Source organism: Bacillus sp. BML-BC051 (assembly GCF_019656175.1).
Taxonomy (GTDB): Bacteria; Bacillota; Bacilli; order Bacillales; family Bacillaceae_G; genus Bacillus_A; species Bacillus_A mobilis.
Map to the genome: position 1 here is coordinate 57672 of NZ_BPLI01000026.1, position 115343 is coordinate 173014.

Genomic DNA, 115343 nt, shown 5'->3' on the forward strand with positions numbered 1-115343 from the left:
ATTTTACGTGAAACCAGAAAACTGGATACCATTTGCACCATACGGCTTAAGTGGAGTCTTTGCCGGAGGAGCAGCAGTATTCTTTGCTTTCTTAGGATTTGATGCATTAGCAACTTCTGCTGAAGAAGTAAAAAATCCACAACGTGATCTACCGATTGGTATTATTGCTTCGTTAGTTATTTGTACAATTATTTATGTTGTAGTTTGTCTCGTTATGACAGGTATGGTTTCTTATAAGGAATTAGATGTACCTGAAGCTATGGCATATGTGTTAGAAGTTGTAGGACAAGATAAAGTGGCTGGTGTAATTGCTATTGGAGCTGTAATCGGTATTATGGCTGTAATTTTCGCTTACATTTATGCAACAACTCGTGTATTCTTCGCAATGAGCCGTGACGGTTTATTGCCAAAATCTTTCGCGAAAATTAACAAGAAGACTGAAGCGCCAACATTTTCAGTTTGGTTAACAGGAATTGGTAGTGCCTTAATTGCTGGATTTATCGATTTAAAAGAATTGTCGAATTTAGCGAATATTGGAGCGTTATTAACATTCGCTATGGTTGGTGTAACTGTTATCATTCTTCGTAAAACGCATCCGAAACTGCAACGTGGATTTATGGTACCACTTGTACCAATCTTACCGATTATTTCAGTTGCATGTTGTCTATTCTTAATGGTAAATTTACCATTAAAAACATGGATATACTTCGGTGTTTGGTTAGCAATCGGAGTAGTTGTATACTTTGTTTATTCGAAAAAACATAGTCATTTAAAAGATGATGGAAGTTCGCAGGATAATTTAGAACAAGCTAATTAAAAGCTTAATTAAAAGGGATATAAGTATAGTAAGCCTTGTGCGTCTAGGGAACGCGCAAGGCTTTTTTCTTTTGTGCAAAATGTACATCCTTTTTGTATGAGAATGTAATGGATGCGGAAAATAAGTACACGTCTTATTAAAATGTGAACGAAATGTTCGAAAAAATGTATGTGATTTCATTGACACATATGAATAGACGCTCATATAATAAGAGTATAAGATATATGAATGATTGTTCATATGTTCAAATAAAGAGGTGAGCTATAATGGCTGGAAATAAAGTAGAAATACCACAAGAGACATGTTCTCAAACGATAATTCATGAAGAAGTTGTTGATCAAGTAAAACAAACAATTCCAACTGATGAAAGTTTAAGTAAAGTAGCAGAACTATTTAAAGTATTAGGCGATCGTACACGTACGAGAATATTACATGCATTATTTGAAGCTGAAATGTGTGTTTGTGATTTAGCGTATTTATTAGGAATGACACAATCATCTATTTCACATCAGCTTCGTGTGTTAAAGCAAGCGAAACTTGTAAAGAATCGTAAAGAAGGAAAGGTCGTTTATTATTCGTTAGCTGACCAGCACGTAATTCATATCTTCGAGCAAGCGTTTGAACACGTAAATGAGGAAGAATAAAAAAGAGCGCGAGGAGGGAGAACGATGGCTGAAGCATTAGTGAAAAAGAAACTGATGTTAGAAGGTTTAGATTGTGCGAACTGTGCAATGAAAATTGAAAAAGGTGTCGGCAATATAGAAGGAGTAAATTCTTGCTCTGTAAATTTCGCGACAAAAACAATGGTTTTAGAAACAGCACAAAATAAAGAAGGCGAAGTTGTTACAGAAGCAAAGCAACTCGTTACAAAATTAGAACCGCATATTAAAGTACAAGAAGAAAAAAACACAAAAGTAGCAAAAGAAGTGTTTATATTAGAAGGTTTAGATTGTGCAAACTGTGCGATGAAGATTGAAAATAAAGTGAAAGAAATGCCGACCGTTTCGGAAGCGACTGTTGATTTCGTATCAAAGAAATTAAGAGTTGAAGTAGCGAATAAAAGAGAACTAGAAGCGACTGTAGCGAATATAACAAATGTCGTTCAAAAGTTAGAACCAGATGTAAAAGTTGTTCGTGAAGAAAAGGGTGGCCATGACCACGGGCATAGTCACGACCATGGTGAAGCAAATGTGAAAAAGATGGTAGGACGATTAGTGGTCGGCGGAATTTTGACAGCAATTGCTGCATTAGCTGGCTTACCACAAATGATCACAATTCCGTTATTCGTCTTTGCGTATTTATTAATAGGTGGAGATATTGTTTGGAGAGCGGTAAGAAACATAACTCGCGGCCAAGTATTCGATGAGAACTTCTTAATGGCAATTGCAACACTAGGAGCTTTTGCGATTCAACAATATTCAGAAGCTGTTGCGGTAATGCTATTCTATCAAGTGGGGGAACTATTCCAAAGTATTGCGGTCAATCGCTCCCGAAAATCAATTACTTCATTAATGGATATCCGTCCTGATTATGCCAATGTGAAGGTTGGAAATGAAACGAAACAAGTATCACCAGAAGATGTACAAATCGGCGATTATATTATCGTGAAGCCTGGTGAGAAAGTACCATTAGACGGAAAAGTAGTTGAAGGAACATCAATGGTAGATACTTCAGCATTGACTGGTGAATCTGTACCACGTGAAGTCGAAGTTGGAAATGATGTATTAAGTGGTTTTGTGAACCAAAATGGTGTATTAACAATTGAAGTTACAAAAGAATTTGGTGAATCAACTGTATCAAAAATTTTAGATTTAGTTCAAAATGCAAGCAGTAAAAAAGCGCCAACAGAAAACTTTATTACGAAGTTCGCGCGTTACTATACTCCAGTTGTAGTTATTACAGCAGCGATCATGGCGTTTATTCCACCACTTATTTTAGAAGGAGCTACATTCTCAGAATGGATTTATAGAGCTTTAGTGTTCTTAGTAATCTCTTGTCCATGTGCGTTAGTTGTATCTATTCCTCTTGGATTCTTTGGAGGAATTGGTGGTGCATCTAAAAGTGGTGTGTTAATAAAAGGAAGTAACTATTTAGAAGCTTTAAATGATGTGAAATATATTGTTTTTGATAAAACGGGAACATTAACAAAAGGTGTCTTCAAAGTTACAAAAATGGAACCAAGCGAAGGCATTACAAATGAAGAATTATTAGAGTATGCAGCATTTGCTGAAGTGTATTCTAATCATCCAATTGCACAATCGATTCGAAAGGCATATGGAAAATCAATTGATGAAAAAATAATCGATGATTATAACGAAATTTCTGGTCACGGTACAGTCGTAAAAGTACAAGGAAAAGAAATTTTTGCAGGTAATGCTAAGTTAATGAGAAAAGAAAACATTACATTTAAGCAACCAGAAACGGTAGGTACATTAGTTCACGTTGCTGTAGATGGGGAATATGCAGGTTATATCGTTATCTCTGATGAGGTAAAAGAAGATTCAAAACAAGCAATTCAAAAATTAAAAGAACTAGGTATTAAGAAGACAGTCATGTTAACTGGTGATGCAAAAGCAGTTGGTGAAGCTGTCGGTAAGGAATTAGGTTTAGATGAAGTTCACGCAGAACTATTACCGCAACAAAAAGTAGAAGAGATTGAAAAAATTGATGCGGCGAAGAACGGAAAAGAAAAAGTTGCTTTCGTTGGTGATGGTATTAATGACACACCGGTATTAGCAAGAGCAGATGTTGGTATTGCGATGGGTGGTTTAGGATCAGATGCAGCGATTGAGGCGGCAGACATCGTTATTATGACTGATGAGCCTTCAAAAATTGCAACAGCCTTAAACATCGCAAAACGTACACGACGCATTGTATGGCAGAATATCATCTTTGCATTAGGGGTAAAAGGATTAGTTTTATTACTTGGTGCTTTTGGTATTGCAACAATGTGGGAAGCTGTCTTCTCAGATGTTGGTGTGACACTACTTGCAGTGTTAAATGCAATGCGTGTACTACGAGTGAAAGATTTATAAAAAAGAGGACGCAACCTGCGTCCTCTTTTTTAGGTTATTTTGTTGAAATTGACTCAATAAAATAATAGCAAATCTTACTTTGTAAATAAATAACGTAATATTAAAATTTACAAATAAAAAATATTTGTCTTATTATTTTAATATATTTTCCACAAAGATACATATTGTATTGAAAAAACAGAGAAGGAAAAGCTTCTCTGTTTTATTTTTGTATATTTTTTTCAACTTGTTCTCGAACAGTTTGAATGTAATTCATTTTATGATCCCAGCATTCTTGACTTAAGTCGACAGGGTACTCTTCAGGATTTAAAGTTCGCATATATTCTTCCCAAAATAGCGCGAGACTTTGTTCGTTATATTTTTGAATATCTAATATATCTGGTAGTTCATATGTTCTTTCGCCGTTAACGAAAATGTCTTTATGCAGTTCGCGAGCTTCAAAGTTTGTTACAAATTTGCTTATATACGTGTGAACAGGATGAAACATTTTTAAACGTTCTTCTTTTCCTGGTACTTCAGAATCTAATGCAATATAATCACCTTCTGCATGATCGTTAACTCGATTGATGATGCGATAAATTCGTTTCAGTCCTGGAGTTGTAATTTTTTCAGGGTTAGATGAAATTTTAATTGTATCATTTAACTTTCCATCAGTATCTTCAATTGCAACTAGTTTATAAACAGCACCTAATGCTGGTTGTTCAAAGGACGTAATCAATTTTGTTCCAACGCCCCATACATCAATTTTTGCTCCTTGAGATTTCAAGTGCATAATTGTGTATTCATCTAAATCGCTAGAAGCAATAATTTTTGTATGTGTAAACCCAGCTTCATCTAATAGTTTTCTTGCTTTTTTAGATAAATAAGCCATATCACCACTATCAAGGCGAATACCATAAAAATCGATACGATCTCCAAACTCTTTCGCGACGCGAATCGCATTTGGAACACCTGATTTTAAAGTGTCGTATGTATCAACGAGAAAGACGCATTTTTTATGAGTTTCAGCGTATTTCTTAAACGCGACATATTCATCGCGATACGCTTGAACGAAAGAGTGAGCGTGTGTGCCGGCTACAGGTATTCCGAATCGCTTCCCAGCCCGTACGTTACTCGTAGATGAGAAACCGCCAATAAAGGCAGCGCGTGTACCCCAAAGAGCAGCATCAAACTCGTGGGCACGTCTTGTGCCGAATTCTAAAAGTTCATCGTTATTTGCAGCGTGCTTCATACGAGCAGCTTTTGTTGCAATTAATGTTTGGTAATTCACAATGTTTAACAGGGCAGTTTCAATAATTTGTGCTTCGCCGAGCGGTGCATCAACACGTAATAAAGGCTCGTTATTAAATACAACTTCACCTTCTTGCATACTTCGAATGGTCCCAGTGAATTTCATATTTTGTAAATACTGAAGGAATTCTTCTTCAAATTGTAATTCTGCTAAATAAGCGATATCGCTTTCGGTAAAGCTGAAGTTTTCTATGTACTCTACAATCTTTTCAAGACCAGCAAAAACAGCATAACCGTTCTCGAATGGAAGCTTTCGAAAGTATAAATCAAACACCGAGCGGCGATTATGAATACCATCTTTCCAATATGTATAAGCCATATTAATTTGATATAAATCTGTATGTAAGGCATAGCTATCGTCTTTATAATAAGTCATCGCGAAAACACCTCCATAATTTGGTTATAGTATACCAATTTTTCACCGCTCGTAGCAAAGAATGGATATGAGAGTAGAGTCAAGAAAGAAAAAAATGAAATAATGCATATTTTTTAGAAAATTAACATTTATCAATTTATATTTCTCAAGATTTTATGTATTATTAGAGTAATGGGGGTAATGAGAATGGAGGAGGACAATGCAACAAACATTAGAAAAAATAGGCAAACAAGTCTTTTATAAACGGCTACAGCAAAAAATGACACAAGAAGAATTATGTCAGGGCATTTGTTCTGTCTCATACTTAAGTAAAATCGAAAATGGAAAGATCGAAGCATCAGAAGAAATTCTACAATTGCTCTGCACAAGGTTAGAAATTGCCGTGACGGATTTGAGAGATGTAGAAGAAGATGTGAAGGGGAAGCTGGATGAGTGGTTAAATGCACTTGTTCATTTGGACAAGCAACAAGTAGAACGCATATATGAAGAATTGCAAGGTGAAATGAAGCATGTTTTGGATTTTGAAATTATAAATTATTATAAACTGCTGTATACGCGTTATTTAATGATGAAGAGAGATTTACCTGCTGTTGAAGAAGAATTGGATAATTTGAAGAAAGTGTATAAGAAATACTCACCTTTTCAGAAGATGTTATATACGTATAATAAGGCATTATTATATTCTGTACAGTACAAATATACACAGGCATTAGAGTACTTGTTAAAGACAGAAGCAATGGCAAAAGAATTAGGATATTATGAAACGGGAATATATTATAATTTAGCATTGACATATAGTCAAATAGAAATAGATCATATGACATTATACTTTGCTAATGTGGCATTAGAGGGCTTTAAAAGTGAATATAAATTTAGAAATATAATTAATTGCAAGTTTTTAATTGCTTTTAGTTATACCAGAAAAAAACAATACAATGAAGCTATGGAAATTTATAATCATATCATAAGGGAAGCAACTTCTTTTGCGGATAAAGATAATATTCTCTCTATTGCTTTAAATAATATTGGCTACCTGTATTATTGCCAAAAAAATTATACCAAGGCAAAAGAGTACTATATAGAATGCCTAAAGTATAAAAAAGAAGAGGATATGAACTATATTGATGCTATGTATGAGCTTTCATTACAGTGTATTCAATTAGGAGAAATAGAGGAAGCAGCAAAATGGATTGAAAAAGGTATCAATGCCGCAAGGAAAGATGATAGATATAAAGGGATGCTATATTTATTGTTAAGTCTGCAGTATAAGTACTTTGAAGCAAGAGATGTTTATAAAAAATTTCTAGAAACAGAAGTAGTTCCTTTCTTTAAAGCAGAGGAAAATATAAAAGATTTAAAGAAGATATACTTAGAACTAGCTGAATATTTAGAAGAATATTCAGATTTTAAAGAAAGTAATCGCTACTATAAGTTAGCGATAAATTTATTAGAAGAATAAAGAGGAGGAATAGTATGAAAAAGTTAATTGCAGGAACATTTGTAGTTATGGCGATTGCGGCAGTGGTATTGGATATTCAATATGCATGGAAACCAGATACTCTTGGTCAAGAAGCTAAAACAGTCCAACAAATTAATTCATAATTGAGAAACCCCTTTCCAATAGGAAAGGGGTTTTTTCAATATTTGTTCCCCAAAATTCTACAATACTTGAGAAAATAATTATTTGAATTTTTAGTATATTAATAGTGGAAACATAGTGCTACGATAAAACTACTCTTTTTCAAAAAAATTTTTATTAGGGGGAAGGTTCATGAAAAAGAAAAGTTTAGCATTAGTGTTAGCGACAGGAATGGCAGTTACAACGTTTGGAGGGACAGGCTCTGCATTTGCGGATTCTAAAAATGTGCTCTCTACGAAGAAGTACAATGAGACGGTGCAGTCACCGGAGTTTATTTCTGGTGATTTAACTGGAGCAACTGGCAAGAAAGCAGAATCTGTTGTGTTTGATTACTTAAACGCAGCAAAAGGCGATTACAAGCTAGGGGAAAAGAGTGCGCAAGATTCTTTCAAAGTGAAACAAGTGAAGAAAGATGCTGTAACTGATTCAACAGTAGTACGTATGCAACAAGTTTACGAAGGAGTGCCTGTATGGGGGTCTACTCAAGTAGCTCACGTAAGTAAAGATGGTTCTTTAAAAGTATTGTCTGGAACAGTTGCGCCTGATTTAGACAAAAAGGACAAGTTGAAAAATAAAAATAAGATTGAAGGCGCAAAAGCAATTGAAATTGCGCAAAAAGATTTAGGGGTTACACCTAAATATGAGGTAGAACCAAAAGCGGACTTATATGTATATCAAAACGGTGAAGAAACAACATATGCATACGTTGTAAATTTAAACTTCTTAGAGCCAAGCCCAGGAAACTACTACTATTTCATTGAAGCAGACAGCGGTAAAGTATTAAATAAATATAATAAACTTGATCATGTAGCAAATGAAGATAAGTCACCAGTTAAGCAAGATGCTCCTAAACAAGAAGCGAAGGCGGTTGTAAAGCCTGTAACAGGGACAAATAAAGTAGGAACTGGTAAAGGTGTATTAGGAGATACGAAATCACTTAATACAACGTTATCTGGCTCATCTTACTACTTGCAAGATAATACGCGCGGAGCGACAATTTTCACATATGATGCAAAAAATCGTTCAACATTACCAGGAACATTATGGGCAGATGCAGATAATGTTTTCAATGCAGCGTATGATGCAGCGGCAGTAGATGCTCATTACTATGCAGGTAGAACATATGATTATTATAAAGCTACATTTAATAGAAACTCTATTAATGATGCAGGAGCTCCGTTAAAATCGACAGTTCATTACGGAAGTAAGTATAATAATGCGTTCTGGAATGGCTCACAAATGGTATACGGAGATGGTGATGGTGTAACATTTACTTCATTATCTGGTGGAATTGATGTAATTGGTCACGAATTAACGCATGCTGTTACGGAGAATAGCTCGGATTTAATTTATCAAAATGAATCAGGTGCGCTAAATGAAGCGATTTCTGATATCTTTGGTACTTTAGTAGAATTCTATGATAATCGTAACCCAGATTGGGAGATTGGTGAAGATATTTACACGCCTGGTAAAGCGGGAGATGCGCTTCGCTCTATGAGTGATCCAGCGAAATATGGTGACCCAGACCATTACTCTAAGCGTTACACTGGTTCAAGTGATAACGGTGGAGTTCATACGAACAGTGGTATTATTAACAAACAAGCTTATTTATTAGCAAATGGCGGTACGCATTCGGGTGTAACTGTAACTGGTATCGGTAAAGATAAGTTAGGTGCAATTTATTACCGTGCAAACACACAATATTTCACGCAATCTACTACATTTAGCCAAGCTCGTGCTGGTGCAGTACAAGCTGCAGCTGATTTATATGGTGCGACTTCTGCGGAAGTAGCAGCAGTGAAGCAATCATTTAGTGCTGTTGGTATAAACTAAGGTTTTAAGAGATAGCTATTAATAAAATACCTCAAAAATAAAGAAGGAGCCTATGCTCCTTCTTTATTTTTTTCTCCATTTTTTCCACAAATAATACAATCCGATACAACCTGCGATTGTTACAATCCACTTTGCTTCGTTTGTACCGTTTATAACATGATATGCAGAATATACTTCAATCAACAAGGACGGTATTTTACCTATGGTACTGGCAATACTGAAGGATAGTAATGACATTTTGCCTAGAGCTGCAAATAAAGTCACGATACTGGACGGAATGAATGGAATAAAACGAAAAGAGAGGACGAGTAGAAAGGCCTCTCTACCTTCTACGTAAAGAAGACGTTCTACCTTAGGATGCTTATTTACTTTATCGTGAGTGAACTTTTGAAGGCCTATACGATAAATATAAAACGAGATAATAGCCCCTAAGGCCTCACCTATGATCGAAATGATTGTGCCGTTTACTACGCCAAAGAGCTGTATGTTAATGGCGGTCAAAAAAATACTAGGGATAAAACCTAAAAGACTGATGATGATGTTGATTAAGATACTAAGTGGAATTGCGATTGAATAATAGTCTGTTAAGAAGTTTTGAATTGTTTCAGCCATTGTTTAAAATCCTTTATCTTTTTTTGCATTACACCATATTTCCATTGTGTAGGCAAGCACGAATTTACATAATGTATAAAACGTTGATAAAATACGGCCTGTATACCTTATATGGGTATTAGGTATATAAAAATAGGGGTATATTTATATTTTTGAAAACAACCAAAAAACTCCATGTTTAAAGGGGTTATTTGATAATTTTAGGGGTGATTTAACTTGGGAAATAATCAGAAAAACATAGGGGTATATTTATAATGAGGGCTGAAATAGCGATTTAATGAAACTATGGTAGTAATATGGAAAAATAAACGAGGAATTTTAAAAATATATATGTCTTTTCGTTGTGAAATTGACTTTTAGGTAAGTTACGATAATAATCATGGAAGAGGTGATATGATGAAACGAATAAGTAGTCTTTTCTTAAGTAGTTTATTGGCATTAGTGCTGATCTTAAGTGGATGTGCAGGAAAAGAACAAAAAACAGAGAAACAAACAGGTAATCAATCGACATCAGTAGAAAAAATTAGTGATAATATTTTAGATGAAATGGAAGGGCCACCTAAAAATGGTCATACGATTGAAAGACATGTAGGAAAATCAGAAGAGGATTTGAAGAATCGCTTGAAGACAGATAAAGTATCAGCGGCAAGTACATACTATGATAAGGAAACAGCGACAAAAGCTGTAAAAGATAGTTTGAAGCAGCATGATAAGGAAATTCAAGATTGGTTAAAAAATTCTAAAGAGGCTCGTCTCGTATTAAATACAACTCATTCATTCCCGGTTGGAAAAACGGTAATAAAGAAGAATATGAATATAAAAGACAAGCTAGTAAAAACTGTTACTGTTTTGGCGAGAGATAAGTCAGGAGATTTAGGATATAAGATCATTACTTCTTATCCATCTGACAAATAAGAAGGGGGAGTACATATGTATACGACATTACAATACTTTCTTAAATCGTACTGTACGTTAAGTGTTCATGAAGATGAAATAGTAGGCGTGATGGAAGAGTTTATAGAGCAAGAGGATAAAGAAATTGTTTTGAAATTACGCGATGAATTATTATATATGAAGAAAAAGAATGCTTGGGAAGAGGCGTGCGTATTAGCTGCGAAGCAAGGAAATCGCATGTGGTCGTTAGAAGAAACGAAAGACCATCTTGCAACCTTTTTAATATTATTGCAAAAGAAAAAGGCGTGAGTAGATCACGCCTTTTCTTTTTAGAAATTTGCCTGTTTATTAGCACCTCATTGTTTTGGAGCGCTTTTATATACGCTTTTTGAAATTTGTCCATTTGAGATTACTTCACCGTTTTGTGTTACTTTTTTATACGTTACCGCTGTTATTTTGTCATTAGCTCTACTAATTACTTGAGAAGAAACTTCAACATTTTTACCAGTATTTGTGCCGAAAATACGAGTAGTAATACTACCTCCATTTGAAAATGCTTGAATATAAATATGATTGCCTGTATTGTTTTTAAATTTTAAATCCGGACCATAATCTGCCACTGCTGCATCTTGCCCAAGTGGTAAATAATTTACGGGCATGGAATGATTGCTTCGAGAAACAATTCCTAAATCTGCCCTTAAAGCGGCGCTATATAAAGTACTACTAACTTGGCAAACGCCTCCACCTGCACTTTGTATAACTTTACCTTCTGAAAATACTGCTGCGGATTTATAACCATGTGCAGCATCCGTTACGCCAACGCGTCCATTAAAACTAAACGTTTCATCAGGTGCGACAATAACTCCACTTAAAGTATTAGCTGACTTATTTACGTTAAAGGATTGATTCCCATTACGACCAGCCATTGGAGTCGAATATTCAGCGATCACCTCTTTAATCCCCATTTTCTGTATATCTTCTGTAGAACGTTCAGGTTTTAAGAGTGTAACTGGTAACGTAATGTCTGATGTGCCAGAAGTAATCGCTTGTGTCGTTAAATCAGTTAACTTTCCTTTATCAATTTTTTCACCATTTTGACTTTGGCTAATATTTACTGTAGAGCCTTCAACATTTAATTCTGCATTAACAGGATTTTTTAATGTGTCATTATATTTATCCTTCATAAAGCTTTCATAAGCAGTTGTATTTAATTGAGGCGTTAATTTATAATCACGTTTTAATTCACCGTTTTCAGCCTGCTTACGCATTTTGTAACGATTCATTGCGTTTCCTTCTTGTTCTTTAAAGATTTTGTCGATAATATCTTTTTCCTTATAATTTATCCCTAAATCTTTCCATGTGTACGTTTGTTTATCATTTTGAAATATGTAGGTAAGAGATTTTTGGTCTAATTCAGTTACTTTTTGATTAATAATTGCTTGAATATCTTTTTTATTTTTTCCATCGAGAGAAATACCTTCAAATGTAGTATTTGGTAATGCAGTAGTATCTAATTGATTATTTAGTGTGGATACATATTGATATCCACCAACACCGCCTACACAAAGTAATATGCCTCCAGTAATTGCAGAACCGATCAGTATTTTACTTAGCTTCATTTATTTCCCCCCAGAAATTTTTGTATAAATATATGTATTACATTTTTTGTATAAAAATGATGAAAATAACATTATGTACGTACTAGTATACTATTATTCCCACTATGTGTGTAATGTTTTTATAAAAAATGTTACATTGCTGTAATAATTGTCTCTTTTTGTCACAATATGTTGAAAATTATAATAAAAAGGCTGTCTAGAAAGATCTAGCAGCCTTTTTATTATAATTTTTTATGTTCATTTTTATTCGTAACACCGAGATGTTCTTGTAGTGTTGTCGAAATAGTATTGACGCTTTTTTCATTTGGAACGTAATAATAAATACCACCTATATATTTATCAGTACCTTCTACTTGCATTTTGTCCATTTTTAAATTGGAATCCATTGAATTTTTGGCAATTGTCATCATATCATCAAAAGTTAAATTTGTTTTTAAGTCTTTATCGACAGCGTCGAGTAGACCACCAATTTTATTAATGGAATTAAGAGATAGTGCTTTTTGAGCGATAGCTTCTAAAACAAGCTGTTGTCGTTGACCGCGCATATAATCACTATCGATATGACGAGTTCTAGCTAGCGCCAATGCCTCTTCGCCATTTAAATGTTGACGTCCTTTTTTTAGGTGAATTGCATCTGCTTCGTCTTTACTATTTTGTTCTGTAAACTCAACTGGAACATCGACAGTAATACCACCAAGAGAATCGACAATTTTGATAAATGATTTAAAGTTGAATTTTACATAATAATCAACTGGAACATCTAAAAAGTTCTCTACCGTATCAATTGTGCTATCTACACCACCGAATACGTGCGCATGTGTAATTTTATCGTATTTCTCACGTGATTTAATGTAGACACGTGAGTCACGTGGAATACTGACAAGCTTAACAGATTTATCGCTTTTATTAATCGTTGCAAGTAATAGCGCATCCGTGCGAGTTGCTTTTCCGTAATTCTTATCCCTAATCTCACTTTCATCAACACCCATAATAAGTACGGAAATGTTGTCAGTCATAGGTTTCACGGCTTTTTCACGTTTGCTGGATTTATCCCCGCGGCTCAGTTCAGAATAAGCATTACTTAATACAGACTTTGCTTTACTGTATATATGGAAGGAATAGCCTCCTGCTCCAAGTGCTATAATCAGTAATGGAATAAGAAGGAACCAAAGGAGACGTTTTTTCTTTGAGCGTCCTTTTTTGGCTCGAGTATCTTTGTTCATATCGGATTTCATCATTTTTTCTCCTTTAAAGCTATCAAAGTGTATACATCTAGAAGCGCATTCAAACACATAAAAAATATTGTACGCTAAATAAAAGCGATTGTACATGTATAAAAAATAGATGTCTTGATTATTTATAAAGACATCTATTCGTTATTGTATACAAAAGATAGGGATAAGAAAATGATAAAATTTTACCTGATTACAACATAATACTTACGATAATTGCAGATAAAATGCTAACGAGAGTAGCTCCATATAGTAATTTAAGGCCAAATCTGGCAACGACGTTTCCTTGTTCTTCGTTTAATCCTTTTACTGCACCTGAAATAATGCCGATAGAAGAAAAGTTGGCAAAAGAAACGAGGAAAACGGAAATAATACCAACTGTACGGGGAGAAAGACTATTAGAAATTTTACTAAGGTCCATCATTGCTACAAATTCATTCGTCACAAGCTTCGTTGCCATAATGCTACCCGCTGTGACAATTTCAGAACTTGGTACACCGATAAGGAATGCAACAGGCGCAAATACGTAGCCGATTAATTGCTGGAAAGTAATGCCGAATATAATGAGGAATAGGTCATTAATGCAGCTAATTAATGCGACGAATCCGATGAGCATAGCGCCGACAACAATAGCTACGCGAAAGCCATCTAGAATGTATTCTCCAAGCATTTCAAAAAAGCTTTGCTTTTCGCCTTTAATTTCTAAAATATCTTCGTCATCTTTAACGTCGTAAGGATTAATGATGAGTACGATAATAAAACCACTAAATAAATTGAGAACGAGTGCGGTTACTACATATTTAGGTTCGATCATTGTCATATAGGCACCTACGATAGACATAGATACGGTTGACATGGCAGAAGCACAAAGTGTATAAAGACGGTGTTTTGGAATTTGAGCTAATTGTTTTTTTACCGTAATAAAAACTTCTGATTGGCCGACAATGGCAGAGGCGATAGCGTTGTAAGATTCTAATTTCCCAAGACCATTTATTTTGCTAAGGAAGTAACCGATCCAATGAATAAAAAATGGTAGTATTTTGAAATGTTGTAGTATACCAATTAAGACGGAAATGAAAACAATTGGTAATAATACAGTAAGGAAAAATGACATTTCACCTTTATTGGCAAGACCGCCAAATACGAAGTTTATACCATCAGCAGCATACTCAAGTAGCTTTGTAAACAGACTGGAAATGACCCGAATAAGTATGAGGCCGATTTCTGTATTTAATAATAAATAGGTTAAAATTAACTGTATAATAAGCATGATGAATATTGGTTTAAATTTAATATGTTTCTTATTGTTGCTAGCAATATAAGCAAGGAAGAAAACAACGATAAGTCCCACGAAAAAAGTAATAAATTTCATAGTAAACCCCCTAAAAGAGATATTCTGCTATATATGTTTTTCATTTCAAGGGAGAATATGCATCTTTGGTAAAGAAAGGAATAGAGAGAGCATGAATATATGTAGAGTGCACCATGTTGCAATTATTTGTTCGAATTATGAAGTGTCAAAGGATTTTTATACTCAGATATTAGGTTTTAAAGCGATAAATGAAGTATATAGAAAGGAACGAGATTCTTATAAGTTAGATTTATGTGTAGGGGAAGAGTATCAAATTGAATTATTTTCATTTCCCAATCCACCTGAGCGCCCAAGTTTCCCAGAAGCAGCTGGTCTTAGACATTTAGCATTTGCTGTTACAAATATAGGAGAAGCTGTGAAACATTTAAATGAATGTGGTGTGGAGACTGAGTCGATACGTATGGATGAAATAACCGGAAAAAAATTCGTTTTTTTCCAAGACCCTGATGGCTTGCCTTTAGAATTGTATGAGGTTTGAAATTGGTGAATTTTATACAGGGTTGCTTTTGTGTAAATGAAGAAACTAAAGTGAAACTTCTTTTTTAAAGGAGGTGTAACTTTAGCTAAGAAAGCTAAAGGGTATATGTGGATATTTTAAAATTATTGATGGTAGTCATCCTTATCGCGTTAACAGGTTTTTTTGTAGCTGTTGAGTTTGCAATTATTAAGGTGCGCAGCAGTCGTATTGATCAACTCGTTAGTGAAAAACGACGAGGAGCATTGGCAGCAAAAAAAGTAACTTCGAATTTAGATGAGTATTTATCAGCATGTCAGTTAGGTATTACAATTACTGCTTTAGGGCTTGGGTGGTTAGGAGAGCCGACCATAAAACATTTACTCGAGCCGTTGTTTTTAAAACTACATTTCTCTCCTGCAATTGCAAGTACAGTTTCATTTATTATTGCCTTTGCAGTGATTACATTTTTACATGTTGTCATTGGTGAACTTGCTCCGAAGACGCTCGCTATACAAAGAGCAGAGCAAGTTAGCTTATTATTATCGAAGCCAATTATTTATTTTTACCGAGTAATGTATCCGTTTATTTGGGCTTTAAATGGTTCAGCAAGGCTTGTAACAGGGCTATTCGGATTACATCCAGCCTCTGAACATGAAGTAGCTCATTCGGAGGAAGAATTGCGATTAATCTTATCCGAGAGTTATGAGAGCGGAGAGATTAATCAAAGGGAATTTAAATATGTAAATAATATTTTTGAATTTGATAATAGAGTCGCAAAGGAAATTATGGTACCTCGTACGGAAGTTGTAGGTTTATATGAGGACGAACCATTTGAAACACATATTAAAATAATCGCACAAGAAAAATATACGAGGTATCCCGTATTTGGTGAAGATAAAGATGAAATTATTGGGATGGTTAATGTAAAGGATTTATTTATTCGTTATATGGATGGTAATCGAGATGAGGAGTGCTCGATTACACCGTATACAAGGCCAGTTATTGAAGTACTAGAAAATATTCCTATACATGATTTGCTATTACAAATGCAAAGAAAACGAATCCCATTAGCTGTACTATATGATGAATATGGTGGTACAGCGGGGATTGTTACATTAGAAGATATTTTAGAAGAAATTGTTGGAGAAATCCGAGATGAATACGATGAAGACGAGCACCCGCCTATAGAGCATATAAGTGAAGGGTGTAAAATCGTAGAGGGAAAAGTGCTTATTAGTGAAGTAAATGATTTATTTGGCATACACTTAATCGCTGATGATGTAGATACAATTGGTGGCTGGATTATGGTACAAAAGCAAATCGTTGCTGAAGGAGATGTTATTGAAAAACACGGCTTTTCTTTTAAAGTTCTCGAAAAGGATATGCATCAAATTAAACGAGTGGAAATAAAGAAGATAGAAGAATGATTTTCTATAAATTTTTATGCCGCTATTCGCCGGGCAGTAAGACCCTTACCTCAAAATTAAGCGAAAGCGAAGAAGTTAGGTGGGGGATGAACAAAAGCCCACTGATTAAGGTTTCACTTTATAAAAGGTATATATAGAAAATTAAATGTTTGCGCTTTCAAAAGAGGTGCTATATAGTGAAGGTGGATACTGAAAAATTCTTCTGAATGATACTCGTATTTTTAGATGGCGAATTTTTTAGATAAGGATTTAGAATGAAAAGCATAGGTGATGAAAATGATAGCAACGAAGGATATACGTATAGAAAAAGATTTTTTAGGTGAAAAGGAGTACCGAGTGTAGCTTATTATGGTGTACAAACATTACGTGCTGTTGAAAACTTCCCGATTACAGGATATCGCATTCATCCGTCACTTATTACGGCAATGGCAATTGTGAAAAAAGCGGCGGCACTTGCAAATATGGATACTGGTTACTTAGCTAAAGACATTGGACATGAAATTGCAGAAGCAGCGCAAGAAATTGTTGATGGAAAATTCCATGATCAATTTATCGTGGATCCAATCCAAGGCGGTGCTGGAACTTCTATTAATATGAATACAAATGAAGTAATCGCTAATCGAGCGTTAGAACGTATGGGATATGAAAAAGGTGAGTATGCGAAAATTAGTCCAAACACGCATGTGAACATGGCTCAATCAACGAATGATGCGTTTCCGACAGGAATTCATATTGCAACTCTTATGATGTTAGAAGAACTTCTTATTACAATGGAAGAACTTCATGCTGCTTTCCGTGCAAAAGCAAAAGAGTTTGATCACGTCATTAAAATGGGACGTACACATTTACAAGATGCTGTTCCGATTCGTCTTGGGCAAGAATTTGAAGCGTATAGCCGCGTGCTTGAGCGTGATATAAAAAGAATTAAACAGTCTCGCCAACATTTATATGAAGTGAACATGGGGGCGACAGCTGTTGGTACGGGATTAAATGCAAACCCTACGTACATTGAACAAGTGGTTAAACACTTGCGAACATTTAGCGGATTCCCACTTGTTGGTGCAGAGCATTTAGTTGATGCAACGCAAAACACAGATGCATACACAGAAGTATCTGCAGCATTAAAAGTATGTATGATGAATATGTCTAAAATTGCGAATGACCTTCGTATTATGGCATCTGGTCCACGTGTTGGATTGGCGGAAATTCAATTACCAGCTCGTCAACCAGGTTCATCTATTATGCCAGGGAAAGTAAATCCTGTTATGGCAGAAGTAATTAATCAAGTTGCTTTCCAAGTAATTGGTAATGATCATACAATTTGCTTAGCATCAGAAGCAGGACAATTAGAGTTAAACGTAATGGAGCCTGTACTCGTGTTTAATTTAATTCAATCTATTAGTATTATGAATAACGGATTCCGTGTATTCCGTGAATATTGTATTAAAGGAATTACAGCAAATGAAGAATTGCTGAAGCAATATGTGGAGAAGAGTGTTGGGATTATTACGGCAGTTAACCCTCATATTGGTTACGAAGCAGCATCTCGTATTGCACGTGAAGCAATTGAAACAGGAAAATCTGTTAGGGAGTTATGCTTAGAACATGGTGTACTGACAGAAGAAGAGTTGGATATTATTTTAGATCCATTCGAAATGACGCATCCTGAAATTGCTGGTGCTTCTTTATTAAAGAATAAGAAGATGTAATGTGAAAAAACACCGATCCATTTGGATCGGTGTTTTATTTTTAAAAGATATTAAATACAGAGTTTAATTGAAGTAAGCTAATAATAGCTAAGAAGATTAAACTGTATTTCATTGCTGTTTTAAATAGGGCAGATTCTTTACCAACTAGTCCAACTGCTGCACAAGCAACTGCCACAGATTGTGGAGAAACCATTTTTGCCATTGTACCACCTACTACGTTTAATGCAACAAGTGTAGAAGGAACGATGTTTAATTGATCTGCAGTTACTGCTTGAAGCGGTGCGAATAATGAACCACTTGATACTACCGATCCTGTAATGAATACGCCAATCCATCCTAAGATTGGAGAAAGAACTGGGAATGCATTACCTGTAGAAGAGAATGCAAGTCCAAGTGTAGATGACATACCAGAGTAGTTCTCTACGTAAGCTAAAGCGATAACGCTACAGATTGTAAATACTGGAGCTTTTAGTTCTTTCATTGTTTCCACTACTAATTCTTTAACCATTTTACCTTTTACGCGGTACACGATAAGTGAAACGATAATTGCTAATACGATTGCAGTAGTTGTAGATGAGAATACATCAAATTTGAAAACAGCTGCGAAAGGAGTATCAGCTTTTGTAATAGGTGTAGTTTTCATAACAGCATTATGAAGACCAGGGAATTGAATGTTAAATACTAAGTTTGCTAGTGCGCCATCCGGAGCAAATAAAGCTTTAATTGGTTTTAAATTAAAGATTGTTACGAATGCAGTTAAGAATACGAATGGAGACCAAGCATATAAAATTTGATTGAATGTATGAGATACATTTTCTTCTTGTTTTTCTTCTTTAGTAGAAGATTTTGGCTGCCAAACACGTAAGAATAATGCAAGAGAGATCATACTTACAACAGCTGCGAAAATATTAGTAAGTTCTGCACCTAAGAAGTAAGTTACAAGGAACTGAGTAATCGCGAAAGAAACACCACTTACAAGAATACCTTGCCAAGTTTCCTTAATACCTTTAATTCCATCAACCATTGATACAAGTAAGAAAGGTAAAACAATACTAATGAAAGGTAAAATAAGAACAGTTTGACGACCGATAGTTAATGCATCTAGTTCAGTTAATTGTGCCGGTACTGTAACTGGGATACCCATAGCACCCATAGCACCACCAGCGATGTTAGCTACTAAACAAATTCCTGCTGCTTTTAATGGGTTAAAGCCCATACCTACTAGTAATGCAGCTGTAATAGCAACTGGAACCCCTAGACCAGCTGCGCCTTCTAAGAAAGCACCGAAAGAATAAGCGATTAATAATACTTGTAAACGTTGGTCATTTGTAATGCTTGAAATACTATCACGAATGATGTTGAATTGCTCTGTTTTAACAGTTAATTTATAAAGGAAAATTGCTGCGATAACGATAGTACAAATTGGATAAAATCCAGATAAAACACCGAATCCGGCAGATGCTACAGCTACAGTTGCTGGCATTTTATAAACGAATATAGCAAGAATAATAGCGACAATCACACTGTAAAGGCCAGCCATGTAACTTTTCATTTTCAGTCCCATTAAACAAATGATGAAGCAGAAAATTGGAAGTGCTGCGATTAGTGCAGATAACCAAATATTGTTTAATGGGTCATAAATTTGTGTCCAAGTACTCATAATAATGACAACTCCTATCTATTTTATGTGAAGAAATTCACATTATTTGTGAAACAATTCACAATCAACTTACATGCTTAGTATATTCTCCTTCAACACTATTGTCAACGTAAAAAAGTATAATTATTCCATAATAGTATTAAAAGAAATGCTTTGTTCATAAAGTAGACAAAAAGCAAACTCAAATAGATTTGAGTTTGCTTTTTGAAGTTATTTCTATATTGTTTTATTTGTTCGTATATCATTAATCTTATATGTTAGATGACGTCTTTGCATTAAGTATATAGGATGTTGAAATTTGATAGGTGTCACATGCTGGTCTGAGTTGATCTAGTAAGAAAGAGAAACCAAATGCATTTAATAGGAAGTTTTGAATAACAGTCTGAGCAAGTACAATACGAATTAAAACAACAATAAGTCAATTTTTAATATTACATTATCTTTTTTTACTGAAAATTCCTTTTAGCATAACAAAGAGGTTAAATATAACCCAAATACGTTACGATAGGTTATCAATTATAGACGGTATTTTACAATATCGTTACTGTACGTTGCAGTGAGGTGAAAATATAACAAAAAGCTTGATAAAACAACGTTTGTAAGCAAAGTATTCATAGCCCTTACTTTTGCTTTTTCATTATATCATATAGTATAATATTCAAAATCAGCAAGGAATTTTTCCTGAATTCTTTCCTGATAAAGGTGGAAAAAATTTTCAGCATTATAGGTTGATAAAGTTATGTCGTAACAGGAAATATAAGAACAGATATATAAATAAATAAAAAGAAAATAAAAACGAAAATGAGGGGAACTTTATGAGCCAAAATCAATTCGAATGTCGTATTTCAGAAGAAGATGTACAAATGTTAAGAGCGTTAGCGCATCCGTTACGTTTACGCCTAGTAATGGAACTAATGCAACGTGGAACTTGTAATGTAACACAATTACAGGAAGTGTTAGAAATTCCACAATCAACGGTTTCACAACATTTAACGAAATTAAAACAAAATAAAGTAGTACGCTTTGAAAGACGAGGACTAGAAGTGTATTATCAAATTCATAATGATAAAGTAAGTGAAGTTGTAAAAACATTATTTTCTTAAAATTTGAATATTATGGAAAAAGACGTGTGGGATATACGTCTTTTTTTATTTGTCAGAAAGGTGATATGAGAGTAAATGTTAGCATGTAAGGAAGAAAAGGTTATCAATTAACATGTTGTTATATGGAATATATTCTAAAGGGAAAAGAAAAGATAGAAAGGAGTGCAGTAAGTAAAAGGAGGAATAGTAGTATGGATGTAAAACGTGTGAAACAAATCTTATCTTCTTCAAGTAGCATTGACGTTACATATGAGGGCGTACCAGTATGGATTGAGAGCTGTGACGAGCAGAGTGGGGTTGCTCAAGTGTATGATGTATCTAATCCTGGAGAAAGCGTTCACGTGAACGTGACGGCTTTAGAGGAGAAGTAATAGAAAAGACGCTTCTAATTTTAGAAGCGTCTTTTTTATTATTCCATCATATGTGCAATTTTCTTAGAGAACATAAGAAGTACTAATCCTAGTACGATTACGATAACACCGATGCTTGCGAATACTTCTAAATATCCTAAAGATTGAGTGAAAGCAGCTAATTGTCCTGCTAAGAAGTTTGCACATCCAGTACCAGCTAACCATACACCCATTAATAAAGAAGCTAATTTAACAGGAGCGATTGCACTAACCATAGATAATCCGATTGGTGATAAGAATAATTCACCGATTGTGTGGAACATGTAAGTGAATACAATGAATAGTAAGTTTGCCTTCATTGTAATGTTACCTTCATCACTACCAGTTTTTAAAACAGCTAAAGTTAGAACTAAGTATCCAATACCTAGTAAAATCATACCTAGTGCCATTTTTGTTGGAATTTTTAAATCACCATTTTTTGTTTTTGAAAGCTTAATCCATAAAGCTGAAACAGGTAATGCTAGTAAGATAATGAATAGTGGGTTTACAGATTGGAACCAAGGTGTTGGAATTGTAAATCCACCAATTGTACGATCTACGAACTTATCTGTGTAAAGTGTTAAAGAACTACCAGCTTGTTCAAAGCCTGCCCAGAAGAATACAACGAAACAAGTTAAAATTAAAATTGCAGCTGTACGTTTTTTCTCTTGTGATGTTAAAGGTTTTTTCTCAATTACTTTTGCAGTTTTTTCTTTAGACTTTTTACCTACAACAGTTGTACCAATTGTTCCTAAGTAACGAGGTGCTAAGAAATTAAAAGCAACCTGTCCAATGATCATACCGATACAAGCTGTTAAGAATCCATATTTGTAATCTGTGAAGTAACCGCAAATGAATGGAGCGATAAGAGCTCCTAAGTTAATTCCCATGTAGAAGATAGTGAAAGCACTATCACGACGAGAATCGTTGTCGCTATATAATTGACCTAGTAAAGTCGAAATATTTGGTTTGAAGAATCCGTTACCAATAACTAATAATCCTAATCCTAAAAATAGTCCAGTTTTCGTATTCATTGAAAATAGTACAAAGTTACCAATTGCCATGATGATACCACCAATAGTAATGGCGTGTCGCTTCGTAATGAAATGGTCAGTTAACCAACCACCAATAATCGGAGTGAAGTATACTAACATTGTGAAAATACCGTATATTTGTACAGCAACTGCTTTATCAAATCCTAAACCGCCGCTTACTAAGCTCGTTGTTAAATAAAGAACTAATAAGCCACGCATTCCGTAATAACTAAATCTTTCCCATGCCTCTGTAAAGAACAACAAATATAATCCTGGTGGATGTTTTTTTGGTGATTGTTGCTCTCCAGCTTTGTCTAATTTTAAAGCTGCATCCATGTTTGTTTCCCCCTAATCCTGTATAACGGATATTTATGTAATTATTTTAATTCACAAAATATTTAGAAGTCAATAGAATTATATGGAAATAGAAAGAAAATTTCTAGAAAAGTTCTATTTTTCTTCAACCGTTACTGTATTTTGCCCTGAAAACGAGATGATAAGCGTTTTCAAATGTAATAATTGAATTCTAAAAGGAAATAAAATAGTGATTAATCAGAAAATTTAGATTAAAACATTTATTCTGATATAGAGAAAATATATTCTATTTACTTTTATAATATAACATATTGGGAATAAAAATACAAAATGAAATAATGTGACACTTCAGTGAAATGAAAAAACCAGCTCCGTAGAAGGGAGCTGGCTAGAGGTGTATTATTTAACAAAGCGTTTTTCAATGTCATCTAGTAGTAGGTTAGCAGCCATTACACCACCAGCTGTATTCCAAATAACATCGTCAACTTTGTATGCTTTATTATTTTTCACTGCATTTAAGTTTTTAAATAGAGGATCATTGATATATTCTTTTTCTAATTCAGAACCTTTTTTCTCGTTTCCTTTATCGAATGTGAAGTAGAATAATACATCGCCATCCATTGCAGAAATACGTTCTTTAGATACGTTACGCTCTGCGAAGTCATCTTTATTTTGATCACCAGGACGTTTAAATCCAAGTTCTTTTAAAATAACACCAGAGAATGTATCGCCATGATAAATACGAACATCACCAGGCATGAAGCGAACCATAGAGATTTCTTGATTTACTTTATCGCCTAGTTTGGCTTTTAAATCTTTCATGCTTTTATCGTAATCAGCTAAAACCTTTTGACCTTCTTTTTCTTTATTTAATGCTTTTGCATAAAATTTGAAGTTATCTTTCCATTCACCGCGTAGCGTTTCAGAAAACACAGTAGGTGCAATTGCTTTTAGTTGCTCGTACACTTTTTCGTGACGCATTTTGTTACCGATAATTAAGTCTGGTTTTAAAGAAGCGATTGTTTCTACGTTCACTTGTCCTTCATCACCAACAACTTTTACATCTTTCATTTTATCTTTAATATGTGGATACCATGGATCACCAGTCCAAGATTTTACAGCCCCAACTGGTTTCACACCTAGTTCAAGTAAAGCTTCAGTTCCTTCATTTGTTAAAATAACTACACGTTTTGGGTTCGCAGGAACTTCTGTTTTACCCATTGCATGTTCAACTGTAATCATTTCTTTTTTCGTATCTTCTTTTGTTTCTTCTTTCGTATTTGATTTTCCACAAGCACTTAAAAGTAATGAAAAGGCTAGTAAAAATACAAATACTGTAAACGATTTCTTTCGCATGAATTTCATTATGTACCCCCTACATATTGAGAAGTTTTTTCAATAGCAAGCATGATATTAAGCCTTTATCCTTTGATTGTCAATACATACGGTTGAAAATAATTCTCATTTCCGTTGACAATGCGAATTAAGTTGAAATACACTTACAACGTATCATTATACATTGAAGGGGAAACGCTGCATGTTATTAAAAACAAATCAAGCAAAATGGATCGGATTATTTGTTGGAATCATTGCAGTCATTATTTGTATTTGGGGAAGTATTATTTTCGGATATACAAATACGAGTTGGAAATTAGCGTTGGATGCTTTTTTTCATTTTAATGGTTCCAATGAACATATTATTATTCAAAATGTGCGTCTACCAAGGGCGTTAATTGCAGCTAGTGTTGGTGCTAGTTTAGCCATCGCTGGTTGTCTTATGCAAACGTTAACGAAGAATCCACTTGCTTCTCCAGATTTTATTGGATTAAATTCAGGTGCTGCGTTTTTCATAGTTGTAGCAATTGTTATTTTTTCCGTGACATCATTATCAGCTTTCACGTGGATTGCCTTTTTAGGGGCAGCTGTTGCAGCTATACTTGTATTCGCTTCTAGTTCTTTAGGGAAAGAAGGGACGACGCCTCTTAAGTTAACATTAGCAGGGGTCGCAATTAGTGCGTTATTTTCATCATTAACACAAGGATTACTTGTGTTAAATGAAAAAGCACTTGAAGAGGTATTATTTTGGCTTGCCGGATCGGTGCAAGGAAGAAAGTTAGAAATTTTACAATCTGTATTCCCGTATTTATTAGTAGGCTGGGTTGCATCAATTATGATGGCAGGGAAAGTAAATACATTAATGATGGGGGAAGATGTTGCAAAAGGGCTTGGACAACGAACGATTTTAATGAAATCATTCGTACTACTTATTATTGTTCTACTATCTGGTGGTTCAGTTGCGGTCGCAGGTCCAATTGGATTTATTGGTATTGTTACCCCGCATTTTTCCAGATTTCTTGTTGGAGTAGATCATAGGTGGAGAGTACCGTATAGCGGCTTGTTAGGTGCAATACTATTAATCTTAGCTGATATCGCAGCAAGATATGTCATTATGCCACAAGAAGTACCGGTAGGAGTTATGACAGCGTTTATCGGAGCTCCATTCTTTATTTATATTGCACGTAAGAGAGGGCTTAGCAAATGAAGAAGTATATTCCGTTTCGTATAGGAAAAGGCGGGCTCTCGTTTTTAATGTATAAACGAGCTTGTCTCGTCTTATTCAGTTTATTAGTTGTTTTAATAGGATTATTTTTTGCGAGTGCAGGTATGGGAGACATGAAAATTGCTCCTTATGATGTATGGCAAGCGATCACTGGAAATGGCGATGCGATGTCAAATATGGTTGTAAATAAGTTTCGTATGCCGCGTATTTTAATTGCCATCCTTGTAGGAATTGCACTTGCTGTAGCAGGATGTATTTTACAAGGTCTCGTTCGAAACCCACTTGCTTCTCCTGATATTATCGGGATTACAGGTGGTGCAAGTGTTGCAGTTGTATTATTTTTAGCTATATTTAGTGATAAAAATAATGCGCTAACTGTAAGCATTCATTATATGCCGTTAGCAGCCTTTGTTGGGGCTACAATTGTAGCGCTTTTTGTATATTTATTCGCATGGAGAAATGATGGATTATCACCGATTAGTCTTGTTTTAATTGGTGTTGGGTTTTGGGCATTGACGAAAGCAGCAACGACTTTGTTTATGTTATTAGCGCCAATTTATCAAGCGAGCCAAGCGAATGTATGGATTACAGGTACTGTGTACGGTTCTTCATGGCAAAATGTTATGGTACTTGCGCCGTGGGTTCTCATTTTAACGGTAATATCATTTATAGCTGCTAGACATTTAAATGCGCAAGAGCTAGGGGATGATATTGCGGTAGGACTTGGTGTTCCTTTAACGAAGTCACGCGTATTCATGTTATTACTGAGTACAGCTTTAATTGGTGGAGCAGTTGCCTTTGCCGGAGGAATTGGATTTGTCGGTTTAATGGCACCTCATATTTCACGAAGACTAATTGGTTCTTTATACGGTGCATTACTCCCAGTGGCGGCAATCGTTGGTGCAATTTTAGTACTTGCTGCAGATTTAATTGGGCGTACAGTTTTCACGCCACTTGAAATTCCAGCAGGAGTATTTACATCAGCAATTGGTGCACCTTATTTTATTTATTTACTTTATAAAAGTCGGAATTCATAAAGGGAGATGAATATGCAAAAAGCATTGGAGACGAAACGTTTGACGTTGTCTTATGGTGAAACAATTATTATTGATGAGTTGAATTTAGAAATTCCAAAAGGCGAAATTACAATCTTTATCGGTTCTAACGGTTGTGGGAAATCAACTTTATTACGTTCACTAGCTAGATTATTAAAACCAACAACTGGTGACATTTTGTTAGATAATCAAGCCATTCAAAGTATGCAAACGAAGCAAATCGCTCGTCAAATGGCAATTTTACCGCAAGGACCACAAGCACCAGAAGGGCTTACAGTATTGCAACTTGTAAAACAAGGACGCTATCCATATCAAACATGGCTGAAGCAATGGTCAGAAAAAGATGAGGAAATGGTACAAAAAGCCCTTGCGGCAACAGGTATGACAGAATTTGCTGAGCGTGATGTGCATGCTCTTTCAGGTGGACAACGACAACGTGCTTGGATTGCAATGACGCTTGCACAAGATACAGATATTATTTTACTGGATGAGCCTACTACATATTTAGATATGACTCACCAAATTGAAGTGCTAGATTTATTATTCGAATTAAATGAAACAGAACAAAGAACAATTGTTATGGTATTACACGATTTAAATTTAGCATGCCGTTATGCAGATAATATTGTAGCCATTCAAGATAAACAAATATATGCACAAGGTAAGCCGGAAGAAGTAGTAGATGAGAAGCTAGTACGTGATGTATTCCGAATGGAATGTCAAATTAGTACGGATCCGTTATTTGGGACGCCACTTTGTATTCCGCACGGAAAAGGAAGACGTGTACGTAAAGAGGTTGCTCAGGCAATGAGATAATAAAAAAGACGATGAATCATCATTGTCTTTTTTATTTTTCGCAAGAGAATAGTAGGAAGAGGGGAATACGTAAACGTCGTTCATATTCTTCTTCGCTCTGAAAATAAGTTTGATTTGGTGTAGCTTCTTTTATATTTGTAATCGTAAATCCAGCTTGTTGTAATAATGTAAAATATTCTTCCGTTGTACGATGATATTTAATAACTTCTTGATCAATCCAGGGTTCAACGCGTTTTCCCATTTTAAAATAATCATCGATGAGCCAACTCGTTCTTTTTCCGCTCGTTTGCAAGCTTTCAAATGAAGAGGTAATAACAGGGTGTTGAACGCTAAAAGTAAAGGTTCCATTTGTTTTTAAAGTTTCGTACACATTTTGAAAAATGATAGGAAGATGTTCAATATAATGTAAGGCGAGTCTAGATGTTACTAAATCAAAAGTAGCAGGAGGGTATGTGTAGTCTTTGAGGTTTAAAAAATGGACGATCCCATTTTTATTTTCTAGTTGTTTTTTAGCTTTTTCATACATAAGTTCGGAGCCTTCAATACCGGTGTAAGAGCGGCAGTCTTTTTCTAATAATTCCTTGCCAAATTTAGCGTCCCCACAGCCTAAATCGAGGATTTGCTTTCCTTTCACATCACCAATGAGTTGAAAGAAGGCTGGTTTTTCAAGTGATTCATTTGGGCTATTTTCTCGGTATCTTCGTTTCATATATTGTTCAAAAAATGCTTCGTTATTGTATACATCAGATTCAGTAAATGCCATGATTGAAGCCCCCTTAAATATTTTTTTTATTCTACCAAATATGAAAAGTAAATGATAGATTTCTTGTAATGAATCATATATAATCTAGAATTGTAAGCGGTTACTTTAAACTATTTTTCTATAATAAATTCTGAAAACGTGTTAAGCTAGTAGAGGGATTATTAGAACTATTAAGACAATAATTCGCTTACATGAACGATGGGAGGCTTCACAATGTCTAGTAAAACACTTGCAAAATTTTTAGAAGAAAATTTAGAGGATTTAAAATCAAAGGGGCTTTATAACGTAATTGATCCGCTTGAGAGTTCAAATGGACCGATCATTACAATTGGCGGAAAAGAATATATTAACTTATCTTCAAACAACTATCTTGGATTAGCAACAGATAGCCGTTTGCAAGAAGCAGCAATTGGTGCAATTCATAAGTACGGCGTTGGAGCAGGAGCTGTTCGTACAATTAACGGTACTTTAGATTTGCATATTAAATTAGAAGAAACAATTGCAAAGTTTAAACATACAGAAGCAGCGATTGCTTACCAATCAGGATTTAACTGTAATATGGCAGCGATTTCAGCCGTTATGGATAAAAATGATGCGATTCTTTCAGACGAATTAAACCATGCTTCTATTATTGATGGTAGTCGTCTATCAAAAGCAAAAATTATTGTTTATAAACATTCTGATATGGAAGATTTACGCCAAAAAGCAATCGCGGCGAAAGAATCAGGTCTTTACAATAAATTAATGGTAATTACAGACGGTGTCTTCTCAATGGATGGGGATGTTGCAAAACTACCAGAAATTGTTGAGATTGCAGAAGAATTAGACTTAATGACATACGTAGATGATGCACACGGTTCAGGTGTACTTGGTAAAGGTGCAGGAACTGTAAAGCACTTCGGTCTGTCTGATAAAGTTGATTTCCAAATTGGTACATTATCAAAAGCAATTGGGGTAATTGGTGGATATGTAGCAGGGAAACAAAACTTAATTGACTGGTTAAAAGTTCGTTCACGTCCATTCTTATTCTCTACAGCATTAACACCAGCTGATGCAGCTGCATGTATGAGATCAATTGAAATCTTAATGGAAAGCACAGAGTTGCACGATCGTTTATGGGAAAATGGTCGCTATTTAAAACAAGGGTTAAAAGAACTTGGCTTTAACATCGGAGAAAGTGAAACGCCAATTACACCTTGTATTATTGGTGACGAAGTATTAACACAAGAATTTAGTAAACGTCTAAATGAAGAAGGCGTTTACGCAAAATCTATCGTGTTCCCAACTGTAGCAAAAGGAACAGGACGCGTTCGTAATATGCCTACAGCAGCTCATACGAAAGAAATGTTAGATGAAGCAATTCGTAAGTATGAAAAAGTAGGGAAAGAAATGGGCATCATTTAAGTAACGACATCTTTTGAATAGCTTGCAAATGAGGAGTGGGGAAAATGAAAAAAATTCTAGTAACCGGTTCTTTAGGGCAAATTGGTTCTGAACTAGTAATGAAACTTCGTGATGTATACGGTGCATCAAATATTATTGCAACAGATATTCGTGAAACAGATAGTGAAGTAGTAACGTCTGGTCCATTTGAAACGTTAGATGTAACAGATGGACAAAAACTACATGATATCGCAAAGCGTAATGAAGTAGATACAATTATTCATTTAGCAGCTTTACTTTCAGCAACAGCAGAAAAAAATCCGTTATTTGCTTGGAATTTAAATATGGGTGGACTTGTAAATGCATTAGAAGCAGCTCGTGAATTAAACTGTAAGTTTTTCACGCCAAGTTCTATCGGTGCATTCGGTCCATCAACGCCGAAAGATAATACGCCACAAGATACAATTCAGCGTCCTACTACGATGTATGGGGTAAACAAAGTAGCAGGAGAATTACTATGTGATTATTATCATCAAAAGTTTGGCGTTGATACGCGCGGTGTACGTTTCCCAGGTTTAATTTCTTACGTAGCTCCTCCAGGAGGCGGAACAACTGACTATGCAGTTGAAATTTATTATGAGGCGATTAAAAAAGGCACATACACCTCATACATTGCAGAAGGCACATACATGGATATGATGTATATGCCAGATGCTTTACAAGCGATCATTTCATTAATGGAAGCTGATCCAAGTAAACTTGTGCATAGAAACGCGTTTAATATTACAGCAATGAGCTTTGAGCCAGAGCAAATCGCAGCATCGATTCGTAAACACATCCCGACGTTTACAATGGATTACGCTGTAGATCCTGCTCGTCAAACAATCGCTGATAGCTGGCCAAACTCTATTGATGCAACAGCAGCAATGAAAGAGTGGGGCTTTAAAGCAGAATACGATTTAGACAAAATGACAACGGACATGCTGGCTAAGTTAAAAAAAAAGCTCACAGCTGAGTTAGTGATGAATTAATAGGAAGAGTCGATTCTTAGGAATCGGCTCTTCATCATTTTTGGAGGGAGAGAAGTCGTATGCAAAGAGTTGATGTCGTATATGCACTAATACATGACGAAGAAACAGATAAAATATTAATGGTACATAATGTAGAACAAAACGTTTGGTCATTGCCAGGCGGGGCTGTTGAAAAGGATGAAACGTTAGAGGAAGCACTAATAAGAGAAGTGAAAGAAGAGACAGGTTTAACTGCCGTGGCAGGTGGACTTGTTGCGATCAATGAAAAATTCTTTGAAGCATCAGGGAATCATGCAATACTTTTTACATTCCGAGCAAATGTAGTAAAAGGTGAACTGATTGCGGAAGATGAAGAAGAAATTTCTGCAATAGAGTGGGTGGATCGAACGCTCGCAAATGAACGATTCCCATTCTACGATAGAGGATTCGAGGCATTATTAGAAGTAGCCATTCCATACAAATTTCAACCAGAAACAAAGTGAGTGAAAGAAAAAAACAGGAGCGCAAGGCTCCTGTTTTTCTATTCAATCGTCTTCAGTAGTAACTTTTTCAATAGTGGTTTAATCTTCAGGCGTAAATCTTCAGCGTGATTTGCAACTAAGAAGTGATGGTTATAAATGTTCTTCATTAATTGATAAGTTGCTTCTTTCGCTTCGCCTTCTTCGATGAAGATCCCGATTACTTCCATACCACTTTTACGAGCAAGTTTGACAGCTTCATGCGTATCTAAAATACCGTCTTGCTGATAGTCCAGCGCAGAAGGCTCACCGTCTGTAAAGACGAGTAAGAATTTATGCTTTTCTGGTCTTTTCGCAAGCTTTTCAGAAACGATACGAATAATATATCCGTCGCGGTTATCTTCTTCTTCGCGAAGCTGCATAATTTCGGGACCAACGTTTGGTAACGTTGAGTTTTTATACGTTACAACTTCATGGATAACGTTCGGCTTATCTTCAGGTTTAGCACTAGAAGCATCTTCCCAAAATCCGCTAATAGCGTGCGGGATTTTTAAAGATTTCAACGCTTCATGGAATAGGACCACACTTTTTTTCGTTTCTTCCATTTTGTTATACATAGAACCAGAGCAGTCGACTAACAATTGGAATGCAACATCGAGTTCTTGTGATTCTTGTCCTTTTTTATAAAACATGCGCGGCTGCTTTTCAGTATAAATACGAAGGAATTTCTTACGAAGTCTTCCGTAGTATTTATCACTATTTGCATTCGTTTTATTTTCAATCGTTTTTTCGATAATTTTCTTTAATTCTTTTACATCTTTATTAACGACTGATTTGATAGCTTGGTAATCTTTTTTCTCATCGGCATTTGCTTTACGAGCTTCTTTAAATGTATGAGAGGCACCAACGTTATACTTACCGTACGCACCCTCGTTTTGGCTAGAAGCGTGTGAAGCTCTTGCTTCTTCTGTATCAGCGCCATCAAAGTTGGATTGTGTACTTTTTTGAGAAGTACCTTGTACAGAGCCAAGTGCTTGGTCACCATCTTCTGATTCACGAGCAGTATCGCCCATCATGTTTGTTTTTGTTCCGCTTTCTAATTCAAAGCGTAAAAAGTTCTCGTTTTCGTTATTTTTATTTTCACGATGCCATGTGGAGAAACTTTCATCCATTTTGTTTTTATTTTCATCGTCATCTACGAGCTGCGTATCATCATTTGCTAAATCTTCGACACGACAGTTTTTTTCGTCTGCAATGACAGATAAATAAAGCGGAGCATGTCCGAAATAATTGTTCAGCATATCACTTTCAAGAAGTCCTTCTAAACGATAGCGAATTTTTTCAACGATATACATAATGTCTTCTGTATTACGGGCTTGGAATGTTTCATGCAAAATTGCTTCAATTTGCTCGAAATATTCATTATTAAACATTTCATATTTATCGCTCGTTAATGAAAGATAGCAGAGACAAAATAGACGATCACCGTGATAGTTACGAACACGATTGATTTCATTTTGTGAACCAAAGTAATTGCGATACATTTCTTTTCTTCTTTTAAAAACATGCTTTGTGCCAGGGCGTAAGTTTTTTACGATTTCCTCAACACGTAAATCTTCTAATAGAACAAATAATTGTGTTAAAAACTTTTTTAAGGGTGATTCTTGTAATTCAATCGCATAAGAACGAATTAAAGTCATGTCCGAGTAATGTTTATTACCAAGTGCTTTTAAAAACACTTCGCTTTTTAATCCGATTACTGTATCCTCTTCTTTTCGATCATCCCAAAAGTGACTAATGACAACCTTTTTTTCAATTTCGTCGTAGTATGCTTTATAGCCATACTCAAGGTAGGCATCGTCTTCTTTTAAAAGAGCATACATTAAGTTTTCCATTTGTAGAAACAGCGACGCATCAATTTTTTTGTCACTAAAAATTTGTCTCATGAATTATCCCTCAAAGAAATAACTTTCTGCTAATTCACGGACAGTCATTTGTTCTGTTTCATCGTTTAATTTTGCGATAATACTACGTTCGATTGCGCGCATAACAGGAATATATACACCTAAATCACATGCGTCGATAATGCCACGAATACTTGCTGCCTCTTCACTTACACGTCCATCACGAGCTAAAGGCATAAGGTCGCTTGCAAATGCAACGAACTTTTCAATTGTTGCAACATCATTTAATTTTGATTCAGCTAATAATAGTTCTTTTAATGTATCACCTTGAATGTAAGGAACTTCAATAATAACGAAACGGTTTTTTAATGCTTCGTTTAGTTCACTTGTACCAACGTAACCTTCATTAATTGCCGCAATTACACGATACTCGTCATCACCATATACAACTTCTTGTGTAAACGGGTTAGTAATCATTTTACGGTAATCTAACGCACCGTGAAGAAGTGGTAACGTTTCAGGTTTTGCCATATTGATTTCATCAATATATAAGAAATGACCGCTCTTCATTGCTTTCATAAGAGGACCGTTAACAAATGTAACTTCAGATGCGCCATCTTTTGTTTGTAGCGTGTTGTATCCTAAAATACCTTCTACATCTAGGTCGACAGAACAGTTAATGCTATGCATTGGTTTTTGGAATAAAGAAGAAAGAGTTTCCGCTAGTACTGTTTTACCACTACCAGTTGGTCCTTTTAGTAGAATGTTTTTGCCAAGAAGAAGTGCTGTAATAGCATCTTCAATAATGCTGTTATCAGATGCTTTATATATTTTCTTACCAATTAAATGTGCATTTTCACCAGCTTCTTGCTTATTCTTTTCGTGAATGGTTGAGAGCTGTTGTTTTAAATCAGCATGTATATGAAATTGTTCTAACATGTATTTCCCACCTAACATTATTTTCATAAAGTAATACATCTTATGATAACTTGTTTTAATATGGTATGCAAAGAAAAGGAAAGGGGATAAATGCAAAACAAAAAGCAATCAATATTATATTGATTGCTTACAGTAATGGAGAAATGAGTCGCATGAAAGACTCTAATATTCGTTTTTTGATACTTCTTTTTTGGAATGTGTTCCATTTAATTTCAGTGGAATATTTAAAGTCATCTTCAAAATCACGTTTAATATCATGAACGGTCTCTGATTCATATAGTACGCTAATAAGTTCGTAATTTAATTCAAAGCTACGTACGTCCATATTTGCTGTTCCGATTGTCGCGATTTTATCATCAACGAGTACAATTTTTGCATGCATAAAACCATCTTTATAACTATAAATGGAGGCACCAGCTTTTAAAAGTGGAGTGAAGTAGGATTGTGATGCTTGATCACTAATAATACTATCACTTTTACCAGGATATAAAATGCGTACATCTATGCCAGATATTGCACTTAAACGTAATAATGTTAAGGTTTCTTGATCTGGAATAAAGTATGGTGTAGCGATCCAAATCGATTTTTTTGCAGATCCCATAACGGCTAATAATGTATTACGAATGCTTTTATCATCTGAGCTTGGTCCGCTCGCTACAATTTGCACAGCGCCTTCTGTATTTGAAATTTCTTTACCTGGGAAGTATTGTCTATTCATAAATTGATCCCAAGAATAGTTGTTTAAACCACTAGAGGCATAGAGCCAGTCCTCTAGAAAAATTGCTTGTAATTTATATAGTGCTTTTCCTTCTATTTTTAAATGACTATCACGCCAAACGGGAAATTTTTTTGAACGACCAAGATATTCATCACCGACGTTGAGTCCACCAGTAAAACCGATTTCTCCATCTACAATAACGATTTTTCGATGGTTACGATAATTGACAGTTTCAAGTAACCAAGCTGAAAAAATAGGATCAAATTCAACAATTTCAATTCCAGCTTCTTTCATAGGTTGTAAAAAACGTCTTCTTAAAGTGTTACTTCCGAGTCCATCATAAAGGAATCGTACAATAACACCATCTTTTGCTTTTTTTATTAAAGCATCTCGAACTTTTGTACCAATCTCATCAGATTTATAAATATAGTATTGAATATGTATGTGATGTTTTGCTTGCTCGATAGCTTGCAAAATTTCTGAGAATGTTTGATCGCCATTTGTTAAAAGTTTTGTAGTTGTTTTATCTGCGGCAGGTCCGCCTCCAAATCTTTGTACGACTTTTGTTAAATGTGTAGAACGTTCATGTAAGGGGACTGTGAGTGATAATTCTACTCGTCTTCCTTCTAATATTTCACGGAATAATTTTCTTTGCTCTTCTGAACGATGTAGATGTTTTTTTCTTCTCCAACGGCTACGACCGAAAATAGAGTATAAAAGCACCCCTATAACGGGAAGAAGTGCTAATACTAAAAACCATGCTAAGGTGCTTTGAGGAGACCTATTTTCGATAAAAATAACGAATGAAATTCCTACGATTGTAATAGACCATAGTGCACCGACAAATGTATATAAAGAAATAAATGATGTATTTAATAGGAAAAGAACGATAGATATAATTGTAAATACCAATAATAATTGAACGATAGGCTTCTTCATTTCTATAAAATTCCTCTAATCTTTCTTAAATATAGACTTCTAATATAAAAAGGTATAATCCGACATTCTTATTATAAAGTGTTTTGATTTTTTTACAAAATATAGGCAGTTTCCCCATGCTTTCCGCATTTGTCCTACATACAGTATATTGTTACGTTATTATCCCGCTATTTGCTGGTTAATAAACAGTGTAGGAGGGACAAAACCCAGGCCCTTTATATAGGAAAGGGGATAATCATATCATGGATTTGTAGCAGATGCATGCTGAAACTTAGGATATGGTTATCCGTATTATGTGGTTTCTTCTTATTATATAGGTTACTAACAAGGTCCGTACTATTCATGCAATACCTATTAAGTTGAGAAAATGGCAAAGGAGAGGAGAAATATGAATTATATAGAAAATAACGGATTGTATTATCGTCATAATCATGGAGGAAACCATCATAATGGCGGGCATCATCACTATGGTGGTCACAATCATTATGATCATCATCATCATCACGGTGGTGGATGGGGCTGGGGTGGCGGCTCATGGGGCGGTGGATTTTTCCCTGGAAGTTTTGCTGGAGGCATGTTAGGTGGACTTACAGCTGGTGCATTAACGGGTGCAGCAGGTGGAGGCTACTATCCAGCACCGTACCCAGTAACTTATCCAGCCCCATACCCAACGCCATATCCGGGTTATCAGCCAATGCCATATCCGTATTAAACGAAAAAAAGAGGCTATCCTCTTTTTTTTTCGTTTAATAAAGTATTTATTTATAAAATATTTCCAAAATAAAGGTGAAAATATGTTAATATTTTGTTATTGTAATTCAAAAACATATATACTAATTTTAATTTTTATATTATTATTCGTGAATAGTTGTATAGTGTGCTCAAACTTCTATTTCGCTAGTAAAGCAAAGAGGTTAAATGTGAGCGGGATTAGTAGGAAACAGTGGTTGTATGGAGCTAGCTATAAAGGAATGTAAGAGAATGAATAAGGTATAATAAAGTAAGCTAATTATAACGATCAGAGACTACTATTTATAATTGAAACGGTATTATATTGCTTTTTATTACAAATAATATTATGTTATTTTAATCGGCATATTTCAAAACGTGATTTATGTAGAGGACGATTATTAGGAAATGAAATATCTCTATTTCTATGAAAAGAAACAAGTTGTGCTTTAGTCAGATAGGAAGCAAGGAGAGATGCGCATGCTAGAACAAAGAGGTCATGCATTATATGACTCTTCATTGCGAGATTTAAAGTTAGCATTAGATGAGTCTTCAATTGTTGCGATTACAGACCGAAAGGGTCTTATTACATATGTAAATGATAAGTTTTGTGAAATCTCCAAATATACACGAGAAGAGTTAATAGGGAAAGATCATCGTATTTTAAATTCAGGATATCACCCGAAAACATTTTTTCAAATTCTATGGAAGCGCATTTTGAGCGGAAAAGTATGGAGAGGTGAGATTCGAAATCAAGCAAAAGATGGTACATATTATTGGGTTAAAACAACAATTGTTCCATTTTTAAATGAAAAAGGAGAGCCATATCAATTTATTGCGATCCGAAATGATATTAGTAGTAGGAAAGAAGCAGAACGGAGGTTGCGGGTAAGCGAAAGTCGTTATAGGGAGCTTGCGTATCATGATGCTTTAACGAGTTTACCAAACCGATTGCAGTTAATAACGACTGTAAACGAGATGATTGCAGACAAAAAAGAATTTGGTATGATTTACTTTGATTTAGATCGTTTTAAATTAGTAAACGATACGCTAGGTCATATGATAGGAGATCTACTTTTAAGCGAAGTTGCTTCACGGTTGCATTATGTGCTAGGAGAGAAAGATGTTCTGGCTAGGCTGGGTGGCGACGAATTTGTGCTGTTAACAAAAAATCATACACAAGATGAGATGAGGCAGTTAGCGACATCTGTGTTGTCATGTTTTCAGGCACCATTCATGCTTGAAGGTCATGAAGTATACATTTCAGCTAGTCTAGGACTGTGCTCATATCCGCAAGACGGACAAGATGTAGAAACACTATTGAAAAATTCGGATTTAGCCATGTACAGTGCGAAAGAACAAGGTAGAAATGCCGCTTGTTTCTTTACAGATGAGTTACGTGCGAAAATAAATCGTAGAATGAAAATTGAATTCGCTTTGCAAAAGGCAATTCGTGATGAAGAATTAGATGTGGTACTGCAGCCTATTATTGATTTGAAAACGAAGAAATATACTGGTATTGAAGCTTTAGCACGTTGTTCGACAGAAGAAGGGCCTATTTCGCCAGGCGAATTTATTCCAGTAGCTGAAGAATCTGGACTTATTATAAAATTAGGAGACTGGGTATTAGAAAAGTCATGTCGCTTGTTTAAAACATTGCCAGATTATGAAGAAGGACTAAGGTTATCTGTTAATTTATCCATACAACAATTAATGCAAAAGCGTTTTATTTTATCTGTACGTAGCATTTTAAGGAGAACTGGCTTTCCACCGAATCGTTTAATTTTGGAAGTAACGGAGAGTATCGCTGTTCGCCATTTTGATTATATTATTGCTACATTACAAGAATTAAGAAATATGGGTATTTTAATTGCTTTAGATGACTTTGGAACGGGTTATTCTTCTTTATACTATTTAAAGCAACTGCCACTGGATATAGTGAAAATTGATCGTAACTTTATTCGTGAATTTCATTATGATCACGCACAGCCAGAGCGAACGATTGTAAAATCTGTTATTGAAATTGCCCATAGCTTAAATTTAGCAGTAGTTGCTGAAGGGGTAGAAACAGTAGAGCAAGAAAGTTTATTACAATCTATGGGCTGTGATTACGTACAAGGATTTTATTATGCGAGACCTTTATCTATAGGAGAGTTAAAAGAAAAGTTAATTACAGATTTTTAATAAAAAAGAGAAGCCAGTAGCTTCTCTTTTTTTAATTCATTTTTTTTGAGCCTTTCATTAATACTGGATAAAGAATAAGACCTAATACAAACAATCCGATTCCTAAGAAGAACGTTTTTAAATCAGCAGTTCCTGTTTTGATAACCCAAATAGAGTAGACAAATGCTAGTGTAGTAATGATTCCATCCTTTATTCGAGAGCCAGGCATTATATCATACGTTTCTCCTGTAATAACCAATTTGAATTGGTACAGCGTGGAAACAAGGTATGGGATTAAATAAGCTAATGTTGCTACAACGATAGCGAAATTATAGGCTTCTGACACAGTGCCAGAAATCGTTGAGAATAAGAAAATTTGCGTCATCACATTTGTAATAAATAATGATTTTGAAGGACTACCTTTTTTATTTGTTTTCGCGAAAAACTTAGGGAAAAGTCCATTCTTGGCTGCCTGGTAAGGTACTTCTGAACTAACAACGATCCAGCCAACTGTAGATCCAAATAAAGATACAAGTGCAAGTAAAGCCATGATATAGGCACCTTTATTGCCAATTGCTAAATTTAATGCGTCTACTAATGGTTTTTGAGACTCTTTTAAAGCATCTTGTGGAAGAGCTCCCATTGTAAGTAAAGTAATTGACATGTAAATAAGAAGAGCGATAATTAATCCGAAAATGGTAGCTTTTTTTACATCGCGCTGAGATTTAGCACGGTTAGAAAGCATTACAGCAGATTCAATACCGATAAATGCCCAAAGTGTTGCGATAGCAGCTGAATTGATTTGTCCACCTAACGAAATTGATTGTCCTGCCTCATTCATAAATGTTTGACCGTCTCCGAAATTAGAGGCATTGAAAATGAATAATGTGATTACAATAAACATTGTAAATCCGATAATTTTTGCAATGGTAGCAAGAAGATTCATATTTCCAGCTCGGTCAATATTTTGAGACAGAATATATTGAATTCCCCATAACATAAGGCTACATACGAGGAAAGTTAATCCTTTTCCGAGTTCTAGTGAAAATCCGTTCGTTGAAAAGAGAATTTGCTTACTTTGTAAAACTGGAAAGAATGTTGATAAATATCCAGCAAAGGAAATAATAACAGATGCTGTTGCAGCCCAGTTCGCAGCCCAATATCCCCATGCCATACTGTATCCTGCAACTTTTCCCGCTTTTTTTGAAGGGAACATTGCTTGAGCGTAACTTTGTGGTCCTGCTTTTAATTCTGGTTTTCGAATTGCTAAATTTCCAAATACGAGTGCAATCATAAATACGCCAAGACCTGTAATACTCCAAGCAAGTGTAGAACCCATTGGACCTGATACTTGTGCTAAATTCGCTGGGAGCATAAATACGCCACCGCCAACCATATTTCCGATCACAAAAGCTGTTAAAATCCATAATCCCCATTTTTTCGTTTCCATTTTTGTTAACTCCTTTGTAGTAAGTTTTGCTTAAACATCATTTTTTACTAGCTTTTTGGCAATAAAAAAAGAGCCATGTAGATAAAAAATACCTACATGGCTCTTCGCCTAACGTAGGTACAACGGGAATAACCCTTGTACCTACGCGTAATTTTTCCGCTAGGTTTCAAGGGTTACGTATGATGATGATGTTTTTGTGCAAATGTAACTACAATTGTTGTATAAGTAAGCATAGTTCTTTGCTCCCTTTCTCCTCTGATTTTGAAGTTAGTATACTACATGTTTTTTTGAATGAAAAGAAAAATATAAAAATTTTTATAAAAATACGTTTTAGAGATTAAATATTTACCTGTATTTTTCCTATACTGGAAAATAAGTGAGAGATTGGCAGAAGAGTGTAGCGTGGTATAATACATATAGAATTAGAAGGTGACAAGGGGCTATTGTAGATGATGAGTAAGTATGAACAAATTTATACAGAAATCAGCAAGTCAATTGATAATAAACAATTAAAAGAGGGATGCAAAATCCCATCAGAAACTGAATTAATGAAGCAGTATGAAGCAAGCCGCGGTACTGTAAGAAAAGCTGTAGATTTATTACAAGAGCGTGGGTATGTTCAAAAAATACATGGAAAAGGTGTTTTTGTTTTAAAGCGAAAAAACATTGAATTCAACTTCGGTGGCATTGTAAGCTTCCAAGAAGAAAATGAACGTTTAGGACGCCATTGTATTACAGAAGTCGTGGAAATGGAGAAAGTAAAAGCGACAAAAGAGGTTGCAAAGCTATTAAATGTGAAAGAGAAAACAGAAATAGATCATATTAAACGCGTACGGAATATTGATGGGGAAAAAGTAATTTTGGATATCAATCATTTTGTATCGGAATATATTCCTGGATTAACGAGTGAAATTGCAGCGCAGTCCATTTATAAATACATTGAGAAAGAACTAGGTCTTCATATTAGTTACTCACAGAGAGTAATTGAAGTACAGTCATGTACAGAGGACGATAGAAAGTATTTAGATTTAAATGGAACAGACTATGTTGTTGTCGTGAAAAACTTTACGCATTTTTATGATGGGAGTCAGTTCGAATATACAGAATCACGCCATCGTTTAGATATTTTTCATTTTTCGGATGTGGCGCGGAGGAAGTAAAGAGGTGGAACAAACTATTGTTTCATCTCTTTTTTTATAAAAAAATTACAAACTCGTATATACGAGTGTTGACTAACTTATATATACGAGTTAATATGTAATTGTAAACGGTATCAAAAAAAGAAAAGAGGGACGGGAATATGGGGAAAGACTATCGTCAAACAGCAGAGGAAGTGTTGCAGTATATTGGTGGGAAAGACAATATTGAACAAGCTGCGCACTGTGTAACGAGGCTCCGTATCGCTTTAAAAGATGAAAGTAAAATAGATAACGATAAATTGCAGTCTGTTTCATTAGTGAAGGGAGCGTTTCATAACGCTGGGGTATTTCAAATTGTAATTGGTCCAGGAGATGTAGATCGAGTATATGCAGAATTGATAACGCTTGCAGGTATGAAGGAAGCGACAGTAGCTGACGTGAAAGACTCTGGAAACCAAAAGTTAAATCCAGCTCAAAAGTTTGTAAAAGTATTTTCAGATGTATTTATGCCGATATTACCAGCAATCGTAACAGCTGGTTTACTAATGGGAATTAACAATCTATTAGGGGCGAAGGACTTATTTTTTGAAGGTAAAAATTTATTAGATGTGTATCCAAACTTAAGTGGGCTTTGGGATTTAATTAATATGATGGCGAATACAGCATTCGTATTCTTACCAGCACTTGTCGGTTGGTCAGCAACGAAGCGTTTTGGTGGTAGTCCGATATTAGGGATTGTTATGGGATTAATGCTTGTGCATCCAGCCTTATTAAACGCGTGGGATTATGGCAAAGCAGCGACTGGTTTAGATGGACAAAAGATTGAGTACTTCGATATTTTAGGACTATTTCAAATTGAAAAGGTAGGGTATCAAGGTCAAATCTTACCGGTTTTAGTAGCAGCATTTGTACTAAGTAAAGTGGAAATCTTCTTAAAGAAACATGTACCGAATGCAATTCAATTATTAGTTGTACCAATTACAACGATTGTTGTAACAGGTGTGTTAGCATTAGGAATTATTGGTCCAGTTACACGTCATATTGGAGATTTATTAACAGCTGGATTAGTAGGTGTATATGAAACAGTACCAGTAGTTGGAGCAGTATTGTTTGGAGCATTATATGCACCGCTTGTAATTACAGGTATGCATCATATGTTTATTGCTATCGACTTACAATTAATTGCACAGCACGGTGGTACATTCATTTGGCCAATGATTGCTCTTTCTAACATTGCGCAAGGTAGTGCGGCACTTGCGATGTTCTGGATTTCTAAAAATCAAAATGATAAAAGTATGGCATCTACATCAGCAATCTCAGCATATTTCGGTATTACAGAGCCAGCTATGTTTGGTGTAAACTTACGAAATAAATTCCCGTTCTATGCCGCAATTATAGGATCGGCTATTGCAGCTATATTTATTACGCTAAATGGTGTATTAGCACCTGCTATCGGAATTGGCGGATTACCAGCATTTATTTCTATCATTCCGAAATCAATTCCAATATTTATTGTAGGAATGATTATCGCAGTTGTAATCCCATTTACGTTAACGTGGTTATTTGCAAAACGAGCAAAACAGAAGTAGGAGGAAGTTAAACATGAAGGATTGGCATAAAAGTGTAGTTTATCAAATTTATCCGAAGAGCTTTAATAGCTATTACAATAAAGAAACCGGTGATATAAAAGGGGTTACAGAGAAACTAGATTATTTAAAAGAACTCGGAGTAGATTATATTTGGTTAACACCGATATACCAATCACCACAAAATGATAATGGATACGATGTAAGTGATTACTACAGCATTGATCCATCTTACGGAACGATGGAAGAGTTTGAAGAGCTTTTAGAAGAAGCAAAGGCACGTAATATTGAAATTATGCTTGATATCGTTGTAAATCATAGTTCAACGGAGCATAAGTGGTTTAAGGAAGCGAAGGAAGATAAAAATAGTCCATATCGTAATTATTACATTTGGCGTGATGAAAAAAATAATTGGCAATCTAAGTTTGGTGGGTCTGCTTGGAAATATGATGAGAAGACAGAGCAATATTTTTTACATCTATTTGATGAGACGCAAGCTGATTTAAATTGGGAAAATGAAAAACTTCGTGAAGAAGTGTATGATATGATGCGTTTTTGGCTGGATAAAGGGGTAACTGGATTCCGATTAGATGTTATTAATTTAATTTCAAAAGATCAACAGTTTTTAAATGATGACGGAAGTACGGCGACAAGCGATGGCCGTAAATATTATACAGATGGTCCGCGGGTTCATGAATATTTACAAGAGATGAACCGAAATGTTTTTGAAGGGAAAGATGTAATTACAGTTGGAGAAATGTCATCTACGACAATTGATAATTGTATTAAATATTCAAACCCTGAGCGTAATGAATTAAGTATGACATTTAGTTTTCATCATTTAAAAGTGGATTATCCGAATGGAGATAAGTGGACGCAAGCAGATTTTGATTTCATTAAATTAAAAGAGATTATGTCTAATTGGCAAATTGAAATGCAAAAGGGCGGAGGATGGAATGCATTATTTTGGTGTAATCATGACCAGCCTCGTATTGTGTCACGCTTCGGTGATGATAGAAAGTACCGAAATGAATCTGCGAAAATGTTAGCGACAGCTATGCATATGTTGCAGGGCACACCTTACATTTATCAAGGCGAAGAAATCGGTATGACGAATCCTAAATTCGAGTCCATTGAGCAATATCGCGATGTGGAATCGTTAAATATACACGATATAAAGCGAGAAGAAGGATTATCAAAAGAAGAGATTATCGGGATTTTAAAACAAAAATCTCGTGATAACTCCCGTACTCCGATGCAGTGGAATGAAGAGATGAACAGTGGTTTTACAACAAGTACACCTTGGATTTCAGTGGCTGAAAACTTTACAGAAATAAACGTAGAGAAGGCATTAGCAGATCAGGAATCTGTATTTTATCATTATAAAAAACTAATCGAACTAAGAAAAACATATGATGTTATTACAGAAGGAGAATATGCTATTTTAGATGAAAATCATCCTAAGATTTGGGTATACACACGTACTGTAAATGATGAAATATTACTTGTTATCAATAACTTCTATGGAGAAGAAATAACGTACTCTGTACCAGCACATGTTCAATTAGATGGAATGAAACAAGAAATACTACTGTCGAATTATAAAGATTCCAGCAAGGATATTACAAAACTTAAATTAAGACCATATGAATCCATTGTATATCGATATGCGAAATAGAAAGGTTGTATGCCCGCGTGGCATACAACCTTTTATTTTAAGACACCACTATACAAAATGCTTACTTCTACCTCAGGCTTAAATTTTACTTTTGCATAATCTTTATTCCAATTTTTTTTCTTCCATAAGTCAGGGTGATAAGCAATGAGATGTCTACCAATTCCGAAAGCATCACAATTTGCTTTTTGTAACTTTTTCGTTATCTTTTTAGCTTCTTTCGTAAGCTGTTTAGACAATTCTTTGTTTAGTTTGGCTCTTTCATCCATTTTGTAAAGATTATCTCTCGGAGCTTCAAGCGCTATAACTTTTAATTGAAGCTTAATGTGAGCATAAACATTTCCTTTTTTATCCGTTGTTATTTTTAAGTCTCGTTTTAACTTTCGATTGCTAATTTCCATTGTTAAATAATCAGATGTCTTCTCTGATTCATCGCTAGTAAGTTTTTGGGTTATACGGGCACTTGTTCCCATTTTTCCGGTTAATAACACGAATAAAACAGAATGTTTCAAAGGTAAATGCCCAGTTAATTTATCATTATTAAATAAAGCTAACCCGTTTGTAATTACTTCTTTTCCTTTTATTTTTATAGACGGGAGGGTGAAATCTTTACCGGGATCTAACATTTTTGTAGCAGCTGTTTCTAAAGTTTCTTTTGGAAATACACTCATATCTTCTAAGCTTTTCACTTTTTTCTTTAGAAAATCTCCAATTAGTAAATTTCCTACTTTCTTTTTTTCGAGTATCTCGGACGTTTCACCATCTACTGCAATAAGTTTTACTAAAGCAGTTGGGTTTGTTGGGTCACGAAAGCTGACATCTAAATAGGGTAGTATACCTTTTTTTAGAATTTTGGTTCCTAGTAATTGAACACCATATTTGAAATAGCGAATATTCCCAGTCACATTTTTTTTTAGGGCATCGCTTGTATCCCTTATGTTATGCCCGGTTGCTGAATGTATTTCATTTTCGAATGAAGATTGCTCTCCGCTCGAACTTTTTACGAGCTCGATTGTTTGCTGGAGTTTATTCTCTTCCGTAATATCAGATCCAATGCTATAAGCTAATCTAGCTTCTCTTAATGGTTCTTGATCCCAACAGCCAGAAAGGAGGGAACTAGTACATAATATAAAAAGTAATTTAAATCTTTTTTTGAACATACTGTTCTCCTTTCTTCTTTCTTATTACTGAATAGAGTAGAAATAAAAGAGGGAGGACAACGATGAAAATATAGGTGAACTTATCAGTGAAAGTTGCAATTACTTTTAATTCTTCAGGTGTATCTATAAATAGGGCTACACTAAAAGCAATAATACCAACGATTGGAACAGCCTTTTTATGATTAGCAAGATTGAAGATATGTCTAATTCCGATTGAAGCAGCGCAATAATAACTCGCAATAGAAGCCACAACTGTTATCATCCATATTGGAATGAATAGTAAATCAGTCCGGTCTATAATCCCGATATGCAAGGAGCGTAATAAGTAAGCAACTGGCTCTGGGATAAGTTCAATTTGTTTTGGACTAAATACGATAAAGCAAATCCAAACAGTAAAAGTATAAAAAAGAGTTACAAATCCATTAGCGATAGAAATGGCCTTCAGTTTTGCCACAGAATTCCCATTTACTTTTGGGAAAGCGATAAGAATAATTTCAAAACCATACATGGCTGTAATTGTTTCTTTCGATGCTTGAATAATATTCCACCATCCAGCCTCTGTAATGGGAAAAATATAAGAAAAATCAGCTCGGGAAAGCCCTAGAGCAATTAAAAGCGCCATAGGTAAAATGAGAATAGAGGCCATGACATAAAATCGTACGATGACTTTAAACGTATTATAAGCTACATAACAACAAGCTATTGTAAATAACATAAGAATGGCATACCACGGAGTTGCTTGTAATATCCAAACTTTAACGACATTACAAACATTCAACATAACCGTCATACCGATAAGGGTAAAATAAAAAACATAAGCAAAACCTAATAGTTTTCCAAACTTATTACCAAATAGCATACAAACACTTTCATACATATCTGCATCAGGAAATCGTTTTAAGAAAAGCCACATAAGTAAAATGATAAGTTGAATTGCAAGTCCAGCGATGAGTGCAGAAATCCATCCACCACCTTTAGCAATTGGGTGAAGACGGTTAGGGAGAGAAAGTATACCAACTCCGATTTGGCATTGAATAACGAAAAAGGTAAATTGAACTAGCGAGATTTTACTTTGCGTGTTTGTCACCGTCCTCATCCTCTCTCGTTACATGTTGTCGTTGCATTTTTTTCGGTTTTGGATCATGTGGTCGTTCCCAAAATGACCAAATTGGTAGTCTTACGAAAGAATCTTTCATATCTTTTATCCGCATCGGGGCAACGGGAGAAAGATATGGTGTATGAAAAGAATGTAGTTGACATAAATGAACGAAAGTTATAATTAGACCGAATGAGATGCCTACATATCCGAATATGGCAGCAAGGAGCATTAACGGAAAACGAAGAATCCGAACTGCGGAACTCATATCATTTGATGGAACGAGAAAAGATGAGATTGCAGTTAAAGCTACAACGATGATCATTGTATAAGAAACAAGGCCGGCTTTTACAATTGCATCACCAATTACTAAACCGCCTACAATACCGATTGTTTGTCCAACTCGGCTTGGCAAGCGAATACCAGCTTCCCGTAGTAATTCAAAGATTAATTCCATTAAGAGAGCTTCAAAAATAGGAGGAAGCGGTACTTTCTCTAATGAAGCTTTAATTGTATACACAAGTTCGAGCGGCAACACATCAGGATGAAAAGCGACAGTTGCAATATATAAACCTGGCAAGAGAAAGGCAATTAAAAAGCTTACTAAGCGAATCATTCGGACGAAAGAACCGACAATCCAGCGGTTATTATAATCATCTGGTGATTGATAGAAAGCGAATAACGTAACAGGTACGATGAGCGCTGTTGGATCTCCATCAGATAAAATAGCGACGCGCCCTTCCATTAAATTTGCTGCGACTCTATCTGGACGCTCTGTATTTAATTGCTGCGGGAAGGGTGAGAAAGACGTATCCTCTATAAATTCTTGTATGTATCCTGGAGGCATGAGTGCATCCGTTTTAATCGTTTCTAACCTTCTTTTCACTTCTGTAACGAGATCGTCATTCGCTATGTTTTGCATATAAGCAATTGCCACTTTTGTATGCATTTCTTCACCAAGTGTGAAATATTTAACTACGACATTTGGACTTTTTATGAGTTTACGAATCGAAGCTAAATTGGTTGCTAAATCTTCTACAAAACCAGTATGCGGTCCACGGACAATGCCTTCATTATCAGGTTCTGTTATATCTCGCTTTAAAGAAAGAGCTGTTTCAAAAATACAAAAACTGTCGACTTGTTCATGAAAATATAATGATTTTCCTTGTAATAGAAGCTGTACGCCATAATTTAAATTTGTTTCTTTTTTCATATTTAATGTGGCGAAAGCTTTATCCAAAGGTAAATCTGAACGGGTTAATAAAGGCTCAAGAGCTAATTGGTGAATTAAATTTGGGTCTGTTAAAGATTCGATATATAAGATCGTTCCTTTTCCATTTTGAAAAGGGAGATCTAATTTTTTTATATCATCAGAATGGGAAAGTTTATTTTCAATGTAATTAATGTTCTCCGGAAGGGATGGAAACATATGCTTTTGATTCTTACTCTCTTGTTGGTCTTTGTAATCAGTCATAATTTCCACCTCTTTTAGAATAAAGTCACTTCTGTTAATTTTTGTCGTTTGTGAGAAATTTATGCTTGGATTATTTAGAAAAAGTAGGGGGATGGAAAGAACGTATATATTTACGATATTAATATATATCTTTTGTACTATAAGGTGGTAAACCTAGCGGTATGTATAATTACATCATTCGATGAATAGGAAATTTAAGAGAAGCGATTTATAATACTAGTATTGTGTCTTGCCTTTTTAGGTACAGTACACAGCCGGTGATTGGCTAGTGGAGGTTCTTCCATTTTGCCAGTGCCGGTTTTTTATTGGATAATAGAGAAAATGAAGTTTTATAAAGAAAGAAGGGGTTGTTTTGAAGGATGTAAATTCTATCTTTATGAGAGAAAAGATTGCTAGTTCTTATCTTTATTTCATTTCTTTTCTTGGTTTGATTACTATAACTATATCTTTACTTGAAATTAAAATCCCTTCCTATCCAACAATACTAATATTGTTGTTATTATTTATGGGGATTGCAGAGTATTTTCCTGTACGATTTTGGAGAGGAACTAGCTCGCTTACCTTTCCGATAATTTACGCTATGAGTTGGCAGTTTGGAATCCATATAACTATTATTGCTATTGTACTCGTAACACTAATTATTCACCTGCATCGTCGTTCGCCGATACAAAGAATGTTATTTAATAGTACTCAGCATGCGCTTAGTTTGATCTTGGCCCAGTGGTTTTTAAATAAATGTATGTCCTTATTAATTAACAAGATAGATATGTCAGTTCTATATGAAAATTTAATATCTTTGTTATTATTTTGCGTGTTTTTTTGTTTTTTCAACAACCGCTTTTACGATTTGTTAATGATACTCCTTCCGCAACCATATTCAATCTATCAGTGGTATAAAAAAACTGTAACTGTATTTCTTTGCGAAACTTTTGGTTTCTCTTATGCAGCACTGATGCATGTATTAATTAGTACATATAGTGTGGAAGTAAACGAGGTTACAGTACTATTTTTCTTTTTTCCACTTGTAGCAGCTTCAATTATTAGTTCTTTTTCTGTACGGATAAGGATGGAGAAGGAACGATTATATGAGTTATTTCTTATTACGACCGAAATTAGTCGAGGACTAACCGGAGGAAACTTGAAGCATATTAAACAAGCACTTAAAGGTTTTTTCGGCATACAAGCATATGTAATATGGACAAAAGATGATGGGAACTGGAATATTCTATTAAAAGATGGGAAAGTCTGCCCTGATATTTCTGATCATTCAGAAAAAAATAAGGCATTTGAGGAACTCTCTAAAAGTCTAGTATTTAATGATTGGAAAATTGGTATGGCTCCTGGAGATGAAATATTTGATAGTGTCATACGCTCACTTGTGTATTTTCCTCTTATTGTAAATGATGAACTAGTCGGAATGTTTGTTGCAGGGAAAAGTAGAACTGCAGGTTTTTTTCCGGAAGATGTACAGTCGTTAGCTACATTTTCTAACCAATTAGCTAACGTAGTTAAAACAAGGATATTGATTTCTGAGCAGGAAAAAAGAATGATTTTAGAAGAAAGAAATAGAATCGCACGAGAAATTCACGATGGTATTGCGCAAACATTAGCCGGGGTGATATTTCAACTAGAATCCGCGCAGAAAAAATACCGTGATAAACCAATAGATATGCAGCAAGTAGTAGAGAAAAGTATAAAAGATTTAAGAGGAAGCTTAGGGGAAGTTCGCTATTCTATTTATGCTTTAAAACCATATCCGACACAACAATTAGGACTTAAGCAGGCGATAGCGAGTAAAATAAAATCTTTAAAACAAGAATACGAACTAGATATTACATATCATGAAAGAGGTCATGCACGTGCGCTTAGTTTTTCAAAAGAAAGGGTTATTTTTGATACATTACAAGAGAGTTTGCAAAACATTGTAAAACATGCGAAAGCAGAAAAGACTGATGTTTTACTCAGCTATCAAAGTGAGCACGTACTTTTAAGAGTTAAGGATAATGGAGTTGGTTTTTCATTATTTGAGTCTATGGTTAAAACGAAGAATGAGCCACATTATGGTATATTACATATGAATGAACAAGCTGAACAATTAGGGGCTACTTTACAGATTGATAGTTCTGTAGGGAAAGGGACGGAAATTACACTGTTAATTCCAGATTCACAAACAAGGGGTGCGTAAAATGATTAAAATATTAGTCGTAGATGATCATGCTTTTTTACGAGACGCAATTCGGAGCATACTAGAGGATGAATCTGATATGAAAGTGGTCGGAGAAGCTAGCTCTGGGGACGGAGTATTGGAAAAAGTAGAAGAATGCAGACCAGATTGTATTTTGATGGATATTAATCTTCCGGGGAAAAATGGTATTGAAGCTACAGAGTTGGTGAAAAAAAATTATCCGAATTGCCGAGTACTTGTGTTTACAATGTATGAGCATGATGAGTATTTAATGGATGCACTCCAAGCTGGTGCTGATGGGTATTTATTGAAAGATTCATCATCGGAGCAGGTAGTAGCAGCAATTCGGATGTTATATCGAGGCGATTCAGTTATTCATCCGCGTATGACTAAAAAATTAATTACATATCATCAGCAAAAAATGAAAGTAGAATCAAATGAAAATGAACTGACGGAACGTGAAAAGGAAATTCTCTTTGAATTAGTAAAAGGACTTAGTAATAAAGAAATTGCTGAAGTTCTATATATTAGTGATAAAACAGTTAAAATTCACATCAATAAAATTTTTAAAAAACTAAATGTGAAAAGTCGATCGCAAGCAGTGATTTATGCTGTTCGAAATCAATTGGTTCCGTTGGATTAAATAAGAGATGTTTAAAAGAACTATCGTGTTTCTTTATTCTATATTACAAAGAATAAAGAGCAAGGTAGTTCTTTTGTACTATGCAGACATAGAATCATTAGAAAAAAGATACTCCTTTTGATTAATTTTCAGAAAAATCAGAACGTGCAATAATAAATATAGAATTACATTTTAATCCTATTAATAATTCATTTTGTGAAAATCTTTTAGTGAAAATAAATTATGGGGGGCTTCTATAGAAAGATTAAAGTGAATGATTAGCTATATGGGGATGGTAGTAGTGTTGGAAATTCTTAATGATACAAAATAAAAGTTTAAGATTAATAGAATTTTCAATACTAAATGGGAATTTAAGAATCAATTTGTTTAGAAAAATAATTTTAGTAATGGGGAGATGCAATATGAAACGAGGGAAATTCGGAAGAATACTTATCGGAACGCTAACCGTTGGTATGTTAATGTCTCAAGGAATTCCATATAACGTATTGGCAGAAGAAGTAAATACATCTAATTTAACTGGAATTGATGATGCAAGTTCTATATTGAAAGGACTTACAAAGGAACAACGTAATGCTTTAAAAACATTAGATACAAAAACGGGTTTTGTTATTTCACCAGGCATCAATACAGCAAGTCCTGATAATGTGAATGTGATTGTAGAATTTAAGCAAGCACCTAGCAAAATTGAGGTATTGAAACAAGCGGCTAAAGGGAAAAAAATAGCTCTTTCAACTGCAGAACAAAAGGTAGAAGCATCGCATAAAGGATTTAAAACTGAGCTTGAACAGCTTCAAAAAAAGAAAGATAAGGGGCCAGATTTTAAATCTGCCAAAATAACAAGAGAATACAAGAATGCCTTTAATGGTGTAGCGATTTCATTACCTGCGAATATGATTGAAGACTTAGTTCGTACTGGTATTGTTAAGCGTGTATGGGAAGATAGCGAGGTCAAAATTGATTTACCGAAAGAAACAGCTAAAGCGGCTGTTGAACCAAAAATGGCAGATAGCGTACCACAAATTGGTGTGGACAAGCTACATGATGAAAAAATAACAGGTAAAGGAATTAAGGTGGGGGTACTGGACACTGGTATTGATTATAACCATCCTGATTTGAAGGATGCATATAAAGGGTATCGTGCAAAGCAAGGTGAAGATCCAAGCAAAATAGATCCGAACTCAATAAAAGGATGGGATTTTGTTAATAATGATGCCGATCCAATGGAGACAACGTATAAGGATTGGCAAAATTCTGGAGGATATCCTGAAATTTATGATGGAAGTGCATACTATACATCCCACGGTACTCATGTAGCTGGGACAATTGCTGGAGATAAACAGAATAGTGTGGATTATGCAGTTACGGGAGTCGCTCCGGGTGTAGATTTATATTCATATCGTGTATTAGGTCCGTATGGAAGTGGACAAACAAGCGGTATTCTTGCTGCGATTGATAAAGCAGTGAAAGACGATATGGACGTTATCAATCTATCATTAGGTGCGTCTATTAATGATCCTTTATATCCTACTTCTATTGCAGTAAACAATGCGATGTTAGCTGGTGTTGTTACAGTAGTAGCAGCAGGTAATAGTGGTCCGGGAGAAGGTACACTTGGATCACCTAGTGCAGCGGCACTTCCAATTACAGTTGGAGCAAGTGACGCTGCGATGACTATCCCAATGTTTTCTGCCGATGCAGGTGATTTACATGTGGATAAAATGATACTACTTGGAAAAAGCTTTACTGATAAGATTGAAGATTTGAAAGGTCAATCTTTATCGGTTGTATATGCAGGGCTTGGGAAATCAGATGATTTTACAGGGAAAGATGTAAAAGGGAAGTTAGCTCTTATCCAACGCGGTGAGATTACATTTGATGAAAAAATTAAAAATGCTAAGGAAGCAGGCGCAAAGGCGGTAATTGTATACAACAATGTAGATGGGGAAATTACAAGTTATCTTGGAGAAAGTACTTCATCTATTCCATCGTTCCGCTTAACAAAAGTAGATGGTGAGAACTTGCAAGCAAAAGCTGTCCAAGGAGATGTATCTTTAACATTTGGAGAACTGAGTAACACAAAAACAGAAGGAGATCACTTAGCCGATTTCAGCTCTCGCGGTCCTGCAACGAAAACTGATGATATTAAGCCAGATATTGTAGCACCAGGTGTGTCTATTTTTTCTACTGTTCCTGAATATATCAATGATCCAAAGGATGGAGAAAATTATCCAGTAGCGTATGGACGTATGTCAGGTACATCTATGGCAACTCCTCATACAGCGGGGGTGGCAGCACTCATTTTGCAAGAACATCCAAACTATAGCCCGTTTGAAGTAAAAGAAGCGCTTATGAATACTGCAGTTGACTTAAAAGAAGCACGCTCTGTATTTGAGGTGGGATCGGGCCGAATTGATGCGTATCGTGCAGTTCATGCAGATACAGCTATCGAGGTTATCGATAAAACATCAAACATTGTAAATGATGAAGAAGTAGATATTGAAGAAAAAACAGGTTCTATTGCATTCGGATATAAAAATCAATTGGGAAATGGACCAATTAAAGATAGTCGAAAAGTCTTAATTAAGAACAGCAATAAAACAGACGAGAAAGAGTTTAAATTAGAAGTAGAGTTTTCACCAACAAGTGTAGGTGTGCAAGATGCAGTGAAGAATGGTGTGAAGCTAAACGTACAAGATTCTATTAAAGTGGCTCCAGGTACATCAGGGGAAATTAGCCCTGAAATTATCATTCCAGAAAACGCTGAATTTGGTAGATATGAGGGGTATATTCATATTTCAAATAAAAAAAATGAAAAAGAAGTATATCAAGTGCCATTTGCAGTTAAATTCACAGAAAAAGGAATTGAATCTGTAGATTTGCTGAGAGATGCAATGGCAACAGATACATCTAACTTCCATCCATTTATGGAAAGGCCGAGTTCACCGCTGACATTTAAATTGAACAGTCCACTTGAAACTATCGATGCAGTGGTGAAGGATCGAAAAACAGGAAAGGCATTAGGAATTGTGGGGACAATTAATGCTAGCAGTCTAACACCAAATATTGAATATATCATGTTCGATGGTATGGGTGGCTATGTATTCCCGTTTACAGGAGATCCAAATCATCCAATTGGAGACAAGCGAGTTACGTTGCCTGATGGAGATTACCAACTGGATTTCATTGGATATGACAAAGAAGGGAAACCTTATACAAAAGGAGATAGCGTAATTATTGATAATATCAAACCTGAAATGAAATTTACCGATGTAAAACCTGGCGTTCATGAGGTAAATGAATCTATGTTCAAAGAAGAAGATGGTCAGCGTGCATTATGGGTACATGGTAACATTTATGATTCTACGATAGATGTATTAAAGGCAAAAGGCCTTCAGTATGACCAAAAAACTAATGAAATTGTATATTACCAAAACTCCGCCTTTCCGTCAGGTTGGTTGAATACAATTCAAGCCAATGGTAATTTTAAATTTGGTGTACTTCCAGAGGAAATCAATGAACCGCTTAATTTAAGGTTATTTGGATATGATCTTGCAACTGCATCAAATATGGCAAATGGATTTAAAGATTATGTCTTTGTTAAAGAAGGAACGGAATACGCTGTCCCAAGCTATGACAAGGATAAAGTTAAACTAGGAGAAAAAATTACATTAACTTTAAATCTTAATAATGTGAAACAACTTATGTCAGGTACATTTGAGATTCCTTATAGTAAACAGTTATTTAAATTTGTAGATGTTAAACCAAATCCAGCACTTGCAGAATATGCAAAACAACATGGATTAAATATTAAATTAGAAAATCCAGTGATAAATGAAGAAGGAAACTGGGAAAACAAGGTGAAAGTTGGTGCATCTTTAGAAGGAACAGAATTTAAAGGTCTAGATGGAGACAAACCATTTGTAGATGTTACATTTGAGATGACGAGTGACGAGTATTTTAATAATTTAACAGCATTTGGAGTAGATAAATTCTCTTATACAAAAACAGGTGCATCAGAAGGCGTTGAGATTCCTGTGTTTAAAGATACCTCCTTTTCTATTATTTCGAAACATGCAATGGTTACAGGATATATTGGACCAGAAGCTTTCTTAACTGAAGAGGGGTATTTGGGTAAGAATGACTACACAAAGCTAGGAGCAAAAGTGTATGCAGTTGGTAAGGATGGAAAGAAATATACAGGAACGGTTGATGATAATGGACAATTTGAAATTCATAGTGTTCCTGTAAGCGATAAAGAATATGATATTTTCGTAGAAATGCCAGGTCATTTAAATAGTAAATTAACAACAAAAATAGGGAAAATGCAAGATGGAGAATTAGTGGGACAAAACTTTAGAGCCGATATGGATGACAACCTTGCAGGTGATGTAAACGGCGATAAAATGGTAGATATTCAAGATGCTAGAATAGCAGCTCTTTCATATGAAAAAGGAAAAGTGGCTGTAAAAGATGGAGATGTCAATCAAGATGGTGTTGTAAATGAAACAGATATTCGTTTTATTGAGAAGAATTTCTTGAAAAAGGGTCCAGATGCTAAAGAAAATCAGAAACCGAAAGAAAATGTAGGGCCAGTGACGTTAGATAAAATCTTACGCTCTATTGGTTTAGAACCCAAAAAATAAGTGGACAAACTTCTAGAGTAAATAAAGCAATAAAACAATGAATATAAAATTAAATGAGATTGGCTAACAAATAACCGGTAATGATTTACAGTAACATTACCGGTTATTTTAAAAGTAATAGTCGTTTTGGTACATGAAGTAACTAGTTTAAAGTTAGTCAGCTTTCGTTATGGGACAAGGTAGTTGCTTAATTATTATTGTTTGTGGGATGGAAATAAGGTTTGTAGTTTGAACTTTAAAAATAGGGGGACTTGTGAAATGAGTATTAAGAAAAAATTTGGTATGGGTGTTGTAACTGCAGCACTTGGCTTATCTTTAATTGGTGGGGGAACATATGCATATTTTAGTGATAAGGAAGTATCACAAAACACTTTTGCAGCGGGTACTTTAGATTTGAGTGTTAATCCTGAAGTTGTTATTAATGTCGACAATATTAAACCAGGTGATGAAATGGAGCGTGGTTTTCAATTAGTAAACAAAGGGACCTTAGCGATAGGAGATGTGAAACTCCTGACAGATTACAGTGTAATCGATGCTAAAGGAGATAATGGAAATGCTGATTTTGGTGATCATATCCGTGTTGATTTCTTGTGGAATTTGGATAAAAACGAGGTTCCAATTTGGTCTACTACATTATCTGAATTAAAGGTAGCTACGCAAAATGGAAGTATTCCTGATCTTGTACAAAAAGGTGTTGTAGACCGAGAAGGAAATGGACTTGCTCCTGGTGATGATGATACTTTCTATGTAATGTTCACATTTGTAGATAACGATGAAGAGCAAAATGTATTTCAAGGAGATTCATTAAAATTAAATTGGACTTTCAATTCAATGCAGACAAAAGGTGAAGAGAAATAAAAATAAATGTTATATACGAGAATCAATTGATGAAGAATTGAGAAATAGAATTTTTAATAGTGTAAGGGTTGATTTAGTGAATCAACCCTTTTTGGTGTTTTGAGAGAAAATTATGCTTGAATTATTTGGGGAAAATAAGCTTGAAAGTTACGTTACGTCATCTTTTATACCTAAAGAAACACAGAGTAGGGGGATGGTGTATATGATTTTGAAAAGTATGTGGGGATGGAAAGAAATCTTATATTTATTTATGTTTGTATTCATTATTGTTCCAGTAACAGTTGAATCTCTTTTTTATGACTATGCTTTAGAGATAATAGGGAACGCATTATATGCTGGAGTATTAATGGGATTTATAATGGCAGTGATATTTACTACTGTAGTTTATCTTTTTTGTATAAAAAGATATAAATTGTCGTGGAAAGACATTGGAATTCGGAAGCTTTCATGGAGAGATTTCCTATGGACAGTTGTAGCGCTAATTTTTTTAATTATAGTTAGTATTGCTGTATTAATGATAATGGAGAAAATGGGTATTTCTTTTGAAAATAGTAAAACGGAAACAGTTCAAAATGATAAATCAATATATGCGTTCTGTATCGCGGTAATTGGAGCAGCAGTTATATCACCAATCTATGAAGAAGTTTTATATCGAGGTGTTTTTTATACGTTTTTTCGTGATAGATATGGCATATGGGGTGGAGTGCTTATAAGTTCTATAATATTTACTGTTGTTCATATTCCAACATATAACACATTACCAGTGAATTTTTTAAGTGGAGTAGTATTTGCGTGGTTATATGAGAAAACAAATTCTATTTTATCAGCGATGATTGCCCACGCATTATTCAATTTCATAGCAGTACTTCTCACATTTGTGTCGAATTAAGAAGATATATAGGAGGGATATAGATGGAAATAGCTGTAGAACGAGTTTTTACAAAAGAGGTTTTAAAAAGAGCGGCAAGTTTGTTTCATGTAGCAGTGGAAGAAAAGCCACTTGGAGATTTTGAAAATTATATTTTTAAGGCGAAGGGCGATCGTGGTGAAGATTACGTATTACGTTTAACCCACTCTTCTCATCGTTCAAAAAAAGAAGTCGAAGCTGAACTAGATTTTTTACGCTATGTTGCGGAGAAAGGGGCAAAGGTAGCAGGACCTCTTTACTCAGCGTCTCAAAATCTTGTAGAAGAAATAGGAGCGGAAGATGGCACTTTCTTTTTTGCTTCTTTATTTACATACGCAAAAGGCGAACAAGTAAAAGGAGAAGAATCGCCTTATTGGGGGGATGCTTACTTTGAAGCATGGGGAAAAGCGATTGGCCAACTGCATCGCCTAACAATGAACTATCCTAAAACAGACTATCGTGATACGTGGGAAGAAGACGAAAGTGGGATTGTGAATGAATTAGAAGATGATCAAGTGAAAAAGATTGCAGCGGTATTAATGGATGAGATAAAGGCCCTTCCAATTGAAAGAGAAACGTTTGGTCTTATGCATGGTGATATTCATCCAGGTAATTTTCATTATGATGGTAAAGAGCTAACAATCTTTGATTTTGATGATGCGGCTTATAATTACTTTATACACGATTTAGCGATGGTTCTCTATTACTCTGTTCTATTTACACCGTGGACAGCGGAAGAGAAGACGAATTTTGCTCGTAAACAGCTACAAGTGTTACGAAAAGGCTATGAGCATGAGCACAGACTGGCTGATAGTTGGTATGAATCGTTACCGTTGTTCTTACGTCTACGTGATGTTGGTTTATACGGTACGCTTCAAAAGAAGTTTAAGGGGAAAGATATGCCAGATAACTTCCGGAAATTATCAGAAGAATTATATGAAAGAATTATAAGGAAAGAAGCAATTGTGAATATATAATACATTTTGTTCAAAACAAAGTATATAAAACAATATATACTTTGTTTTTTTATACAAAAATATGTTTATTTTATTAAAATAATATTGTCCTAGATTCGGTATACACTTATAATTTTATATATATTCTGAATATTCTTTATAAAGAAGGAGGGGGAATGTTGGAAGCTTTCGTAAATTGGTTAAATAATATTGTTTGGAGTCCAGCACTTGTTTATTTATGTTTAGGAGTAGGTTTATATTTTTCCATTCGAACGAGGTTTTTACAAGTAAGGCATGTAGGAGAAATGGTGAAGCTGACATTTCAAGGTGAAAAATCAGAGGCTGGTGTTTCTTCATTTCAAGCGTTAGCACTTTCGTTATCAGGGCGCGTTGGAACAGGGAATATCGCTGGGGTAGCAACAGCGGTTGCATTCGGTGGACCAGGAGCTGTATTTTGGATGTGGGCAGTGGCTTTTTTAGGAGCAGGATCAGCTTATGTAGAATCAACACTCGCGCAAATATATAAGACGAAACATCAAGGACAGTTTCGCGGTGGACCTGCTTATTACATTGAAAAAGGTTTAGGTGTGAAATGGTATGCATTAGTATTCGTTGCAGCGACAATTCTTGCAACGGGACTTTTACTGCCAGGTGTGCAAGCAAATAGTATTGCCGTAAGTTTAGAAACAGCTTTTGGAATTAACACTACCGTATCAGGGGCTTTATTAGTTGTTGTGTTAGCTCTTATCATTTTCGGTGGCGTAAAGCGAATCGTTAACGTTGCACAAGTTGTCGTACCGTTTATGGCAGTTGGTTATATTTTAGTAGCTTGCGTTATTGTTGCTATGAATATTGAAAAATTGCCAGAAGCATTTATGTTAATTATAAGAAGTGCTTTTGCATTAGAAGCGGCTTTCGGTGGTATTATCGGTTTAGCAATTTCTTGGGGAGTAAAACGTGGTATTTATTCCAACGAAGCAGGGCAAGGAACTGGACCACATGCTGCAGCGGCAGCTGAAGTATCACATCCAGCTAAACAAGGTTTAGTGCAAGCATTTTCCGTTTACATTGATACATTATTTGTTTGTTCAGCAACAGCATTTATGATGATTATTACAGGCATGTATAACGTATTTGATGCAAGCGGAAAAAACTTTATCGTAAATAAATTAAATGGTGCTCAGCCAGGACCTGGATATACACAGGCAGCGGTAGAATCTGTTTTCCCTGGATTTGGAAACGGTTTCGTTGCAATCTCGTTATTATTCTTTGCCTTTACAACAATTATGGCGTATTACTACATTGCAGAAACGAATATCGCGTACTTAAATCGTGATAAAGACCGTCCTTGGCTGTCTATGGTACTAAAATTTGTATTTTTAGGAGCTGTATTCTACGGCTGTATAAAAACAGCAGCAACAGCTTGGGCTTTAGGTGACATCGGTGTAGGAATTATGGCATGGGTAAATATCATTGCGATTTTATTATTACAAAAACCTGCATTAGTTGCATTAAAGGATTATGAAAAGCAGAAAAAAGAAGGAAAAGATCCAGTATTTGATCCAGGGCCATTAGGAATTAAAAATGCGGATTTCTGGGAGCATGAATACGGCAAAGATAAGAAAGAAGAAGTATCTTAATGGAATAGAAATGAAAAAGCAAAGGGAAAATCCCTTTGCTTTTTTTATGGGCAAAATGAGGCTGGAAGTTATTTTTTTGCCTATTTTTGAATATAAAAAGAATGTACATGCTTTGTAAGGGAAGGGGGGAGTATGTTGATAGAGTTTCGTAATGTAAATAAATATTATGGCAGCTTTCAAGTTTTAAAAGATATTAATGTACAAGTGAAAAAAGGTGAAGTGGTAGTAGTTGTTGGGCCGTCCGGATCAGGAAAAAGTACGTTGCTACGGTGTATAAATCAGTTAGAGACAATTACAGATGGAGCGTTAATTGTACAAGATACGGAAGTACACAATGCAAAAACAGATATGAATGAATTACGCCGAAATATTGGAATGGTCTTTCAACATTTTTATTTATATCCACATAAGACGGTTCTTCAAAATATTACACTAGCACCGATTAAAGTAAATAAAGTTTCAAAAGAGGAAGCTGAGAAAACAGCGATGTTTTATTTAGAGAAAGTAGGAATTCCGGAGAAGGCTAGTGTATACCCGCATCAATTATCCGGAGGACAACAGCAAAGGGTAGCAATTGCTAGGGGGCTCGCAATGCAGCCGGAAATTATGCTATTTGATGAGCCTACGTCTGCTCTTGATCCAGAGATGATCGGGGAAGTACTTGATGTTATGAAGACGCTAGCTAAAGAAGGGATGACGATGGTCGTTGTCACACATGAAATGGGATTTGCGCGAGAAGTAGCAGATCGGATTTTGTTTATGGATGATGGTCAAATTATTGAAGATACAACACCGGCGCAATTTTTTGCAAGTCCTGAACAAGAAAGAGCGCGTCTATTTTTAAGAAGAGTGTTAAATCATTAAAGGAGGAGTTTTATGCTTAAAATGAAAAAGTTGTTTACGTTAATCGTATTCTCATGTTTATTCGTACTTGTCGTGGCCGGGTGTGGAAGTAAAAAAGATGAGGCGAAAGAAACGAATACGAAGCAAGGCGGGGCTGTTGAGCAAATTAAAAAGCGCGGGAAGCTAGTAGTTGGGGTGAAGAATGATACGAACTTATTTGGATTGAAAAATCCTTCAACAGGGCAAGTAGAAGGATTTGATGTTGATGTAGCAAAGGCGCTTGCGAAAAAAATTCTTGGAGATGAAAAGAAACTAGAATTAAAAGAAGTAACGTCTAAAACGCGTATTCCACTACTGAAAAACGGTGATATTGATGCAATTATCGCAACAATGACAATTACAGAAGAACGTAAAAAAGAAGTAGATTTTTCAGATGTATATTTTAAAGCGGGGCAATCGTTACTTGTGAAAAAAGGAAGCGATATTAAAAGTATTGATGATGTGAAAAAGGGTGTGAAAGTGTTAGCTGTAAAAGGTTCAACGTCTACAAATAATATTCGTCAAAAGTCACCGGAAGCGACTGTATTAGAATTTGAAAATTACAGTGAGGCATTTACGGCGTTAAAAGCAGGGAAAGGTGATGTTTTAACGACAGATAATGCAATTCTTTACGGCATGGCAAAACAAGATTCGAATTATGAAGTTGTAGGGAAAATTTTCACGGATGAGCCGTACGGAATTGCAGTGCAAAAAGGTGCAGATGATTTAACGAAAGAGATTAATAGCTTGCTAAAAGATATGAAGGCGAACGGGGAGTACGACAAATTGTATGAGAAATGGATTGGGCAAAAGCAAGAGTAGTAAAGTGATATTTTAATGAGCGGAGCTGTATTCCCATTGATAAATAGTAAGAGGATGAGGGACGCTCATCCTCTTCTTGTAAAGAAAGAGGGGAGAATATGTGCCTGATTTTTCTATATTAACGAATAACATTGATATGTATTTAGAAGGCTTTAAATATACAGTGATGTCTAGTGTAATTGCGTTAATAGGCAGCTTTATTTTGGGTATAATTTTGGCTGTAATGCGCATTGCACCTATTCGTATTTTAAATTGGTTGGGAACGGCTTTTGTAGAGTTTGTAAGGAATATTCCACTCGTATTAATTGCATTTATATTTTATTTCGCTTTACCTGTAATAGGAATTACTTTAAATGGTTTTGTAGCAGGAACAGCTACGCTTACCGTATATACTGCAGCGTTTATTGCGGAAGTCATTCGCGCTGGTATTTTATCAGTTGCCAAAGGACAAATGGAAGCAGCGCGGTCTTCAGGGTTAACGTATGTACAGGCGATGTATTATGTTGTCTTACCCCAGGCGATGAAAATCGTAATCCCTCCTCTAGGAAATCAATTTCTCAATTTAGTAAAAAACTCTTCCATACTCGGAATTATCGCTGGTACGGATTTAATGTATCAAGGAGATTTAATTTCAACGAAGACGTTTGTTACGTTTGATGTGTATATATTTGTCGGGATGTTTTATTTAATATTAACAATTCCGCTCAGTATGCTAGTGCGTTATTTAGAAAAACGCTTAGCAAAGGAGGCGGTGTAAATGGACTTTAAGGGAGCAATTACAGGAGATCATATTCTATTTTTATTAAAAGGATTACTTATAACGTTAGAGGTAGCGCTCGTAGCAATTGTACTTAGCTTTATTATTGGTAGTGTAATAGGGATATTGCGCTACATGAAAATACCTGTCGTCTCACAAGTATTAGGAATTATCGTTGAAGTAATTCGAAATTTACCACTACTTTTAATTATATTTTTCACGTATTTTGCACTTCCAGAAGTAGGATTGAAATTAGAAATTATAACAGCTGTAATTGTTGCTTTAACAATATTTGAAGCAGCAATGATATCTGAAATTGTTCGAAGTGGTCTATTATCGATTGAAAAAGGGCAAATTGAGGCCGCAAGATCTTCAGGATTAACGTATGTTCAAGCGCTTTGGCACATTATTTTACCACAAGCATTAAGAAGAATGGTCCCGCCGCTTGTTAGTCAGTTTATTTCATTGCTGAAAGATACATCATTAGCAGTTGGTATATCACTGCCAGAGCTTATGCATAATGCTCAAATTATTAGCGGACAGAATGTAAATTATATGATTCCAACGTTTATAGTAGTAGCTTGTATGTACTTTATCGTAAATTACAGTTTATCAATTTTATCGAGAAGATTAGAACTTCGTTAACCTTTACAATATATGTAAAGGTTTTTTCCTTGTTTATCCTTATTTTCCTTTGAGTGGCATATGAATCTTGCAATAATTCGATTTTTTATATTGTTTTATCAGAAAAGTTTTAATTTTATATAGAAATTGTAATCGCTTTCGTGTATATTTTTATTATCAGAAAATTTTAAAAAGAGATAGGGGTACTTGTAGGGGGAGGATTAAGATGCAGCAAACAACGAATGAGCAATTACATCGTACGATGAAGAGTAGACATTTATTTATGATCGCACTAGGTGGTGTAATCGGAACTGGTTTTTTTCTAGGTTCAGGTTACACCATTAATCAGGCTGGACCAGGGGGAGCCATCCTTTCATATTTAGTAGGCGGATTTATTATGTATTTAACAATGCTTTGTCTTGGAGAGCTAACGGTAGCAATGCCAGTTTCAGGATCTTTCCAAAAATATGCGACGAAGTTTATTGGACCAGGAACTGGATTTATGATCGGTTGGCTATACTGGATTGGATGGGCAGTAACAGTAGGATTAGAATTAACATCGATCGGTTTAATGATGAAAAGATGGTTTCCGAATGTTGATGTTTGGGTATGGTGTCTCGTATTCGGAGTTATTTTATATGCTTCAAACGCAATTTCAGCGAAAAGTTATGCTGAATTAGAATTTTGGTTCTCTAGTATTAAAGTAGTTACAATTATTGCATTCATTCTACTTGGTGGTAGCGCGTTACTAGGATTTTTACCATACGACGGAAAAGAAGCAGCGCCTCTTTTCTCTAACTTTGTAAGTGATGGTGGGCTATTCCCAAATGGACTAGCTGCAGTGCTTCTTACGATGATTACAGTTAACTTTTCCTTCCAAGGAACAGAGTTAATCGGGATTGCAGCAGGAGAGAGTAAGGAGCCTGAAAAAACAATTCCACGTGCAATTCGTAATACAGTATGGCGCATTATGTTATTCTTCATTTTAACAATGACAATTTTAGTAGGGTTAATTTCTTGGAAAGAAGCAGGAGTAATTGAAAGTCCATTCGTAGTTGTATTTGATAAAATCGGAATTCCATACGCAGCTGATATTATGAACTTCGTTATTATTACAGCTTTACTATCCGTAGCGAATTCAGGATTATATGCGGCAACTCGTATATTATGGTCACTTGCAAATGAAGGAATGGCACCAACATCTTTCAAGAAGGTAAATAAACGTGGTATTCCAATTACAGCGCTAGTCGTAACGATTGCTGTTGCGGCGTTATCGTTATTAACAAGCTTCCTTGCAGAAGATACAGTATACATGTACTTATTATCTATAGCTGGTTTATCTGCTGTTTCAAGTTGGATCATTATTGCTCTATCGCAACTTCGCTTTAGAAGTCAGTATATAAAAGGCGGGGGAAAGTTAGAGGACTTAAAGTATAGAACACCGTTATATCCAATCGTTCCTATTTTAGCTTTAATTACAAATAGTATCGTTGTTATTAGTTTAGCGTTTATTCCAGAACAAAGAATGGCGTTATATTGTGGTATTCCATTTATCATTTTCTGCTACATATATTATTATATGAGTAAGAAACGGAAGAAACCGATGAAAGTGGAGATGGAGAAAACAAATGAAACTAACAATCAAACACGATGATATAGAGGCAGATTTATCGTATGGTCAATTAGCGATTGGAAAAGAAAACGGGTATTCACCGTTACAATTACTTGTTTCTTCTATCGCAGGATGTAGTGCAATTGTCTTTCGAACAATTTTAGAAAAGAAACGTATTACATACGATACGTTTACAATTGAGACTGAAATTGGTAGAAGTGAAGCTTTATCAAAACCAGTTGAAAGTGTTCATTTGCACTATAAAATTAAAGCACAAAACATTACAGAAGAGCAGTTGGACAAGGCACTGCAACTAGCAGTGAAAAATTGTACGATTGTTCAATCGGTAAAAGATAGTATAAAAGTTACGGAAACAATTGAACTAATAAAGTGAAACATAAAAACGTGAGAATACGGCTCTCACGTTTTTATGTTTTTAATAAAGGGGGAAATATGATGGAATGTTTAGGGTGTAAATTAGCAAGCGGAGAGGAAAACATATATAAAGTATATGAAGATGACTATGTAACATGCTTTTTAGATCATGAACCTTTCTATTCAGGTCATACTTTAATTGTACCAAAGCAGCATGTTGTAGAAGTGGACGAATTAGATGATGTTATAGCGAAATCAATTATGGATGCTTCTAAGCTGATTGCAAAAGCGATTAAGCTATTATATAAACCTGACGGAATTACAATTTGTCAAAATGGTGGAGTATTTAACGAGTTAACACATTATCATATGCATGTCGTACCAAGATATAAAGAGCGCTCATTTGCTGAGTTTTATACGGTACACCCTGGAGAGAAGCAGAATTATAACTTGGAAGAGACAAAGCATTTGTTAAAAGAAGCGATAGAGCAAATGCTGTTTACTGACAAGGCGTAAGAGGGATAATCTTAAAGGAGCAGTCAGGAAAATTCGAATAAATAAAAGCCCAATTTCTCAGTTACAATAGAGAAATTGGGCTTTTGTTTATTCTATTATTAAATTTTATATATAAATAGATTTTATAGTGTCACAAATTATATCGTCCATTCGTTATATAGAGTGAGAGGAGGAATTATATGAAAGTTACAAACACCGATTATGAAAAGATGGAAGAGCTATACGAGTTGTACGAGCAAAAAATTTATTATGTAGCTTATTCGATTTTAAATAATATTCAGCAAGCTGAAGATGCAGTTCAAGAGACGTTTATTACTCTTTATAAGAACTTGGAAAAGCTCCATAGTTTGAATACTCAAGAGCTTAAACGCTACATTTTGAGGATTGCGAAAAACAAGGCGATTGATAGTTACCGGAAAAATAAACGACATGAAACATTTTTAGAAGAATATGAAAGAGAATCGATAGAAGCAGTAGATGAAAATATTGAAGAGTGGGAAAAACGTAAAATGTCTGAGGTTCAAATTGATGCATTACTAAAAGAGTTAAATGAATCTAACAGACAAGTGTTTAAGTACAAAGTCTTTTATAACTTAACGTATCAAGAAATTTCAAGTGTTATGGGGATAACGGAAGTCAATGTCCGTAAGCAGTTTGAACGGGCTCGAAAACGAGTCCAAAATATGATAGGAGGTATACAACATGACGAATTCAAAGAACTCCAAAGAAATATATGAACTTGCTGAAAAAATTGCTTTAGATGATTTTGATAAACTTGAAGAACAACATGAATTTTCACATACATATACGCGCAAAAAGAAATTGTTTATGGAGGAAATGAAGCTGAAAGACGAGAAACCGCAGAAAAAGCGTAAAAAACATCGTATGTTAATCGCTGCTGCTTGCTTATTGATCGGCATGCCGACAACCGTTTTTGGAGCAGTAAAAGTCTATAATATGATCGTTCAAAAACAAAATTATGAAGTAAATGTTTCAGTAACAAATAAGGACTCGCAAAAGAGTAATAAGTGGTATAAGTTGAAGGTTGGTAAATTGCCAGAAAATATGGAAGCAATTGATGACTCTGCTATGAAATATTCATTTAAAGATAACGACGCAAATGGAGGCTTTTCATTTAGTCTTTGGAGAGTAGGGGAAAATGCGGACTTTCAAACTTTATATTCAAAAAGCTACGAAGAAAAAGAGATAGGTGGCAAGAAAGCAGTAATTGTTCATAAAGAAACTGGAAACAACAATGTAATGTTTGATAGGAAGGTCTTTCTCTTTTTTGAGAAAGAAGGGATTATGTTAGAAAGTTTTATTGGATCAGATATAAATGAAGAACAAATGATAGATGTGTTAGGGAATATTTCACTTGAGCCCACGTCAAAAGAAAAGGCATCACATATATCAAATTATGATAAAAAGTATTTTAGCCAAGCAGATGAACCGAAAAAAACTAAAGTGATTCCTTTGAAAAAAGATAGTAAACGACTATTTCATATAGGGCAAAAGGTTCCAGTAACGATATCTATGGATAACAGCCAAATTGAATATGTGATAGAAAAAGTTGAAGTTTTTGATTCGATTAAAGATTTTAAACAAGAGAATTTTAATGAACTTGGCCTAGGGATATTAAGCAAGAAGAAGGCTTTAGATCAGACGGGAAAACTGCTATCGTACAGACGGGATGTATATAAATTAGGGAATGGTAAGGATTCAATTGATACATTAGTAGATTCGCAATTAGTTAATGTTAAATTTGTCTACTTGACAACAACGGTGAGAAATATTGGTAAACAGGCGACAGAAGAAATCTATATGCATCCATCCATAAAGCAGCTTAAATTTGAAGGGAATGCATGGAAATACGCTAAAGAAGAGGGAAGGGAAGCAACGCGTATTATGACGGGAGAAGTTGATTATTTAGAGCCTCACGGAGATGGGAAAAGCTTCTACAATATTGGCAGTATCCGACCAGGAGAAACGGTAAAAGTTAACTTAGGTTATTTTGTAGATGAAGATAAACTAGATTCAATCTTTTTGGATGCTTTCCATTACAGAGGGAATGGAAGTACTGAAAATATGAATGCGTCATATCGTTGGTGGATTGATATTCGTCAACAGTCAAAACAATAGGAACAAATAAACAAAAAGCTGCTTATATCTAGCAGCTTTTTTCGTCTTCATACATATGTAAAACTTCTTTCGCACGTATACGTAAACTATCTATCAATTCTTTTGGCTCTAAAACTCGTGCATCTTTTCCAAGTCTATAAAATAAAGGGGTAATAAAATTGATTTCACCTTTATCAATTGTTGAATGTATATATCCTGTCCCGTCTTCGTTTCCTACCACGAATTCTTCAAGGTAAGGAACGCTTTTACATTGGCGCACGCCTTCTGCTGTTAATGAAACATGTAACTGGGTAGGAATGTGTACGACGTTAGAGCTCGAGTCGAACCATTCTTCTAAATTCATGAACGTATCTTCATTTTCTTCTGTTGATAATATAGAAAGAATACGATCAACGCGATACAGTAATACCTTTTTTCTGCTGAAGTCATAGGATGGTAAGTACCATAGCCCATCATGAGCATATACACCGATAGGATGAACATGTTTTGTTTTTATCCCCGATTTAGATTCATATTGAAAGTGTAAATTTTTATTTTCAATAGCTGCGGTTAACACTTCGTTTAAAAGAGGTGTATCAATTGTTCTCTTTGGATTCCAAAAAGCAATATAAGAGCGTATTTTATCAACTTTCGCTTTCGCATCATGTTGTAGAGAGCTATACAGTTTATGCGTAACGGAATTGATTTCTGTGTTAAATGGTAAGTCCCGATAGTAACTTAAAGATTGAAAAGCAAAAAAGATGGATACTGCTTCTTCTTCGGTAAATAAAATAGGGGGAATGACTTTATTCGTTAATACTTTATATCCTCCGTTACGACCCTGTTCTGCATAAATAGGTAATCCCATATCACTTAAATCTAAAATATATCTATGGACAGTACGAACGGAAATATTAAATTCATTAGCTATTTCCTGAGCTGTAAATGTTCTTTTCGCAGAAGCGAATATAAGAATGTCTAGTAGACGTTTTGCTTTTGACAACTATCTCACTCATTTCTTTTTTTAATATGACATGAATTGTCATGTTTTAAGGATAGTATAGTGCGTATAAGGTGATTTTATCAATATACGTTGCAAGGAGGAAAAGAGATGTCACGTGAAGTTGTTTTATTTATAGCCGCTAGTTTGGATGGATATATTGCGAAAGAGAATGATGATTTAGAGTGGTTAATGGAAACCGAAGGAGAGGGAGATAACGGTTATACAGAAATGTATGAAACGATTGATACAATAATTATGGGGAAAAGAACGTACGATTATGTAGTAGAGCATACGGAAACATTCCCTTACTTAGATAAAGCATGTTATGTTTTTTCTCGTTCAGAAAAAGGCTCAGACGGAAACGTGGAGTTTGTAAATGAAGATGTAGTGGAGTTTACTAAAAGGTTAAAAGCACAAGAAGGATCTAAAATATGGATGGTCGGTGGAGGAAGTCTACTGAGTGAGTTCTTTAAAAATAATCTAATTGATGAATATATCGTTACGATTACACCACATATATTAGGTTCTGGAGTTCCATTATTTCAAGACAAGAATCCAGAAATTAATTTAACTTTAACCGATACGAAACGTTTTGGGCAATTTGTAAATTTATATTATAAAGTAAAATGATAAAGAAACACGACTACCATCAGTAGTCGTGTTTTTGTATAGATGGTAATGAAATGATAAAGCAAGACCCGTGATCGACTTCGCTTGTGACAGTAACATTCCCGCTGTGTAGTTCTACAATTTCTTTTACGATAGATAGTCCTAAACCAGTTCCACCTGTAGCTCGTGATCTTGCTTTATCAACTCGATAAAAGCGGTCGAAAATGTGAGGGAGGTCTTCAGGAGGAATACCTTCGCCTTCATCTTCAATTGTAATGGAAATACGTTTATGTTCTTCTGTAACAGAAATGTTTATATGAGAATGTTCTTTTGAATGTCTATAAGCGTTATTTAAAATGTTTATTATAACTTGTTCAAATCGCTGTTCATCTAAGTTTACTACCAGTGTAGGAGGACAAGAGAAAGAAACTGTAATGTATCTTTCTTTATACATGGCATTTACCTTTTCAGCTATGCGAGTAAGGAATGTGTGTAAATGAACTTTCTTTACTTGAATAGAAAAGTTATGTTGTTCCATTTGTGCAAGTGAAAATAAATCTTGAACTAAGTTCGTAATATAATCAGACTCATCTTTTATAATAGATAAATATCGCAAACGTTGCTCAGGAGATGTGGTTTCTTTTAAAGCAATGTCAGCATAACCTCTTACGTATGTTAACGGTGTTCGTAATTCATGAGCAACACTTGCTAGAAATTCACTTCGCTCTGTTTTCATATAATGTAAATCATTAGCAAGCGTTTGAATAGACGATGCTAGTTCACCAATTTCGTCATTTCGAGTAGTCGTTAACGAAACGGATAAATCGCCTTTACTCATTTTTTCAGTGGCATGTTTCATGTGTAACAATGGTTTTGTTAACAATCGTGATAATAGAAAGATGGTGATGACTGTTAATAGGAACGTAATGACTCCGGCAATAATGAATTGTTTTGTTAGCCCGTTAACCATTTCCTCGATTGATTCTGTTCCGAGAAACATATATACATAGCCTTCCGTTTTTCCAGCCACTACAATGGGGCTAACTGTACATATATAATTAGAGGTTTTCCAATGATTCTCTATAATTGCTCCGTCATGATCTGTCCGTGTTTCCATCTTTTCAATATGCTTTTTTATCGTAGTATTTATTTCATTGGATTTAGCTAGTACGTCCTTATTTGCATCTGTAATAACAACAGTGGTTTCGGCTTCGGATTCCATTAGTGCAACATGGGAGATTGTTTGCTTATCAAAATACTTTTCAAGGACATCTCGGTGACTATTTCCGCGCTTTAATAAAGCTATCATTTCTTCATTTACTCTATTGTTGACAAGGCTGTAATAAAGCAAGATAAATAGAACACTTTCGATTAACAGTGTAACAATTAAAAAATAAAATCCGAGTTGAATAGAAATTCGCTTCATCGTTTTGCTCCTTACTCTAGAGTATCAACCCATCGATACCCGACTCCGTACACAGTTTTTAAATGGTGATCAATAGGGAAATTTACTTTTCGTAATTTATCACGCAAATTACGAATATGTGAATCGACTGTTCTATCTTCCGTATTTGTATTTAGTCCCCAAATTCGTTCAATGAGCTGATCGCGGCTTAACACGTAGTTCACATGACGTAAAAATAATCCGAGTAAAGAGAATTCGATTGGCGTGAGAAGAAGTTCTTCATTATAGACAGAAACGAAATGCTTTGCCTCATCCCATAAAATGCCGTGATATTGGATTTGCGCGTGTTGATTCGTTCGCCTTAAAACAGCTTCAATTCTTGCGAAAAGCTCTTCTTCATGGAAAGGTTTCGTTACGTAATCATCCGCTCCAAGTTTTAACCCTTGAATGACATCTACCGTTTGATCACGAGCCGTTACCATAATGATGGGAACGTTACTAAAGGATCGAATTCTTTTACACGTTTCCCACCCATCCATCTTAGGCATCATAATATCGAGTAAAATAAATTTGAAGTTTCGATTTTCTATATGTGAAATAGCTTCTTCCCCGGATACTGCACATACGCAGTTGTATCCGATTGGAGTAAGATAAAGCGTTAATAATTCCAGCATTCTCGGCTCATCATCTACGAGTAGTATATCGACCATAGAGTACCTCCGCATTTGTAGTTATTACTTAAATTGTAAGTCAAAATCATGAAGAAATGGTGCAGATTATCATGCATCTGCATAATTTCTTCAGAATTGCTTGTTATTGTAAAGTTGAAATTCCATTTTAGGTAATCATATTGGCTCGAAAACGATTTATACGGAGGCGGTATAGTGAAAAAGATGACCCGAATTTTTGGGATAACAATAATGACAGCAGTTGGTCTTGCTGCATGTGGACAAACGAACACGGATCATAAAAATCATGAATCTAAAGAAGAGAAAAAAACAGGGCAAAAGGAAATGAAAATGAATCAGGAGGTAACTGCGCCGAAAGAAATGAACGAAGGTGCATCGAATGATTTATTAACGACAAGTTTAAAAAATGTAACGAGATTAAACACAAACGATCCGCTGCAAATGGCAGTACTAACTTCGCAAACGATATGGCCAGCAACGCATAAAGAGAATCAGCCAGGCGCTATTATTTTAGTACCAGTAAACGAGTGGCAATTAGGTATTGCGAGTGCGGATCTTATTCATCATCCGAATAACGGGCCGATTTTATTTATAGAAAAAGAAAAGGTACCCGAAAGGACATTAAAAGAAATAAAACGATTAAATCCGCTCGGAACGAAAGATGGAACACAAATTATGGTGATGGGGGATGTAGGTGCATCTATCCTTGAGCAATTGAAAGAGTATAAAGTAAAGCAAATTAAAGAAACGGATCCAGCTATATTTGCTAAAGATGTGGATAAAGAATATGCCGATATAACAGGTAGCTACCCAAATAGTGTTATTATCGGTTCGTCTGAGGAAGAAGGACGTTTATATACAACACCAGCTGTGAATTGGATCTCTCATATGCCAGAACCGCTTTTATATACAGATAAAGATAAGGTGCCAGAAGCGACGATAGAGGCATTAAAGATGAGAAAAGATAAAGCGAATATATATGTATTAGGACCAGAAAAAATTATTTCAAAAACTGTAGAAAAAGAGTTAAGTAAATACGGGAAAGTAACGCGTATTAGTGGAGAAACTCCAACAGAAAATTCGGTTGCTTTTGCGAAATTTAAAGATGAAAAAACGAAATTTGGCTGGGGATTCACAAAACCAGGTCACGGTTTATCATTTGTTTCAAGCAAAACACCAGACTTAGCAGTTGCGGGAGCACCTTTTTCACATATGGGTAAACATGCCCCTGTTGTATTATTAGAAGAAGGTAAAGCTTCACAACCAGTGTATGACTTTCTTGCTAGTATTCAGCCGAAGTTTAAAGATGACCCAACACGTGGACCGTATAACCACGGCTTCTTATTAGGAAGTACGAGTGATATTTCATTTGAAACACAAGGTATATTGGATGAGAGGTTAGAGATTGTGCAAGAAAGTGGTCAAGGGCACGGTGGACATTAATAAAGTGAGAAAAGACGCTGCTAAGGTAGCGTCTTTTCTTTAGGAAACTTTTACATAGCAAAAATCTCTCTACTCGTTATATAATAGCCTTCGTGCAGTCGGCTTAGATTTTCTTATGGAGAAAATCAAATGATAAAGTGAAACTTTAATCAGTGGGAGTTTTTTTCATCCCTCACTGATTATTAGTTGAACCAATCGGGCTTTTATGGGCAGTTGATCCCCACCTAACATCTTTGCTTCCGCTGAATTTTGAGTTGGGGATCTTACTGCCCGTTAATGCGGGATAAAAGAGTAGAGGAGTGGTATTTTGTTTCAAACGATAAAAAATGATTGGTTCTCCAATGTGAGAGGGGACGTACTATCAGGAATTGTCGTTGCTTTAGCGTTAATTCCTGAAGCGATTGCTTTCTCTGTTATTGCAGGCGTGGATCCGACCGTTGGGCTATATGCAGCCTTTTGTATTGCAGTTACCATTTCATTTGTTGGCGGACGAACTGGAATGATTTCAGCTGCAACAGGTGCAATGGCATTATTAATGGTAACGCTCGTGAAAGATCACGGTTTGCAATATTTATTTGCTACAACAATATTAACGGGTATTGTCCAAATTATTTTTGGCGTGTTCAAACTGAGCTCATTTATGAAGTTTGTTCCTAAATCTGTTATGAGTGGCTTTTTAAATTCACTTGGAATTTTAGTTTTTACAGCGCAATTGCCGCATTTTAAAAATGCAACTTGGCAAATGTATGCACTTGTCGCACTAGGACTTGCAATTATATATATATTTCCACGTATTACGACGGCGGTACCGTCTACACTTATTTCAATTATCATCGTGACAAGTATTGCACTTATGAGCGGATTACAGTTAAAAACAGTCGGGGATATGGGAAGTCTGCCGAAGGAATTACCGTTCTTTAGCATTCCTGACGTGCCTTTTACACTTGAGACATTAGGGATTATTTTACCGTACGCAGTTATGCTTGCAATTATCGGTTTACTAGAGTCTTTATTAACAGCTTCAGTTTTAGATGATATGACGCATACGGAAAGTAATAAGCATAAAGAAGCACGTGGGCAAGGTATTGCAAATATTGTCGCTGGTTTCTTCGGAGGAATGGCAGGATGTGCAATGATTGGACAATCTGTTATTAATATTAAATCAGGTGGACGAGGTCGTTTATCAACATTTGTAGCGGGCGGATTTTTAATCGTATTACTGTTCGTTTTAGGTGACTATGTCGTTCATATTCCGATGGCAGCTTTAGTTGCAGTTATGATTATGGTTTCAATCGGAACATTCGATTGGAACTCTGTAACAACGATTCATAAAGTACCAAAAGGAAACGCATTTGTTATGATCGTAACAGTTGTGATTGTCTTAATTACACATAATTTAGCATTAGGTGTAATTATAGGAACAGTAATTAGTGCGGTTTTATTTGCATTCAATATGGCAAAGATTCACGTGAAACATTTATATATTGAAAATAAGAAAATATACGAAATTCATGGTCAACTTTTCTTTGCATCTACAGCAGACTTTATAAATAACTTTGCATTCAATGAAGATGTAAAAGAAATTGAGTTGAATTTTACCCATGCACACGTATGGGATGATTCAGCAGTAGCCGCAATTGATAAAGTTATCATGAAGTATGAACAAAGTGACATGAAAGTAAGTATAACGGGATTAAATGAACGAAGCTCGAAGATCATTTCAAATTTAGCTACTTATAATAAAAGAATTGCTAGTTAGAAGCCTCCTTTTTAGGGGGCTTTAATATATAATACGAGTAGGATAACGAAAAGGGGATTCAGCATATGTACAAACAAATTATATTAGCATGTGACGGTTCTGAACATGCACTTCGAGCAGCGGAACATGCAACATATATTGCGAAATGTAGTGAAGAAACAAATGTTGAAGTTGTGTACGTAGTAGATAATAGAACGGCAAAATCAGATATTATACAAGGCCAAACAGATTTAGAAACGATATCGGCTAGTCGAAAAGATAAATTAAAAGAGATTGAAGGTTTATTAAAGAAAGAGAACATTTCTTATACAATTACGATATTACATGGTGATCCTGGAGATACGATCGTTCAATATGTAAATACAGGGGATATAGATCTTGTTATAGCTGGAAGTAGAGGATTAAATACACTGCAAGAGATGGTGCTTGGTAGTGTAAGTCATAAAATAGCAAAACGAGTGAAATGCCCAGTGATGATTATAAAATAAATTGAGTGAGATATTCTGTAGTGTAAGCAAGACCTTGATATAATGCGAGGTCTTTTTTGACGTATAAAGGGAGAGAGCTTGGACATACTAGATATATAACTTTAAAGGGAAATTGTTAACTTACAAATTTGTAAGTTAGTTGTTAGTGAAATCGATGTTATGAAAATTATTCCATTGGTAAAATAAACATATCGAAGGGGAGAGAGGGAGGATGAAAAAGATGAAAGCATTTCAAAATTTATCATATAGCCAAGGTGTCGGTCTTATTTGTTTAGGGGGATTTGCTGCATCTGTTACGTTAGCTATTTTAATAAAGATGGTTCATCAAATCTTTTAATTTTAGAGTAGGAAAGGAATTGGTTGTTATTAATAGCAAGAGAAGTATTATAAATAAAAAATAGCTCCTAGCATGTATCTTAGTGCTAGGAGCTATTTTCTTATTTCTCTGTTTCTGCTTTATCGCTTGTTACGCTAACTTTACCCCACTTGTATTGATCTTCTGGTGTATATTTATAATCTTTTACGCGATTATTTACACCTTTTAAGTCAAATTTATAATGAAGTGGAATTAATGGTACTTCGTCATGAACTAATTTTTGCCATTTATCGTAGACATCTTTACGGTACTTTTCATCAGCAGCTTCTGGAGAAATACCTTGTTTTAATAATTCTGTGTTTTTTTCAGTAGCCCAACGTGGGTAATTGAACGCTGCATCTTTAGCCCAAATACCAGAAGGATCTGGGTCAGATCCAGTTCCCCAAGCTGCCGCGAAAAGATCAACTTTTGGATCATCTTTTTTAATCATATCGTAGAATGAGTTAAATTCATGTAAGCGACCATCAAGAAGCTCTACTTTTAGGCCGATGTCTTTCCAAGATTGAATAAAGAATTTTGCAAGTGGTTCACTTACATCGCTACCACTCATTGATAAGAAATTAGCTTTAAATTCTTTACCATTAGGATCTTCACGGAATCCATCTCCGTTCGTATCTTTATAGCCAGCTTCATCTAATAATTTTTTAGCTTTCTCTATATCTTTATCATAGGCACCAGCTTTATTGTTATGATATTTTGGTAGAGATGGTGGGATTGGTGAGTTAGCCGGATAACGTAGGCCGTGATATAATTTTTCACCAATTTCTTTTCGATCGATAGCATACGCCATTGCTTGACGTACACGAACATCTTTAAATTTCTCCTTATCCATTACTACTTCTTCTTTTTCTTTATCCATATGGCCTAATTTAAAACCGATATAGCTATAGTATAAATCAGTTTTACCGACTAATTGTGCATTTTTTAATGTACTTACATTTGGATACTGATCTGCACTTACTTCAGCAATGTCAATATCACCATTTTTTAAGGACGCGTTAACAACAGAAGGGTTAACAACTTTTAAAACCATACTTTTTAGTTTTGGTTTTCCGCCATAATAATCATCAAAACGTTCAAATTCAACAGCTTCACCTGGCGTGATTTTCTTCACTTTAAAAGGTCCGAAACCAATTGGGTTTTTACGGATTTTATCAGATTCTGCTAATTTATCGATTGGTACATCTCCTAAGTATTTCTTATGAAGAGGGTATGTCCAAAGCCCAGTTTTCACTGAAGGGTTCGGTGTTTTAAACGTAATCGAAATCGTTTTCGGATCCGTTACCTTAATACCTGAAATTTTTTCGGCTTTTCCATTGTGGTAATCTTCCATACCTTCAATCATTTGCATTTGAGTGTCATAGCGAGAACCGGCATATTGTTTGCTACCAATTACAAGATAAGAGTATTCTAAATCTTCAGCAGTAACAGGGTTTCCATCATGCCATTTTACATTATCTTTAATTTTAAGTGTAATTGTCTTTTTATCTTTAGAAATTTCATATGTAGCAGCGCCATCATTCGTGTATTCCCAGTTTTCGTCATTTGATAATAAAGATTCATCGAAAATGGTAATGACTTGGTTATCAGGATCTCCTTCATACACAGCGAAGTTCAAAAGTCCTTCAAATGGTGTGTTAGAAACAAGACCATATGTTAATGAACCATCTTTAACTTCTTTTTTATCATTTTTAACAGATGTACTAAATTTATTTGTATCTACTTTTTTTGTGCTGCTCGTTTTTTCACTACCACCACCACTGCCCCCACATGCTGAAAGTAGTAATGTTGAAACTGCAAGTGTACTTAATACTTTGAAAAACTTTGGCTTATTTGTCATTTCGTCCACCCCTTATCCTTTTCTTTGTCTTGCGTCGGCCGAACGGCGTAGCGCTTGACCAATAAAATTTATACACAGCATCAATGTTAAAATCATGACTGATGCGGGTAACCAAATCCACCATTTCTCTTGTAATACATCTGGATTTCTAGCATAACTAACAAGTGTACCAAGGCTTGGTGTACTTTCTGGTAGACCAAATCCTAAGAAGGTTAGACCAGATTCAATACCAATGTTTCCAGCAAGGTTTAATGTAACACTAACAATGATAATGGAACTTAAGTTAGGTAGTACTTGGAAAAGAATGATCTTCCAGTTTGGCGTACCTAAAGTTTTTGATGCAGAGACATAATCTAGTTCTTTTTCAGTTAATACCTTTGAGCGAATTAATCTGGCCTTTCCTGTCCATAAGAACACGCTCATAATTAAAATGAAAGTAAAAATATTGAATGTAGGAACAAGTGTAATAAATACAATTACAAGCATTAAAAATGGTAAAACCATAACAAAGTCGATAATGCGCATAATGATATTATCAATAGCTCCTCCAAAATACCCGGCAATTAATCCAATTGAAAGGCCAATGAAACAAGAAAGAATAGTAATTGCTAATCCAATTGTAAAGGAGTTACGTGTACCAATAATAAGTTGGCCGAAAATGTCGCGTCCTCCGTAATCTGTTCCTAACCAATGTTCAGCAGAGGGAGGAGCATAAATAGCGAATAAATCAACTCGTACAATATCTTCTTGTTTCATAATAAAAGATGTTGCGTAGACTGCTACTAATAGGATTGCTAGGAAAATAAGTGAAAACATTGCTAATTTATCTTTACGAAGTTCTCGCCACATAATAGAGAAACCAGAAGGGCTTTTTTCGTAATGAATAACTTCAGTTTGTTTTTCAGGGTTTGCTAACATAACGTCATCTCCTTTCTTTAATCAATACGAATACGTGGATCGACGATGCTTAGAATAATATCTGAAAGGAGAGTTCCAAGTAACGTTGCAAATCCAGTAAACATAACGAGTGTAGTTATTACACTAAAATCACGTTGAGAGATAGATTGTATAAATAGTTGTCCAATTCCTGGATAGCTAAAAATACTTTCTAAAAAGATGGCACCGCCAACTAATCCTGTAATTTCATAGCCTAAGAAGGCTGCAATTGGTAAGAATGAATTTCGTAAAATATGTCTAGAATAGATTTTTGATTCTGGAACACCTTTTGCTCTTACTGTACGAACAAAATCTTTATGTTTCGTATCAATAATTTCGCTTCGTAAATATTGAACAGTACCAACTGTTGCGATTAATGCCCCGGATAAAGCTGGTAGTAGCATGTGATTCAATTTGCTTAAATAGTAAGCAAATGTACCTGTTGCAACTTGAGGATCTACGCTACCGCCGGTTGGGAATATTGCAAACTTAAATCCGAATAGGAAGAGCATAACTAGTGCAAATATAAATAGTGGTGTAGCAAAACCTAGATAGTTGTAAAGGGTAATGAGTCGATCAGCCCATGTATCATTCCAACGCCCACTTATAACTCCCAGTGGTATGGCAATTAAATAAGTAAGAATAAGAATGACAAGTGCTAAAGATACTGTATTTCCAAGTCGTTCTCCAATTAAATCGGTTACTTTCATTTTATGTGCATAGGAAATACCAAAGTCACCTTGGGCTGCATTTTTAATCCAGCGAACATATTGTGTTGTAACTGGGTCATTTAATCCAAGCTTTTCTCGCTGTTCTTCAATCACTTTTGGATCCGCTTTTGGATTCATTGCTTTGCCAGTTAAGGCATCGCCTGGCATTGCCTTAGCTAGTAGAAAGACAAGTACACTTAACACGAATAATTGCGGGATCATCACTAAAAATCTCCGTAATATAAACTTCCACATGTTTTATCACTCCCTTATGGTAATGCCACCCGGTGCGTTGGCGAGATTGGTTTTAAATCATAAGCCCGACCGTTTTCATTGAAATAATTTTCGTATGATTTCTCGTATTCAGAGCTTACTTGTTGACGGAGCTTGCGCTGTCTCTCTCTGTTTTCAGGACGAATATCAGGAATTGCAGATATTAGGCGCTTCGTATAAATATGTTGCGGATTACTATAAATTTCTGCACTAGTTGCTTCTTCGACAATGCGTCCGCGATACATAACACCGATACGGTCACACATATGACGAATTACACCTAAATCATGACTAATGAATAAGTATGTTAGTCCGAGCTCAGCTTGTAAATCCTGCAAGAAGTTTAATACTTGTGCCTGTACAGAGACGTCAAGCGCAGATACAGGTTCATCAGCGATAATAAGCTTCGGTTTTAATGTAAGAGCGCGTGCAATACCAATCCGCTGCCTTTGTCCACCGGAAAATTCATGTGGATATTTATAAATTGACTCTGGATTTAGACCAACTTTATCAAGATATTCTTGAACTGCTCTACGTTCTTCATCAGGTGAGAGCTTCTCAAAATTTCGAAGAGGCTCAGCAATAATGTCGAGAACACGTTTCTTCGGATTTAACGATGAATACGGATCTTGGAAAATCATTTGAATATCTTTTCTTTGTTCACGTAGCTCAGAGCGACTTAACTTTGTTAAATCTCTATTATTAAAATGAATGCTACCCTCTGTTGCTTTCGTTAAATGCATAATTGCTTTACCAGTTGTTGATTTGCCACTTCCTGATTCACCAACGATCCCGTATGTTTCACCCGGTTGTAATTCAAAACTTACACCATCGACAGCACGCACGTAATCTAATGTGCGGCCGAAGAAACCACCTTTAATTGGGAAATGCACTTTTAAATCTTCTACTTTAAGCAGTGCCATGAGTTACGTCATCTCCTTTCTTATCTTGGAAGTTGAAATGCTTGTAGCAAGTACAACGCACCCAATGGTCTGGTTTTACTTCATGTAAAATTGGATTTTCCTCGTGCTGATCAGGTCTAATCCATGGAATTCGAGCTTGGAAGCGACAACCTGTGCGAGGAAGCTTCGCTAACGAAGGAACCACCCCTTGAATTACATGCAATTTTTCTTTTTCACCATACGCAGATGGAATGGAGTTTAATAGAGAACGAGTATATGGGTGAAGAGGGTTATTAAAAATCTCTTCAACTTTTCCTGTTTCTACAACTTGTCCGGCGTACATAACGACGATACGATCGGCTGTTTCTGCGACAACACTTAAATCATGAGTAATTAAAATGATGCCCATTTTCGTTTGTTCTTGAATAGATTTTAGTAAGTCTAAAATTTGTGCTTGGATGGTTACGTCAAGAGCCGTTGTTGGCTCATCAGCAATAATGAGTGCCGGGTTACAAGCAATTGCAATTGCGATAACAATTCTTTGTCTCATTCCGCCAGATAATTCGTGTGGATATTGTTTATATGTAAGTTCTGGTTTTGGAATACCAACTTGATGGAGTAGTTCTAAGGTGCGTTCTTTCTTTTCAACTTTTGAAAGGCTTGTGTGGTAGTCTAAGTTTTCTTCGATTTGTTTTCCAACTGTCATGAGAGGATCAAGTGCTGTAAGAGGTTCTTGGAAAATCATACCGATGTTTGATCCGCGTACTTTGTTCATCTCTGCGGCTGACATAGTTAGTAGATCCTTATCTCTATAGTTAAGCTGCCCTTGTAATTTTGTATTTGCTTCATTATGCAGTCGCATAATAGAAAGGGCAAGTGCACTTTTTCCGCAACCTGATTCACCAACGATCGCGACAATTTCATTTTCATGGACAGTTAACGAAACATCATCTACTGCGGCATGATAGTGATCTTGTATGCGAAAGGAAGTCTGTAAGTTTTCAATGCGAAGAAGTGGATTCTTCATGGCTATCCCTCCATCTTTTCTGAAAAGACTAAATATTTTGTATGTTGTTATTTTAATATAGATTGACAATGTTTGACAAGGAAAAGTTGATAAAATATTCAAAAATCTCTTTATACAAAAAATGAATGCAGTTGTATTAGTAGTTGAAGTAATTTGAAAACGTTAACATATATGTGTGAGGGAAATAAATCTTTTGTAAGAAAAAAGTATTATATGTAGAAAAAAGAGAGGTATTCTGGAAAGAACAGCCTCTCTTTTTTTGATAAGAATAATATTAGTACTTAAGCTTGTTTTTGTTTTGCAGATCCTGTCTTTAAAGTAAGAGCAAGGAAGAACATTGCAAGTACACAAGATACAAGTAATAAGATGAATCCGCCATCCCATCCGAATGCATCTACGATAAAGCCCATAGCTGCGCTAGCAAAAGTAGCTCCACCTAGGTAACCGAAGAACCCAGTTAAACCAGCGGCAGTTCCAGCAGCTTTTTTTGGTGCTAAGTCTAGTGCGTGTAGGCCGATTAACATAACAGGTCCATAAATTAAAAATCCAATTGCGACAAGTGCGATACTATCAACCATTGGATTACCAGGAGGGTTTAGCCAGTAAACAAGAACGGCGATAAATACACCAACCATAAATAAAATACCAGCAGGTGCACGGCGCCCTTTAAATAGTTTATCACTCATCCATCCGCAAAGAAGTGTACCTGGAATACCAGCCCATTCATATAGAGCGTAAGCTGTACGAGAGCTACTATGTGTGAAACTTTTTTCCTCTACTAAATAAGTAGGAGCCCAGTCTACAACGCCGTAACGTACGAAATAAACAAAAACGTTTGCAATAGCGATGTACCATAAAAATTTATTGTTTAGTACGTATGTAAATAAAATTTCTTTTACTGAAAGTTCGCGTTCTCGATCTTTTACTTTTTCATCTGATGGATATTCTCCAGTATGTTCTTCAATAGAAGGTAATCCACAAGATTGAGGTGTATCTCTCATCGTAATTAATACATAAATACCAACTAAAATTGAAAGAATACCTGGGAAGTAAAAAATACTCTTCCAGTCATTTGCGAAGAAGTATAAGCCTAATGTCACAAGAGAAGGCATCAGCGCGCCACCGACATTATGAGCAACGTTCCAAATAGACATTTTTGTACCACGTTCACTAATAGAGAACCAGTGAACCATCGTACGACCACAAGGAGGCCATCCCATACCTTGTACCCATCCATTTAAAAACTGAAGTACAAACATAAGTATAATGCTCGTTGTAATGAAAGAAAATGAGCCGAAAATAATATTAATGATACCTGATAAAAATAGCCCAGCTGCTAAAAAGTAGCGAGGATTACAACGATCGGATACGATACCCATAAGAAATTTACTTAATCCGTAAGCGATAGAAACTGCTGAAAGGATAACCCCAAGTTCCCCTTTACTAAATCCTTGTTCGATCAAGTATGGCATTGCAAGTGAAAAGTTTTTTCGAACAAAGTAATAACCCGCATAACCGATGAAGATGCCTAAGAATACTTGTAAACGTAATTTACGGTATTCGCTATCAACGCGATCAGCTGGTAAGCGTTCTGCGTGGGGCGCAGGTTTAAAGAATTGTGTAAAAAACATAAAATGAAAATCCTCCCCTAATTAATTCGAAGTGTTGTAAGGCAGAGAGAATATAAAAAGGCCATGAAATATAAAAAAGTTTCCTTTTTTATGATTCATAGCCGTATACTCCGATTCTCCGTGACTGTCAATATTAACTTCGTCGAAAATTATACAACTTTGTGACAAAAATGTAAACGTTTTTATAAATAAAAAGTGTTGACGGATTTTGTTCGTGGGATTAATATTTAAATACGTTAAATATTTTATTGTTTAAATAAGAGGTGGATAACATGCCAAATGATATGACGCATATCGATAAAATTCAAGCTCTTGCCTTTTCGATTGGAAAGAAAATGCAGACGGAGTTATTAGAACAAATGCAAGCAACAGGACTTACACCACCGCAGTTTTATATTTTAAAGATTTTAGATCATTACGGTGCTTCAAGAGCGACAAAATTAGCGAAAAAGATGTATGTAAAGCCTAGTGCAATTACAGTGATGATTGATCGCCTAATTGACCAAGAGCTTGTAGAACGCTATCACGACAAAGATGATCGCCGTGTTGTCATCATTGAGTTAACAAAAAAGGGGAAAGCTAGAGTAGAAGAGGCAATGACCGCTCGTAATGAGCATATTGCAAAATATTTCTCACATTTAGAATTACAAGAAAGAGAAGATTTGTTACGCCTCTTTGAGAAGTTAGAAACAATTATTTGCGGGACACAAGAGAAAAAAGAGAATAACTAAGAGGAATTGAGGAGATTACATGGAGCAACAAGAAAACGTAAATAGAAAGTTGCTGTTAATCGGTTTAATAATCGCGATGCTATTTGCTGCATTAGATGGAACAATCGTTGGTACAGCAATGCCGCGTATCGTCGGTGAACTAGGCGGATTAAGCTTAATGACATGGTTAACAACAGCTTATATGTTAACATCAACAACAGTTGTACCAATTGCAGGTAAATTAGCGGATTTACTTGGTCGTCGTAACGTATATATAACAGGGCTAGTTATCTTTATGGTTGGCTCAGCGTTATGTGGTATGGCAAATGGTATGACAGAATTAATTATTTTCCGCGGTATTCAAGGTCTTGGTGGCGGTATTATGATGCCAATGGCTATGATTATTATTGGAGATATGTTCACGGGAAAAGAACGTGCGAAATGGCAAGGTATTTTTGGTGCGTTATACGGTCTTGCTTCTGTAATTGGACCACAAGTTGGTGGTTGGATTGTAGACGCAGTGAACTGGAGATGGGTATTCTACATTAACTTACCAGTTGGTATTTTAGCAACAATCTTTATTGCAATGGGATTAAAGTCACATAAACAAACAGGACCGATTAAAATTGATATTGCTGGAATCTTTACGATGATTCTCGGTGTTGTAAGTTTATTACTTGCATTGACGTTTGGCGGGAAAGATTACCCATGGGATTCTTGGCAAATTATCGGGTTATTTGCATTAGCTCTAATTGGTATTGTTAGCTTTATTATCGTTGAAACGAAAGCAGAAGAACCGATTTTACCGATGCATTTCTTTAAAAATCGCACATTTACATTACTGAATGCGATTGGATTCTTTATGAGTATCGGAATGTTCGGTGCGATTATGTTCGTACCATTCTTTATGCAAGGAATTGTAGGAGTAAGCGCTGCTGAATCAGGAACAATCATGACGCCAATGATGATTACTATGATTGTGATGAGTATTATCGGCGGGCAACTTGTATTAAAAGTTGGTGTAAAACCACAAATTATTACAGGAATGCTTATTATGGCTGGTGGTTTCTGGTTATTAACAACGATGGATATGCACACAACTAAATTAACTGCAACTTCTTATATGATGGTTATCGGTTTAGGAATGGGTCTTGTAATGCCAACATTAACATTAGCGTTACAAGAAAGTTTCCCGAAAAAAGACCTTGGTGTTGTAACATCATCAAGTCAGTTCTTCCGTCAAATCGGTGGAACATTTGGTATTACAATTTTAGGATCAATTATGAATAACACTTCAGGTACAACATTAACGAAGAATTTAGTACCTGTATTAGATACATTCCCGAAAGAAGCGGGACAAATGGTAACGAAATTTAAAGATATGATTCATACAGACCCACAAGGTTTATATTCGATGCTATTTAGTCCAGAGGCATTAAAACAAATGCCAGAAGCATTTGCTAATAGTATTGTACCAATCTTGAAAAACTCTTTAGTAGATTCACTTCATACTGTATTCTTAACAGGATTAGTATTTATCGTGGTAGGTGCCATCTTTACGATTTTCTTACAGAAGATTAAGCTATCAGATCGTAAAAAAGGTGCTGAAGAGCCAGCTACAGAGGAAAAAGAACAGACTGTATCATATTCGTAATGAAAAAGCATCGCCTTATGGCGGTGCTTTTTTTTGAGTATAACCTTAAAAGCTTTTTCATGAGAAATGATTGACGTATTTCTAGAAATGCGTTATATTATTTTCTGTAAACGGTTACATGAAATGGAGAGGGAAGAGAATGAGTACGATTAAAGACGTTGCGAAATTAGCGGGAGTATCTGTTGCGACCGTTTCCAGAGTGTTAAATAAAAATGGATATGTTCATGAAGATACATTAAAGAAAGTAGAGCGAGCAATTGAGATGCTAGATTATAAACCTAGTACAGTAGCGCGTTCACTGTATAATAAAAAATCTCGTTTAATTGGCTTAGTTGTTCCCAATATCGTGAATCCATTCTTTCCGGAAGTTGCACGTGCCGTAGAAGATGTAGCGCATAAGCAAGGATACACAGTTGTCCTTTGTAACTCTGATGAAAGTTTAGAGAAAGAAAAGCAATATATTGATGTACTTAGGCAAAATAATGTGGATGGATTTATTGTAGCAACAAATCCACAAAATAGTGTTAATTACATGAAGTTGTCTGTTCCAGTTGTTGCAATTGACCGTATGTTTAATGAGCGTATTCCTACTGTATATGCAGATAACTATGCAGGGAGTCAGGCAGCGACAAAGTTATTAATAGATAAAGGCTGTAAACATATTGCACATATTCGCGGACCGCGTGACGTAAGCACCGCTAATGAACGTTTTGAAGGTTTTGTAGACGTTATTACGCAAAATAATCTTTCTTATATGATCGCAGAGAGTACATTTGATCCAGCTAATAGTGAGCGTGTAGCGGTGGAATTATTAGAAGAATACCCACATATTGATGGCATTGTTGCTGGAAATGATTTAATTGCAATAGGTATTGTAAAGGCTGCACTTCAAAAGGGGATTTCTATTCCGAATGATTTACAAATTATCGGATTTGATGGAATTTCTTTAACAGAGATGATGTATCCATCCATTACAACTGTTGCACAGCCAATTTATGAAATGGGGAAAATTGCAACAGAGCTATTGTTAGAGCAGATGGAAGGAAACGTATTAGAAGAGAAACATTATCGATTACCGATTGAAATTATAGAACGAAATACAACGAAGTAAGGAGATGAAATAGATGCCAAATATTGCAGTAGTAGGTAGCATTTCAATGGATTTAGTGGCCGTTTCACAAAAACGTCCGAAAGCAGGGGAAACAGTAATTGGTGAAGCATTTCATACAATTCCAGGAGGGAAAGGAGCCAACCAAGCAGTTGCTGCAGCTAGATTAGGTGCAAATGTAGCGATGGTTGGCGCGGTAGGAAACGATAATTATGGAACTATAGTTAGGAAAAATTTAGAGAATGAACGTGTTTTTATCGACTATGTGGTACCGGTTACAGATACAGCGACAGGAATTGCTCATATCGTTTTAGCAGAAGAGGATAACAGTATTGTTGTCGTGCAAGGAGCGAATGCTCTTGTAAATGAGTCGGTTGTAGATCGTTCAAAAGATCTTCTTATAAAAGCAGATATGGTTGTTCTTCAATTAGAGATTCCACTTGAAACAGTAAAATATGTATTGGCTATTTGTGAGGAACACAAAATCCCGGTTATGTTAAATCCAGCGCCAGCACAAGTGTTATCAGAAGATATTTTAGAAAAGGCAACTTATATTACGCCAAATGAACATGAGTGCCGCATCGTATTAGATGATTTCACATCACCAATTGAAGATTTACTAGCTAAATATCCAAATAAACTATTGATGACAGAAGGTTCTAACGGTGTACGTTTCCATAATGGGACGGAGATTGTACATGTTCCTAGCATTGCTGTTGATGTAGTAGATACGACTGGAGCTGGTGATACATTTAATGGAGCATTAGCAGTTGCGCTTTCTGAAGGAGAAGCACTTCAAAAAGCAATTCGTTTTGCGAATATTGCTGGTGGCCTTTCTGTAACGAAGCTTGGGGCGCAAGGCGGTATGCCAACGAGAGATAAAGTGCGTGAAGTGCAGGTGATTGTCGGATGAAAAGGCACGGTGTATTAAACAGTGAGATTGCATCAGTCCTCGCTTCACTTGGGCATACAGATACGATTGTAATCGCAGACTGCGGGTTACCGATTCCTGACGGAGTAAAACGAATTGATTTAGCTGTTGAGATTGGAAAACCTAGCTTTTTAGACGTATTGCAAGTGGTAGCTGATGATATGGCAATTGAAAAAGTGACGTTAGCAGAAGAAGTCATTAATAATAATGTGGAAGTAAATAAGGAGATTGAGCTGAAATTAATAGAGCCAGCGTTTGAATATGTATCTCATGAACAATTTAAAGAGCATACGAAGAAAGCGAAGGCGGTTATTCGTACAGGAGAGGCTACTCCTTATGCCAATGTAATTTTACATGCAGGCGTAATTTTTTAATAAAGGGAAGTGATGAGAATGCGTATTGAAATGAAAAATATTTCAAAGGCGTTCAATGGCAATCCTGTTTTGAAGCATGCACAGTTTATGATTGAAACAGGAGAAGTTCATGCATTGATGGGGGAAAATGGAGCGGGTAAATCAACGCTCATGAAAATTTTAACAGGTGTATATAAAAGAGATGGTGGAACAATCACGATTGATGGACAAGAACGAACTTTTAAAAATTCGAAAGAAGCAGAAGAGTACGGTATTGCATTTATACATCAAGAATTGAACATATTATCAAATTTAACAGTAGCTGAAAATATGTTTCTCGGTAAAGAGTTAATGTATGGGAAGACAGGTATTTTGCGTACGCGTCAAATGAACGCGATTGCGCAGCAGCAACTAGCGGAGTTAGGGTTACATGTAAAAGGCGCTATGTTGGCAGGAGAGTTATCGGTTGGACAACAGCAAATTATCGAAATTGCGAAAGCGTTAATGACAAACGCGAGCGTTATTATTATGGATGAACCGACAGCTGCATTAACAGATCGTGAAATTGAAACGTTGTTTACTGTCATTAATAAATTACGTAAAGAAGGCGTTTCGTTCGTTTATATCTCACACCGAATGGAAGAAATTTTTTCAATATGTGATGCCATTACGATTTTACGTGATGGGGAATACGTAGGAAAGAGACTCATTCCGGAAACATCATTTGATGAAGTAGTGAGTATGATGGTGGGGCGCAGCATTGGTGAACGTTACCCAGAACGAAATAGTCAAATTGGCGATGTTATTTTTGAAATGCGTAATGGAACGAAAAAAGGGAAGTTTGAAAATGTTTCGTTTCAAGTTAGAAAAGGTGAAATCCTGGGTGTTGCTGGCTTGATGGGAGCTGGCCGTACAGATATTATGAAAGCGATATTTGGATACGAACCTTTAGATTCTGGCCAAATTTTCATAAATGGACAAGAAGTAAAGATTGATAGTCCGATAGATGCGATTAGACAAAGAATAGCCTTTATTACAGAGGATAGAAAATCTGAAGGGTTAGTGTTAGATTTCTCAATTCGAGAAAATTTAGCTTTACCGAATTTAGAGAGTCTTTCAAAGGGAAGTGTCTTAAGTAACGAACTAGAACAACAGTTTGCAGCGGATATGATGAAGCTCCTTAATGTGAAAACATCTAGTGGAGAGCAAGCAGTGAAATCTCTCTCTGGTGGAAATCAGCAAAAGGTTGTTATTGCAAAATGGCTAGGTATCCACCCGCAGTTACTCATTTTAGATGAGCCAACAAGGGGCGTAGATGTTGGAGCGAAAAAAGAAATTTACTCTATTATGAATAAGCTTACTGAGCAAGGCGATGCCGTTATTATGGTATCATCTGAGCTTCCAGAAGTTTTAGGAATGAGTGATCGTGTTCTTGTCATTCATGAAGGAAAAGTCGGAGGCATTTTAGAGAAAGATGCGGCATCACAAGAGTCTATTATGGCACTAGCTACAGGGGGAGAGTAAGAATGGCTAAGAAGGGGAATGTATTACAACAACTTGGTTCTTTAATCGGTTTAGTATTAATTATCGTCGTAATTACAGCTTTAAATCCAGCATTTATTGAAATTCCAAATTTATTTAATATACTGCGTCAAGTATCGATTAATGCGCTTATTGCATTCGGAATGACCTTTGTAATTTTAACAGGGGGTATTGACTTATCGGTAGGTTCTATTTTAGCATTAGCAAGTGCACTTGTTGCTGGAATGATGGCAAGTGGCATGGATCCGTTTCTTGCAATGGCAGTTGGATTATTGGCTGGTCTTGTAATGGGGATTGTAAACGGTATCATTATTGCGAAGGGAAAAGTAGCTCCATTTATTGCGACGTTAGCAACAATGACTATTTTTCGTGGGTTGACGCTTGTTTATATGGACGGACGTCCGATCACTGGTCTTGGTGATCATTTAATGTTCCAAATGTTTGGACGCGGTTATTTTCTCGGTATTCCGGTACCAGCTGTTACAATGATGATCGCTTTCGCAGTACTGTACTTCATTTTGAAGAAAACGACATTTGGTCGCCGTACATTTGCAATTGGTGGAAATGAAGAAGCAGCAGCACTATCAGGTATTAATGTTACGAGAATTAAAGTAATGATTTATGGTCTTTCCGGAATTTTGGCAGCGCTTGCAGGTATTGTCTTAACATCACGACTAGATTCTGCACAGCCAACTGCAGGTACTTCTTACGAATTAGATGCAATTGCAGCAGTTGTATTAGGCGGAACAAGTCTTTCTGGGGGAAGAGGTTGGATCGTTGGTACATTCATCGGTGTACTTATTATCGGTGTACTAAATAACGGTTTAAATTTATTAGGTGTATCTTCTTTCTTCCAACAAGTTGTAAAGGGACTTGTAATCTTACTAGCTGTATTAATTGATCGTCGAAAAGAAGCGTAATGGAGGGATAGTTCATGAAGAAATGGTTACTTATACTCGTTGCATGTATTATGGTCATTACTGCTGGTTGTTCAATGGAACCACCAGAATGGGCAAAGGATTCTAGCGATAAAGGTCGAAATAAAACTATTAAAGTTGGATTCTCTGTTTCAACTTTAAACAACCCATTTTTTGTGACTTTGAAAAAAGGGGCAGAAAAGAAAGCGAAAGAAAGCGGCATTGAATTAATTGCTGTTGATGCACAAAATGATGCAGCAAAGCAAACAAATGATGTTGAAGATTTAATTCAAAAAGGTGTCGATGTAGTTGTTATTAATCCAACCGATTCAGATGCTGTTGCTTCAGCAGTAAGTGCGGCAAATGCAGCGAATGTTCCTGTTATTACTGTAGACCGCGTTGCAAATTCAGGTAAAGTTGTTTCTCACATTGCCTCTAATAATATTGAAGGTGGTCAAATGGCTAGTGATTACATTCGTGAATTAGTTGGTGAGGGAGCAAATGTTGCTGAATTAGAAGGAATTCCTGGCTCTTCTGCTGCTCGTGAGCGTGGGAAAGGATTCCATAACGTAGCGGATAAGTCTTTAAAAGTAGTTGCAAAACAAGCAGCTGATTTTGATAGAGCAAAAGGATTATCTGTTATGGAAAACATTTTGCAAGCAAATGGTGATATTAAAGCCGTGTTTGCGCATAACGATGAAATGGCATTAGGGGCACTTGAAGCATTGAAGTCTTCTGGAAAAACAGATGTAGTCGTTGTTGGTTTTGATGCAACAGAAGATGCTGTAAAGGCGGTTAAAGATGGGCGTATGGCTGCAACAGTTGCTCAAAAACCGGAATTAATCGGGGAGAAGGCGATGCAAACAGCAAAAGAGATCACGCAAGGTAAAAAAGTGGACAAATCTATTCCGATTGAATTAGAGCTTATTAAGAAAAACAAATAAATATAAAATGAAAACCAGGAAGGAAGAATAACAAATGAAATTCTTTATTGATACAGCAAACATTAACGAAATTAAAGAGGCAAATGCATTAGGCGTATTAGCTGGAGTAACGACAAACCCATCACTTGTAGCAAAAGAAGGTGTAGATTTCCACGAGCGTATTCGTGAAATCTGCAGCGTTGTAGAAGGTCCTGTAAGTGCAGAAGTAATTAGCTTAGAAGCTAATAAAATGATTGAAGAAGGAAAAGAATTAGCGAAAATTGCTCCAAACGTTGTTGTAAAAGTTCCGATGACAACAGAAGGTTTAAAAGCAGTAAAAGCATTCTCTGACTTAGGAATTCGTACAAACGTTACATTAGTATTCTCAGCAGTTCAAGCATTACTTGCAGCTCGTGCTGGTGCGACATACGTTTCACCATTCTTAGGTCGCTTAGATGATATCGGCCATAACGGTATGGACTTAATTCGCCAAATCGCAGAGATCTTTGCAATTCACGGCATTGAAACAGAAATCATTGCAGCATCTGTACGTCACAGTGTTCACGTAACTGAAGCAGCATTAAACGGTTCACATATTGCAACAATCCCAGCAAACGTAATTGCTTCATTAGTGAAGCACCCATTAACGGACCAAGGAATTGAAAAATTCTTAGCTGATTGGGAAAAAACACAAGAGAAATAATAGAAAATCAAGAATCCTAGTTTAATTGACTAGGGTTCTTTTTTATTTAAAAGAATTTTCATGCAATTTTGCATATTGTCTTTTAAATTTGTTATATAAACTATTTAATATATACAAATCACTCTTTATTTTTCATATTTTGATATAAGAAGATAGAGGGTCTGACCAGAAAACTGGAGGGCATGATTCTATAACAGAAAGCTTAACGTTTATAGAATTATGCTTTTTTATATAGGGAGGGTAGTAAACAGAGATTTCGACAAAAACGCACTTATTTATCTGAATTTTAAGTTTTATATACAAAAGGAGAGAAATAGAATGAGAAGAAAAGCGCCATTTAAAGTGTTGTCATCATTAGCAATTGCGGCAATTATCGGATGCACATCTGTAATGAGTACTCCGCTAGCGTATGCAGAAACGTCAGTAAACGAGAAAGACAATGTATCTACAACACCAATGGATTACAATTTAATTCAAGAAGATCGTTTAGCGGAAGCGCTGAAGGAAAGAGGAACAATTAATCCGGCATCTTCTAAAGAAGAGACGAAAAAAGCTGTAGAAAAGTATATTGAAAAGAAACAAGGCGATCAGGCAAATAAAGAAATCCTACCAGCGGATACTGCTAAAGAGGCATCTGATTTCGTGAAAAAAGTAAAAGAGAAAAAAATGGAGGAAAAGGAGAAAGTAAAGAAAACTGAAAAAAATGTGAGTCCTGAGCAAAAACCAGAACCAGAACCAAATAAAAAACAATTGAATGGACAAGTCCCAACTTCTAAAGCAAAGCAAGCGCCATATAAAGGGTCTGTTCGAACTGATAAAGTATTAGTATTACTCGTTGAATTTAGTGATTATAAGCATAATAATATTGATCAAACGCCAGGGTATATGTATTCGAATGACTTTAGTAGAGAGCATTATCAAAAAATGTTATTTGGTAATGAGCCGTACACATTATTTGATGGTTCAAAAGTAAAAACGTTTAAACAATATTATGAAGAGCAGTCTGGTGGAAGTTATACGACAGATGGATATGTAACGGAATGGCTAACTGTTCCTGGAAAAGCGTCTGACTACGGTGCTGATGGTAGTAGTGGTCACGATAATAAAGGACCAAAAGGCGCACGTGATTTAGTGAAAGAAGCTTTACATGCAGCTGCTGAGAAAGGGTTAGATTTATCTCAATTTGATCAATTCGATAGATATGATACAAATGGTGATGGAAATCAAAATGAACCGGATGGTGTAATTGATCATTTAATGGTAATCCATGCTGGTGTTGGTCAAGAAGCTGGTGGCGGTAAATTAGGTGATGATGCAATTTGGTCACATCGTTCAAAATTAGCAATAGATCCAGTAGCGGTTGAAGGTACGAAATCAAAGGTAGATTACTTTGGTGGAAAAGTAGCGGCGCATGATTACACAATTGAACCAGAAGATGGAGCAGTAGGTGTATTTGCGCATGAATTTGGACATGACCTTGGCTTACCAGATGAATATGATACGAAATATACTGGAACTGGTTCACCTGTCGAAGCTTGGTCATTAATGAGTGGAGGTAGTTGGACAGGGAAAATTGCAGGAACAGAGCCAACTAGTTTTTCACCACAAAATAAAGACTTCTTACAAAAGAATATGGGTGGCAACTGGGCAAAAATTTTAGAAGTAGATTACGATAAAATTAAGCGTGGTGTAGGAGTTCCTACATATATCGATCAAAGTGTTACGAAATCCAATCGTCCAGGCGTTGTACGTGTTAACTTGCCAGGTAAAAGTGTTGAAACGATTAAACCTGAGTTGGGAAAACATGCATATTATAGTACAAGAGGTGATGATATGCATACAACATTAGAAACACCATTCTTTGATTTAACAAAAGGAACAAATGCGAAATTCGATTATAAAGCAAATTATGAGTTAGAAGCAGAGTGCGATTTTGTCGAAGTGCATGCAGTAACAGAAGATGGAACGAAAACATTAATTGATAGACTTGGAGAAAAAATAGTCCAAGAAGATAAAGATACAACAGGTGGAAAATGGATTGATAAATCATATGATTTAAGTCAATTTAAAGGGAAAAAAGTGAAACTGCAATTCGACTATATTACAGATCCAGCTGTAACATATAAAGGTTTTGCGATGGATAATGTAAATGTAACTGTTGATGGACAAGTTGTATTTTCTGATGATGCAGAAGGACAATCTAAAATGAATTTAAAAGGTTTTGTTGTTTCTGATGGGACAGAAAAGAAAGCTCATTATTACTACTTAGAGTGGAGAAACTATGCGGGGTCAGATAACGGATTAAAAGCAGGAAAAGGTCCAGTATATAATACAGGTCTTGTCGTTTGGTATGCAGATGATAGCTTCAAAGATAACTGGGTTGGGGTGCATCCAGGTGAAGGATTTCTTGGCGTGGTAGATTCTCATCCAGAGGCATTTGTTGGGAATTTAAACGGAAGACCAACTTACGGTAATACAGGTATGCAAATTGCAGACGCTGCATTTTCATTTGATCAAACACCAGCATGGAGTGCAAATTCATTAACACGTGGACAGTTTAACTATTCTGGATTACAAGGTGTTACAACTTTTGATGATTCAAAAGTATATAGTAACAAACAAATTGCAGACGCAGGAAGAAAAGTTCCAAACCTTGGACTTAAATTCCAAGTTGTTGGACAGGCAGAGGATAAATCGGCAGGCGCTGTTTGGATTAAACGTTAATAACATAGAAGCACATTCTTCCTATGAAGAATGTGCTTTTCAATTTGTACAGTAAGTTATTATTTTAGCTTATGTAATACAAGTGTCTGTTCATATGTAGTGTATCAAATTATGTTGGAGAAGGAAATATTTCCGAGGAAATTGTCGAAGTATCGTCGGTATTTATACACTTTTTTTGTAAAGGAAGAAATGTAGTATTGCCTTTACCATTCAATTTATTTACATTGTTACTTAGCTACACACAAAAGTAATATATTTGGCAAAAAAGAGCACTATTAGATAGTGCTCTTTTTTATGGATAGAAAGGAGTGAGTTAAATGAAAGAAATAATTGAATGTCCACAGTGTGAAGAGAATATTACTGCGCAACATATTATGGATCTCCCGCATCCTTTTTCATTCAGGTGTCCACACTGTAAGGTGAGGCTAAAAGAAATGAGGATCACACCATGCTTAATATTAGCGGCAATTTGTATAATTCCACTGTTTATTATAATTGGAGAGAGTATTAAGGAATTACTAGTAAAATATTTTTCTATTATAGACGATATACCAACTGTACTTATTTTCTTCTTATTTTGTTACCCATTGTATTATCTCTATGAAAAATATAATGCCATATTGTTTATTAAATACGGATTATTGAAAATTAAAAGTTGAATAGGAGCTTATCATTAAAAAAAGACAATGATGGAATTAACCCATCATTGTCTTTTTTACTTTGCTTCTTACGTAAATCATACCGGCAAATGTTAATAAGAATGCAGTTCCGATAACGAAGCTGGCGCTAGGGGATGCCCCGATTGCACCAACTGTAAAGGATCCAGCAACAACTCCTAATGAGAAGAAAGCATAAAACAATCCGAATGCTTTTCCGCGCTTATCATCTGTCGTATTTTCAACAAGTAACGCATTTATTGATGGGAAAAGGATAGCGAATCCAATGCCATAAATCATCATAACGATAAAGAGCATACCTTTTGTTGTGAATAATCCAAGTAAAGATAACGCGAATGCCATTACTGCAATACCAATTAGCATGAGTTTTGAACGATTAAATCGATCGTAAATACGATTTGTTGGCAGCAAGAAGAAGAGGATAGCAGTAATTCCGAATACACTTAACATCATACCTGTTGTAGATGCTTTAAGTGCTAATGCCTCAACTTTCACTGGTAGCATATACGTGACAATTCCTTGTGAAAACATTAGCGTGAAAGCACCAATATATGCTTGTAATAAAGGTTCTGATTTCAATAGTTCAATCATATCTTCTTTGTTCATCATTTGTGTTCTTGAAGTATCTTTTCTTGATACGTTATTTGGTAAGAAGAATAGAGATACGATTGTACCAAGGACCATTAAAATAGAAATGGTAATGAACACCCACTCTATACCAGCAGTTGCTTTCATAATTCCACTGAACGCCGGTCCTACGATTGCCGCTGTTCCAACAGCAGCACCAGATAGAGCCATTGCCTTACCTTGTCTTGCTGCATTTGTTTGTTTTGATAAAAACGTAAAGGCAGCAGGAATTAAAAATCCGTCACTAAAGCCGTGCATAAAGCGAACAACTAATAGTTGTTCACCACTTTGAACAACGGTGTATAACAAGACTATGAAACTTGTAAGTCCCATGCTTATATAAAGTATTTTTTTTGCACCAAATTTATCGACAGCAGCGCCAGCAATAATATTACCGATCATATTAGCGAATGAGTACATACCGACAACTAGTCCAATAATAAGAGGAGATCCTCCCAGACTTTGAGCGAACGTACTCATAATAGGTAATTGTGAAAATGTATCTAGAAACGCTACGATAACAATAAAGTAAATAAAATATTTCAAGCGATATTCACCTCTCCTATGCTATTATGGCATAATGCTAATTTCAACCGCAATGAAATTAGCATTAACAGATGTGGGAAAAAGTACAAAGTGACAAAATATTGAACGTTATTTGTTAAAATTTAGTGGAAATGAGATTGTTTTTTTGAAATATATGGATGAAAGTATTATAATAGATTTGTAAACTTCACCAGGTTAAGTATATACGTAGAGAGGGATGTATAAAATGAAAGCACTACTTTGGCATAATCAACGTGATGTACGAGTAGAAGAAGTACCAGAACCAACTGTAAGACCAGGAGCAGTTAAGATTAAAGTTAAATGGTGTGGTATCTGCGGAACAGACTTGCATGAATATTTAGCAGGACCTATTTTTATTCCAACAGAAGAGCACCCATTAACACACGTAAAAGCACCGGTTATTTTAGGTCATGAGTTTAGTGGTGAGGTAGTTGAAATCGGTGAAGGCGTTACTTCTCATAAGGTGGGAGATCGCGTCGTTGTAGAACCTATTTATTCTTGTGGTAAATGTGAAGCTTGTAAACATGGACATTACAATGTTTGTGAACAACTTGTTTTCCACGGTCTAGGCGGAGAAGGCGGCGGTTTCTCTGAATATACAGTAGTACCAGAAGATATGGTTCACCATATTCCTGATGAAATGACGTATGAACAAGGTGCACTTGTAGAACCGGCAGCAGTAGCCGTTCATGCAGTACGTCAAAGTAAATTAAAAGAAGGGGAAGCTGTAGCAGTATTTGGTTGTGGTCCAATTGGACTTCTTGTCATTCAAGCAGCTAAAGCAGCAGGAGCAACTCCTGTTATTGCAGTAGAACTTTCTAAAGAACGTCAAGAGTTAGCAAAATTAGCAGGTGCGGATTACGTATTAAATCCAGCTACTCAAGATGTACTAGCAGAAATTCGTAATTTAACAAATGGTTTAGGTGTAAATGTGAGCTTTGAAGTAACAGGTGTTGAAGTAGTACTTCGTCAAGCGATTGAAAGTACAAGCTTTGAAGGACAAACTGTAATTGTTAGTGTGTGGGAAAAAGATGCGACAATTACGCCAAACAACCTTGTACTAAAAGAAAAAGAAGTTATCGGTATTCTTGGATACCGTCATATCTTCCCAGCTGTTATTAAATTAATTAGCTCTGGCCAAATTCAAGCAGAGAAATTAATTACGAAAAAAATCACAGTAGATCAAGTTGTTGAAGAAGGATTTGAAGCACTTGTAAAAGATAAAACACAAGTGAAAATTCTTGTTTCACCTAAATAATAGAGAATAGTAAAAAGTAGCCCTTTTCTAGAAATAGAAGAGGGCTACTTTTTTTCTATACAGAAAGGTGATAGACTTTCCTTTAACTACAGGTATTTTGTTTGGAAGGGGTAGTCTAATGCTTTCATTTATGTTGACATTGAAACGGATGCTAAAAGCTTGTTTACGAGCGTGGAAAGATAAAGAATTTCAAGTATTATTCGTATTAACATTTTTAACATTAACATCTGGTACAATTTTTTATAGTACAGTTGAAGGATTACGTCCTCTTGACGCTTTATATTTTAGTGTGGTCACGTTGACGACTGTCGGTGATGGGGATTTTAGTCCGCAAACTGATTTCGGAAAGATATTTACAATCTTATACATATTTATTGGGATTGGATTAGTGTTTGGATTTATTCATAAGTTGGCAGTTAATGTACAACTGCCAAGTATATTATCGAATAGAAAAAAAGAGTAAAGCATGTGTATGCTTTACTCTTTTTTTACATTAGTTTAGACAATCATTTGTAGTAGCTTAACAATACTTTATTACAATATAAGTGCATTCATTCATTATATTCACTATGTATAAAGTTATAATGATATGAACATCTGCATATTTTAATTTAGTAATAGATATTTCGTGAAAGGTGGGATATTCTAGTCATAGGTTAACCGGACGACATCATAGGATCCTAACAAAAAGTTTACAATAATTCAATTATAAAATGGAGGATTTCAGATGAAAAAGAAAGTACTTGCTTTAGCAGCAGCTATTACATTAGTAGCCCCTTTACAAAGCGTTGCATTTGCTCATGAAAATGATGGGGGAAGTAAAATAAAAATAGTTCACCGTTGGTCTGCTGAAGATAAACATAAAGAAGGTGTAAACTCTCATTTATGGATTGTAAACCGTGCGATTGATATTATGTCTCGCAATACAACACTTGTAAAACAAGATCGAGTTGCACAAGTAAACGAATGGCGTACGGAATTAGAAAATGGTATTTATGCTGCTGACTATGAAAATCCTTATTATGATAATAGCACATTTGCTTCACATTTCTATGATCCAGACAATGGAAAAACATATATTCCATTTGCAAAGCAAGCAAAAGAAACTGGAGCTAAATATTTTAAATTAGCTGGTGAATCATATAAAAATAAAGATATGAAACAAGCATTCTTCTATTTAGGATTATCTCTTCATTATTTAGGAGATGTAAACCAACCGATGCATGCGGCAAACTTTACAAATCTTTCGTACCCACAAGGATTCCATTCTAAATATGAAAACTTTGTAGATACGATAAAAGATAATTATAAAGTAACGGATGGAAATGGGTATTGGAACTGGAAAGGTACAAATCCAGAAGAGTGGATTCATGGCGCGGCAGTAGCAGCGAAACAAGATTACGCTGGCATTGTAAATGATAATACGAAAGATTGGTTCGTAAAAGCAGCTGTATCACAAGAATATGCAGATAAATGGCGCGCTGAAGTCACACCAATGACAGGTAAGCGATTAATGGATGCACAACGTGTTACTGCCGGATACATTCAGCTTTGGTTTGATACGTACGGAGATCGTTAAGTATTAAAAAAAGGTCAAATCTCACAATAGAGTATTTGGCCTTTTTATAACTAATACATGGAGGTATGAAGCGTGAAAGGAAAATTGCTAAAAGGTGTACTTAGCTTTGGGATTGGTTTAGGAGTTTTATACGGAGGATCTTCAGCTCAAGCAGAAACGTCTACAAATCAAAATAATACTTTGAAAGTGATGACACATAATGTGTACATGCTATCAACAAATTTATATCCGAACTGGGGACAAAGTGAGCGTGCTGATTTAATTGGGGCGGCAGATTATATAAAGAATCAAGACGTTGTTATATTAAATGAAGTGTTTGATAATAGCGCATCAGATCGTTTGTTAGGGAATTTGAAGAAAGAATATCCAAATCAAACAGCGGTATTAGGTCGTAGTAACGGAAATGAATGGGATAAAACGTTAGGTAGCTATTCATCTTCAACTCCTGAAGATGGGGGCGTTGCAATCGTGAGTAAATGGCCAATCGTTGAAAAGATTCAATATGTATTTGCAAAAGGATGCGGGCCAGATAATTTATCAAATAAAGGATTTGTATACACAAAAATTAAGAAGAATGATCGTTTCGTTCATGTAATCGGGACGCATTTGCAGGCTGAAGATAGTATGTGCGGAAAAACTTCACCTGCATCTGTACGTACAAATCAGTTAAAAGAAATTCAAGACTTTATTAAAAATAAGAATATACCAAATGACGAGTACGTCCTATTTGGTGGTGATATGAACGTGAATAAAATAAATGCAGAGAACAATAGTGACTCAGAGTACGCATCCATGTTCAAAACATTGCACGCTTCTATTCCATCTTATACGGGACATACAGCAACTTGGGATGCGACGACGAACAGTATAGCAAAATATAATTTCCCTGATAGCCCTGCCGAGTATTTAGATTATATTATCGCAAGTAAGGACCATGCGAATCCGTCATTTATAGAGAATAAAGTATTACAACCGAAATCTCCACAGTGGACTGTTACATCATGGCTTAAAAAATATACATATAATGATTACTCTGACCATTATCCAGTAGAGGCAACTATTTCTATGAAATAGTCCTAAAAAAGTTTCTTCTTAATAGGAAGAAACTTTTTTATTTTGTAGAGGAAATTTCAACTTTCTTTCCAATATGTATAAGACATATTGAAAAGAGGAGAGAAAAATGTGGATCGAGGAATTTTTAAAGAGGTTCCATTACCGTGTGCATTTTTGGATGAAGTGGCTTTAGATAGAAATATTCAATCGATTATAGAATTAAGTGGGAATAAGAAGATTCGTATAGCGAGTAAATCGTTACGTTCTGTTCCGGTTATGCAAAAGATTTTATCTGCAAACGATTGTTTTCAAGGTATTATGTGTTTTTCACCTAGGGAAGTTTTGTTTTTAATTGAACAAGGATTCAATGATTTATTGCTCGGATATCCTGCTTATGATGATAGGGCGTTACATGAAATAAGTTTGCTAACAAAGCAAGGGCTCATTATAACTTGTATGGTGGATTGTGAAGATCATATTGTTTATTTAGAAAAAATTGCTGAGAAGTCTAAAGGATGTTTTCGTGTTTGCTTAGATATTGATATGAGTAGTCGTTTTTTTAAGCTTCATTTTGGGGTCAAAAGATCACCGGTAAAAGATGTGCAGGGTGCTTTGAAAATAGTAAAAAGATTGAAGGAATCATCATTTTTAATACTAGACGGTGTCATGGGATATGAAGCACAAATTGCTGGGGTAGGAGATCACATACCGAATCAACGAGTGAAAAGTAAAGTGATTTCGTACTTAAAGAAGAAATCGGTGTTAGAGGTTAAAGGAAGAAGAGGACATATCGTAAAAGAAATCCAAAAACTAGGTATTGAACTAAGGTTTGTAAATGGGGGAGGCACAGGAAGCATAAAAACAACTGAGAAAGATAATGCAGTTTCGGAGATTACAATAGGCTCTGCTTTTTATGCTCCGAAGCTATTTGATTATTATAAAGAGGTGCAATTTCATCCAGCTGTCGGATTTGCTTTACCAGTTGTGCGTAAACCAGCCCCGTTTATTTACACTTGTCTAGGTGGTGGATATATTGCCTCAGGCGCAATCGGGAAAGATAAAGAACCTGAGATTTGGAGGCCAAATGATGCCAAACTATTAGCTTTAGAAGGCGCTGGTGAAGTACAAACACCAATTTTTTATAACGGTGAGGAACGAGTAGAGATAGGAGATGCTATCTTGTTTCGTCATAGTAAAGCTGGAGAGTTATGTGAGCGGTTTCCGTTTTTATATCGTGTGAAAGAAGGAGAGATTGTTGGGGAGTATTCAACATATCGGGGGGATGGCCAATGCTTTCTATAAAGGGACAAAAATGGAGAAATTGGACAGGGAATGTAGAAGGAACACCGCATTATACGATGTATCCAGAAAGTATACAAGATGTAGTAGAAGTTGTAGAGCTTGCACGAAAAGAAGGGAAGAAAATTCGCGTTGTCGGTTCAGGACACTCGTTTACCCCTCTTGTGCAGACGGAAGAAATTTTAATTTCTTTAGATGAATTGAAAGGTATTGTGAATATTGATGAAGAGAAGATGGTTGCCGAAGTATGGGCAGGAACAAAGCTACATGACTTAGGGAAGTTACTTGCAGAAAAAGGTTATGCGCAAGAAAATTTAGGGGATATTGATTCACAATCAATTGCAGGAGCGATTAGTACAGGGACTCATGGAACGGGTATTACCTTTGGAAGTTTATCAACACAAGTGATAGAGATTACTGCAGTTTTATCTACAGGTGAGAGTATAGTTTGTTCGGAAACTGAGAATGTGGAATATTGGAGAGGCTTTCAGTTATCGCTTGGAATGTTAGGTATCATTGTAAAAATAAAATTGAAGGTTATTCCAGCCTATTCACTTGTTTATAAAAGTGAAAAACAGTCATTATCTACTGTAATGAACAAGCTAGAAGAATATAAAAAAAATCGCCATTTTGAATTTTTCGTTTTTCCTTATTCAGATGAAGTACAAGTGAAATTTACAAATGAAACGACGGGTAAAAAAAGTGATTTGAAATGGCATAAACTCAAGGTAGAGTTGCTTGAAAATAAGATGTTCTCTTTGTTATCTAAAGGATGTAAATGGTTTCCTTCTATAAGTAAAGGAGTAAGTCGATTATCAGCTAAAGCTGTACCGAATACAAAAATAATTGGTCCGAGTTATGAAGTATTTGCTACATCTCGTGCAGTTCCATTTTATGAAATGGAGTATAGTGTTCCGTCAAAGTATATGCAGGTCGTTGTAGAAGAAATATCAAATCTTATTGAAAAGAAAAAGTATAAAGTACACTTTCCGATTGAATGTCGTTATGTGAAAAGTGATGATATATGGCTCAGTCCAGCATACGGAAGGGATTCAGCGTACATTGCTGTTCATATGTATAAAGGTATGAAGTATGCTGCTTATTTTGGTGAGGTGGAGAAAATTTTTCTAAAGTATGAAGGGCGCCCGCATTGGGGGAAAATGCATACGTTAACGTACGAAAAATTACAAAATATATATCCGGAAATGCATTCGTTTCTAAAGGTGAGAAAGTTACTAGATGAAGCAGAAGTGTTTTCAAATCCTTACACAGAAAAATTATTTACGATTATGAAAAAAAGCTGACAAAGTATTACTTGTCAGCTTTTTTTAGTATGATCGCATTTCTTGTGTGACTAATGTGCTCGTAAAATAGTAACTTATCACGACTAAATACATGTAATAAAACATGAATAATAAATAGACCGTTAATTACGAGTTGGAATAATAATATAACTACTAATACCAAAGGCTCTTTAAGATTTAAGATAGAGCTACTCGAAAGAATATAATTGATTCCACCTAAAATGAAATAGAATATACCGTAGCGGATGAATAATTCTTTTAGTGTAATACGCTCTGCCTGGCCTTTAATGTAAATCCGAAGCAATGCTTTTCCTATTGTTCTTCCATTTGTAAAGTATGGAATGATAATAAAGTAAATGAAGACTGAACATGTAATGAAAAGGAGTTCGTATACATTTGTATAAGATTGGATGTTAGCGATAAATAGTGAATTCCCTTTGTTTTTAATGAACGGTACAACGATAGATAAGAAAATCCAATCAATTTGCATAGCAATGAGACGACGAATAAATCCGACTGGTTTTGTTTCTAAATCAATATGAATATCTAATTCGCTTGTTTTCGGAAGGAAGTACGTAAATATTGGTGCAATGATAAAACCAATTACGCCGCCTAGTGTGTTTAAAAACAAATCGTCAATATCAAATAAGCGATAGGCACAATTATAAATACCATATAATCCAGTTACTTGTGTTAACTCAAAGAACAGCGAAAGGCAAAAAGAAATGCACGCTGTTTGTAAGAAACTACGTCGGAAATAATAGCGTAAGTACATACCAAATGGAACAGTTAATAAAACGTTAAAAGCGACTTGTAAAAACGCAGATTCCTTTAATAAATAGAAGTACGTAGCTGGCTTCGTTAAAATTGCCGAGGTATGATTACTAATCTCTTGTATGAAATAAAATGGCGAGAGTTGCATATGTTGTGTATTAGCCGGTTGTAGGCTACATGTATCATATGTTTGTGGCAAAGGTAAAATAACAAGAAAATAAGCATTTAATACATAGAGTAATAGTGAATATAAAATAAATGAACGCCATTTATTCAAATAACCATATTTGCGATAATTAAATATTAAAAAAGGGATTAATAGAAACATCGCTAAAATAGGAAATAAAATAAATGCTGTTTTTATTGGAAATAAATATGCAGTCAAAATGAAGCTCCTTTCAATGAAAATTCGTTTATCATTATAACGTTAAAAGAACCTTAAAACAAAATTAAAATATTTCGAAATAGAAAAAATTACAAATTTCAATGGAATTAAGTTATACTAAATTTAATATAAGAATATTATGATTATCATTAGTTGAGAGAGGGTACAAGATATGCGATATGAGCTTTTTTCTGTAAGTGGGGATCATATTACAACTTTTGAAAGTGCATGGCATTTTCAGGAGGGAGAACAGATTTTTGTTCATGATGATCAAACAAAACGAAATTTTATTATTATCCGCCTAACGCATGATGTATTTCAACAAAATAAACATGTTATTCGTTTGTATTGTCAAGAAAAGAAAGTATACGCATAAAAGAGCCCCCCCTTACTGCACAAAAAAGTAAGAGGGGCTTTATCATTATAAAGGTATAAAAAAGCGATGCCTCCTAGTTTAATAGAATGATTCGCTTTTCGCTTTGTAAGTTTCACTTTATAAGAAAATAAGAGTAAGTACACCTACGATAATACAATAGAAAGAGAAATATTTTAAATTTCCTTTTGCCATAATGTTCATAAACCATTTTAACGAAATATATGTCATGATAAATGTTGCGATAAAAGCAACGACATATGGTACGAATAGTGTGTCTAGATTTGGATCTTTTGCAATGTCTGTAATACTTAGTAATAAGCCACCTAAGCTAACAGGGATATATAGTAGGAATGAGAAACGAAGTGCTGTTTCTTGCTTCATACCAAGTAACATCGCCGCTACAATTGTTGCACCTGAGCGGCTTATTCCAGGAATTAGTGCGCAAGCTTGTGCTAATCCGACGATGATTGCATCTTTCATAGAAAGATCGCCATCATTTTTACGTCCACGCAAATTTCTAATAATCCAGAGACCGACAGCGGTAATAAGAAGGGAAATCCCAACCATCTTCACACCTTTTAAGTACTGGTCGATGTAATCCTTAAATAAAACACCAATAACACCTGCTGGAATCGTCGCAACAACAAGATAAATAATAAAGAAGAAATCTGATTTTGCGTCCTCTGCTCTTGTAAAGATATAAGATAGACCATTCTTCGTTAGACGAATTAAGTCCTTTCTATAAATAAGTAACACAGCTAATAATGAAGCTGAATTAACAAGTAGTTCGAAGCTAAACCCTTCTATTTTTAGTCCTAGCAAGTGCTGTGCTAAAACGAGATGCCCGCTTGAAGAAATCGGAATGGGTTCTGTTAGTCCTTGGAACAGACCAAGAATTAAATATTTTAAAATGTAGTGAAATTGTTCCATAATAACCTCCTTGTTTAATAGTCTAAAGAAATAACTTGTCCATTATAACAAAGATACAGATGAATATTGAGAAGAAATAAATATTCGAAATATAATAAAAATCCCTTATAAAAGTATAAGGGATTTTTATTATTAATGAGAAACTACTGTTTCTTCAAGACTTTTCGTTAATTGAACATCGACTTTCTCAGCATCATGAATGTGATTCATAATAGTAGTATTTAACTTTTGGAACATTTGTTGTGTATTAGCAAATTCTCGTAATATATCATCATTACAAGATTTTTGGTTTTCGATAGCTTTAATAACATTGGTAGCACCGTTTTGTAACGTTTGAATCATAATTAAAATATTTTCGATTCTAGCGTTTGTATCGGCACTCATTTCTACACCTTCATCGACTAAATGTAAATTATCTTTTGTATTATCGTATGCTTTTTCAATTTCTTCTTGAATTTTTTTCGTTAAGTTGCCGATGTTTTTTGTACTTTCCGCTGTACTTTCTGCTAGTTTTCTTACTTCATTAGCAACGACAGCGAATCCTTTACCGTGCTCTCCAGCACGCGCGGCTTCAATACTTGCATTTAAAGCAAGTAAATTTGTTTGTGCTGCAATGTTTTGAATGACTTCTACAATTTGTTCGATTTCTTTTGAGCGTTCACTTAAATGATTCATACTGTTAGACGTACGCTGAGATTGTTCACCTAATTTGTTAATTACAATAAGTAAACGGTGAACAGATTCTTTACCTTCATTAGAACAGTCAATAATTTCTTCAATAGATTGAATTAAGCTTTGTTCTTTTTGTAACATTTCGTTATTCAATTCATTGGAATGTGTCGTGCGCGTTGAAACATTTTCGAAACATGAGTTTAATCGTTGAACTAAATTTTGAAGTGTATGGTGCTGGCTATTTACAAGTTTATGTTCTTGAACAACGCTTTGTACACGGTCGTGGATAGAAGAAATAGTCTCTTGTTGTTCGATATCCTTTTGTTTTAATTCTGCTTCTAGTTCTTGTATACGACTTTCTAATTGATCAATTTTATGTTGGAGTGATTTCTTTTGAGTAAACATATATTTATTTCAACCGCCTTTAGAAGTTATATTTTCTCTATATTTGGATTTTAGCATCTTTTATAATTTTTAAATATAGGAATTGTTAAATATTTAAGAATCTATTACATTTTATGCATAATTCCCTTTTTTTCGTCATGAAAAATAAACTGTATTTAATGATATTGTAAACAAACTGTAAAATAAATCATGTATAACTGTATAAGAAGGGAGTCGGATTATGAACTATTTTAAGCGAATCAGTAGTCTAGTATTAGCAGGAATTATAGGTCTTTCTAGTACAGTCGCTGTTAAAGCAGAGTCAAACGACGAGAAACTTAACAACATGCAACAGCAATTGCAGCAAAACGATGCAGAAATGCAAAAGAAAGAGCAAGAGAAGCAAGCTGTTAATAAAGAAATTCAAGGTATCGAAAACGAACTACATAATTTAAATAATACAATTGCAAAAAATAAAGAGGATCAAGCTGCTATTCAACGTAAAATTGATGAAACACATAAGCAGATTGAACAAAAAAAGAAAGAGATTGTCGTTTTAGAAGATAAAGTTCTTGCGCGCAAGGACATTATGAGAAAACGTATGGTTTCTGTTCAAAACAGTTCAAATACAAGTTTAGTAGTAGAAGTTGTTGTAGAGTCAAAAAACTTTGCTGATTTCCTACAACGTATGAACGCAGTTTCTACTATTCTAGAAGCTGATAAAGAGATTTTACGTCTACAAGAACAAGACCTTCGTCAAATTGAGGAAGATAAGAAAACAATTGACGAGAAAGAAGCATCTTTAGTAGTAGACAAACAAAAATTAGCAAAAGCACAAGCTGAACTGCAAGATAACTTGAAAAAGCGTCAAGCTAACTTACAAACAGTTCAAGCTAAATATAATCAGGTTGCAAGCCAACTTAATTTAGCTGCAGAAGAAAAAGCTAAAATCGAATCAAACATGAAGGCAGTGCAAGAAACGATTGCTCGTGAGCAAGAAGCAGCAAGAATTGCAGCGGAAGAGCGTGCAAAAGCAGAAGCGGCTGCAAAAGCAGAGCAAGAAGCTTTAGTAAAAGCACAAGCAGAAATTGCTGAAAAGAAAAAGCAAGAACAAGCTAGTAAACCAGCCGAACCAGTTGCTAATAATAATTCGAAGGTAGAACCTGAACAGCCTTCGAAGCCAACTGCTGGTGGAAGAGAGATCTATGTAGAAGCTACAGCTTATACAGCGGATCCAGCTGAAAATGGTTATGCGCCAGGTCAACAAGTATTTTCTGCATGGGGACCAGGTGGTAAAGGTTATAATTTAACTGCAAACCCAGGAATGAAATTAATTGCGGTTGATCCAGCTGTTATTCCATTAGGCTCTACTGTAAAGGTTGACGGGTATGGAGTTGCTATTGCAGCAGACACTGGCGGAGCTATTAAAGGTCACAGAATTGATGTTTTAATGCCAGATAAAGGTTCATCAAGTAGCTGGGGCAGAAGAACAGTTAAAGTTACAATTTTAAACTAACATGTAATCCAACTTTACAATATGTAAAGTTGGATTTTTTTATGAAACTAATGTTAAGTAGAGTTTACATTTTGTTAAGGTTAGCATACAATATAAATGAGAGGTGGTAAATTTGACCATTTTAAATAGAGTGAAGGAATTAAGAGCTCGGTTTAATTTTTCGCAAAGTGTATTAGCAGAAAAGGTTGGAGTGACGAGACAAACGATTGCTGCAATTGAAAAAGGGGATTATGTTCCTTCATTATTATTAGCGCTTATGATTTGCGATGTATTTCAGTTAAAGATGGAAGATGTGTTTGTTTTAAATAAGGAGGGGGAAGAGGATGAATAGGATTGGTTTTTCTTATATTATAAATGTGCTTTATACTGCTTTAGCATGCTGGACATTTGTTGAATTTTATAGTGTTATTACAGAGTTGGCAGATATAATTAAAAACGAGAGATTCCCATTTGAAGTATGGTTTAATGGAGTGCCATTCATTTTATTATTTATTGGAGCTATTATAGTTACAATTTTTTATAGAATTCAAAAGAAAAAGTACAAGAATTTATCTTTTTGGATGTATCCATTATTATTTCCACTAGAAGATGAACGTGAAAAAGCCATTACGGATAAAGCTTGTCGAACAACATTTGTATCGTTATGGTTTGTGTTACCTTGTGCAGTTGGATTTTTAACTTTTTCGCCTATTATTAATGAATATCTTCCTGGATACCCATTGTATATTCTATTTTCTATTTTCTTTATTCAAATGACAGTATTCCACGTATCACTATACAGAAATAAATTAGCTTAAAAAGAAACCTTCTTGCATCGGCAAGAAGGTTTCTTTTCAGCTTACACTTGTACATATAGCAATATTATCTTATCATTTTATATAGAGTAAGATTTTGTAAGGGAAAGGAATTGTATATGAATAAGCAAAGAATTTATAGTATAGTAGCAATCCTTCTATTTGTTGTAGGTGGTGTGTTAATCGGAAAGCCATTTTATGATGGATATCAGGCTGAAAAGAAACAGACTGAAAATGTACAGGCTGTTCAAAAAATGGATTATGAAAAACATGAGACGGAATTTGTAGATGCTTCGAAAATTGATCAACCAGACTTGGCAGAAGTAGCGAATGCATCATTAGATAAGAAACAAGTAATTGGTCGTATTTCGATCCCGAGTGTTTCATTAGAACTTCCTGTTTTAAAATCTTCTACTGAGAAAAACCTATTATCAGGTGCAGCAACAGTAAAAGAAAATCAAGTAATGGGAAAAGGGAATTATGCATTAGCAGGACATAACATGTCTAAAAAAGGTGTTTTATTTAGTGATGTAGCCTCTTTAAAAAAAGGCGACAAAATTTATTTGTATGATAATGAAAACGAATATGAATATGCGGTTACTGCTGTATCTGAAGTAACGCCTGATAAGTGGGAAGTTGTTGAGGATCATGGGAAAGATGAAATAACGCTTATTACATGTGTATCTGTGAAGGATAATTCTAAGCGTTACGTTGTTGCTGGTGATTTATTAGGAACGAAGGCGAAAAAGTAAAAAAGAAGGTCAACTCTTTAAAGAGTTGACCTTCTTTTTTACTAATGTTGAGAAATAATAGAATATTTTAGTTGGTATTTAAGTATTTTTCTATTTATGTATAATAAAGTTAGAATTCAAGATTTTGGGAGGAACAAGAGTGAAACAACAGCTGAAGAAACTTCTTTTAACAACAAGTGTAGCGTTATTGATAGCTCCAATTTCAGCCTATGCGCATCCAGGACGTACAGATGCTAATGGGGGACATACGTGTCGTACAAATTGTGAAAAATGGGGATTGCAGTACGGGGAATATCATTATCACAATAAACCAGCTTCTAGTAGTGGTGCAACGAGTCCAGCTCCTAGTCAAAACAATAATGGTGCTGTAGAAGCTGAAAGACAAGCGGAAGCGCAGCGCAATGCTGAGGCTGAAAAACAACGTGCCGCAGAGGCGCAGCGTCAAGCTGAAGAAGAGAGACAACGTGTAGCGGAGGAACAAAGAAAAGCAGAGGAAGAGAGACAACGTGTAGCTGAAGAGGCACGTAAGCGAGAGGAAGCACAGCGTCAAGCTGATATGGAAAAAGGGCAGCTTGAGGGACAAAAAAGTGGAGAGACTGATTTTAAAGCAGGGAAAAATGATGCGGAATCACATTTAGCTGGAAAATCAGATACATATAAAGAAGCATTCAAAATTGCTTATGCTGCATCTTGGTCTTTAGAAGAGCAGAAGAAAACGTATTTTGAAAAAGGAAAAGAGCAAGGTTTAGCACAAGAGACGATGGAAGATAGTCAAATTGCTCCGGAGTTTAAGCCGAACTTTGCAGAAGGTTTCCAAGTAGGGAATAAAGAAAGAACAGAAAAAATTGAAAAAGAGCAAGCTGAACTAGGGGAAAAGGCAGGTAAGGAACTAGCTGGAAAGGACCCTGGAAATAGAGAGAAAGATGTGTACGTGAAGGCGTATGAAACAGCTTATGAAAAGGGTTATAAGTCTACAAAAAAAGCAGTAGAAAAGGCTGGCTACAAGTATGCATTTGAAAACTATGATTGGAAAGTTCCTGCTAAGTATGAAAAAAATGAATCGTTAAAGAAATGGTTTATTGAAGGATTTAAATCAAATAAAAAAGCAGGAGAAATTAGAGAAGAAGGATATAAAAAAGGAGATAGTTGGCTTGCATTCTTCTATAAGAATTTTGTGCCGAGTGAATATAAAGAACATAAAGAGCTGTACGTACAAGCGATAGAAAAAGGTAAGAGTGCATAAAAAAAGATGAGGGAAATCCCTCATCTTTTTTAATCCATCCATTTCACTAATTTCTTAGAAATTAGTAATAAAACACAACCTAATACAATTGCTACAGCTCCGATTACGGTAAATACTTCAGCATATCCAAGTGAAGTTGTGAAGCTTGCCAGTTGTCCACCTAAAATGTTGGCGATTCCTGAGCTTGCTAACCATACTCCCATTAATAAGGAAGCAAGTTTTACTGGGGCAAGTGCACTAACCATTGATAGTCCAACAGGCGATAAGAATAGCTCACCTAACGTATGAAAAAGATACGTAAAGACGATAAATAGTAAGTTTGCTTTTTCTGTAATGTTATGTTCATCGCTACCTGTTTTTAATGTAGCGATAACGAGAATGATATAACCGATACCGAGCAAGATCATACCAAGTCCCATTTTTGTTGGGATTTTTAAATCCCCGCGCTTGCGAGTTGCAAGTTTTGCCCATAATGCTGAAATGACTGGAGCAAGTAAAATAATAAATAATGGATTGACCGATTGGAACCAAGATGTTGGAACTTCCCATCCGAACACAGAGCGGTCTACAAATTTGTTTGTATATAATGTTAATGAGCTACCAGCTTGTTCAAAGCCAGCCCAGAAGAAGACAACGAAGCATGTTAAAATGACGATAACTGCAGTACGCTGCTTTTCTTTTTTTGTTAACGGTGTATCTCCTACTGATGGTTGTCCATCTGTTGTTTGTAAATCGCGAGTTGGTTTTTTACCGATATCACCAAGGAAGCGATTTGATAGTGTTGTAAATAAAATTTGTCCAATGATCATTCCGATCGAAGCGGCTAAGAATCCGTAACGGAATCCGTAATGTACAACGCCATCAACCGTCGTTTTGAATAAATTTTCTGATAAAAATCCGCAAACGAGTGGAGCTAAAAATGATCCGACGTTAATACCCATATAGAAAATGGTAAATGCACTATCACGTTTTGGATCGTTCTCTTCGTATAATTCTCCAACAAGTGTAGAGATATTCGGTTTGAAGAATCCGTTACCGATAATAATAAGCGCTAATCCGAGGTATAGGCCTAATTGGTTTTGCATGGCAAATAGTGTAAGGTTACCGATTGCCATTGTTATACCACCAATTGTGATGGCTTTTCGTCTACCTAGGAACCGGTCTGTTAAGTATCCACCAATCATTGGTGTGAAATAACAGGCTCCAGTATAAAATCCGTAAATGGAGAGTGCCCATGCGGGACTAAACCCAAGACCACCGCTTACTAAAGCTGTCGTTAAATATAATGTTAATAATCCTCGTAATCCATAGTAACTAAATCTTTCCCACATTTCTGTAAAGAAGAGTAAGTATAAACCTGGAGGATGTTTCTTTTTTCTTTGTTGTTCTCTTTCTAGTTGTATCGCTGATTCCATGTTATTTTCCTCCTGACACAAACAAAAACAAAGTTAATAATTTTGTACATTTAATATTTTACCTTATTAACTATTATAAGTCAATAAAGGTTGATTTTTCAGAAGAAATTGGAAAAGGGACATAGCTATAGAATGGGTATTTCTTTTGTGATAGACTATGGACTATGTTTTCTTTGTAAGGAAGCGGGTTATTGCACTTTTTTATATGTGAAATTGATTTCATAAAAGATGGAATTAAAGAAGGAGAAAGAAATGAAATTGTTACAGAAAAAAGAAATTTTACTTATTAGTCTTATGTTATTCTCGATGTTCTTTGGAGCGGGAAATCTTATATTCCCACCTTTCCTTGGATATGAAGCAGGAGAACATGTGTGGGTTTCATTAATAGGATTTATTATATCAGCAACAGGTCTTCCTATATTGGGCGTTATTGCGATTGCAAAAGCAGGAAGTTTTCAAACGCTAGCGGGTAGAGTTCATTCTTCATTCGCCATTATTTTTCCGTGTATCGTGTATTTATTTATTGGACCAGGTCTTGGTATACCACGTGCAGGAAGTTTAGCGTTTGAAATGGGACCAGGTCAGTTCTTCACAGAATCAGGAAGTATAGTTTTATTATGTTACACGGTTATTTTCTTTAGTATTGTGTACTGGTTAAGTTTATCACCGTCTAAATTAATGGGGTTGTTCGGAAAGGTTTTAACACCATTATTATTAGGTATGATTGCCCTTATCTTTATAAAGAGCATGTTTACATCAGTAGGTAATGTAAAAGAGGCTGCTGGAAACTATGGACAAGCTCCTATGTTCCAAGGGTTTTTAGATGGATACTTAACGATGGATGCATTAGCAGCTTTAATTTTTGGGATTGTTATTGCAAATGCTTTACGTGCAAAAGGTATTGAAGATGATAAAGATTTAGCGAAATATATGAGTATTGCTGGAATTGGTGCAGGACTATTATTATCTATTATTTATGTCATACTTGGATATGTTGGTTCAATTAGTGGTTCGTTAGGTACATTTGATAATGGGGCGAACGTATTAGCACAAGTGATGACGACGTTATTTGGACAAGGTGGAGTCGTTTTATTAGGTCTTATTTTTACGATCGCGTGTTTATGTGTTTCAATTGGACTTGTTACATCTTGTAGTCAATTTTTCGCAAGCGCATTTCCGAAAGTAACTTATAAAGTTTGGGCATTTATATTAAGTTTTGTTAGTATGATTTTAGCTAATTTAGGATTAACACAAATTTTAAAAGTATCAGTACCGATTCTTGGATTTATTTATCCAGTTGCATTGACGCTTATTATTTTAGGGTTATTTCATAAGTATATTGGAAAGTATGCATACGTATATGCAGTAACAGTTGGGATTGTAGCGGTATTTAGTGCGATCGATATTTTCAATAAAAATGTGATGATGAATCAGTGGACACTAGTATTGAAATACATTCCGTTTTATACAGAAGGTGTAGGATGGATTGTTCCGGCTATTATAGGTGCTTGTATTGGTGTTATTGTGAGTATTGTTTTCAATAAGAAGAAATAAGTAAGAGGTGTTTTCCTATTTCGGAAAACACCTTTCTTTTTTGGGAAAAATGGTATTGAAAATGAATAGACTAAGAGTATGATAAAGATAATTGGTAATATATAGGTTTCGAATGAATGGTGAGGGGGGAGCGTATGAAGGAGGATTTAAATAAGAAAATAGAAGCACTGGAAACGACAATTGAAACGATGCAAGAAGCACTTTTTGAATTGAAAGCAAAACAAAGAGAAAGAGAAGTAGAAAATGCTCAGCAACATGTGAGGAAGGAAAAGAAAGAATATATTGAAACGGTGGTAGAGGAAAAACCAAAAGAAGAAGTAGTTACAATAAAAGAGCCGGTGCAAGAACGTGAGATAAAACAAGTAGATATATCTGCTTTTAAACCAGAACCATTTAATATTATTAAGTTTTGCCAAACTTGGTTACCACGCATATTTGTTGGCATTATGTTACTTGGAGTAATCTGGTTATTTAAAGCAGGGGTAGATGCCGGATTATTAACACCAGCAATACGAATTGTGTTTGGTATTGTCCTATCAATCGGTTTTTATTATATAGGGGATATTCAAATAAAACGAGAGCGGCAAGCGTTAGGATTAGTATTAGCAGGAGGAAGTATAACGGGTATAGTTTTAACGACATTTGCGGCACATTATTTATATGGATTTATTCCAGCAAGTGTTGCATTTGTATGTAATATTGCATGGGTCATTTTAGGTATTTATGTAGCGAGGAGATATCAATCGGAATATCTTACTATCTTCGTAGCGGTAGGAGCTTTCTTCGTACCATTCTTATTAAATAGTACGACTCCTAATCCTTATATTTTCTTTGGATATGAGACGATACTAACACTTAGTTTGTTATGGTATGCGTTGAAAAATCGTTATCAGTATTTATATATGATTTCTTATGCTGTTGCTGCTATTGTGCTTTTCGTCTTCTTTGCTATTATGTCAATGTTAGTAAAGGATTTACAAGTACAGCTAACGGTTGTTTATGGTTTGATTCACTTACTATTATTTTGGCATATGTTTACGGAGAGAAGTTTTATATTAGAGCCACGTTTGGCGATATTTAGTGCGAATGCAGTTTTCTTTATATTAGCCATTTCAAAAATACCGGAATTTACAACATGGGGATTAATAATTAGTGCACTCGTACACGCTACTATGTTCGTGTTTGAATATAGGAAGAATAGACACTCTACATTTACAAATCTTTTATTTGGTTTCGCAATGGGTGCATTTAGTTTAGCGATTTTGTATGAGTATAGTTTAGTGAATGCAGCAATTGTATTATTATTACAAGGTTTCCTCGGTATGGTGACTGCTATTAAAGTAAAACAACAAATAAAATTGTATGTTAGTGCGACGATTTACGCGATTGGAATGATACAGACTATTTTTAGTCCATTTGATCATTTCATTTCATCTGGGTTTGTTGCTCATATTATTTTAATAGGTACATTTTATTACTGCATGAAACAAGCGAAAGATGTGTTAAGGGGCTTTGGAAAATATGTTTATTCTATAGCACTCTATTGGTTTATGGTTATCGTATTTATTGCAATTACTAGAGTCGGTGAAGTGCTTTCTACAGATGGGAGTATAATAAGCGTATCAGTATCATTATTATGGATGATATATGCATTATTTGCCGTTTGGCTTGGACGGAATAAAAATATGAATGAAATATTGTATGCCGGCTTAGTCGTGTTAGTCGTAACGATAGGGAAGCTATTCCTTCTGGACTTACCAGAAGTATCGATGATGATCAGGGCAGTGTTATTCTTAATAGTAGGTAGTATAGGTATCGTTATTTCAAGGATGTTTTTCTCAAAAGAAGAGAAATAAAAAGAAGGCAATCCGTATGCGGATTGCCTTTTTCATTATTTCTTATCAATTGTTACAGCTTCACTGTATTTCGCTGTCGTATTTTGGCGTAGACGAAGCGTTGCTTGTCCAGTCGTATTTGGATTGATTTGTACATTTACAATCTTCTCAGCAGAACCTAAGCTGTTTGTTGTGAAAGAGAACGCACTGCTATATCCAAAAGCAGATGGCCAAGTGCCATTTGTATTTTGAACTTTTGCTACTTGTGTACCGCCAGTAGTGAATATACCTAAAGAGTAATTAG

At 35.4% G+C, this 115343-nt stretch carries 99 protein-coding genes and 2 pseudogenes (2 of these 101 cut by a window edge); 70 read left to right on the top strand and 31 right to left on the bottom strand.

Annotation, left to right across the window (positions count from 1 at the left end; genetic code table 11):
* From K5S59_RS12845 to K5S59_RS12855, 3 genes are all read left to right on the top strand, one after another.
* Positions 1 to 817, top strand: the 3' portion of a protein-coding gene (locus tag K5S59_RS12845; protein WP_001284886.1) for an amino acid permease. 599 nt of this gene lie to the left of the window's left edge; 817 of the gene's 1416 nt are visible here — the last part of the coding sequence; its start codon lies beyond the left edge, outside the window; the stop codon is at positions 815 to 817.
* A 266-nt stretch (positions 818 to 1083) separates the two neighbouring features.
* Positions 1084 to 1461: an ArsR/SmtB family transcription factor gene (locus K5S59_RS12850; RefSeq protein WP_098872496.1), complete on the top strand. Its 378-nt coding sequence runs from the start codon at positions 1084 to 1086 to the stop codon at positions 1459 to 1461.
* 24 nt (positions 1462 to 1485) lie between these two features.
* Complete coding sequence (locus tag K5S59_RS12855; protein WP_000796578.1) at positions 1486 to 3852, top strand: heavy metal translocating P-type ATPase; 2367 nt, start codon at positions 1486 to 1488, stop codon at positions 3850 to 3852.
* Positions 3853 to 4054: 202 nt separating this feature from the next.
* Here the strand turns inward: K5S59_RS12855 and K5S59_RS12860 are convergent, their stop codons facing one another.
* Entirely contained in the window at positions 4055 to 5518 is a 1464-nt protein-coding gene (locus tag K5S59_RS12860) for a nicotinate phosphoribosyltransferase (RefSeq protein WP_000222899.1), read from the bottom strand.
* A 199-nt stretch (positions 5519 to 5717) separates the two neighbouring features.
* Between K5S59_RS12860 and K5S59_RS12865 the strand changes: the two genes are divergently transcribed.
* From K5S59_RS12865 to K5S59_RS12875, 3 genes are all read left to right on the top strand, one after another.
* A complete protein-coding gene (locus K5S59_RS12865) occupies positions 5718 to 6977 on the top strand; it encodes a tetratricopeptide repeat protein (RefSeq protein ID WP_098259367.1) in 1260 nt (419 codons plus the stop codon).
* Between the two features lie 14 nt (positions 6978 to 6991).
* A complete protein-coding gene (locus K5S59_RS12870; RefSeq protein ID WP_000733137.1) occupies positions 6992 to 7120 on the top strand; it encodes an NprX family peptide pheromone in 129 nt (42 codons plus the stop codon).
* A gap of 169 nt (positions 7121 to 7289) precedes the next feature.
* A complete protein-coding gene (locus tag K5S59_RS12875; RefSeq protein ID WP_097844444.1) occupies positions 7290 to 8990 on the top strand; it encodes a M4 family metallopeptidase in 1701 nt (566 codons plus the stop codon).
* Positions 8991 to 9053: 63 nt separating this feature from the next.
* On the opposite strand, the gene K5S59_RS12880 is transcribed toward K5S59_RS12875, so the two are convergent.
* The gene (locus K5S59_RS12880) at positions 9054 to 9602 is read right to left on the bottom strand and encodes a TVP38/TMEM64 family protein (protein ID WP_000852202.1); all 549 of its coding nucleotides are present in this window, start codon (positions 9600 to 9602) and stop codon (positions 9054 to 9056) included.
* A gap of 396 nt (positions 9603 to 9998) precedes the next feature.
* Between K5S59_RS12880 and K5S59_RS12885 the strand changes: the two genes are divergently transcribed.
* Positions 9999 to 10517: an RNase A-like domain-containing lipoprotein gene (locus K5S59_RS12885; RefSeq protein ID WP_000822714.1), complete on the top strand. Its 519-nt coding sequence runs from the start codon at positions 9999 to 10001 to the stop codon at positions 10515 to 10517.
* Positions 10518 to 10532: 15 nt separating this feature from the next.
* Entirely contained in the window at positions 10533 to 10805 is a 273-nt protein-coding gene (locus K5S59_RS12890; protein WP_000288809.1) for a hypothetical protein, read from the top strand.
* A gap of 47 nt (positions 10806 to 10852) precedes the next feature.
* On the opposite strand, the gene K5S59_RS12895 is transcribed toward K5S59_RS12890, so the two are convergent.
* From K5S59_RS12895 to K5S59_RS12905, 3 genes are all read right to left on the bottom strand, one after another.
* Positions 10853 to 12115: a VanW family protein gene (locus K5S59_RS12895; protein WP_098259276.1), complete on the bottom strand. Its 1263-nt coding sequence runs from the start codon at positions 12113 to 12115 to the stop codon at positions 10853 to 10855.
* Between the two features lie 221 nt (positions 12116 to 12336).
* Positions 12337 to 13353, bottom strand: a complete 1017-nt coding sequence (locus K5S59_RS12900; RefSeq protein ID WP_002070431.1) for an LCP family protein — start codon at positions 13351 to 13353, stop codon at positions 12337 to 12339.
* A gap of 187 nt (positions 13354 to 13540) precedes the next feature.
* Positions 13541 to 14719, bottom strand: coding sequence for a NupC/NupG family nucleoside CNT transporter (locus K5S59_RS12905; protein ID WP_000668857.1), 1179 nt, complete (start codon positions 14717 to 14719; stop codon positions 13541 to 13543).
* Positions 14720 to 14810: 91 nt separating this feature from the next.
* Here K5S59_RS12905 and gloA2 point away from each other — a divergent pair, with 91 nt between their 5' ends.
* From gloA2 to aspA, 3 genes and pseudogenes are all read left to right on the top strand, one after another.
* Positions 14811 to 15197: an SMU1112c/YaeR family gloxylase I-like metalloprotein gene (gene gloA2, locus K5S59_RS12910; protein WP_001017686.1), complete on the top strand. Its 387-nt coding sequence runs from the start codon at positions 14811 to 14813 to the stop codon at positions 15195 to 15197.
* Between the two features lie 107 nt (positions 15198 to 15304).
* On the top strand, positions 15305 to 16603 hold the full coding sequence (locus K5S59_RS12915) for a hemolysin family protein (RefSeq protein WP_000353301.1): 1299 nt from the start codon (positions 15305 to 15307) through the stop codon (positions 16601 to 16603).
* Between the two features lie 276 nt (positions 16604 to 16879).
* Positions 16880 to 18312, top strand: a pseudogene (gene aspA / locus K5S59_RS12920) (aspartate ammonia-lyase).
* A gap of 40 nt (positions 18313 to 18352) precedes the next feature.
* Here aspA and K5S59_RS12925 read toward each other — a convergent pair.
* Positions 18353 to 19972 carry an L-lactate permease gene (locus K5S59_RS12925; RefSeq protein WP_000109125.1) on the bottom strand — a complete coding sequence of 540 codons (1620 nt, stop codon included), beginning with the start codon at positions 19970 to 19972 and terminating at the stop codon, positions 18353 to 18355.
* Positions 19973 to 20787: 815 nt separating this feature from the next.
* Between K5S59_RS12925 and K5S59_RS12930 the strand changes: the two genes are divergently transcribed.
* Together K5S59_RS12930 and K5S59_RS12935 are read left to right on the top strand one after the other, a co-directional pair.
* Complete coding sequence (locus K5S59_RS12930) at positions 20788 to 21075, top strand: ArsR/SmtB family transcription factor (protein WP_000081429.1); 288 nt, start codon at positions 20788 to 20790, stop codon at positions 21073 to 21075.
* Positions 21076 to 21266: 191 nt separating this feature from the next.
* Positions 21267 to 21446: an acid-soluble spore protein H gene (locus tag K5S59_RS12935; protein WP_000382688.1), complete on the top strand. Its 180-nt coding sequence runs from the start codon at positions 21267 to 21269 to the stop codon at positions 21444 to 21446.
* Positions 21447 to 21484: 38 nt separating this feature from the next.
* On the opposite strand, the gene K5S59_RS12940 is transcribed toward K5S59_RS12935, so the two are convergent.
* Both K5S59_RS12940 and K5S59_RS12945 read right to left on the bottom strand, forming a co-directional pair.
* Complete coding sequence (locus K5S59_RS12940; RefSeq protein ID WP_000338304.1) at positions 21485 to 22834, bottom strand: peptide MFS transporter; 1350 nt, start codon at positions 22832 to 22834, stop codon at positions 21485 to 21487.
* 378 nt (positions 22835 to 23212) lie between these two features.
* Positions 23213 to 24178, bottom strand: coding sequence for an ABC transporter substrate-binding protein (locus K5S59_RS12945; RefSeq protein WP_000671034.1), 966 nt, complete (start codon positions 24176 to 24178; stop codon positions 23213 to 23215).
* A gap of 172 nt (positions 24179 to 24350) precedes the next feature.
* Here K5S59_RS12945 and K5S59_RS12950 point away from each other — a divergent pair, with 172 nt between their 5' ends.
* The 3 genes from K5S59_RS12950 to K5S59_RS12960 are packed head-to-tail and all read left to right on the top strand — an operon-like array spanning position 24351 to position 27244.
* On the top strand, positions 24351 to 25355 hold the full coding sequence (locus K5S59_RS12950) for a FecCD family ABC transporter permease (RefSeq protein ID WP_098259278.1): 1005 nt from the start codon (positions 24351 to 24353) through the stop codon (positions 25353 to 25355).
* The gene (locus K5S59_RS12955) at positions 25352 to 26410 is read left to right on the top strand and encodes a FecCD family ABC transporter permease (protein ID WP_097844438.1); all 1059 of its coding nucleotides are present in this window, start codon (positions 25352 to 25354) and stop codon (positions 26408 to 26410) included. Before K5S59_RS12950 ends, K5S59_RS12955 begins: the two co-directional genes overlap by 4 nt.
* Before the next feature lie 12 nt (positions 26411 to 26422).
* Entirely contained in the window at positions 26423 to 27244 is an 822-nt protein-coding gene (locus K5S59_RS12960) for an ABC transporter ATP-binding protein (RefSeq protein ID WP_001167960.1), read from the top strand.
* A 31-nt stretch (positions 27245 to 27275) separates the two neighbouring features.
* Here K5S59_RS12960 and K5S59_RS12965 read toward each other — a convergent pair whose 3' ends face one another.
* Complete coding sequence (locus K5S59_RS12965) at positions 27276 to 28007, bottom strand: class I SAM-dependent methyltransferase (protein ID WP_120449470.1); 732 nt, start codon at positions 28005 to 28007, stop codon at positions 27276 to 27278.
* 213 nt (positions 28008 to 28220) lie between these two features.
* Between K5S59_RS12965 and K5S59_RS12970 the strand changes: the two genes are divergently transcribed.
* The 3 genes from K5S59_RS12970 to K5S59_RS12980 are packed head-to-tail and all read left to right on the top strand — an operon-like array spanning position 28221 to position 30903.
* Positions 28221 to 29411, top strand: a complete 1191-nt coding sequence (locus K5S59_RS12970; protein WP_000095906.1) for a glycine C-acetyltransferase — start codon at positions 28221 to 28223, stop codon at positions 29409 to 29411.
* Between the two features lie 44 nt (positions 29412 to 29455).
* The gene (locus tag K5S59_RS12975) at positions 29456 to 30421 is read left to right on the top strand and encodes an L-threonine 3-dehydrogenase (protein ID WP_073517306.1); all 966 of its coding nucleotides are present in this window, start codon (positions 29456 to 29458) and stop codon (positions 30419 to 30421) included.
* Positions 30422 to 30480: 59 nt separating this feature from the next.
* Positions 30481 to 30903: an NUDIX hydrolase gene (locus tag K5S59_RS12980; protein ID WP_001189936.1), complete on the top strand. Its 423-nt coding sequence runs from the start codon at positions 30481 to 30483 to the stop codon at positions 30901 to 30903.
* Between the two features lie 38 nt (positions 30904 to 30941).
* Here K5S59_RS12980 and K5S59_RS12985 read toward each other — a convergent pair whose 3' ends face one another.
* From K5S59_RS12985 to K5S59_RS12995, 3 genes are all read right to left on the bottom strand, one after another.
* Positions 30942 to 32825: a vWA domain-containing protein gene (locus K5S59_RS12985; protein WP_001248854.1), complete on the bottom strand. Its 1884-nt coding sequence runs from the start codon at positions 32823 to 32825 to the stop codon at positions 30942 to 30944.
* A 3-nt stretch (positions 32826 to 32828) separates the two neighbouring features.
* On the bottom strand, positions 32829 to 33722 hold the full coding sequence (locus tag K5S59_RS12990) for an ATP-binding protein (RefSeq protein ID WP_000892966.1): 894 nt from the start codon (positions 33720 to 33722) through the stop codon (positions 32829 to 32831).
* Positions 33723 to 33849: 127 nt separating this feature from the next.
* Entirely contained in the window at positions 33850 to 35379 is a 1530-nt protein-coding gene (locus K5S59_RS12995) for a cardiolipin synthase (RefSeq protein WP_000743051.1), read from the bottom strand.
* Between the two features lie 367 nt (positions 35380 to 35746).
* Here K5S59_RS12995 and K5S59_RS13000 point away from each other — a divergent pair, with 367 nt between their 5' ends.
* Both K5S59_RS13000 and K5S59_RS13005 read left to right on the top strand, forming a co-directional pair.
* A complete protein-coding gene (locus K5S59_RS13000) occupies positions 35747 to 36091 on the top strand; it encodes a cobalt transporter (protein ID WP_120449472.1) in 345 nt (114 codons plus the stop codon).
* A gap of 497 nt (positions 36092 to 36588) precedes the next feature.
* Complete coding sequence (locus K5S59_RS13005) at positions 36589 to 38292, top strand: putative bifunctional diguanylate cyclase/phosphodiesterase (protein ID WP_000893355.1); 1704 nt, start codon at positions 36589 to 36591, stop codon at positions 38290 to 38292.
* 31 nt (positions 38293 to 38323) lie between these two features.
* Here K5S59_RS13005 and K5S59_RS13010 read toward each other — a convergent pair whose 3' ends face one another.
* Positions 38324 to 39721, bottom strand: coding sequence for an amino acid permease (locus K5S59_RS13010; RefSeq protein WP_000448432.1), 1398 nt, complete (start codon positions 39719 to 39721; stop codon positions 38324 to 38326).
* Between the two features lie 449 nt (positions 39722 to 40170).
* On the opposite strand from K5S59_RS13010, the gene treR reads away from it, so the two are divergent.
* The 3 genes from treR to treC all read left to right on the top strand — a co-directional run bounded on the left by treR (position 40171) and on the right by treC (position 44124).
* Positions 40171 to 40881: a trehalose operon repressor gene (gene treR / locus K5S59_RS13015; protein ID WP_000987245.1), complete on the top strand. Its 711-nt coding sequence runs from the start codon at positions 40171 to 40173 to the stop codon at positions 40879 to 40881.
* Positions 40882 to 41021: 140 nt separating this feature from the next.
* The gene (gene treP, locus K5S59_RS13020; RefSeq protein ID WP_097844431.1) at positions 41022 to 42449 is read left to right on the top strand and encodes a PTS system trehalose-specific EIIBC component; all 1428 of its coding nucleotides are present in this window, start codon (positions 41022 to 41024) and stop codon (positions 42447 to 42449) included.
* Positions 42450 to 42462: 13 nt separating this feature from the next.
* A complete protein-coding gene (treC, locus tag K5S59_RS13025; protein ID WP_000656114.1) occupies positions 42463 to 44124 on the top strand; it encodes an alpha,alpha-phosphotrehalase in 1662 nt (553 codons plus the stop codon).
* 32 nt (positions 44125 to 44156) lie between these two features.
* Here the strand turns inward: treC and gerKC are convergent, their stop codons facing one another.
* The 3 genes from gerKC to gerKA are packed head-to-tail and all read right to left on the bottom strand — an operon-like array spanning position 44157 to position 47851.
* A complete protein-coding gene (gerKC, locus tag K5S59_RS13030) occupies positions 44157 to 45281 on the bottom strand; it encodes a spore germination protein GerKC (protein WP_000474009.1) in 1125 nt (374 codons plus the stop codon).
* Entirely contained in the window at positions 45262 to 46368 is a 1107-nt protein-coding gene (locus K5S59_RS13035) for a GerAB/ArcD/ProY family transporter (protein ID WP_000185792.1), read from the bottom strand. Before K5S59_RS13035 ends, gerKC begins: the two co-directional genes overlap by 20 nt.
* Positions 46349 to 47851, bottom strand: a complete 1503-nt coding sequence (gene gerKA, locus K5S59_RS13040; RefSeq protein ID WP_098872488.1) for a spore germination protein GerKA — start codon at positions 47849 to 47851, stop codon at positions 46349 to 46351. The genes K5S59_RS13035 and gerKA overlap by 20 nt, the downstream gene beginning before the upstream one ends.
* Before the next feature lie 352 nt (positions 47852 to 48203).
* Between gerKA and K5S59_RS13045 the strand changes: the two genes are divergently transcribed.
* The 16 genes from K5S59_RS13045 to K5S59_RS13120 all read left to right on the top strand — a co-directional run bounded on the left by K5S59_RS13045 (position 48204) and on the right by K5S59_RS13120 (position 67410).
* Complete coding sequence (locus tag K5S59_RS13045; protein WP_000655908.1) at positions 48204 to 50036, top strand: GAF domain-containing sensor histidine kinase; 1833 nt, start codon at positions 48204 to 48206, stop codon at positions 50034 to 50036.
* A 1-nt stretch (position 50037) separates the two neighbouring features.
* Complete coding sequence (locus K5S59_RS13050) at positions 50038 to 50679, top strand: response regulator (RefSeq protein WP_000590672.1); 642 nt, start codon at positions 50038 to 50040, stop codon at positions 50677 to 50679.
* Positions 50680 to 51080: 401 nt separating this feature from the next.
* On the top strand, positions 51081 to 55322 hold the full coding sequence (locus tag K5S59_RS13055; RefSeq protein WP_098258526.1) for a S8 family serine peptidase: 4242 nt from the start codon (positions 51081 to 51083) through the stop codon (positions 55320 to 55322).
* Positions 55323 to 55580: 258 nt separating this feature from the next.
* On the top strand, positions 55581 to 56180 hold the full coding sequence (locus K5S59_RS13060; RefSeq protein WP_000023359.1) for a TasA family protein: 600 nt from the start codon (positions 55581 to 55583) through the stop codon (positions 56178 to 56180).
* A gap of 202 nt (positions 56181 to 56382) precedes the next feature.
* Positions 56383 to 57069 (top strand): CPBP family intramembrane glutamic endopeptidase, encoded by a 687-nt coding sequence (locus K5S59_RS13065; protein ID WP_098872486.1) that lies wholly within the window; start codon positions 56383 to 56385, stop codon positions 57067 to 57069.
* Between the two features lie 23 nt (positions 57070 to 57092).
* A complete protein-coding gene (locus K5S59_RS13070) occupies positions 57093 to 58064 on the top strand; it encodes a phosphotransferase enzyme family protein (RefSeq protein ID WP_000401679.1) in 972 nt (323 codons plus the stop codon).
* Between the two features lie 158 nt (positions 58065 to 58222).
* Positions 58223 to 59683 (top strand): alanine/glycine:cation symporter family protein, encoded by a 1461-nt coding sequence (locus tag K5S59_RS13075; protein WP_000387178.1) that lies wholly within the window; start codon positions 58223 to 58225, stop codon positions 59681 to 59683.
* A 132-nt stretch (positions 59684 to 59815) separates the two neighbouring features.
* Positions 59816 to 60547: an amino acid ABC transporter ATP-binding protein gene (locus K5S59_RS13080; protein ID WP_002070463.1), complete on the top strand. Its 732-nt coding sequence runs from the start codon at positions 59816 to 59818 to the stop codon at positions 60545 to 60547.
* Between the two features lie 12 nt (positions 60548 to 60559).
* On the top strand, positions 60560 to 61387 hold the full coding sequence (glnH, locus tag K5S59_RS13085; protein ID WP_000916482.1) for a glutamine ABC transporter substrate-binding protein GlnH: 828 nt from the start codon (positions 60560 to 60562) through the stop codon (positions 61385 to 61387).
* 100 nt (positions 61388 to 61487) lie between these two features.
* Entirely contained in the window at positions 61488 to 62144 is a 657-nt protein-coding gene (locus K5S59_RS13090; protein WP_001112663.1) for an amino acid ABC transporter permease, read from the top strand.
* Complete coding sequence (locus K5S59_RS13095) at positions 62145 to 62789, top strand: amino acid ABC transporter permease (protein WP_000345976.1); 645 nt, start codon at positions 62145 to 62147, stop codon at positions 62787 to 62789. It begins immediately after the preceding gene.
* 205 nt (positions 62790 to 62994) lie between these two features.
* Positions 62995 to 64422: an amino acid permease gene (locus tag K5S59_RS13100; RefSeq protein WP_098258529.1), complete on the top strand. Its 1428-nt coding sequence runs from the start codon at positions 62995 to 62997 to the stop codon at positions 64420 to 64422.
* Positions 64397 to 64774, top strand: a complete 378-nt coding sequence (locus K5S59_RS13105; RefSeq protein ID WP_000778841.1) for an OsmC family protein — start codon at positions 64397 to 64399, stop codon at positions 64772 to 64774. Before K5S59_RS13100 ends, K5S59_RS13105 begins: the two co-directional genes overlap by 26 nt.
* Positions 64775 to 64833: 59 nt before the next feature.
* Complete coding sequence (locus K5S59_RS13110; RefSeq protein ID WP_236078350.1) at positions 64834 to 65271, top strand: HIT family protein; 438 nt, start codon at positions 64834 to 64836, stop codon at positions 65269 to 65271.
* Between the two features lie 179 nt (positions 65272 to 65450).
* Positions 65451 to 66008, top strand: a complete 558-nt coding sequence (locus K5S59_RS13115; RefSeq protein ID WP_000869298.1) for an RNA polymerase sigma factor — start codon at positions 65451 to 65453, stop codon at positions 66006 to 66008.
* The gene (locus tag K5S59_RS13120) at positions 65974 to 67410 is read left to right on the top strand and encodes a DUF4367 domain-containing protein (protein WP_000185097.1); all 1437 of its coding nucleotides are present in this window, start codon (positions 65974 to 65976) and stop codon (positions 67408 to 67410) included. The genes K5S59_RS13115 and K5S59_RS13120 overlap by 35 nt, the downstream gene beginning before the upstream one ends.
* A 28-nt stretch (positions 67411 to 67438) precedes the next feature.
* On the opposite strand, the gene K5S59_RS13125 is transcribed toward K5S59_RS13120, so the two are convergent.
* Positions 67439 to 68392: a helix-turn-helix transcriptional regulator gene (locus K5S59_RS13125; RefSeq protein ID WP_000030288.1), complete on the bottom strand. Its 954-nt coding sequence runs from the start codon at positions 68390 to 68392 to the stop codon at positions 67439 to 67441.
* Between the two features lie 108 nt (positions 68393 to 68500).
* Between K5S59_RS13125 and K5S59_RS13130 the strand changes: the two genes are divergently transcribed.
* On the top strand, positions 68501 to 69022 hold the full coding sequence (locus tag K5S59_RS13130; protein WP_000085843.1) for a dihydrofolate reductase family protein: 522 nt from the start codon (positions 68501 to 68503) through the stop codon (positions 69020 to 69022).
* A gap of 19 nt (positions 69023 to 69041) precedes the next feature.
* On the opposite strand, the gene K5S59_RS13135 is transcribed toward K5S59_RS13130, so the two are convergent.
* Positions 69042 to 70427, bottom strand: a complete 1386-nt coding sequence (locus tag K5S59_RS13135) for a sensor histidine kinase (RefSeq protein WP_000822554.1) — start codon at positions 70425 to 70427, stop codon at positions 69042 to 69044.
* Between the two features lie 11 nt (positions 70428 to 70438).
* Entirely contained in the window at positions 70439 to 71116 is a 678-nt protein-coding gene (locus tag K5S59_RS13140; protein ID WP_000227653.1) for a response regulator transcription factor, read from the bottom strand.
* A gap of 174 nt (positions 71117 to 71290) precedes the next feature.
* On the opposite strand from K5S59_RS13140, the gene K5S59_RS13145 reads away from it, so the two are divergent.
* The 4 genes from K5S59_RS13145 (at position 71291) to K5S59_RS13160 (ending at position 75122) form a co-directional block, all read left to right on the top strand.
* Entirely contained in the window at positions 71291 to 72538 is a 1248-nt protein-coding gene (locus K5S59_RS13145; RefSeq protein WP_098258532.1) for a cell wall-binding repeat-containing protein, read from the top strand.
* 307 nt (positions 72539 to 72845) lie between these two features.
* A complete protein-coding gene (locus K5S59_RS13150) occupies positions 72846 to 74297 on the top strand; it encodes a SulP family inorganic anion transporter (RefSeq protein ID WP_098258533.1) in 1452 nt (483 codons plus the stop codon).
* A gap of 65 nt (positions 74298 to 74362) precedes the next feature.
* Positions 74363 to 74785 (top strand): universal stress protein, encoded by a 423-nt coding sequence (locus tag K5S59_RS13155; protein ID WP_000277998.1) that lies wholly within the window; start codon positions 74363 to 74365, stop codon positions 74783 to 74785.
* A 211-nt stretch (positions 74786 to 74996) separates the two neighbouring features.
* Positions 74997 to 75122, top strand: a complete 126-nt coding sequence (locus tag K5S59_RS13160) for a DUF4027 family protein (RefSeq protein ID WP_000738294.1) — start codon at positions 74997 to 74999, stop codon at positions 75120 to 75122.
* Between the two features lie 100 nt (positions 75123 to 75222).
* Here K5S59_RS13160 and opp4A read toward each other — a convergent pair whose 3' ends face one another.
* The 6 genes from opp4A to glpT all read right to left on the bottom strand — a co-directional run bounded on the left by opp4A (position 75223) and on the right by glpT (position 82480).
* The gene (gene opp4A / locus K5S59_RS13165) at positions 75223 to 77001 is read right to left on the bottom strand and encodes an oligopeptide ABC transporter substrate-binding protein (protein ID WP_000182623.1); all 1779 of its coding nucleotides are present in this window, start codon (positions 76999 to 77001) and stop codon (positions 75223 to 75225) included.
* Positions 77002 to 77013: 12 nt separating this feature from the next.
* The gene (locus tag K5S59_RS13170) at positions 77014 to 77919 is read right to left on the bottom strand and encodes an ABC transporter permease (RefSeq protein WP_000880735.1); all 906 of its coding nucleotides are present in this window, start codon (positions 77917 to 77919) and stop codon (positions 77014 to 77016) included.
* 17 nt (positions 77920 to 77936) lie between these two features.
* Positions 77937 to 78902, bottom strand: a complete 966-nt coding sequence (gene opp4B / locus K5S59_RS13175) for an oligopeptide ABC transporter permease (RefSeq protein ID WP_033655978.1) — start codon at positions 78900 to 78902, stop codon at positions 77937 to 77939.
* 14 nt (positions 78903 to 78916) lie between these two features.
* The gene (locus tag K5S59_RS13180; protein ID WP_001196373.1) at positions 78917 to 79843 is read right to left on the bottom strand and encodes an ABC transporter ATP-binding protein; all 927 of its coding nucleotides are present in this window, start codon (positions 79841 to 79843) and stop codon (positions 78917 to 78919) included.
* Positions 79830 to 80849, bottom strand: coding sequence for an ABC transporter ATP-binding protein (locus K5S59_RS13185; RefSeq protein ID WP_000795364.1), 1020 nt, complete (start codon positions 80847 to 80849; stop codon positions 79830 to 79832). Before K5S59_RS13185 ends, K5S59_RS13180 begins: the two co-directional genes overlap by 14 nt.
* 281 nt (positions 80850 to 81130) lie before the next feature.
* Positions 81131 to 82480: a glycerol-3-phosphate transporter gene (glpT, locus tag K5S59_RS13190; RefSeq protein ID WP_000466374.1), complete on the bottom strand. Its 1350-nt coding sequence runs from the start codon at positions 82478 to 82480 to the stop codon at positions 81131 to 81133.
* A gap of 272 nt (positions 82481 to 82752) precedes the next feature.
* Between glpT and K5S59_RS13195 the strand changes: the two genes are divergently transcribed.
* From K5S59_RS13195 to K5S59_RS13245, 11 genes are all read left to right on the top strand, one after another.
* Positions 82753 to 83211, top strand: a complete 459-nt coding sequence (locus K5S59_RS13195; RefSeq protein ID WP_001132358.1) for a MarR family winged helix-turn-helix transcriptional regulator — start codon at positions 82753 to 82755, stop codon at positions 83209 to 83211.
* Positions 83212 to 83230: 19 nt separating this feature from the next.
* Positions 83231 to 84844, top strand: coding sequence for an MDR family MFS transporter (locus K5S59_RS13200; RefSeq protein ID WP_000437653.1), 1614 nt, complete (start codon positions 83231 to 83233; stop codon positions 84842 to 84844).
* A gap of 139 nt (positions 84845 to 84983) precedes the next feature.
* On the top strand, positions 84984 to 85955 hold the full coding sequence (gene rbsR / locus K5S59_RS13205) for a ribose operon transcriptional repressor RbsR (RefSeq protein WP_000104029.1): 972 nt from the start codon (positions 84984 to 84986) through the stop codon (positions 85953 to 85955).
* Positions 85956 to 85968: 13 nt separating this feature from the next.
* Positions 85969 to 86865: a ribokinase gene (rbsK, locus tag K5S59_RS13210; protein WP_001132880.1), complete on the top strand. Its 897-nt coding sequence runs from the start codon at positions 85969 to 85971 to the stop codon at positions 86863 to 86865.
* On the top strand, positions 86862 to 87257 hold the full coding sequence (rbsD, locus tag K5S59_RS13215; RefSeq protein ID WP_000820356.1) for a D-ribose pyranase: 396 nt from the start codon (positions 86862 to 86864) through the stop codon (positions 87255 to 87257). Before rbsK ends, rbsD begins: the two co-directional genes overlap by 4 nt.
* An 18-nt stretch (positions 87258 to 87275) precedes the next feature.
* Positions 87276 to 88760, top strand: a complete 1485-nt coding sequence (gene rbsA, locus K5S59_RS13220; protein WP_120449475.1) for a ribose ABC transporter ATP-binding protein RbsA — start codon at positions 87276 to 87278, stop codon at positions 88758 to 88760.
* 2 nt (positions 88761 to 88762) lie between these two features.
* On the top strand, positions 88763 to 89698 hold the full coding sequence (locus K5S59_RS13225) for an ABC transporter permease subunit (protein WP_001074638.1): 936 nt from the start codon (positions 88763 to 88765) through the stop codon (positions 89696 to 89698).
* 14 nt (positions 89699 to 89712) lie between these two features.
* Positions 89713 to 90639, top strand: coding sequence for a ribose ABC transporter substrate-binding protein RbsB (rbsB, locus tag K5S59_RS13230; protein WP_000758988.1), 927 nt, complete (start codon positions 89713 to 89715; stop codon positions 90637 to 90639).
* 34 nt (positions 90640 to 90673) lie between these two features.
* On the top strand, positions 90674 to 91321 hold the full coding sequence (gene fsa, locus K5S59_RS13235) for a fructose-6-phosphate aldolase (RefSeq protein ID WP_000667665.1): 648 nt from the start codon (positions 90674 to 90676) through the stop codon (positions 91319 to 91321).
* A 318-nt stretch (positions 91322 to 91639) separates the two neighbouring features.
* Positions 91640 to 94045 (top strand): M6 family metalloprotease immune inhibitor InhA2, encoded by a 2406-nt coding sequence (inhA2, locus tag K5S59_RS13240; protein WP_120449477.1) that lies wholly within the window; start codon positions 91640 to 91642, stop codon positions 94043 to 94045.
* A 317-nt stretch (positions 94046 to 94362) separates the two neighbouring features.
* Positions 94363 to 94704: a hypothetical protein gene (locus K5S59_RS13245; protein ID WP_097845735.1), complete on the top strand. Its 342-nt coding sequence runs from the start codon at positions 94363 to 94365 to the stop codon at positions 94702 to 94704.
* Positions 94705 to 94740: 36 nt separating this feature from the next.
* Here K5S59_RS13245 and K5S59_RS13250 read toward each other — a convergent pair whose 3' ends face one another.
* The gene (locus tag K5S59_RS13250; RefSeq protein WP_000873247.1) at positions 94741 to 95895 is read right to left on the bottom strand and encodes an MFS transporter; all 1155 of its coding nucleotides are present in this window, start codon (positions 95893 to 95895) and stop codon (positions 94741 to 94743) included.
* Positions 95896 to 96121: 226 nt separating this feature from the next.
* On the opposite strand from K5S59_RS13250, the gene bdhA reads away from it, so the two are divergent.
* The 6 genes from bdhA to K5S59_RS13280 all read left to right on the top strand — a co-directional run bounded on the left by bdhA (position 96122) and on the right by K5S59_RS13280 (position 102409).
* On the top strand, positions 96122 to 97174 hold the full coding sequence (gene bdhA / locus K5S59_RS13255) for a (R,R)-butanediol dehydrogenase (RefSeq protein WP_000645834.1): 1053 nt from the start codon (positions 96122 to 96124) through the stop codon (positions 97172 to 97174).
* Between the two features lie 118 nt (positions 97175 to 97292).
* Positions 97293 to 97637 (top strand): potassium channel family protein, encoded by a 345-nt coding sequence (locus tag K5S59_RS13260; protein ID WP_000948235.1) that lies wholly within the window; start codon positions 97293 to 97295, stop codon positions 97635 to 97637.
* A 264-nt stretch (positions 97638 to 97901) separates the two neighbouring features.
* Positions 97902 to 98753 (top strand): phospholipase CerA, encoded by an 852-nt coding sequence (gene cerA, locus K5S59_RS13265; protein ID WP_000731011.1) that lies wholly within the window; start codon positions 97902 to 97904, stop codon positions 98751 to 98753.
* A 72-nt stretch (positions 98754 to 98825) separates the two neighbouring features.
* Positions 98826 to 99827, top strand: coding sequence for a sphingomyelinase C (gene sph, locus K5S59_RS13270; RefSeq protein WP_000676775.1), 1002 nt, complete (start codon positions 98826 to 98828; stop codon positions 99825 to 99827).
* Positions 99828 to 99935: 108 nt separating this feature from the next.
* The gene (locus K5S59_RS13275) at positions 99936 to 101108 is read left to right on the top strand and encodes an amino acid deaminase/aldolase (protein WP_000373768.1); all 1173 of its coding nucleotides are present in this window, start codon (positions 99936 to 99938) and stop codon (positions 101106 to 101108) included.
* Positions 101096 to 102409 (top strand): D-arabinono-1,4-lactone oxidase, encoded by a 1314-nt coding sequence (locus K5S59_RS13280; RefSeq protein ID WP_000948933.1) that lies wholly within the window; start codon positions 101096 to 101098, stop codon positions 102407 to 102409. The genes K5S59_RS13275 and K5S59_RS13280 overlap by 13 nt, the downstream gene beginning before the upstream one ends.
* Positions 102410 to 102416: 7 nt before the next feature.
* Here the strand turns inward: K5S59_RS13280 and K5S59_RS13285 are convergent, their stop codons facing one another.
* Entirely contained in the window at positions 102417 to 103568 is a 1152-nt protein-coding gene (locus K5S59_RS13285; protein ID WP_000128010.1) for a VanZ family protein, read from the bottom strand.
* Between the two features lie 172 nt (positions 103569 to 103740).
* On the opposite strand from K5S59_RS13285, the gene K5S59_RS13290 reads away from it, so the two are divergent.
* A complete protein-coding gene (locus tag K5S59_RS13290) occupies positions 103741 to 103944 on the top strand; it encodes a hypothetical protein (RefSeq protein WP_001268328.1) in 204 nt (67 codons plus the stop codon).
* A 117-nt stretch (positions 103945 to 104061) separates the two neighbouring features.
* Here the strand turns inward: K5S59_RS13290 and K5S59_RS13295 are convergent, their stop codons facing one another.
* Positions 104062 to 104874, bottom strand: a complete 813-nt coding sequence (locus tag K5S59_RS13295) for an undecaprenyl-diphosphate phosphatase (protein ID WP_000434542.1) — start codon at positions 104872 to 104874, stop codon at positions 104062 to 104064.
* Between the two features lie 132 nt (positions 104875 to 105006).
* Positions 105007 to 105525 (bottom strand): annotated as a pseudogene (locus tag K5S59_RS30700) (methyl-accepting chemotaxis protein); the annotation flags it as partial.
* Between the two features lie 646 nt (positions 105526 to 106171).
* On the opposite strand from K5S59_RS30700, the gene K5S59_RS13305 reads away from it, so the two are divergent.
* The 5 genes from K5S59_RS13305 (at position 106172) to K5S59_RS13325 (ending at position 110235) form a co-directional block, all read left to right on the top strand.
* Positions 106172 to 107446 (top strand): 3D domain-containing protein, encoded by a 1275-nt coding sequence (locus K5S59_RS13305; RefSeq protein WP_001105806.1) that lies wholly within the window; start codon positions 106172 to 106174, stop codon positions 107444 to 107446.
* Positions 107447 to 107558: 112 nt separating this feature from the next.
* Positions 107559 to 107777, top strand: coding sequence for a helix-turn-helix transcriptional regulator (locus tag K5S59_RS13310; protein ID WP_000154007.1), 219 nt, complete (start codon positions 107559 to 107561; stop codon positions 107775 to 107777).
* Positions 107770 to 108243, top strand: a complete 474-nt coding sequence (locus K5S59_RS13315; protein WP_001079697.1) for a DUF2178 domain-containing protein — start codon at positions 107770 to 107772, stop codon at positions 108241 to 108243. Before K5S59_RS13310 ends, K5S59_RS13315 begins: the two co-directional genes overlap by 8 nt.
* Positions 108244 to 108359: 116 nt before the next feature.
* Positions 108360 to 108992, top strand: a complete 633-nt coding sequence (locus K5S59_RS13320) for a class A sortase (protein ID WP_098258538.1) — start codon at positions 108360 to 108362, stop codon at positions 108990 to 108992.
* Positions 108993 to 109131: 139 nt separating this feature from the next.
* Positions 109132 to 110235: a YHYH domain-containing protein gene (locus K5S59_RS13325; RefSeq protein ID WP_120449482.1), complete on the top strand. Its 1104-nt coding sequence runs from the start codon at positions 109132 to 109134 to the stop codon at positions 110233 to 110235.
* A 29-nt stretch (positions 110236 to 110264) separates the two neighbouring features.
* Here K5S59_RS13325 and K5S59_RS13330 read toward each other — a convergent pair whose 3' ends face one another.
* Positions 110265 to 111650 (bottom strand): peptide MFS transporter, encoded by a 1386-nt coding sequence (locus tag K5S59_RS13330; RefSeq protein ID WP_000443150.1) that lies wholly within the window; start codon positions 111648 to 111650, stop codon positions 110265 to 110267.
* A gap of 252 nt (positions 111651 to 111902) precedes the next feature.
* Here K5S59_RS13330 and brnQ1 point away from each other — a divergent pair, with 252 nt between their 5' ends.
* Positions 111903 to 113204 (top strand): branched-chain amino acid transport system II carrier protein BrnQ1, encoded by a 1302-nt coding sequence (gene brnQ1 / locus K5S59_RS13335; RefSeq protein ID WP_098258540.1) that lies wholly within the window; start codon positions 111903 to 111905, stop codon positions 113202 to 113204.
* Between the two features lie 134 nt (positions 113205 to 113338).
* The gene (locus tag K5S59_RS13340) at positions 113339 to 115060 is read left to right on the top strand and encodes a DUF2339 domain-containing protein (protein WP_000656752.1); all 1722 of its coding nucleotides are present in this window, start codon (positions 113339 to 113341) and stop codon (positions 115058 to 115060) included.
* Positions 115061 to 115095: 35 nt separating this feature from the next.
* On the opposite strand, the gene K5S59_RS13345 is transcribed toward K5S59_RS13340, so the two are convergent.
* Positions 115096 to 115343, bottom strand: the 3' end of a protein-coding gene (locus tag K5S59_RS13345) for a hypothetical protein (RefSeq protein ID WP_000791521.1). 1300 nt of this gene lie beyond the right edge of the window; the window shows 248 of its 1548 coding nt (coding positions 1301-1548); its start codon lies beyond the right edge, outside the window — the gene reads right to left on this strand; it ends in the stop codon at positions 115096 to 115098.

Bases quoted from the DNA above. Each gene is read 5' to 3' on its own strand.
- K5S59_RS12995 (WP_000743051.1), bottom strand. From the start codon at position 35,379: ATGAAGAAGCCTATCGTTCAATTATTATTGGTATTTACAATTATATCT.
- K5S59_RS13000 (WP_120449472.1), top strand. From the start codon at position 35,747: ATGGCAAAGGAGAGGAGAAATATGAATTATATAGAAAATAACGGATTG.
- K5S59_RS12900 (WP_002070431.1), bottom strand. From the start codon at position 13,353: ATGATGAAATCCGATATGAACAAAGATACTCGAGCCAAAAAAGGACGC.
- K5S59_RS13140 (WP_000227653.1), bottom strand. From the start codon at position 71,116: ATGGTCGATATACTACTCGTAGATGATGAGCCGAGAATGCTGGAATTA.
- glnH (WP_000916482.1), top strand. From the start codon at position 60,560: ATGCTTAAAATGAAAAAGTTGTTTACGTTAATCGTATTCTCATGTTTA.
- K5S59_RS13130 (WP_000085843.1), top strand. From the start codon at position 68,501: ATGTCACGTGAAGTTGTTTTATTTATAGCCGCTAGTTTGGATGGATAT.
- K5S59_RS12930 (WP_000081429.1), top strand. From the start codon at position 20,788: ATGAGCCAAAATCAATTCGAATGTCGTATTTCAGAAGAAGATGTACAA.
- K5S59_RS13290 (WP_001268328.1), top strand. From the start codon at position 103,741: ATGCGATATGAGCTTTTTTCTGTAAGTGGGGATCATATTACAACTTTT.
- K5S59_RS12925 (WP_000109125.1), bottom strand. From the start codon at position 19,972: ATGAGTACTTGGACACAAATTTATGACCCATTAAACAATATTTGGTTA.
- K5S59_RS13305 (WP_001105806.1), top strand. From the start codon at position 106,172: ATGAACTATTTTAAGCGAATCAGTAGTCTAGTATTAGCAGGAATTATA.
- K5S59_RS12855 (WP_000796578.1), top strand. From the start codon at position 1,486: ATGGCTGAAGCATTAGTGAAAAAGAAACTGATGTTAGAAGGTTTAGAT.
- K5S59_RS13340 (WP_000656752.1), top strand. From the start codon at position 113,339: ATGAAGGAGGATTTAAATAAGAAAATAGAAGCACTGGAAACGACAATT.
- K5S59_RS13070 (WP_000401679.1), top strand. From the start codon at position 57,093: ATGGAAATAGCTGTAGAACGAGTTTTTACAAAAGAGGTTTTAAAAAGA.
- K5S59_RS12955 (WP_097844438.1), top strand. From the start codon at position 25,352: ATGAAGAAGTATATTCCGTTTCGTATAGGAAAAGGCGGGCTCTCGTTT.
- K5S59_RS13180 (WP_001196373.1), bottom strand. From the start codon at position 79,843: ATGGCACTGCTTAAAGTAGAAGATTTAAAAGTGCATTTCCCAATTAAA.
- rbsB (WP_000758988.1), top strand. From the start codon at position 89,713: ATGAAGAAATGGTTACTTATACTCGTTGCATGTATTATGGTCATTACT.
- K5S59_RS13245 (WP_097845735.1), top strand. From the start codon at position 94,363: ATGAAAGAAATAATTGAATGTCCACAGTGTGAAGAGAATATTACTGCG.
- K5S59_RS13110 (WP_236078350.1), top strand. From the start codon at position 64,834: ATGATGGAATGTTTAGGGTGTAAATTAGCAAGCGGAGAGGAAAACATA.
- K5S59_RS12860 (WP_000222899.1), bottom strand. From the start codon at position 5,518: ATGACTTATTATAAAGACGATAGCTATGCCTTACATACAGATTTATAT.
- K5S59_RS13320 (WP_098258538.1), top strand. From the start codon at position 108,360: ATGAATAAGCAAAGAATTTATAGTATAGTAGCAATCCTTCTATTTGTT.
- K5S59_RS13225 (WP_001074638.1), top strand. From the start codon at position 88,763: ATGGCTAAGAAGGGGAATGTATTACAACAACTTGGTTCTTTAATCGGT.
- K5S59_RS13160 (WP_000738294.1), top strand. From the start codon at position 74,997: ATGAAAAAGATGAAAGCATTTCAAAATTTATCATATAGCCAAGGTGTC.
- K5S59_RS12985 (WP_001248854.1), bottom strand. From the start codon at position 32,825: ATGAGACAAATTTTTAGTGACAAAAAAATTGATGCGTCGCTGTTTCTA.
- K5S59_RS12975 (WP_073517306.1), top strand. From the start codon at position 29,456: ATGAAAAAAATTCTAGTAACCGGTTCTTTAGGGCAAATTGGTTCTGAA.
- treC (WP_000656114.1), top strand. From the start codon at position 42,463: ATGAAGGATTGGCATAAAAGTGTAGTTTATCAAATTTATCCGAAGAGC.
- K5S59_RS12850 (WP_098872496.1), top strand. From the start codon at position 1,084: ATGGCTGGAAATAAAGTAGAAATACCACAAGAGACATGTTCTCAAACG.
- K5S59_RS13010 (WP_000448432.1), bottom strand. From the start codon at position 39,721: ATGGAAACGAAAAAATGGGGATTATGGATTTTAACAGCTTTTGTGATC.
- K5S59_RS12865 (WP_098259367.1), top strand. From the start codon at position 5,718: ATGCAACAAACATTAGAAAAAATAGGCAAACAAGTCTTTTATAAACGG.
- gerKC (WP_000474009.1), bottom strand. From the start codon at position 45,281: ATGTTCAAAAAAAGATTTAAATTACTTTTTATATTATGTACTAGTTCC.
- fsa (WP_000667665.1), top strand. From the start codon at position 90,674: ATGAAATTCTTTATTGATACAGCAAACATTAACGAAATTAAAGAGGCA.
- K5S59_RS13315 (WP_001079697.1), top strand. From the start codon at position 107,770: ATGAATAGGATTGGTTTTTCTTATATTATAAATGTGCTTTATACTGCT.
- K5S59_RS12945 (WP_000671034.1), bottom strand. From the start codon at position 24,178: ATGAAATTCATGCGAAAGAAATCGTTTACAGTATTTGTATTTTTACTA.
- rbsK (WP_001132880.1), top strand. From the start codon at position 85,969: ATGCCAAATATTGCAGTAGTAGGTAGCATTTCAATGGATTTAGTGGCC.
- K5S59_RS12960 (WP_001167960.1), top strand. From the start codon at position 26,423: ATGCAAAAAGCATTGGAGACGAAACGTTTGACGTTGTCTTATGGTGAA.
- K5S59_RS13005 (WP_000893355.1), top strand. From the start codon at position 36,589: ATGCTAGAACAAAGAGGTCATGCATTATATGACTCTTCATTGCGAGAT.
- bdhA (WP_000645834.1), top strand. From the start codon at position 96,122: ATGAAAGCACTACTTTGGCATAATCAACGTGATGTACGAGTAGAAGAA.
- K5S59_RS13050 (WP_000590672.1), top strand. From the start codon at position 50,038: ATGATTAAAATATTAGTCGTAGATGATCATGCTTTTTTACGAGACGCA.
- K5S59_RS12875 (WP_097844444.1), top strand. From the start codon at position 7,290: ATGAAAAAGAAAAGTTTAGCATTAGTGTTAGCGACAGGAATGGCAGTT.
- K5S59_RS13120 (WP_000185097.1), top strand. From the start codon at position 65,974: ATGACGAATTCAAAGAACTCCAAAGAAATATATGAACTTGCTGAAAAA.
- K5S59_RS13100 (WP_098258529.1), top strand. From the start codon at position 62,995: ATGCAGCAAACAACGAATGAGCAATTACATCGTACGATGAAGAGTAGA.
- K5S59_RS13280 (WP_000948933.1), top strand. From the start codon at position 101,096: ATGCTTTCTATAAAGGGACAAAAATGGAGAAATTGGACAGGGAATGTA.
- K5S59_RS13065 (WP_098872486.1), top strand. From the start codon at position 56,383: ATGATTTTGAAAAGTATGTGGGGATGGAAAGAAATCTTATATTTATTT.
- K5S59_RS12980 (WP_001189936.1), top strand. From the start codon at position 30,481: ATGCAAAGAGTTGATGTCGTATATGCACTAATACATGACGAAGAAACA.
- K5S59_RS12870 (WP_000733137.1), top strand. From the start codon at position 6,992: ATGAAAAAGTTAATTGCAGGAACATTTGTAGTTATGGCGATTGCGGCA.
- opp4B (WP_033655978.1), bottom strand. From the start codon at position 78,902: ATGTGGAAGTTTATATTACGGAGATTTTTAGTGATGATCCCGCAATTA.
- K5S59_RS13185 (WP_000795364.1), bottom strand. From the start codon at position 80,849: ATGAAGAATCCACTTCTTCGCATTGAAAACTTACAGACTTCCTTTCGC.
- K5S59_RS13195 (WP_001132358.1), top strand. From the start codon at position 82,753: ATGCCAAATGATATGACGCATATCGATAAAATTCAAGCTCTTGCCTTT.
- K5S59_RS12950 (WP_098259278.1), top strand. From the start codon at position 24,351: ATGTTATTAAAAACAAATCAAGCAAAATGGATCGGATTATTTGTTGGA.
- K5S59_RS13260 (WP_000948235.1), top strand. From the start codon at position 97,293: ATGCTTTCATTTATGTTGACATTGAAACGGATGCTAAAAGCTTGTTTA.
- inhA2 (WP_120449477.1), top strand. From the start codon at position 91,640: ATGAGAAGAAAAGCGCCATTTAAAGTGTTGTCATCATTAGCAATTGCG.
- K5S59_RS13330 (WP_000443150.1), bottom strand. From the start codon at position 111,650: ATGGAATCAGCGATACAACTAGAAAGAGAACAACAAAGAAAAAAGAAA.
- K5S59_RS12965 (WP_120449470.1), bottom strand. From the start codon at position 28,007: ATGGCATTTACTGAATCTGATGTATACAATAACGAAGCATTTTTTGAA.
- K5S59_RS13155 (WP_000277998.1), top strand. From the start codon at position 74,363: ATGTACAAACAAATTATATTAGCATGTGACGGTTCTGAACATGCACTT.
- K5S59_RS12880 (WP_000852202.1), bottom strand. From the start codon at position 9,602: ATGGCTGAAACAATTCAAAACTTCTTAACAGACTATTATTCAATCGCA.
- K5S59_RS13170 (WP_000880735.1), bottom strand. From the start codon at position 77,919: ATGTTAGCAAACCCTGAAAAACAAACTGAAGTTATTCATTACGAAAAA.
- cerA (WP_000731011.1), top strand. From the start codon at position 97,902: ATGAAAAAGAAAGTACTTGCTTTAGCAGCAGCTATTACATTAGTAGCC.
- K5S59_RS12895 (WP_098259276.1), bottom strand. From the start codon at position 12,115: ATGAAGCTAAGTAAAATACTGATCGGTTCTGCAATTACTGGAGGCATA.
- K5S59_RS12970 (WP_000095906.1), top strand. From the start codon at position 28,221: ATGTCTAGTAAAACACTTGCAAAATTTTTAGAAGAAAATTTAGAGGAT.
- K5S59_RS12885 (WP_000822714.1), top strand. From the start codon at position 9,999: ATGAAACGAATAAGTAGTCTTTTCTTAAGTAGTTTATTGGCATTAGTG.
- K5S59_RS12990 (WP_000892966.1), bottom strand. From the start codon at position 33,722: ATGTTAGAACAATTTCATATACATGCTGATTTAAAACAACAGCTCTCA.
- K5S59_RS13080 (WP_002070463.1), top strand. From the start codon at position 59,816: ATGTTGATAGAGTTTCGTAATGTAAATAAATATTATGGCAGCTTTCAA.
- treP (WP_097844431.1), top strand. From the start codon at position 41,022: ATGGGGAAAGACTATCGTCAAACAGCAGAGGAAGTGTTGCAGTATATT.
- K5S59_RS12940 (WP_000338304.1), bottom strand. From the start codon at position 22,834: ATGGATGCAGCTTTAAAATTAGACAAAGCTGGAGAGCAACAATCACCA.
- rbsD (WP_000820356.1), top strand. From the start codon at position 86,862: ATGAAAAGGCACGGTGTATTAAACAGTGAGATTGCATCAGTCCTCGCT.
- gloA2 (WP_001017686.1), top strand. From the start codon at position 14,811: ATGAATATATGTAGAGTGCACCATGTTGCAATTATTTGTTCGAATTAT.
- K5S59_RS13295 (WP_000434542.1), bottom strand. From the start codon at position 104,874: ATGGAACAATTTCACTACATTTTAAAATATTTAATTCTTGGTCTGTTC.
- K5S59_RS13200 (WP_000437653.1), top strand. From the start codon at position 83,231: ATGGAGCAACAAGAAAACGTAAATAGAAAGTTGCTGTTAATCGGTTTA.
- rbsR (WP_000104029.1), top strand. From the start codon at position 84,984: ATGAGTACGATTAAAGACGTTGCGAAATTAGCGGGAGTATCTGTTGCG.
- K5S59_RS13055 (WP_098258526.1), top strand. From the start codon at position 51,081: ATGAAACGAGGGAAATTCGGAAGAATACTTATCGGAACGCTAACCGTT.
- K5S59_RS13105 (WP_000778841.1), top strand. From the start codon at position 64,397: ATGAAACTAACAATCAAACACGATGATATAGAGGCAGATTTATCGTAT.
- treR (WP_000987245.1), top strand. From the start codon at position 40,171: ATGATGAGTAAGTATGAACAAATTTATACAGAAATCAGCAAGTCAATT.
- gerKA (WP_098872488.1), bottom strand. From the start codon at position 47,851: ATGACTGATTACAAAGACCAACAAGAGAGTAAGAATCAAAAGCATATG.
- K5S59_RS13135 (WP_000822554.1), bottom strand. From the start codon at position 70,427: ATGAAGCGAATTTCTATTCAACTCGGATTTTATTTTTTAATTGTTACA.
- rbsA (WP_120449475.1), top strand. From the start codon at position 87,276: ATGCGTATTGAAATGAAAAATATTTCAAAGGCGTTCAATGGCAATCCT.
- K5S59_RS13115 (WP_000869298.1), top strand. From the start codon at position 65,451: ATGAAAGTTACAAACACCGATTATGAAAAGATGGAAGAGCTATACGAG.
- K5S59_RS12935 (WP_000382688.1), top strand. From the start codon at position 21,267: ATGGATGTAAAACGTGTGAAACAAATCTTATCTTCTTCAAGTAGCATT.
- opp4A (WP_000182623.1), bottom strand. From the start codon at position 77,001: ATGACAAATAAGCCAAAGTTTTTCAAAGTATTAAGTACACTTGCAGTT.
- K5S59_RS13095 (WP_000345976.1), top strand. From the start codon at position 62,145: ATGGACTTTAAGGGAGCAATTACAGGAGATCATATTCTATTTTTATTA.
- K5S59_RS12890 (WP_000288809.1), top strand. From the start codon at position 10,533: ATGTATACGACATTACAATACTTTCTTAAATCGTACTGTACGTTAAGT.
- K5S59_RS13060 (WP_000023359.1), top strand. From the start codon at position 55,581: ATGAGTATTAAGAAAAAATTTGGTATGGGTGTTGTAACTGCAGCACTT.
- brnQ1 (WP_098258540.1), top strand. From the start codon at position 111,903: ATGAAATTGTTACAGAAAAAAGAAATTTTACTTATTAGTCTTATGTTA.
- glpT (WP_000466374.1), bottom strand. From the start codon at position 82,480: ATGTTTTTTACACAATTCTTTAAACCTGCGCCCCACGCAGAACGCTTA.
- K5S59_RS12905 (WP_000668857.1), bottom strand. From the start codon at position 14,719: ATGAAATTTATTACTTTTTTCGTGGGACTTATCGTTGTTTTCTTCCTT.